Genomic DNA, 103138 nt, shown 5'->3' with positions numbered 1-103138 from the left:
CATTCAGTTCAACCAGAAGGACAGTGGAGTTTAAAAATACGTGAGTGGTGTTGTGCTTCATGCAATAGCTATCACGATCGGGATGTAAATGCTGCGATAAATTTATCAAGATGGGTAAAATAAATGCTTGATAATAGGAGGTAACGATACTGCCTCGTGTGGAGTGTTATACCCCTCGTCCCTTCGGGGTTGCGAGAACACGATGAAGCACTAACTTGTGTAAATTTGATTGAATTGTATAGATTTAGTTAAGTTTATCGTATCGGCATAAGCGCCACGTTATGTTTGCTCAAATTTCGGCAGTTATTGCTTTTACACCGGCGATAGGACCGTTAATTGGTGGCTTTCTTGATCAAATGTTTGGATTTAAAATGGTGTTTTTTAGTTTAGTAGTTATGAGTATCGGGATTTTTCTGTATACGTTTGTTTCTCTTCCGGAAACAAAAACGGACTCAGTAACGAATAAAATAAATGTGTTTTCTGTTTTAAAACGGTTGATTACAAATCCAAAAGTAGTAACATATGGGCTATTAATTGGAGGAGCGAATGGTGTTTTATTTAGCTATTATGCAGAAGCGCCGTTTATCTTTATTGAATACTTTCAGTTATCGCCTAGTATGTATGGGTTTTTAGGAATTGTTGTTGCTTCCGCTTCTATTATTGGAGCGAAAGTTTCAAAACGATTGCTTGCCACATATAAACCAGAGAAGATTATATATATTGGTAGTCTTGTAATGACAGGGGGAGCTATTCTTTTATCTGTTATTACGTTTGTTGGATCAAATCCAAACATAATATATATGATTGGATTTTTAGTAGCGATGTTTATATTGCTATTAGGAATTGGAGTAGCGTTACCTAACTGTTTAAGTTTAGCTTTAGTAGATTTTCAAGATGTCATTGGTACAGCCGGGGCTTTGTTTAGCTTAGGGTACTATGTAATTGTAACGATAACAATTTGGGGAATAAGTCAGCTGCATACGGGATCGTTACTCGTGATGCCACTTTATTTTCTAGCTATAGTAGTTATCATGATGGTGTTTACTAAAGTGTTTATTTTAGGTAAACAAACTTCAAAAATGATTTAAATATGAAATGGTAAAAGAGTCTCATTTTTTAATGAGACTCTTTTATATTTTATCCTGCTGTTTTGAGGCAGTAATATTCTTGCTCCAAATATGGGCGGGACTAAAGAAGTTAGTAATTTATTAGTATATTAAATTTCTGATTGGCATATGAATCGGACGTGTGGGGAATTACGTTATCAACTATAAAGATTGAAGTACATTCGGTCTGAAACCGAGGAAGAAATACTCTCCTCGGTTATTTATACTGTAATAATATTCATGCCGGAATCATATTGAATAGATGTATTTTATTGTTAATTTAGTTAAAAATTAATCAGACTTATGTATAATAATCTATCGAAAAAATAATTGAACTTTTCAGATAAATGAATTAATATAAGGTAAGTAATTTTAAGATTTATAGAATGTTGGAAGATGAAAGGTTTTGAGAATTTTTTAAGGGGCAAAAAACGATTTTAGGATAGCTTTAAAGTTAGTCTAAAATGATGTTTGCTTCATCATTTTCAGGGCCGAAAGGAATTAGGGGAAAGCATCTTGTTTTAAAATGCGGCTATGAATCATCTAAGAGGGGGAAGTGAAGTGGCAAACAAAGAATTGAAAAGAGGTTTAGAAGCACGTCATATTCAAATGATTGCTTTAGGCGGAACAATTGGTGTTGGTTTGTTTATGGGGTCAGCCAGCACGATTAAATGGACAGGTCCGTCGGTTATGCTTGCTTATGCAATTGCAGGTATTTTTATCTTCTTCATCATGCGTGCCATGGGAGAAATGTTGTATATGGAGCCAAGTACAGGGTCATTTGCAACGTTCGGTCATAAGTATATTCACCCGTTAGCTGGTTATATGACAGCGTGGAGTAACTGGTTCCAGTGGGTTATCGTTGGGATGTCAGAGATTATCGCGGTTGGGGCGTATATGCAATATTGGTTCCCAGATTTACCAGCTTGGATACCAGGTGTAATTGCAATGGTTATTCTTGGTGCAGCTAACTTAATTTCTGTTAAGTCATTTGGTGAATTTGAATTTTGGTTTGCGATGATTAAAATCGTTACGATTTTATTAATGATTATTGCGGGATTTGGACTTATTTTCTTTGGAATTGGTAACGGCGGAGAAGCGATTGGTATATCAAATCTTTGGTCAAATGGTGGTTTCTTTACAGGTGGTTTTTCGGGATTCTTCTTTGCATTATCACTTGTAGTTGGAGCGTATCAAGGAGTGGAATTAATCGGTATTACTGCTGGTGAAGCGAAGGATCCGAAGAAGACACTTACAAGAGCGATTCAAAGTACAATTTGGCGTATTTTAATTTTCTACATCGGTGCTATTTTCGTTATTGTAACTGTGTATCCGTGGGATCAATTAAGTACAATTGGTAGCCCGTTCGTGGCAACTTTTGCGAAGGTTGGTATTACGGCAGCAGCTGGACTTATTAACTTCGTTGTTATTACAGCAGCAATGTCTGGTTGTAATAGTGGTATTTATAGTGCTGGTCGTATGCTATATACGTTAGGTGTAAATGGACAAGCACCGAAATATTTTACGAAACTTTCTGGAAATGGTGTGCCTTTATTCGGAACAGTTGGCGTAATTATCGGTTTAGCGGTCGGTGTTGTATTAAGTTATATCGCACCGAAAAATTTATTCGTATATGTATATAGTGCGAGTGTACTTCCTGGTATGGTACCATGGTTTGTCATTTTAATTAGTCAAATTAATTTTAGAAAAGAAAAAGGAGCAGAGATGAAAGATCATCCGTTCAAAATGCCATTTGCTCCTGTTACAAACTATTTGACGATTGCCTTTTTAATTATGGTATTAATCGGAATGTGGTTTAACGATGATACGCGTATTTCACTAGTTGTAGGTATTGTTTTCTTAGCTATCGTAACAAGTAGTTTCTATGCTTTCGGAATAGGGAAACGACCTCCGTTAGATGTTCCAAATGATCAAGAGATTTCAAATAAATAAAGATAGTAAAAAAGTCCGATTTCTCATTTGGAAATCGGACTTTTTGTTATTAAAACTTTTCTAAAACGATTTTTCCAATTGTATTGCCGCTTTCAAGCAGTGCATGTGCTTTCTTTACATTTTCAGCGTTAATTGGTGTGAATGTTTCATTTAAAGTAGTCTTTAAAATGCCTTCATCTAGTAGTTCGCTTACTTTATTTAATAGTTCGTGCTGCGTGATCATGTCTCCAGTTTCATACATCGCTTTTGTAAACATAAACTCCCAAACGAATGTAGCACTTTTACTTTTTAAAATGCCCATCTCAAGAGGGTGTTCATTTTCTACGATAGAGCATATTTTTCCTTGTGGTTTAATGAGGTCGCATATTGCTTGCCAATGCTGATCTGTATTGTTTAAGCAGAAAATATAATCTACATCTTTTAGCCCAAACTCTACTATTTGTTCTTGTAAAGGTTGGTGATGGTTAATGATATAATCAGCACCAAATTTCTCAACCCAGTGTATCGTTTCATTGCGGGATGCAGTTGTGATAACATTTAGTCCGGCCCATTTCGCAAGTTGAATGGCAATTGAACCTACACCACCAGCACCGCCTATAATTAAAATGTTTTTAAAGGAGTTCGTATCTTTCTTATTATAATCAATACCTAAACGTTCGAATAAACCTTCCCAAGCTGTAATAGCTGTTAACGGAAGTGCTGCAGATTCAGCATCACTTAACGTTTTTGGTTTTTTACCAACGATTCTTTCATCAACGAGGTGGTATTCACTATATGTACCTTGTCTCGTAATGCTTCCAGCGTAAAACACTTCATCGCCTTCTTTAAATAACGTACAACTTTCGCCAGTTTGCACGACAACACCACTAGCATCCCAGCCAAGTATTTTCGCTACATCTTCTTTTTTATCTTTCGGAGAGCGGACTTTTGTATCAACTGGGTTAACGGAAATAGCGTTAATTTTAACGAGTATATCTCTTCCTGTGGCAACAGGTTTTTCAACTTCTAGATCAATTAAACTGTTTTCTTCTTCAATAGGTAAGTATTCATGTAAACCAATTGCTTTCATTTGTATTCCCTCCATTAAAGTAAGAGTCATTTACTCTTTTATTATAGTAGGTGGAGTGTCATTATGTAAAAAAGTTAAGTCCTTTCTATTTTGTAAAAGGCCTGTTTCAGCATCATGTAGTACCGTGTAACTGGAGAGGATCCGCCATCGTTTTGATTTTATAGGCGTCGGATGAAAGTTATACTTATTTTTCCAGTGTACCTTGCAATGAACAATACCAAGTGTTATATTATACTTGTGGTTACTTATTATAAAACAGTACTGGATAATAAATAGTAGTGAACATCAATTAGAATAGGGTGAATGAATATTGAATGTACAATTTAAAAAAGGAGTTTTAGAACTTTGTGTTCTTGTCTTACTTGATAAGCAAGACCGTTATGGGTATGAATTAGTTCGAAGTATTTCCAATCGAATTGAAATATCAGAAGGGTCTGTTTATCCTCTACTGCGTAGATTAACTAAAGAAGAATATTTTACAACGTATTTACAGGAGTCTTCAGAAGGTCCTTCAAGGAAGTATTATACGCTGACGGATAAAGGTAGAACGTATTTGTACCAACTTTTAAGGGAATGGAATGAGTTCTCACAAGGTGTCAATCAATTAATAAAAGAAGGTGTAAGTAATGACGAAAAATGAATTTTTACAACAATTAAATGCATCTCTAAAAAGGTTATCTGAAAAAGAGCGTGCAGATATTTTAAAAGATTATGAAGAACATTTTACTTTCGGATTAGAGGAAGGGAAAAGTGAAGAAGAAATTGTAGCTTCATTAGGTTTTCCAGCTCAAATCGCCAAAGAGTTATTAGCAGATTATCATATTGAGAAAGTAACAACAAGTGCAACAACAGGAAATGTTTTTCGTGCAATTTGGGCAGTAATTGGATTAGGTTTTTTCAATTTGTTAATCGTACTTGCACCTGCAATTACATTAGCGGCATTGATTTTTTCAGGTTGGGTTCTAGGTATCTCATTTTTAGGTGCACCATTACTTGTTTTAGTTGATACGATTATACATCCAAATACATTCTTGTTATTTAATCTTTTCGTTTCTTTAGCACTTTGTGGACTTGGATATTTCATTGTTATTGCTATGTTATTTTTAACGAAGCTAGCAACGAAAGGATTTGTTCGTTATTTAAAGTTCAATATAGCACTAGTAAAAGGTGGTTTGAAGCATGATAAATAAGAAGAGTTTCTCAATCATTGCAGGTATTATTTTCATTATTGGTATTATCGGAAGTTTATTCACTTATCGTTCAATTGATGCGGTACCAATTTCAGAAGAAAAGGTCATTAATAATAATGTGTCAAGCGTCATTATCGATACGAATAATGTTCGTGTTAACATCAACCCTACAACAGGTAGTAACGTGAAAGTAAAATTAGATGGTGAGGTTAATCCAAACGTAAAAAGAACATTAGCTACGGATGAGAAAGATTCAACGCTTCTTATTTCTTATAAAGAAAAACAACAGAGTTGGTTCAACTTTAATATTTCTGAAGTGTGGGCGCCATTAACATTAAATGTGTATCTACCTGAAAAACAATATGAATCATTAAAAGTTTCCAATAATAATGGCTATGTTTCTGCTAAAAAACTAAACGCAACAAATTTTAATATCAATACAAGCAATGGACGTGTTGAATTAAGAGAAATCAATTCGCCAAAAATTATCGCGGAAACAAACAATGGAATTATGGATTTCAAAGATGTATTGGCACAAAATATTCATGTGAAATCGAACAACGGACGAATAATGCTAGACCATGTTGAAGGTGAAATAGAGGGGCAAACTAAAAATGGAAGTCTTACTCTGAAAACGAATGAACTGGATCGAAATCTCAATTTTACGACTCACAATGGAAAAATTAATATTGAAACTGAAAAAGAACCAACTAATGTTCAATTTAATGTTGCTGTTGATAATGGTAGAGCGAATATCCTTGATAAATATAATGGAAATACTGTTATTGGAAAAGGAGAAAATGTAATTAAATTAAATACACATAACGGAAATATTACAGTGGAAAAACAATAGCATATTACCTTTTATCATCTCAGCTCGCCACACATAAAGAGCAATAATAAAGTGCAACTGGGGGCATCCCCCACTGATTATCAGCCCTCACCAATCAGGCTGCCCGTTAATGCGGGATAAATAAAAAAACGACTCCTTTTCTCAACATGTAGGTAGTCGTTTTTTTATGTAACATTCGGTTAAGTGTGCATCCTTTGTATATTTCAAAATACAAACAGTTGTTTTATTACGCTTGGTTTTTAGGAAAATAATGAATAGTAATTAACAATGTAAGGAGAATTTGTGAATGAATCAAAAATAATAGCTGAAACAGTGAAGGAAGGGAAGGAGTTTATTTCTAGCAGGGGGAATTTTTTACTGTGAACTTTATCCAAAACTAAATGTAAAGGTGGATACATAATGACAGTAAAGAAACTTTATTTCATCCCAGCAGGTCGTTGTATGTTGGATCATTCGTCTGTTAACAGTGCGTTAACACCGGGAAAACTATTAAACTTGCCGGTTTGGTGTTATCTTTTGGAGACGGAAGAAGGTCCTATTTTAGTAGACACAGGTATGCCAGAAAGTGCAGTTAATAATGAAGGGCTTTTTAACGGTACATTTGCAGAAGGACAGATTTTACCGAAAATGACTGAAGAAGATAGAATTGTAACTATTTTAAAACGTGCAGGGTATGAGCCAGATGATCTCCTATATATTATTAGTTCGCACTTGCATTTTGATCATGCAGGAGGAAATGGTGCTTTTTTGAATACGCCAATCATTATACAACGTGCTGAATATGAGGCGGCACAGTATAGAGAGGAATATTTGAAAGAGTGTATACTGCCAAATTTAAACTACAAAATTATTGAAGGTGATTATGAAGTGGTACCTGGTGTTCGGTTATTGTATACACCAGGACATTCTCCAGGACATCAGTCATTATTAATTGAGACGGAAAAAAACGGTCCTGTATTATTAACGATTGATGCATCTTATACGAAAGAGAATTTTGAAGATGAAGTGCCGTTTGCGGGATTTGATTCGGAATTAGCTTTATCTTCAATTAAACGTTTAAAAGAAGTTGTGACAAAAGAAAAACCAATTATTTTCTTTGGACATGATATAGAACAGGAAAAGGATTGTAAAGTGTTTCCTGAATATGTATAGTGCAAAAAGTCATGAGCTCACGTGCTCATGACTTTTTCGTTTAAATAATTTTTTTAAATAAGTTATAAACTTTTTTGGAACTATCTTCATTTAATTGATAGTACGTTAGGTTTACATCATCAGGAGTATCTTGCTGAGCAATCATCACTTCGTTATTGTGATGATCAACTACCCATATGAAATATTTTTTATAAGTTCCATCTTCGAAAGTAATCCACATATCACAATCTATTAAATCTGATCCTTCTTCATCTAATGTTAATTTTCCTTTTTTTGCGGTATCCATACTATTAATAAACGTTTTTAATTCATCTGTTTTTGTGAGGAAGAGATCCTTTTTTGTTTTAATGGATTCGACATGTATATCTTTTATTTCCTGTTTTCCTAAAAAGACAGGGGGCTCATTTGGATCCCTTTGAGTGGAAATAATAGTAGCTTTTTTCTTGGGCTTATTTGCTGTATAGAGATCTTGAATAGATTTTCCAGAGTTTATAAACCATACGATTCCACAAATAATCAATGTGCTACAAAGCAGTAAAATAATTTTCTTAATAGAATATTCTCCTCTCTATTACTTCGTATGAAGAGCTTTTCTATTAATATATGATAGGTAAGCGTAAAGTATTATAGTTGAACGTGGCTATTCTTAACAGTTTTAAGAGGGCGATCAACGAGTAAATTGTAAGTAAGCCCAATTAATACGAAAACACCGCCGATAATCTTTCCAGTTGAGAGTTCATTTGTCAGGAAGAAATCAATGATAGTCCCTGCAAATAACTGTCCGATAAAGATGAGTAACGTTAAATAAAATGCTGATATTTTAGGAGTGATATAGTTCGATAATGAAATAACGATAACCCCTACTAATCCGCCTAAATATACAGCGATAGGTATGGATTGTAACGTATGCATTGGAATATACATTGAATCTGAACTGAAAATTAAAAATAACATAGAGAAAAATAAGCCAGTAATATAATTAAAAAACGTGCCTTCCCAATTCCCAATTTTCTTTGCTAAATTCGCGTTAATAATTCTAGCAACAACGATAGAAACACCAGCTAAAATAGCGATCGTAATATATAACATTTTCTTGCCCCCATTAATAAATTGTCATGATTATAATTCCAGAAGAGATGAAACATAATCCAATTAGTTTTTTCTTTTCAAATTTAGCAACTTTCATTCCTAATAAACCGAAATGATCAATAACGATGGAAGCAATGGATTGACCGAGTAAACTTAATGCGATCGTAATAGAGGCACCAAGGACGGAGAAACTTATATTATTAAAAAGAACAGTGAATACCCCAATCGCTCCAGCACTATATAGAAAAAGTGGAATCCCTTTATTGAAATGAATTTTATGTTTGTTTATGATTAAAACGAAAATAACTGCAATCAAACCGACAAGGTGAATGACAACGCTTGCTGTATACTTGCCAATTAACTCAGATAAAATCCCATTCAATGGAAGCATAACGGCGATAAGCACGCCAATAAAGACAGAAAGAAAGTTATACAATGTAATATCCCCTTTATATTTCATATTTGTAATGACTGTATCATGCTGAAATTGTGAATTACTATGACATATGTCATAGTGGAAGGAGAAAATTTTGATTACAATGGGGAGTAGTTGTAAAGGCGGGGGAACTATGAAGAAAATATGTAATTCTATTAAATTAGCAGAGTATATGAAACAAAATAATATTGACTCATTTTTTAGTAATGATATGAAACCATATATGGAACTTATATTTTTTAAGAAGAATGAGTTTATTTGTAGAGAAAATGAAGAGATAGATTATTTATTTTTCTTCGTTGAAGGAAAAGCGAAAGCGTTTAATACATTAAGTAACGGGAAATCTGTATTATTATGCTTTTATGATAGCTTGCAGCTGTTAGGAGATGTGGAGTTAATTCATTCTCAAAAGACAACTTCAAACGTACAAGTGATGGCAGATTCATATTGTGTTGGTTTGCCTTTAGGGAAAGTGAGAAATCAACTATTTCATGATGCGAAATTTTTACGATGTATTTGCGGATCGTTAGCGCATAAGTTAAATCGGCTTTCAAAAAATAGTACAATTAATTTACTATATCCTCTTGAAAATAGACTTGCGAGTTACATGTTAGCAGCAGGAGAACGGGCAGTACAGCACGGAAATAGAATCGTATTTAGTGGGAATTTAACGGAAACAGCGGAATTGTTAGGGACGAGTTATCGACACTTATTACGTACATTAAATATTTTTTGTGATAAAGAGATAATAAGTAAAAATAATGGATGCTTTGAAGTGGTAAATGTGGAAGTTTTGAGAGAATTGGCGGCAGATGTTTATAAATAATATAGTAAAGTAGGGGTTTAGATGAAAATAGCTATAATTTCAGACATTCATGGGAACAGTCACGCATTAAAAGGGGTATTAGAAGATATTGAACGTCGCAAGGTCGAAATGATAATAAATTTAGGGGATAGCGTGTATGGGCCGTTAGATCCTTTAGGGACAATTGAAATATTGATGAAGAACGAGATGATACATATTAAGGGTAACTGTGATCGCATGCTTTGGGAACCTATACAAGGGCAGTCTGCTACACTAACTTTTGTCCAAAATCAATTAACAGAAAATCATATAGATTGGTTACAACAACATCCTTCACAATATATTGTAGACGATATTTTATTTTGTCATGGTACGCCAACTTCAGATGAGGTGTATTTACTAGAAGAGATGGACGAGAATGGTGCAGTATTAAAGAGTGAAAAAAATATAATGGATCAACTCCAAAATGTTGAGCAAAAAATAATAGTATGCGGTCATACGCACATCCCTAGAGTTGTGTATTTAGCAAACGGAAAAATCGTTATAAATCCAGGGAGTGTAGGACTTCCAGCATACAAAGATGAGTTACCTGTTATGCATAAAATGGAATCAGGAACTCCGCATGCAAAATATGTAGTGATAGAAAAAGTTTCGGGAGAATGGATAATTGAACAAATTTCAGTTTCTTATAATTGGGAAGAAGCAGCTGGATTGGCTGTTCAACAGGAAAGGTATGATTGGGCACAGGCACTAAAGACCGGGAAAGTAGAATGAAGGGGCGTTTACTTTATGGTAAACTGCTCTTTTCTATTTTGAGCAGATATTGAATCTCATAATGGATAAATAGAAATACAGAAAAAAGCGGTAAGTGTATCAGAAAACAAAATTATGGATACATATAGTGTAGAAAGCTTTATGTGGTCAACCGATTTTGTTTCCAATTATAAATGGATTGAAGTAAAAAAGGCAGTGAATGAGAATGGGTTTCCTAATCAGGGAAAGAGAATCAGTTCAGTAAGAGGATTACCGTGGTAATCTCAAAGGGGTTCTGTGTAGGAAAGGATGCGACGTATTTGCTTTCTGAAATCAAAAAATAGATCAGTAGCAGCGACTACTGATCATCCATATGTACATGAATTAGGAGAGGTCAAACATTTATTAACTTTATTATAATAGATTTTCACGAGAATAAAAACTGAAAATTCTAATTTTATGTTGAGAAAGTTTTTTGTATCGAAATATATAAAAGAACAGGGATTTTTATTAAAAGAAAAAATCATATTTATATTTTAGTAGATTATGGTATATTTTACATGAGATGCATTTCCGTAAATGTAATTATTCAAATGGTAATTACATTTATATGAGGGAAGGAGAAGTTATTATGAAATTTGATGATCAACGCCTACTAGGAGTCCGATTAGGTTCTGTACTTGTGACAGAGGAAAATCAATATTTAGTAATTAAGAAAAAAGATCATTATGCACTATTGAACATACATACTCTAGAATGCACACACGTTGAAGTGCAGTTAGAACATATTGAAGAAATGTTGCAGGAAGATTTCCAAGAAAGTATAACGGAGATTATTGCACCAGAACATATAAAAATTGTTGCGAAAAATGTTATATAAAAAAAACAAGCTGGGTGTACCAGCTTGTTTTTTAATTTACTTGCAGATTTCTACTCTGAAAGACTTGTTTTGCGACAAAAATAGCATTTAAGGCACGTGGAAATCCCGTATAAGGAACACAGTGAATAATAGATTCAACAATTTCATTAGTTGATAAGCCTACATTTAAAGCGGCGTTAATATGAACAGTAAGTTGTGGTTCACATCCACCTTGTGATGTTAAAGAAGAAATTGTTACAAGTTGTCTTTGTTTTAAATCTAATGTACCTCTGGAATAAATATCACCAAATGCAAACTCTACTATATATTTTCCGAGATCAGGAGCGATATCTTGTAAGGATTCAATAACCTGTGTCCCAGCGTTTCCATCGATATTTTTTAATGTGTCCCAACCATTTTCGTATCTTTCATTGTTCATAGTTTCATCTCCTGTTTTAAGATTTAATGTTTATAAATGAAGTGTATACCTTTGAGTGCGCTCTAAAGCAATGGGGTTGTAAAAAATTTGTTGGAATTTTTTATAAGTGTATAATTGAGATATGGATAAAATGTATACTATTCAACAAATAGCAGAATTAACAAATTTAAGTACGCATACATTACGCTATTATGAGAAAATAGGCTTACTTAAAAATATTAAGCGTAATGAATCAGGGTATCGTGTATATTGTGAGGTAGATTTAGCGTGGATTGAATTTCTTATTAGATTAAGAGAAACGGGGATGTCCATACAGGAAATGATAGAGTTTTCAAATCTTCGTGTTATGGGAGATATTACTGCTACAGAAAGGCGGATATTGCTAGAAAATCATAAAGAAAATGTTTTAGATCATATGGAGCAATTGCAAAAACATTTAAGGAAAATTGAGGAGAAAATAATTTATTATACAAATTTAGAAAAGGAATAGTGGGCTCCCTATTCCTTTTTAAGGATAATATACATTTTAATGGAACTACTTATATTAAATCTAACCCTTCGATAACCTTACCAATAATCCCTTCCATTTGATGAACACCTAAGTCAGCGTTCGTCATTATAATAGCGCCATTCCCTCGGTATGGGTAGCTTACCATCATACATTGAAATCCAACGCCCCACCCAAGTGAATACATTTGTAAGTCTTCGTTAGAATCATCTAGAAAAACACCTAGTCCAGTCCATTTTGAGCAACCTTGAAGAGAAAGCATATCTTGTATTAATTTTTGAGAAAGTTTTAGTTTACCCTTTCCTTGTAAGGAATGAATGATTTCAATTAATAAAGTTGATAAGTCAGTTGGTGTTGTCCAAATACCTGAAGCAGCTGCGAATGGATAGAATGGATACTTCTCATTTGTAACGGTGCCATCTTTATTATGCCCGCAAGCAAAAGCATCGGTTTTATCTATGTCTTCAGGAGAGAAGATGGTACTATTCTTCATTTGCAGTGGTTGAAATATATATTCTTCTAGTAAAAGGTTAAATGATTTTCCAGTTATATCTTCAAGTAGTAGTTCGATAATACAAAAGTTTGCATCAGAGTAGTGAAATTCACTTTCCGGTTTATAAGTTATTTCTATCGGTACGGAGCAATATGGTGTTTTACCGGCAAGGAGTTTAGACATGCTTGGTTGCCCTTGAGCTAGTGTATAATGTTTAAAGCTATTAGGAGGATCAATGATTCCAGATTGGTGACTTAATAAATTTCGCAACGTGACTTTTTTCTGTGAGGTAAATAGATTGGTAGGAATATTCCAAGATGTGAGTCTATCATTTACGTCTTCATCTAAATGCACAATTTCTTGTTCTAATAACGTTAGTACGAGCATTGTAGTGATGAATTTACTAATTGAGCAAGAATTGAATATAGAATTCGTAGTGACAGTTTTATTTGTTCCAGTTTCAAGTGTTCCGAATACAGTTGTTTCATCTAGTTTACCATCACGTATAACGGCAAGGCTTAAACCTGCAACGGAATATTGTTTCATTTTCTCGTATATATTGTTACTTTTTAAGTTCATAGTGACTCCTTTCTTAAAAAGACAGAATGTTAGTTCTATTATACAGTAGTAAATGGGGAGAAAAAGAAAAAACTTCATCTTTTATCGATGAAGTTTTTTCGTTAATTCGAAGTGAATGTTTTAAAAAATTTGTCTCGGTACATGTACATAAGCCATGAGGTTGTTAGTAAGGAAATAATGATTTGTTTGTTTTGAATTGGCGCTTTGAAAACAAGCCAGCCAACGATATCAAATAATACATGTAGTGCAATTGAAAGAACTACAAATTGTAGTAGCGTATTTAAAAATCTTTTCATAAAGTGTCCCCCTGAAATAAAAGGTTTATCAACAATGTTGTATAATACTATTATACATTAAATGTTTATAATGGTAAAATTTACATAAGTTAGTGAAATAAAACAAATGAAAGCTAATGAGGAGGGATAGTCATGGAGTTTTGGATGATCATACCGATAGCGATCTTTGGGTTTATTTATATCGTTGAAAAATTAAATAAAATTGAAAAGAAAACGGATGCGCGTTTAAAGAGGATGGAAGATAGATTACAGCTAATTACGAAAGAAATGGGAATTGTAGATAGAGAACCTGAAATTAATAAAGAGTTACGCCAGCTTATGGAGGAAGGAAAAACAGTTACAGCAGTTAAGAGAGTAAGAGAAGTTTTTGGGTTTTCTTTACTAGAAGCGAAGCAATATGTTGATAAATTATAAAAAAGATCATCCGTTTGGATGGTCTTTTTTATTGGACCATGCGTGTATTTACATAAGCAGCGATTATAACGTGGCCAATTATAATGATGGGAAATACGATTTTTACATTAGGGGTAAGGAAGACGCTACTAATTGTGGCGATAACACCAGCAGTTAAATTATAAAGACCAACTATTTTTGATAACTTCACTTTATCAAGCACGCGGCGTTCATTGAATCCTGATAAGAGCCAAGTGTATTGTTTTACTCCGATGAAATAAGCTAGTGCAAATGAAATGATTGCTAGTATGAATAATGATGGGGAAGCGAAGAGAGTCATTGAGAACACCTCCGTTAAAGGGCTATAAATCAATTATAGTATGAATGTTATAATTTAACAAAATATAAGTGTAATAGAAAATGGAGTATGTATCATGAAGGGGGATTAAGTATGAATATTGTGGAATTCCAGAGATATGTATCAAATTTCAGTGAAGAAAAAGGATTTCAAGATACAACAATTGAAGAGCGTACAATGTATGCAATGGCGGAATTAGGGGAATTAGCGGAAGTTATATTAAAGCGCGATAAAATACAAGATGCAAAAAGAGAAATCGGTTTAGAAATGTTTGATGTAATTTGGAATGTATGTGATTTAGCAAACAAGTTAGAAATTGATTTAGAGAAGGCGTTTGAGGAAAAAATGATGATAAATAAAAAACGTGAATGGTAAAAGGGAAGTTAAAAAGCGCACAAAATTTTGTGCGCTTTTTATTAATGGTATGAAAAATATGTAAGAAAAGATGAAACAAACACTGAAGATGAATTGTCTATTATAGGTAGTAACTATTTCGTTTGAAAGAAAGGGTGGAGAAAATGAAAAAGAATACATTATTAAAATTAGGGGTATGTGTTAGTTTACTAGGAACAACTCAATTTGTTAGTACAATTTCTTCTGTGAAAGCGGAACAAAAGCTAGAGCAAAAAGTAATAAAAAATGAGGCAGGAACTATTTCGATTTCTCAGTTAAACAAAAATGTATGGGTTCATACGGAGTTAGGTTATTTTAACGGAGAAGCAGTTCCTTCGAACGGTTTAGTTCTTACTACTTCAAAGGGGTTAGTACTTGTTGATTCTTCTTGGGATGACAAATTAACGAAGGAACTAATAGAAATGGTAGAAAAGAAATTTCAGAAGCGCGTAACAGATGTCATTATTACACATGCACACGCTGATCGAATTGGTGGAATGAAAACATTGAAAGAAAGAGGCATTAAAGCGCATAGTACAGTACTAACTGCGGAACTAGCAAAGAAAAGTGGATATGAAGAACCGCTTGGAGACTTACAAACCATTACGAATTTAAAGTTTGGAAATATGAAAGTAGAAACATTTTATCCAGGGAAAGGACATACAGAAGATAATATCGTCGTGTGGTTACCGCAATATAACATTTTAGCTGGAGGCTGTTTAGTTAAATCTGCGTCCTCGAAAGATTTAGGAAACGTTGCAGATGCCTATGTAAATGAATGGCCTATATCGATTGAGAATGTGCTGAAGCGATATGGAAACATCAATTCAGTAGTGCCTGGTCATGGGGGAGTAGGGGATAGAGATTTACTTCTACATACATTGGATTTGTTGAAATAAAAAAAGCGAGGAGAAACAATTTTCTCCTCGCTTTCTTCTAACTATATTTAAATGCGAAGTCCGCATACGTTACTGAGATTTTAATTCCAAGTATACAAATACCAGTACCGTCATAATTGCGATAACAACGTAAGTAGCATCAAGCATTATAAGTGTTTTTAAAGTTTCAGTCATCCTCATTCACCCCTGGTATAAAAATATAACATAATCTCTTATTAATTAAATCAGAGATTATAAAGATAACAATGTACATGAAATTTATAAAGTAGATTCTATATAAATATATCATATAAATAATGTAAACAATGTTAAGATAATGTAAATGTATTGTAAAGAAAGGGGCGGTTCATCATGTCTGTAAATCTATTCATTTATAAATGCTATGTATCTCTCGTGTGCCGGATAGAACACAGTTATAACATGTGAAAAATAAATTCATTTTGACAAATCAATCACGATGGTAGCCGTTACTACATTTTCCTCTATTACTTCTACTTGTACTTGTTCATCGTTTCTCCAATTGATATTGAAGTTGTCTGTCGTATACATTTCCTTAAGAGTGACCTCTTTATATTTTTCTAAAATGCTACCTCTTTTCCCATAATAGATTCTTACAGTTGAACTAGGACTTGGTCCTTTTGATTTTATTGTTTCTCTAAGCTCGATAATATTTATTAAATTTGGAGATTCACTTTTTTGAAAGGTAAAGGAACTGACCACTTTTTGTACCTTCTTAAAAACAGGACCATTGGATTTATTTGATACATTAAATTCCACAACTTCAGGTACGGATTCTTTTCCTCGTAGTGTTATCGTTGCTTCATAATCGTTTTTCCAATCTACGAAAACGTTTGAGGAATCGAGACGTTCTCCCTCATTTGCAATACTTATGTCAAAATGTTCCCATAAGCCGTATTTAATTCTGACGGGATAGGAACCATGAGAAGAGTCTGAATCTATTTTCACTACTTTAATCGTATTTTTATTATTTGGAGAATGACTTTTCTTAAGTGTAATGTCCTGTAAATACAAAATGTAAGACAAACAGCCTACTACTAAAATAATTGGAATTACAATACGTAAGGCAGTAATTGGACGACCTCGTGTCCTTTTTTTCTTAGTGCTTTTACTATTTTGTTCAAGGTCTTTTTCAATACTCCTTGGAGCTATTACTTTTGGCGGGCGATTAAGCCACCAAATGAAAGCTATAAGTAGTAAGAAAAGAGGTATTCCTTGAATAAAGAAAAATCCTTTCCAAAAATCAAGTGCAGTACTATATGGAGAATCCGTTGCCATCCCCCCTATAAAAAGTGCCATTGGGCTTACAAGTATATTTATCCCTAAAGCGATCAATACGAATGAAAGATTTTTATTTCTAATTTTTCGTGACCCAGCCATAAGAAACAGAAATACTGCAATACCGAGTATAAGAAACAGTGTTCTGTAGTAAACCATCATATTATCCCTCCATAACTTTAATTGTACCATCAGTAAGGAAAATTTTGTGAAATGTTAGGTGGATATGATATTTGTATTCCTTAAAAGTGCACTGATATATGATGCAAATAAATCATGTGCAAGTATGAATATCAGGATACAGTAAGAATATTATGTCGACAATGTGAACTGTCACAAATTCTTATATATTATTGTGATTGATATCACATCCTTTTTTCTCAATGGGTATTATCCTTAGTTTGTAAGCAATCATTGGGAGAGGGTGGGATGATATGTTTTGTTATCAATGTGAACAAACGCCAACAGGCGGATGTAAAGTAATAGGTGTGTGCGGTAAAAATGAAACAATTGCAAGTTTACAAGATACGATTGTGTTTGGGTTAAAAGGAATTGCGGCTTATCGCACACATGCTGCTCAGTTAGGCTATACGGATGCTTTTGTAGATGCTACAACGCAAGAAGCGCTGTATATGACATTAACAAATTCTAACTTTAATGAACGAGAACATATTGATATGGCTATGAAAGTTGGGAAATCAGCTTTACGAGTAATGGAGTTGTTAGATGAGGCACATACGAATCATTTTGGTGTGCCAGAGCCTGTTCAAATTACACAAAACCATGTAGAAGGTAAAGTTATTGTAGTTACAGGCCATAATTTATTTGCGTTAGAAGAACTATTAAAGCAAACGGAAGGAAAAGGAATTAATATTTATACGCATTCTGAAATAGTTGATTTTAGAAAAAATATAAAAATCGAGTTGACATTCATCGCTACCTAGTCATACAATATACTTGTAATAAGCAATACTGAGTAGTGTTGTTTCTCAAAATATTTTCAGTAGACAATAGGTAATTGCGGATTTTAGAAAAAAATTGAAAATTAGTTGACATCTATCGCTACTTAGTCATACAATGTAGATATAATAAGTGATACTGAATAGTATGAATTCAAAAAAGCTACTCAGTAAAAAATTCGCCTTAGTACTCTGTAATACTGAATATAAGTCAGACAGAATAGGGGGTAAAGGAGGATCAGAACATGGAAAATTTAACTGAAATGCTGAAAGGTTCACTGGAAGGGTGTGTGCTGGAAATCATTAGCCGCCGTGAAACGTATGGTTATGAGATTACTCGCCACCTGAATGATCTTGGGTTTACTGAAGTCGTGGAAGGAACGGTCTATACCATCCTCGTACGATTAGAGAAGAAAAAGCTTGTGAATATTGAAAAGAAACCATCAGATATGGGACCACCTCGTAAGTTTTATTCATTAAATGAAGCTGGACGTCAGGAACTTGAATTGTTTTGGAAAAAATGGGATTTTGTATCGTCAAAAATTAACGTCTTGAAGTCAAACTAGCTTCATAATATAAAATGTTCCGGCTCATATTTGGAGAGTTTCTTGTCTGCTTTATAAAAAAGGAGGAAAATAAGATGTTGGAAATGTTCAAAAAATTAATTGGTGATAAAAAAGAGTACAAAATGATGATGGCACGTGTTGCAGCATTGCCAGAGGACTATCAGTTTGTGTTTAAGAAAATTCAAAACTACATGTGGAATTTTTCAGCCGGTAACGGGATGGATATGCTGCACATACAGTATGAATTAATCGATTTGTTTGAAGCCGGTGCAGCGGAAGGCAGACAAGTGCTAGACATTACTGGGGAAGACGTGGCATCCTTTGCTGACGAACTAGTGGCAAACGCTAAAACATATGTTTCTAAGTATCGTGAAGATTTGAATGAAAGTATTATGAAGAAATTGAGAAAAAAATAAATGCAACAAGTAATACCGACTGATTAGCTGGTCATAAATGTGAACTAACGCCATCGCTATTCAGTTATATTTTTAAACCGCTACTAAGTAATACAGATTATCAGTGGTACTAAATAGAGGGTGCAGGTAATTTAATTTTATAAGGGGGAAAAAGTATGAGTAATGCAGCGATTTCTGTAAAAGGGTTAAAAAAAGCTTTTAGAGATAAAGAAGTCTTAAAGGGAGTGGATTTTGAGGTGCAGCGTGGAGAAATTTTCGCGCTGCTAGGCTCAAATGGAGCGGGAAAGACGACAATAGTCAACATCCTTTCGACGCTACTGAAACAAGATGGCGGTGAAGGAAGTATTTGCGGATTTGATATTAAGCGCCAACCAGATCATGTTCGTCAAAGTATTAGTTTGACAGGGCAGTTCGCAGCTTTAGACGGCATGTTAACTGGGAGAGAAAACTTGATAATGGTTGCTAAGTTACGCAGAGTTTCCAATCCTGCACAAGTCGCTGACAATTTGCTTGAGAGATTTAGCTTGACTGGTGCAGCTAATCAGAGGGCAGATCAGTATTCAGGTGGGATGAAGCGCCGGCTTGATATCGCAATGAGTTTGATCGGGGCGCCAGCAGTTATTTTTCTTGACGAACCAACGACTGGGCTTGATCCGGAAGCGCGGATTGAAGTTTGGGATACAGTGAAGGAACTTGCTGGTAGCGGCACAACGATCTTACTCACAACTCAATACTTGGAGGAAGCAGAACAACTGGCTGACCGTATCGCTATTTTACATGGCGGAAAAATTATTACGACAGGTACTCTTACTGAACTGAAAGAGATGTTCCCACCAGCTAAAGTGGAGTATATCGAGAAGCAGCCGACATTGGAAGAAATTTTCCTTGCGATTATCGGTAAAAAGGAGGAGATGTAAATGAAAAGCAAAACAGGGGTATTACTAGGGCGCTTAATGCGTAACATTATGCGTAGTCCTGATACAATTATTACAGTAGCGATTACACCGATTATGATGATGCTATTATTTGTCTACGTATTTGGCGGCGCAATACAAACAGGAACAGAAAACTACGTTAATTATTTATTGCCGGGAATTTTGCTAATGGCTATCGCATCCGGTGTAGCTTACACTTCCGTGCGACTATTTACGGATGTAAAGAGTGGGCTAATGGCACGTTTCATTACGATGCCTATTAAGCGCTCATCGATATTGTGGGCTCACGTATTAACCTCTCTTGTTGCTAATGTACTTACTATCGTGGTGGTTATTCTTGTTGCACTCTTAATGGGCTTTCGTTCCAGTGCGAATATGCTAGATTGGCTTGCAGTAGCTGGGATACTAGGAATGTTTACGTTATCGCTCACATGGCTAGCTATCATTCCAGGGCTGAAAGCGAAGTCTATGGAAGGGGCGACAGCATATTCGTACCCACTCGTTTTTCTTCCATTTATTAGTTCGGCCTTCGTACCTACCGAAACGATGCCAAAAATTGTTCGTGCATTTGCTGAAAACCAGCCTGTCACTTCAATTGTGAATGCGATTCGTGCTCTATTATATGAAGGAACTGTTGGTAACGATATTTGGATTGCGCTCACTTGGTGCATAGGTATAATGATTATCTCTTACTTTTTCGCTAGCAAAGCATTTAAACGTCAGTTAGGGTAAGTATCGAGGTGACTTAATTTATCGGAATGATATATATGTTTAGAAAAGTACGGGGGGGGGGGCCGTGCTTTTCTTTTTATATGGTCCATTTCATTCAGCGAGAAGGAAAATTTTTTAGATATAGAGAAACACTAGTTGATTGGCAATTGGGTAAGTTAAGGAGAGCATATTTATAATGAATACTACAAAAACCACAGGGTGCTTTACTATTGTTGATAATAATGAAGGAAAAATATTACTAGTTAAACGAAATGATTATCCTATCTGGGATTTGCCTGGGGGAAGACTAGAAGAAAATGAACAGTTAGAGAAGTGTGCTATAAGAGAAACTAAAGAAGAAACAGGCTATATAATTGTTATTGAGCGTAAAATAGGAGAATATCACCAGCCTCAATACGATGATATGCAACATTTATTTTCAGGGAGATTACTAGGAGGAGAGCCAATAAATAATGGACCTGAAACTGCAAAAATTGGGTGGTTTAATCCTAGTAGATTACCTTTGTTAATGGTTCCAAATAGGCGAAAACAGATCAGTAATTTTATGAAACACAAAAATTCATTAATAAAGGAGACATTAAAGACACCAATTATAGTAAGGCTATTGAGAAAAATTATATGAGGTGGTTAGTGGATTAGCCGTTGTTTTAGTTGAGCAGTTCGATGACATAAGAGCATGTTTTGATTAAACTTTTTTCAAAATATGCTCTTTCTATTTGTCTTTTACCAGTATTATACTCATTGTATTTGAAAATATGGGCAACTGGTAACGAACTAAACTCAATATTTTGAGGTTTAACTAGTCACTGCTTATGGAGTGTATAAGCATAACCGCTCTTGTAAATCTTTTAATACTTCTTCAGGCATTTCCCTAATTGTAATATCTTTACCTAGGAAAAGCAGCCAATTTGTCATCTCTGTCACTTCATCGGAATTGTGAACATCGATAAATGTTTTTAAAATAGCTGTAGATTGGTAAGGGTTTGTATAAGATATTGAAACTTTGAAAGGGTGGTACTTTTTGAACTGTGCAATTGCTTTCGGACCAAGTTCAAATACAAGGTTAATTGCTTCGTCCTTCTTACTCAGTCTTTCTAAAATCTGTTTCTTATGTAACCTCTTTTTGGGCGTGTACGGTTCGATATTGATGAGGTCATCGACAGGAAACATCAGCTTCTTTTCTTCTTTTAAGTCAAATCCTTCAATCATCCAATAGCTTTTTTCTTTATAAAGGTGTAATAGGTAAATTGGATAAGACTTGATTTCTTCTTTGACAGTAATCAATAAATATCTATCCAAAAGAAGGATTTGAATGAGTTTTTCTAACATAGGGTGAGGAAGGTCAGAAAGCTCAAGTAGATCAGGGTTATGAGGATTAGTCCCTTCAAAAAGCAAAAGTTGATTTAAAAGAACAAGGTCATCTTGCTGGGTTTCTGAAATGAGTCCTAGTAGCTTTTCCGCTAAAGATTGCCGACTCTTTAGATAAGGGAGTTGTTGATTTCTTGTAGCCATAAAGGCAATAAAAAGAGCTTTCACTTCGTTATCAGTAAAGCGAACAACGGGTAGGATAGAATTATGCATGACAAAATATCCACCAGACCTCCCAACTTCAGCGACAAGTGGCATCCCCATAGCTTCTATTTCTCTAATGTCTCTAATAGCTGTTGATCGTGATATATTAAATTCTCGTATGATTTCTGAAATTGTAAAGTGGGAGCGGTTGTTGATATACCGCATAATTGTATTAATCCGTTCAACTTTTTTCATTTTGGTCTCCTAAACAGTATCATTTTTTGACATGGTTTAAAGGTATTATAAACGTATCAGATGAAAAGATAAATCGTTTGATTAATAAAAAAAGAGGAAGGTTTTGAATATGAAAAATTATACGATTGAAGAAAAAGATAGCTTTATTGTGCTAGGTATTGGAACTGAAATTAAAAGTGACTATACAGACTTTGTGGGAATAAATAAAGAAAAGGAAGACTTTTGGTCGGCCGTTAAAGAAGATGGAAGACTGGATACTTTAAAAGCTTTAGCTACAAATGAATACATTTTTTCTGTGAGCGAAGCAGTGAATAATAAGATGATGTATTATGCTGGTGTTATGACAGAAGCACAAATAGAAGAAGAATCTAGAGTGATTCAGTTTCCTAAGGGAGAATACTTAGTGGTGAAAGGTGAAGACAAAACGGCTGAAGAGCTAAGCAATAAGCTGACTGGCATCGCCTTTGGTCAAGCTTTACCAGATGCAAAAGATTTTGCCTATGTTGGTGGGCCAAATACAACGGTTGAGATGGGAAAAAGAAATGGTTTAGTGTTTGGTGAAATGTGGATTCCAGTTGTTAGGAAGTAAAGGGTACGAATATGAAAAGTAGAGGCTAACAATTTTGCATTGTTGGCCTTTTTGATGTCCATATTGTTTTAATTACTTTTTTAATAATATAACTTAATAAATTTTAATATACGTTATGTATAACAGATATTTATCTTATGAAATAAGGGGGATATTATGACTGAGACAAACGAACCTTCAGGAGGCAATTTGAAAAAAGATGTGAAATTTTCTATTATAATTCCTGCACATAATGAAGAAAAGTACATTGGAAAATGTTTAGATTCCATTGTAAAGGCATCAGAGGCATATAAAGAGCAAACGGAAGTTATAGTTGTTTTAAATCGTTGCACAGATAAAACAGAGGAAATAGCAAAATCTTATCATTGTATTACATTAAAAAATAATGATAAAAACTTATCTAAAATCCGAAATGCAGGGGCGAAAATAGCTAGTGGAGAAATAATCGTTACTATAGACGCTGATACCATAATGACAGAGTCTATGTTGTCTAATGTAGATACATATTTAGCTTCAGGTAAATACATTGGTGGTGGGGTAAATGGGAAGTTCGAAAGAATATCTTTAGGAATATTTTTGTCCGCAATGTTAATAATAATCCCCTTACTTTTTAAGTACGGAGCTATATCTGTAGGGATTTTTTGGTGCTATAAAAAAGATTTCATGGCAATTAACGGATTTAATGAAAACATGCTGATGGCAGAAGATGCAGATTTCGCGAAACGGTTAAAAGAATGGGGAAAGCGAAATAATAAGAAATTCGGTACCATTAAAAATGGCATGATAACTTCATGCAGAAGATTTGATACATATGGAGACTGGGCTTTACTTAAAAATCCAAAAGTAATCTTAGCTTATCTAAAAGGAAATGATAGAAAATATGCAGATAAGACATATTATGATAATCAAGAAAGGTAACGCTTGAGAAAAGCGATAGGAAATAGTGAGAACAGCTGATTGTCTAATATATAATGAGAGCACAACTTAATTTAATAGATATGATAATAAAACCATTGATTGGTCCTTTTTCAAATCAATGGTTTTTATTTTTGAAATAAATATGTATTTTTTATAAAAATATTTTTTGACCCCCATAAAACTATGTTTTCCTCCGAATATATATAGTGGAAAAATAAGATAGAAGAAAAATGATTATGAAAGAATATTGAAGTATTAATAAAAATTACCAGATTAAGTTGAGCGTCCAAAATAAAAGGATGAAATTACTAATTATATAGAGAAGAGTTATTTAAGGATTGCCGATAAAATAGAAAAAGAATAAGCAAAACGAACGGTAGAAAATAAGAAAGTACCTTAAAATATAGGATTAACTTTAGTACCGAGAGAAAACGTTGGGAAAAGTTAGATTTGAAAAATAAAACTAACAGCAAGAAGAAAAGACCAAAGAAAAGCACTACCAAAATGTGGTTAAATGGTCGCTTGTTTAGTGACCATTTTTCTATTTAAAGCAGAGGGAGGCTGAGAGATCGCCAGTGTTAAGTTTAGTAATGAAGATCTTAAGAAAACCGAAAATAGAAGATATCGTATGTAACATACAAAACAACGGAGAAGATAAGGAAGCCTTTATCGTTCAGTATCAGCCGTTTATTAGAAAATCAATTTCGTCTGTCTGCCGCCGATATATTACAGAACAGGATGATGAATATAGTATTGGATTGTTTGCGTTTAACGAAGCAATTGAACAGTATTCATATAAAAAAGGGAAATCTTTTCTAGCGTTTGCTGATCTTCTTATAAAAAGAGATGTAATTGATTATATACGCAAGGAGTCTAAGCATAACCGTGTCTTTTTAAAAGAAGATGAGCAAGAGGAAATGTTAGAAATGCAAGTATCGCTTACGGAGTATATGAAAGAGATGGACAATAGTAACCGTAAGGAGGAAATTCTTCATTTTCAAAGTGTGTTAGCTGAGTTTAAAATCACATTTTCAGAGCTTGCGAAAGAATCTCCTAAGCATCGTGACACCCGAGAGCACTTAATAGAAATTGTAAAGATGATTATAAAGGAAGAGGAAATGATGGAGGAGCTGTTCCGAAAGAAAAAGTTACCGCTCAAACGTATTGAACCACGTGTGAGGGTAAGTCGTAAAACGTTGGAAAGACATAGAAAATACATTATTGCAATGTGTATTATTTTTGCAAACAACTATACATATATTCTTGATTACATAAGAGGAGAAAAGCATGATGAATAAAGGAATTGTGATGGATATAAAAAAGCATAGCGTAGTTGTTTTAACACCAAATGGAGAGTTTATTACGTGTAAAAGAAAAGGGGATTCTTGCATGATTGGAGAGGAAATCTCGTTTGAAGAACAAGAACAAAGAGCATCTCGTTTTTCAATCCCTTATTTCTTAAAGCCGGCATCATTACTTGCTGCTTGTTTTCTATGTGGGCTGTTATTTTTCTACAATCAACCAGAAGAAAAGGTGTTTGCTTACGTCTCAGTTGATATAAATCCAAGTTTAGAGGCGAGCGTTACGAAGGATCTTCGTGTTATAGATTTGCGGGCTTGTAATGATGACGGAAGGCGTATTTTAAAAGAAATGAAACGGTGGGAAAATAAGCATCTGCAAGATGTGATACGCACTATTATAAAGCAAAGTCAAGAGGATAAATATTTAACGAATGATAAGCAAGTTATGCTAACAGCTATTGCAAAGGACAAGTCGTTAGAACCACAGTTGGAAAAGGCTATGCTGGAATTAAAGAAAGAATATGAGTTCAAACATATTACAGTCGAATATCAAAGCAGTACGATGCAAATACGGGAGGATGCCAAGAAAGCAGGAGTTGGAACGGGTGTTTATATAAAACAAGAAAATGAGAAGAAAAAGTTGCTTACCCCACCTGCACCGCCGTCTCATCAAGAACAGCAAAAGTCATCTTCTGATGTATCATCGGACGCATCTCCTGTAAAAGAAGAAAGCAACGAGAAGGGAGAGTATATAGAACAACAGCAATCTAAGGCACAACAACCGAAGCAAATAAAAGAAAATAATAGAAATCAACAGGAGAACAGCGGAAGAGAATTGCAGCAAGGAAACAACGGAAGAGGATTGCAAGGGAATAATGGGCACCAGCAAGAGAACAACGGAAGAGGGTCCCAAGGAAATAATGGGAATCAGGAAGGAAACAATGGAAGAGGGTCCCAAGGAAATAATGGGCACCAGCAAGGGAACAACGGAAGAGGGTCCCAAGGAAATAATGGGAATCAGGAAGGAAACAATGGAAGAGGGTCCCAAGGAAATAATGGGAATCAGGAAGGAAACAATGGAAGAGGATCGCAAGGGAATAATGGGAATCAGGAAGGAAACAATGGAAGAGGTTCCCAAGGGAATAATGGGAATCAGCAAGGAAACAACGGAAGAGGGTCCCAAGGAAATAATGGGAATCAGGAAGGAAACAACGGAAGAGGCTCGCAAGGGAATAATGGGCACCAGCAAGAGAATAATGGAAGAGATTCTCAAGGGAATAGTGGACATAAGCAAGAAAACAATGGAAGAGGATCGCAATAAGGAAAGTTCCTACCACATAATATCGAGTGAAAGAAAAATGTATCCCGCTTTAATGGGTAGTAAGACCCCTACCTCAAAATTCAGCGAAAGCAAAGAAGTAAGATGGGGATCAACTGCCCATAAAAGCCCGATTGGTTCAACTAATAATCAGTGGGGGATGAAGAAAACCCCCACTGATTAAAGTTTCACTTTATAGAATATTGAACAGAGGGGGGATTCTTTCCATCTGAAAAGATTTTTTATTTTTTTTAAAATGACGGACACAAAATCGTATATCCTTTCGAATTATATATATGGATATCATTAATATTTATGTAAAAGGGGAGAAAAAATATGAAAGAAATGTATGAAGAAATCACTGAAGTATTGAAGGTATTAGCACATCCTGTCCGTTTATCATTAGTAAAAATAATGGTTGCAAAAGGTCCTATTAACGTAACGACAATGTATGAAATGTTACAAATGCCTCAAAGTACAATTAGTCAACATTTATCTAAACTAAAAGCTACTAAAGTCGTTACAGGTACTCGAAAAGGGTTAGAAATTTATTATGAAGTAACGGATAATCGTACAAAAGCGATATTATTAAGCTTGGCTTAATGGATAATTGTTTAAACTTCAAAATGAAGTAAGAAAGACATTCAGCGACTATAATTTTCTTATTAACATCAGCCGTGCGTTGTTGTTAATTTGTTTCATATACTTCTTTATTTGGGTCTTGCCGTATCACTATCAAGCTAATTCTTAAATGGACTATAAACATGAAAGTTTTTTATTAAGGTCTTTTTGTTAGCTTGATAGTGATGTGCTGTTCCCACCAGTATGTAAAGAAGTTGGTAGTTTTTTTAGTCATGTAATCTTTTCATTTGATGATCTTTTCCCCACTCAAATAGTTCATTCATAATTTGCATTAAAGATTTCCCGTATTCGCTTATTGTGTACTCAACCTTTGGTGGTACTTCTTGATATACAGTACGATGGATAATCCCATCAGCTTCAAGTTGCCGAAGTTGTTGAGTCAGAACTTTTTGCGTAATGTTTGGGATTTCTCGCCGGATTTCATTTGTGCGCATTTTTCCATCCATTAAAACACATAAAATATGAACTTTCCATTTTCCGCCGATTACATCGAGTGTCGTTGCAATTGGGCAGTCATCATTTTGATTCATATAACACCTCCACAGGTACTTTAAGGTTCCTATAGCACTTTAAAGTACGTACTTTTCAATTATATGTGACTCATTCATACTAATACGTAAAGGGTTGAATAATTTATAAAGGGGATGGAAGATGATGAAAACACTTGTAATTGTAGCACATCCTGATATTGAAAAATCAAAAATTAATAAAAGATGGATTGAAGAACTTGAGAAATATTCGGATGAAATTACGGTGCATGAATTATATAAAGCGGCACCGAATTGGGAGTTTAATGTGGAAGAGGAACAAAAGCTGTTAGTAGAACACGACCGATATATATTTCAATTTCCGCTATACTGGTACAGCTCACCACCATTATTAAAAAAATGGTTTGACGATGTATTAACATATGGATTTGCTTACGGATCAAAAGGAGATAAAGTGAAGGGGAAAGAATTTGGTGTAGCTATTTCGATAGGTGGATTAGAAAAAGACTATGAAAATAGTGGGATCACGATGGATGAGTTAACAAAACCATTTCAAGCTACATGCTTATACACAGATATGAAATTTATACCTTCGTTTTATTTATACGGTGCTGAATATAAATTAAGTGATGAAGAGATTGATAAAAGCGCACCGGAGTATGTACGATATGTGATGAATAAGGAGTATTCTAATATATAAGAGGGAATAGCCATTTACTTGTTAAGTAGATGGCTATTTTTATAAAATTTATATTCACTAAGTGTAATCTTTAGTAAATTAATAATTAATCTGGTAAAATAAAAAACCTAACATATATAAAGGGGAGTTTTACTTGAGAACGATGCAAAAATTATTACACAAAAGAGCAATGCAATCACCAAATTTGGAAGCGCTTGTAGGGGGAGGGAAAAGGTATTCGTTTCAGCAGTATAATGAACGAGTAAATCAGCTTGCACATTATTTGTTACAGAGCGGTGTACAAAGAGGAGATCGTATTGGAATACTATGCAAAAATAATCATCCATTTCCAAGCGTTATGATGGCAAGTTTAAAAATCGGAGCGGTATGTATTCCACTAAATCATCAGCTTACTGCGTATGAATTAGAAACGATTGTAAAAGAAGCAAAATTAAAAGTGTTAGTTATTGATGAAGAGTTCCATGAAGCTTTAAAGATTGATGCTGTTAAAGAAATTCCTTATGTAATTCAAACGACAAAAGAAGGCTTTGGTTCATTTGAATTAACATTACAAGAACAGCCAAGTACAGAGCCGAACGTAGAAGTTCATGAAGATGATGATGCAATTTACTTATTTACTTCAGGAACGACTGGACAAGCAAAAGCATGTGTAATTGGACATAAAAACTTACATCATTATTTTGCAGAGATTGCAGGACAAAGAGAAATTCCGGCAGGAGAACGCTTTTTATCTGTGCATCCATTGTTCCATATGAGTGGCGTGCTTTCTATTTTAAATTGCATTTATCACGGTGTTACGATGATTTTCTTAGCTGATTCGAATCCTACTCTTATTTGGGATAAGATTGAAGAAGAGAAAATTACGACGATGCTTGCATTCCCAGCTGTTTATAGCTATATGCTTGATGAACTAAATAAAAAGGAACGAAACATTTCAACTTTTAAAGTAGCACAAAGCGGTGGAACAAAAGTGCCAGAAACACTCATCCAAAAATATATGGAAAAAGGAATATATATGGTGCAAGGCTATGGTAGTACAGAAGGTTGGGTTGTAACTTCATGGCATCCAATGATGGGAAAAGAAAAGATGTCTTCTGTAGGGAAAACCTTGAAACATGTAGAGGTGAAAATTGTTCATCCAGAAACAGGACATGAACTAACAACAAATGAAGTTGGGGAGATTCATGTAAGGAGTCCATATATGTTTAAAGGGTATTGGAATAATGAAAAGGCGACAAAGAAAGTAGTAAAAGATAATTGGTTTAACATGGGCGATGCTGGCATGATAGATGACGATGGATTCCTGCATATTATGGGAAGATATAAAGACGTTATCATACGCGGTGGTGATAACGTATATCCAGATCAAGTAGAAGATGTTATTCATGAAATACATGGTATTTTAGAAGTTGCAGTAGTTGGAGTTCCAGATGACTTTTGGGGAGAGGTTCCGACTGCGTATATTGTAAAAGATATGCAAACATCTTTAACGGAAGAAGAAATTATACAGCATTGTAAAGAAAAACTGGCAAGTTATAAAATACCAGAAGTTGTATTTATGGACAAATTACCGAAAAATGCTTTAGGGAAAGTGTTGAAGAGGGAATTAAGAGAAGGTGTACTTGTAAAATAAAAAATGATTAGGTGATGAGGAATCCAGTTATGTATAAAGCATAACTGGATTTTTTGTTTATCAAGAACATAATAATTTACTAGATTTTGTATTTTGTGTAAGATAATAAAGAAAATTCAAATATTAATTAAGGGAAGAGATGTAAATGAAGCTTCCGCTATTACAGGTAGAGACAGAGAGACTTATGATTCGTCCGTTCCAAAATGATGATTATGAAAGTTGGTTCGATGGATTTCATAAGAGGTTACCATCGCAGTATACATATGACGATGGCTATCAAGTTATGGCATCATTAACGAAAGAATGGTTTACGGAATGGATAAGAGGTTTTGATGAAGCAGTACATCGAGATGAGATGTATGTATTAGGTATTTTTCGTAAAGAAGACGGGGCTAATATTGGAAAGCTAGAGCTGATAAAAATTTTACGTATGGACTATCAATGGGCGATGATGGGGTATTCCATACATAATCAATACTGGAAAAATGGATATGGTATTGAAAGTGTGAAAGCTGCGTTATCGTTATTTTTTAATAACCTTCGTTTTCATAGAATTGAATTACATATACATGTTGATAATGAGCCATCCATCCGTCTCGCGGAAAGAGCAGGTTTTTCTTTTGAATGCAAGAGAGAGGCATTTTCTTTAGAGAATGGTAAGTGGATGGATTTTCTTATTTATTTTAAAAATAAGGAGATGAATATATGAGAGTGTTTATTACAGGTGGAAATCGTGGATTAGGATTACAGTTGGTAAAAGTATTTCATGAAAATGGGCATATTGTTTATCCGTTAGTTAGAACTGAGGTTGCGGTAACACAATTGAAGCAAATGTTTAGTTGTAGATGTTTTCCTATATTGGCAGACTTATCACTTGATGAGAGTACGGAGCAAATTAAGAACCAGCTTGCGGAATATACAGGGTATTTGGATCTAGTTATAAATAACGCTGGCATTACTGGAAAGGAGACTGAAGTTTTACATACGAATTCAGAAGAGTTAACGGATGTATTTAATATTCATTGTTTAGGTGTAATTCGAGCTGTAAAAGGTACATATGTAGCTTTAGAGAAATCGGATCATCCGAGAATAATAAATGTGTCCTCTCGATTAGGTTCATTACATAAAATGGCGAACAAAGAGTTTTCGCAAGGTCAGTTTTCCTATTCCTATCGAATTGCTAAAGCTGCACAAAATATGTTAACGCTTTGTCTGCAACAAGAATTTGAAGATAAAGGAATTCGTGTAACTGCCATTCACCCTGGAAAATTAAAGACTGACATTGGTGCTTTTGATGCGAATATGACTCCGGCTGAAGGAGCGCAAAATATATATGATTGGGTAATAGATTCAAATGAGGATGTTTCAGGGAAGTTTATTGAGCCGGGTGTAGGTGAATTAAAGTGGTGAAAACGGAGATAGAGCTTTATTATAAAATTTTTAATGAGGGTTAGGGGAAAAGAAAATGAAGACTATAAATGTATTTCATTATGACGCATTTACGAATAAACCGAATATGGGGAATCCAGCAGGTATTGTATTAGAGGCAGATGGATTAACGGAAGAGGAAATGCAAATTATTGCTGAAAAAGTTGGATATAATGAAACAACTTTTGTTCTTTCCTCAGAAGTAGGAGATATAAGAATGCGCTACTTTACACCTGGTTTTGAAATGGATTTATGTGGTCATGGGACAGTAGGGACGCTATATGCCTTGCGCGAAAAAGGTTTATTAGAAGAGAAAAGTAACCTTACGATTGAAACGAAGGCTGGGATTTTACCGATACAAATAGGTGTAAATGAAAATGGAGAAACCTTTATTAAAATGAGGCAGGCAGCACCTCAGTTTAAAGAATTTACAGGTTCAAAAGAAGAATTAGCTCATAGTATCGGTTTAGAAGTAAATGATTTAGATGTAAGTTTACCGATTGTATATGGAAGTACTGGTAATTGGACGGTAATTGTACCGATTAAAAATCTAGGTGCGTGTGAGAGAATGAAACCTAATAATGCTGCATTTCCATCAGTATTAAAAGAAATACCTAATGCTTCTATTCACCCAATTTGTCTAGAAACTTATGATGAACAGGCAAAAATGCATGGGCGTCATTTTTCATCGGCTTATGCTGGAACGATAGAAGATTCAGTGACAGGAACAGCTTCAGGTGTAATGGGAGCGTATTATGCGATGTATTTGGAAAAAGATTTTGACCATGAAATGGAGTTAATTGTTGAACAAGGACAGGAAATAAATAAAGATGGTCGTGTAACGGTATATGTAACGAAAGATGTAGAAAATGAGAAGTTACATATAGATATTGCTGGAACAGCGGTGTATGTGAAAGAATTTGAAGTTTCGATATAAAAAAGAAAGCCCGGCATACATCCGGACTTTCATTATCTGTTCAATACTTCAATATACGAAGCATCGCCAGTTGTTCTTAAAGCAGAGCGGAAATTGTTGTTTTCTAACGTTTTAGCGACTTGTTGTAACTGCTGTGCATCATCATGATGGATAAGTAAGCTGTCAGCACCGCTTTCTTCTATATGAATGTGTTCGACATTTCCAATGGCATCATGTACAGCTTTTAAAAATTCAGGTTTCATATTGTCCTCCTATATGTATGTAACGTTTTTGTTAGTATTTCCTTATTTTTGAAATATAAAAGTAAATGTTTTTTTGTTATATTAAGATTTTCAGGAGGAATTCCTTTGTGTTTGTCAAATAATAGTAAAGTTGTCTTTTGAATTGATGGAATCTTCGGTATTAAAGGGTGAGGGAATGGACATTTCAGTAATCGCTGCACAACTAGTTAAGGAGAAAGTGATTTCACATGATCCAAATAGCATAAAAGTGTTAAACGGAGGAACGACAAGTACAGTGTATTTGCTGGATGAAGAATATGTTGTAAAGCTGAATGAAGCGGAAGTAATACGTGAAGAAGCTAATTTTCTTTCTTTTTATGAGGGGAATACGTTGTTTTCGAAGCTTTTGTATAATGAACCTTTCCATAAGTATATTGTGTATTCTTTTCTTGAAGGTAGTACTTCTTGTGAACAAGGGGATAAACGAAGTACGCTTCGTACACTTGTAAAAGAAGTTATTAATAAGTATGAAAGAGTTTCAGATGTAGATGTCTGGGGATGGAAAGAAAATCCGGTTCAATCTTGGAATGAATTTTTAACGACAAATGTGATGGAAGCTCATGAAAATGTAAAACGTTACATAAGTGAAGAAGAGTATAGAACGGTTCTTAAGTTAGCAAATAGGGACGCTGGAGTAGAGCAGCCATTTTTATTACATGGGGATCTTGGATTTCATAACTTTATATTTCAAGAGAATAAGCTGCACGGTGTAATTGATCCCTTGCCAGTGTTAGGAGATCCTATATACGATTTAATTTATGCGTTTTGTTCCACTCCGGAAGATTTAACGAAAGAAACGATTGATTATGTGATGAAACAGTGTGTATTTCATAAAAAAGACCGTGATTTATATGAAGAAATAGTTATAGGCTTATATTTGCGTATAGATACATGTTTAAGACACCACCCGAAAGATTTAGAAGGTTATTTAGCAGCTTGGCGTTATTGGATGGACGAGGTTGAAGCTGCTTTATAGCACAAATATTTTTTGGGGATCGTGAAATGAATGTTTCAGAAACGAAAAAGGATTTACTGTAATTCCATTATCATTTTATTAATTGAAAATAAAAAATCAGCTTAATAAAAATATAGGGATAGGGGAAATGATCATGAAAAATTATGTTTGCACAACGTGTGGTGTGCAGTATGCAGCGAGTGTAGAAGAACCGATGAGTTGTCATATTTGTGATGAAGAAAGGCAATATGTGAATCCGAAAGGGCAGTCTTGGACGACGCTAGAAAGCTTACAAACAGGTGATACATATAAAAATGAAATAATCGAAGAGGAAAACGAGCTTTATAGTATTACGACAAAACCAGGGTTTGCGATCGGTCAAACGGCATATGTAGTGAAAACAGAGTCATATCGTTTACTGTGGGACTGCATTACTTATTTAGATGAAATGACAATTACGAAAATAAAAGAGCTTGGCGGATTAGATGCGATTGCATTGTCTCATCCTCATTATTATTCAACGCAAGTAGAATGGGCAGAGACATTTGATGTACCAATTTACATACATGAAGATGATAAAGAGTGGGTGATGCGCCCGAGTAGTCGTATTATTTATTGGTCTGGTGAGTCTTTACAATTAGCGGATGGATTGGTCATTCATCGTTTAGGTGGTCATTTTAAAGGAGGATCTGTCTTACATTGGGAAGAAGGTAATGACGGAAAAGGAATTTTGTTAACAGGCGATATTATTCAAGTTGTAGCAGATGAGCGATGGGTAAGCTTTATGTACAGCTATCCAAACTTAATTCCATTACCAGCGAGAAAAGTGGAAGAAATGGTGAATCGAGTAAAGCCGTTACAATTTAATCGTTTATACAACGCTTTTCATCGTGTAGTAAAAGAAAATGCAAATGAGGCAGTGGAACGTTCTGCTGAAAGATATATGAAGGCGATAGAAGGAAAATTATTTCATACATAAAAGGAGAGTTAGACTTTATGAATACGTTAGTATGCTTCGGTGATAGTATTACAGCTGATGAAACGTTTTTTGATGGAACGCCGAGGTTAACACCGCGTTTGCAAGAGATGTTTCCGAATTGGAAGGTGGTAAATGCGGGGGTTCCGGGTGATAATACGTTCGATGCGTTACATAGAATTGAAGAAGATGTATTATCACATAAACCAGATTTCGTAACAGTTTTTCTTGGCACGAATGATGCAGTTTCTTTTTCACAAGGATCATTACAAGTATATAAAGAAAACTTAGAGAAGATTGTGAAGCGGATTTCGTCAGATAAAGTACTGCTTATTAGTCCCGCGCCAGTTGATGAGGAAAGACAGCACAATAGAACAAATAAAGTGCTCGGTCAGTATGCAGATGTGGTAGAGAAAGTGGCGAAAGAAACAGGAAGCTATTTTCTAAATTTATATGCCGAAATGATTCAGGAACGGAATTATAAAAGGTTTGTAGAAAATGATGAAAGAGATGGGCTACACTTTGGATTAGAAGGCTATGAGTATGTATCGAAGTTGATTGGTGAAAAGTTAAAAGGGATTTTATAAAAAAGCAAAGCGATATCGCTTTGCTTTTCGTTGTTTTTTAGTAGTTCAATCTAAAAATGCTTGCTGCAATGCTTTGAGCCCATCACTGTAAATACCATGAAACAGATTTATTGCCTCTTCATCACTAACCTCAACAGGAGTGAACGTACCAAACCACTCTACTAATGATGTTTTACTTTCAGCACCTTCTTTAACCCGGATTGTGGACTCATAATTAGTGACTGGGAATGGTGAATTCATGATTGAATACGTGTAGTACCGTTCCTTATCATTGAATACTTCTAAACGTTCTATAATCGTATCACCATCTGGATTAGCTAGGTGACGTACACGACCGCCTTCAGTTAATTTACTACTAGGTATATAAGGTAACCAGTCTGGAAGGGAGTTGAATCCTCCAATTAATTGCCATACTTGTTCAGGTGAACCGAAAATTTCCATAGATGTAGTAGTGTGTGCCATATTTGTTATGCTCCTTTTTAATCTGAATTTTTTTATTTAATATATAATTTATAAATTAAAACTATATACTTTTTATAACTAAACTATATAATAAATATAGAAACGAAAATTTATGAGCAAGGAAGTTGAAGAACATGACATTAACAATGGGCTTTATTGGATTTGGAAAGTCAGCTAACCGCTATCACTTACCTTATGTAAACACACGTAATAATATAAAAATAAAAACGATTTTTGTACGTCAAATAAATGAAGAATTAGCAGCTCCATATGAGGAAAAAGGTGTTAGTTTTACTACTGATTTGGATGAATTGTTGAATGATAAAGAAATTCAAGTAGTGACGGTATGTACGCCAGCACATACGCATTATGAATTCGCGAAAAAAGTTATACTTGCGGGAAAATCAGTTATCGTTGAAAAACCATTTTGCGATACAGTAGAACATGCGAAAGAATTGTTAGCTTTAGGACGAGAGAAAGGTGTAGTAGTTATGCCTTACCAAAACCGTCGTTTTGATGGTGATTTTTTAGCAGTGAAGCAAGTTGTGGAACAAGGATTCCTTGGTGATATTGTCGAGATTGAATCACATATTGATTATTTCCGTCCTGGTTCAATCATTCATGAAGCTCCAAAAGAAGAAGGCGCATTTTATAGTTTAGGTATTCATACGATGGACCGTATGATTGCACTGTTTGGCCGTCCAGATACGGTGACATACGATATTCGTAATAATGAAGTGGAAGGTGCGGTTGATAACTATTTTGATGTTAGTCTACATTATGGAAATAAGCTGAAAATTAAACTAAAAACGAACCATGTTGTAGCGAAGGATTATCCGCGTTTTATCGTTCATGGGACAAATGGATCGTTTATTAAATATGGTGAAGACCAGCAGGAAAATGATCTGAAAGCTGGTATTATGCCTGAGAGTGCAGGATTTGGTGAAGATTCACCGATGTACTATGGGGTTGCTAAATATCGCAATGCAAACGGTGACTGGATTGAAAAACAAATTAAAACGCCGCTTGGCGATTACGGTCGTTTCTATGATGCAGCGTATGAAACAATTGTAAATGGTGCACCAAAGCTTGTGAAAGACGAAGAAGCAATAACGAATATTGAAATTTTAGAAAACGGATTTGCTGCGCCATCACCTTCAGTTTACAAACTGGAGGCTTTACATTTGAATGAATAGAAGAGGGAATACAGCATAAAGGAGGTATGGAAATGGCAAGCGGATCAACACAAGTAAAATACCTCGGCATTTATCAAAAAATGAAACAGCAAATTTTAGACAGCGAATATAAAATTAATGAAAAAATTCCAAGTAGCCCCGTCCTTGCTGAAGAATTTGGCGTTTCAGTCCTGACAATAAAAAAAGCGCTGGATCTGTTAGTGAGAGACGGATACATTATCCGCCGGCGCGGAAGTGGAACAGTCGTTCAAGATTGGCGTCAGCAGGAAAAGGCACGAATGATTCAAACTTTAACAGGTACGAAAGCTGTTTATGGCAGCGAGGTAGAAAGTAAAATTATCGAGTTTACGATTGTCGGTGCCGATGAAATCATTGCTGAAAAATTGGGCATTTCAGTAGGGGATTTCGTATATAAAATCATTCGCCTTCGTATCATTCACAGTATCCCAACGATTATGGAGCATACATGGATGCCTATTGCGGTCATTCCAGGTGTTGAAGCTTCGGTTTTAGAGGAGTCGATCTACTCATACATTCAAAATAAACTAGGTCTTAAAGTGGGAACATCCGTTGTTAGGGTCAAAGGCATTCGCCCAGATGATAAGGAAAAGCAGTTTATGAACTTAACAAATCAAGATTTTCTAATGAGAGTGGAGCAGGTGGCCTATTTAACGGATGGACGAACTTTTGAATACTCTTATGCTGATCACCTGCCAGAAACCTTTGAATTTGAAACAGTTATTACTGCAAAAAGTTATAAAGAGGCATAAAAAATAGGTTGGGGCACGTATTGCCTCAACCTATTTTTGTGTCTTCAATAACGCTATGGGGGAAATTCACATAAAAAAATGATTAATTACTCCAAGACTTAACATTTGATTAATAGAACTGTAAGGTTTAAAATTACAGTAAGATTTTTAGAAGTGAGTTGTCATCGTCTGTAAAATGTAGTTTCAACAAATGTATAGAAGAAGCATTTTAAAAGAAATGAATAATAGAGATAAATGAAACATTGCTGAATAACTAACATTACGTGAATTTGATTCTAAACTGTAATTTTTTTTAATACATTTCAGTAACCGATATTTAAAATGTGCATTTCATAAAAAATTAAAGGAGTGAGTGAAATATGGTGGTTTTATATACAACAGCAAGCTGTAGTTCATGCCGAAAAGCAAAAGCATGGCTGGAGGAGAATCAAATTGATTATACTGAAAAAAATATCGTATCCAACTCTATGACAGTGGATGAACTTAAATCCATTCTTCGTTTAACGGAAGAGGGGGCTACTGAAATTATTTCAACTAGATCCAAAACTTTTCAAGACTTAAATATAAATATAGATGAGCTCTCGCTAAATGAATTTTATACATTAATCATTGAGCATCCGCTAATGTTGCGTCGTCCAATTATGCTGGATGAGAAAAGATTACAGATTGGTTTTAACGAAGAAGAAATTCGCAAATTTTTACCACGTAGCGTCCGAACATTTTTAAATATTGAACTGCAAAAGTTGGCTAATTAATAAGTAATATTTTTTAAGAAAAGTTTTTTGAAAGGAGGAAGCAGAAGATGATTGAAGTATGTGTTACAGTTAATTATAACGATAGAAATTATCAAACAAATGTTATTGTAAGCAAAGATACAGTGTGGAAAAAAATTAAACAGTTGGCAGAAGAACAAGTGAAGAAACAATGGAATCTTTAAATGTATTGTAACTTAAAAAGCTAAATGAAGTTATGGAATCTATTTCTTTATGCTAAGAGTGGGTCTTATATATTTTAACGTTTGGCTAATCTATCTGTAATGTTTATAGCTACAGTATGTGAATATAGGAGAAATAATTTTTTTGGATCGTAGGAGGAAAATAATGAGCAGCGACTTTACCTTGGCCATACACAGTTTAACTTATTTAGCTTTACAGCCAGACCGGATGTCAACAAGTAACGCTATTTCAGAAAGTGCAGGTGTTCACCCAGTACGCATTCGCAAAGTGCTAAGTTTGTTAAAAAAACATAAGTTTATACAATCGAAAGAAGGGACTGGTGGCGGTTTTATTTTTGCTCGAGATTTAAGTGAAGTTAACCTTTGGCATATATATCAGATAACCTCTGAAGGTGCGTTGCAGCCTAAGTGTCCTGAGTCAAATAATCAGTGTATTGTAGGTTCAAACATGCGAAAAGTTCTTTTCGCTATTTTCTTAGGTGCGGAAGAACATCTAGGTGAATACTTAAAGAACTATACAATGAAAGAAGTTGTTGATCTTATCAATCAAGAACGTTAAGCGGCTTACTTGTTATATAGAGCCGTAAGTTCTTACTATTTAAATGTAATGGGAAATATTACAGTTTGATTTCGTTTTTATTCCTTGTTTATCGTTACAAAAAATATTTATAAGAAGGTGAAAAAGTATGTTGTCAAATAATAATCATGTTTTAAAAGTGGGAGATTGGGTTCGTGGAATATCAAATGAGGGCGAATTTATAGTTGGTTACATTGTATCACTTGATGAAGTGGAAGATGTAGTTACAGTTAGCATTGTGAAACGCGACGACAAGTACACAAAAAACGAAGCGATTTTACTCTTTAGTAAACATGTTAACAAACTCCCTGAATCAAAGGTAATCAATAAGGAGCAAATCCTTTATCTTATAGACCTTGCATTATTAACAGGAGACGAAGAATGGTTTATCGAGCTTTCTTCAAAATTAAACTCGATAAAAGAGCTAGTTAACGAGGGAGTTTAAAGGTTACATTATTGGCTTTTAATAGTTTGAATCGTGCAATAATCAATAATATCATCTCTTTTGTTGCACTTTAATAAAAGAGGTGATTGGTTGTATGAAAATAAAAATAATTAGCATCATATGTTTTCTGAGTTTTTTATTACCCTGTATTTCCGCTCAAGCAATTGTAAAAATAGAAAATAATAGAAATGAAAGCTTTGACATAGATTTAACCGGTTATGAACTTTATTCGTTTGGTGATTTTAATCAATTAGGTTATAAAATAACGCCACTTACTCAACTGTTTCTAGGGATAGTCCAAACAGAAGGTGAGTGGATTGATGAACCAAGATTATATATTAAGGGAAATAAAGGTTATTTTCATCTTTGGAAAGCAGACGGTACGAATGTTCTTTATACTGTTGAAAAGAGTGGCGGTTTTTGGAAAATTATAGATGTGAAAAGGAAGGAAATTAACAGAATACCCGTACCAAAACAGTTTTTAAAAGAAGTGGTCATTAATCTCTTATTAGAGCCGATAAGTAAAGAAGTTGAAAACTATTATAAGGAACCAAAACTTTGGTATCGAGGTTCTGAAAAAATACTTGAAATAAAAACAGATAAAACAAACAATATTTTTTATGTAACTGTTCAAATTCAAACTTTTGAGGGTGCGCATAATCCGCCTTATGGAGAGGACACAATTACTTTTCGTATAAAAGGAAACGATGTAAAAACGATTCGGTATAAACATAGAGATATTCCTGAAGAAGAGTTGAAAAAACTCGAATTAAGATGACTTTGAAATGATTTGTTTGCCCACTCCTGATAGTGATAATTATGTCAATGAGCTGCCTGATATGGGCAGCTCATTTTATTTTTTCGTGTAGCGTAGGTTTTTGTAAAATGTTAGCGGTCCTCTTATTGCTATGAATTAAAAAAGTATTTTTCCTAAAAATGTATATGAATGCAATAGTGATAATATATATCCTTAAAATTTGTTTGTACATTCAAAAAGATATTTCTTTTTAACTACGTTAATCATTTATCGGAATATCTTTTTTTGATTAAAATAATTTTTTGACAGAAAAAAATATAAGTATCTTTAAAATGAGTAACTTTGATAAGTATTGTATGACTGTATTTTATTTTAATTCATTCAGTTTTAAGCGCTAGGAACAAGGGTTGTGTACGAACTGTAAAATATTATCCATATAAAATTTTGTTCACTAAATATTTCTGAAAATATAAAAATATTAATTTTATAAATATACACGTTATAATGAGGGCGTCGAGAGAAATTTTATTATCTCTGGAGAAAATATAAAAAATGCGATTATAAGTAAGAAAGGTGTGTGGTTAGAGGCGAAATGTATGTAAAGTGCTTCAGTGGCTTGTGTAATCAATACCATAAATGCTGCCGAAGCTATGAAAGTGATGTATAGAATTGAGAAAGAAATGCCTCATAAATGAAGAGAGGCCGGTTTAACTAAAATTACTTGTTACAAGTAATTTAGAGAAACCATTAAAGTAATACATTGTTATTAAAAATGTTGCAACGTATTTATGAAATCTATTCTATATTGTTCTCTTAAGCGGTCTTTATATAAGGAGCGGATAGTACGAGTAAACTTTTTTGTTAACGCTAACAATTATATTAGGACGCTATCTAGCGAATGTTTTAATTTGGATTCATTTTGATGAAGGACATACAATGTGGGGCAACTTGTAAGGAATTCATTTTCCGAAAAAGAAAAATATTCGTTAGCTATAAAGAGAGCCGCAGGAATAGATAAAAGGGGGAGTTATTATATGAACGGGAATACTGCAAAGAAAATAGAAGTTCAAGCTGAAAATACCGCACGAAAAAACGAGCAATATGCAGATCCGAAAAAGTGGCATAAGCAGGATACTACATGGGCACTCAGTCTATTTGGAACTGCAATTGGAGCAGGGGTGCTCTTTTTACCGATTAATGCAGGTTCAGGTGGATTATTATCGTTACTACTAATTACATTGCTTGCATATCCAGTTATGTATTACTCACATAGGGCACTTGCTAAAATGATATACGCTTCTAATTCTGCTGATGAGGGGATCACAGGTACAATTAGAGAGTATTTCGGAAATAAAGCGAGTATCATTTTTAACATCGTATATTTCGGTTCAATTTATACAATCGTACTAATGTATTCGGTTGCGCTTACAAACACTGCAAGTAGTTTTATCGTACATCAATTGCACATGCCAGAACCTCCAAGGGCTATTTTATCACTTGTATTAGTTCTTGGTCTTATCGCTATACTGAATTTTGGTCAAGATATTACTGTAAAAGTCATGAGTATGCTAGTGTATCCTTTCATAGCTTCTCTATTATTTATTGCAATATCTTTAATTCCACAGTGGAATACGTCAATGCTTAGCTTTTCAGCTGTTTCTACTACTTCAACAGGAACAGGATATTTTGGAACGATATTAATGATTCTACCAATCATCGTATTCTCATTTAATCATTCACCTATGATTTCATCATTTGTTGTGAAACAGAGAGCTACGTATGGAATCGAAGCTACTGATGCGAAATGTGCACAAATACAAAAAGTTTGTTACATCATGACATTCGTTGTAGTTATGTTCTTCGTTTGGAGTAGTGCACTGAGCTTAACTCCAGAGGATTTAAAAATGGCAAAAGAGCAAAACTTATCAATCCTTTCATATCTAGCGAATGAACTTAATTCACCTGTAATTACGATTGCCGCTCCAATCATTGCTTTTGTGGCTATTACAAAATCTTTCCTTGGCCATTATATCGGAGCATTTGAAGTAATGCGTGACATGATTATTAAGTTCGGTCAATCACGTGGAAAAGTAATTGAAGAAAAAACAATTAAGACAATCGTTCTTACTTTTGTTGTATTATCATGCTGGTTTGTTGCTTACACAAATCCAAGTATTCTTGGACTTATTGATTCTTTAAGTGGTCCATTAGTTGCTGCTATCTTATGTCTATTACCGATGTATGCGATTCAAAAAGTACCAGTACTAGCTAAATACAAAGGGAAAATGAGTAACGTATTTGTTATTATTGTAGGTGTACTTACTGTTTTAGCAAGTATTAAATCATTATTCTAATTCACGATTATTAGTTTGAATGAAAAATAGAACGATTTTGGGACAGGCTTCTCGGTTGGGAGGGTCTGTCCCTTTTTAATGCGTTACAGTTTATCTTGTTGATTTTATGAGATATTTCTGCATAATTGTAGCTAAGGGAGATGATTTTAGGTTGAGTAAACTGAATATTAGAACAACTGTTTCGGGAGATATAATTGTTACTCGTCTTATCGGCAAGATTAAAACAGATGATGTGTATGAATGGTTTAATGGTTTCGAGCAAGTTTGTCAGCAATTCATTTCCGAGGGACGGAAATACAAATTGTTGGTAGATAGAAAAGGCTACATACCAGATCATTTTTCTGTTCAAAAAGTATGGAAAGAGAAGTTTTTTAATGAAACGATTTTGAATCACAGTAAGGCAATTGCTTTTCTCCTTGAAGAAGGCGAGATCATGAATTATTTACAACAATCCAATACGAAAGAATCCGTAAAGTTTTTTGATGATTATAGACAAGCATTCCTTTGGTTGAATGAATATCCCATATGAAAATTTTAGCGAACCAGTTGCTTAAGCAATTGGTTTTTTTAGCTTGTAATGTTGTTGATGTCTCTATACGAAATGTTTAGTGCGTATAGCAGCATTTTAAGGGACATACATTTTGAATGCGTTAAATATAATTCTTATTAGCACCAAGAGGAAGAGAGTACTAGTAATATTGAAAGGTCATACGATAGAGTCACATAAATTGAAAAATATCCATGTGGCATAAAGTGAGTAAGGGGGATAAAGATATGAGCAATTCAAATTTGAGTGAAATAAGTAAACAAATTTTAAAAGAGGAGGAAACACTTCAATTTTCCTCTTTTACAAATGAAGATGCCTTACAACTAGGTTTATTTATCGTTAAAACAGCGAAGCAAGAGGGAAAATTGATTGCTGTTGATATAACGAAAAATGGTGTGCAATTATTTCATTTTAAGATGACGGGGACAAATGAGGAAAATACGAAATGGATTGAGCGTAAAAAACGAGTCGTTTCCCTACATGATCGTAGCTCGTATTATATGCAGGTACAAAGTGAAATAACTGGAGTCTCCTATAATGAAAAATATCTTTTAGATACTTCGGAATACGCTGCATTTGGTGGATGCTTTCCTATCAGAATAAAAAACGTAGGGGTTATTGGAATGATAACCGTTTCAGGATTACCACCAGAAGAAGATCATGAATTGGTTATAAGAGCGGTTAAAAATCAATTGAAGCAATAATAAAAAGGCAAAAACGAACATATTCTTGTTCGTTTTTGCCTTTTTATTATTCATTTTATGTGATGAAGATAATTCTAATAAATAAACAAGTACGAAAAGATAGTACGGAATGGGAAATCTTTAATTCGAGACACTTTACTTGACGATGATAATCTATGTGGTTAATATGATAGATATAAAATAACCTAATTACTTTTAATAATTAAGTTATTTTATTTAAGTGACAGTAGGTAAGTAAGATGTGATGGAAATGCTTTGAATTGCCACTATTAATATTGGGGACAATTAGAAAGCGAAAGGTATAAAAAGAATTGGAATTTGCGAATTCTTTGTTTTTTATAAAAACAGGGGCTTCTGTACAATTCATTTTTAAAATATTGACAAGGATTATACAACAAGAGGGGGACTGAAATTGGAATCAATGACCTTTGTTTTATTTGGAGCGACAGGGGACTTAGCGAAACGAAAAATTTACCCCGCACTATATAACTTATATAGAGATCAAAAGCTTCCAAAGCAAATATCCGTTATCGGGCTTGGAAGACGCCAAGTATCTCATGTAGATTTTCAAGGAAGAATAAAAGAATCAATAGAGACATTTTCCCGTCATAGAGAAGAAGGTACTCTAGAACTTGAAGGTTTTTTAGATAATTTTCGCTATTGTCCATTAGATGTGAGTAAGCCGGAAGACTATGAGAGATTATTGCAAGTCGTTCGTGAAAGGGAAGAAGAACTACATATAAAAGGGAATAGAATGTTCTATCTTTCCGTTGCTCCTGAATTTTTCGAGACAATTGCTTTAAATATTAAGGAAAGCGGACTTGATAAAACGGATGGATGGAAACGCCTAATGATTGAGAAACCGTTTGGACACGATCTCAAATCTGCTCGTGAGCTGAATGATAAGCTTAGTCGCACGTTTGAAGAAGACGAGATATACCGTATTGATCATTATTTAGGTAAGCCGATGATTCAAAACCTTGAAGCACTAGAGTTTGCAAATCCTGTTCTCCAATCAATTTGGAATAAAGAACATATAGCGAATGTACAAATTACAGCGAGTGAAACAGTTGGGGTTGAAGAAAGAGCAGGATATTATGATCAGGCAGGAGCCATTCGAGATATGGTTCAAAATCATATGTTACAAATATTAATGATGACTGCTATGAATCTGCCGGAAAAGGTTAATGCATGTGAAATTCGAGAGGAAAAGCGAAAGGTAATGGAGACGCTTCGTAAAGTGAAAAAAGAAGACGTTCAAAACCATATCATTCGCGGACAATACGCTTCAGGAGAGATAAAAGGCGAGCAAGTTGTAGCATATAAAGAGGAGCCAGGAGTAAATCCTTCTTCTAACATAGACACATTTGTTGCTGCTCGTTTGTGGATCGATAATCCATTTTGGACTGACGTTCCCTTCTATATACGAACAGGCAAACGAATGAAAGAAAAGTCTACTCGTATTGTAATCGAATTTAAAAATACACTAAAACAGCAATACCAAGATAATAATCCAAATGCAGAACCTAACTTATTAATAATTGAAATTAGCCCAGGTGAGAATGTTTCGTTACAGTTAAATAGTAAAAATCCATTGAAAAATGGAGAAATTGAACCGATGCGTATTAACTTTACTTGCGAGCAAGCAGATGTAGGAGTGCCTGAAGCGTATGAAAGACTTATTCATGATGCTGTAAGTGGAGACGCTACATTCTTTGCACATTGGAGAGAAGTTGAATTGTCATGGGAATGGGTACAACCAATTCTTGAAGCATTCGAGGAAAACTTATTACCACTTCATGAATATGAGTCTGGTTCATATGGTCCAGATGCGTCTCATGAATTATTGCAAGAAAGTGGATTTAAATGGTGGTTAGATCAAGAAACGGAAAAATAAGTACTTTCTTTCATGAAAGCATTTAGGGGGACGATTATTATGACACAAAGCATAAATCAATTAGCAGTGAACACACTTCGTACGTTATCAATTGATGCTATTAATGCGGCAAATTCAGGTCATCCAGGTCTTCCGATGGGCGCAGCACCGATGGCTTATGCATTATGGGCGAATCATTTAAATCATAATCCGAATCATCCAAAATGGTTTAACCGTGATCGATTCGTTTTATCGGCTGGACATGGATCTAGCTTATTATATAGCCTACTTCATTTAGCTGGATATGACGTTTCAATTGATGATTTGAAAAGTTTTAGAAAGTTAAATAGTAAAACACCAGGACATCCTGAGTTTGGTCACACTTCTGGAGTTGAAGCGACTACAGGCCCGTTAGGACAAGGCATTGCAAATGCTGTTGGGATGGCAATGGCGGAAGCTCATTTAGCAGCGAAGTTCAATAAGGATGGTCACTCTATTATAGATCACAATACGTACGCTTTAGTGGGAGACGGTGACTTAATGGAGGGCGTCGCTTATGAAGCGATGTCAATGGCAGGGCATATGAAACTTGGTAAGTTAATTGTACTGTATGATTCAAATGAAATTTCACTTGACGGAGAATTAAACATTGCTTTCTCTGAAGATATGCAGAAAAGGGTAGAATCTGCACATTGGCAATATGTAAGAGTTGAGGATGGAAACGATGTTGATGCGATTACAAAAGCGATTCAATTAGCGAAAGACAATAAGGATCAACCTACTCTTATAGAGATTAGAACGATTATAGGTTACGGAAGTCCAAAAGTTGCTGGAACAAACAAAGCACACGGTAACCCGCTTGGAGTAGAAGAAGCGACAGCGACAAAACAAGCGTATGGTTGGCATTATGAGGAAGATTTCTTTGTACCTGAAGAAGTAACAGCTCATTTTAATGAACTGAAGCAAAAAGGTATTGAAAAAGAGAACAAGTGGAATGAGCAGTTCAACGTATATAGAGAGTCGAATCCAGCACTAGCAGATGAATTAGAAAAAGCGATTACAGGTGAGGTTTTAATCGAAGCGAAAGACATTCTATCCTTTGATACTGAAAAAACGATTTCTACTCGTGTTGCAAGTGGGGAAGCTATTAATCATTATGTGAAATCGATTCCTTCTATTTTCGGTGGAAGTGCGGATCTTTCTCATTCTACGATGACAGATATAAAAGGGGAAGCAGTGTACGCAGTAGAATCGTATGCTGGCCGCAATATATACTTCGGTGTACGTGAACATGCAATGGGCGCGGCAGCGAATGGACTGGCACTTCATGGAGGAGTAAAGCCGTTCGTAAGTACATTCTTTGTATTTAACGATTATCTTCGTCCATCGATTCGACTGGCTGCATTGCAAAAGTTACCTGTTACGTACGTATTTACACATGATTCGATCGCTGTAGGAGAAGATGGTCCAACGCATGAACCAATCGAACATTTGGCAGCTCTTCGGGCAATTCCTGGTTTAACAGTTATCCGCCCGTCAGATGCAAATGAAACAGCAAGTGCGTGGGCTTATGCTTTACAGCAAACGGAAGGTCCAGTCGTTTTAGTACTGAGCCGTCAAAATTTACCGGTGTTTCATGAAACGAAAGCGAACATAGAGAATCTTTCTAAAGGAGCTTACGTATTAACACAAACGAATGAAAATCCAGATGTAATTTTAATTGCGACAGGTTCTGAAGTATCCTTAGCTGCTAGTGCGAAAGCAAAATTAGAAGAAGATCAAGTTTCTGTTCGCATCGTTGCAATGCCGAGCTGGGAATTATTCGATCGCCAATCGAACGAATATAAAGAATCCGTTCTTCCGTCTTCTGTAACGAAACGAGTATCTCTTGAGATGGGTGTATCTCTCGGTTGGGAACGTTATGTAGGACAAGAAGGAAAAGTACTATCAATTGAAACATTTGGAGCTTCAGGAACTGGAGCTGAAGTCATGAATCTATTTGGATTTACGACAGAAAATGTTGTTCAAATTACAAAAAATGTGTTGAATTCTTAAGCTATGACTGTGAATACCTTTCTGTACGTACTAACATTTCAGTGCTGAAAGGTATTCCAGATTGTAGTGATGTGGATTTTTAATAAAAGATGATTTGAGGAGGAATTATATTATGCAAGTAGGATTAATTGGGTTAGGTAAAATGGGATTAAATTTAGGGAAAAATTTAATGGATCATAAACATGAAGTAGTAGCATTTGATTTAAATGCAAGTGCAGTGGAAGAAATGAAAGAGTACGGGGCTACAGGTACATCTAGCTTAAATGAACTTGTTCAGTCATTACAATCACCAAGAGTTCTTTGGGTTATGGTACCACACGCTGTTGTTGATTCTGTTATCGATGAGGTTACACCACTTTTATCAAAAGGAGATATTTTAATTGAAGCGGGTAATTCACATTATAAAGAGTCCATTCGCCGATATGAGCAATTAAAGAAAGATGGCATTCACTTTATGGATGCAGGAACTTCTGGCGGAATGGAAGGCGCTCGTAATGGTGCGTGTTATATGATCGGAGGAGATCAAGAAGCTTGGGACATCGTTGAACCGATCTTCCGTGATACTGCTGTAGAAAATGGATACTTATATGCTGGAAAAGCTGGTAGTGGTCACTTCTTAAAAATGGTTCACAACGGAATTGAATACGGTATGATGGCTGCTATTGGCGAAGGATTTGAGATTCTAGAGAAAAGTGAATTCGACTACGATTATGAAAAAGTATCAAGAGTATGGAACAACGGTTCAGTCATTCGCTCTTGGTTAATGGAATTAACAGAAAATGCATTTTCTAAAGATGCAAAATTAGATGAAATTAAGGGTGTTATGCATTCTTCTGGTGAAGGAAAATGGACAGTAGAAACAGCATTAGACCTTCAAACAGCAACTCCTGTTATCGCAATGTCTCTATTAATGCGCTACCGCTCATTAGACAATGATACATTTACAGGAAAAGTAGTAGCAGCTCTGCGCAATGAATTTGGCGGACATGCAGTAGAAAAGAAATAAACATCTTAAAAATTTAACTCATTGACGTTTAAAAAATGGAGGGAATAGATCATGAAGTTTTTTATTGATACTGCAAATCTTGAGGACATAAAAAAAGCATATAAACTTGGAGTTTTAGCTGGTGTTACAACGAATCCTTCTTTAGTAGCAAAAGAGGGCGTTAAGTTTGAAGATCGTATCGCAGAAATTTGTCAGGCAGTACCTAAAGTTGAATCTGTTTCGGCAGAAGTAACGCCAGATGCTGTTACGGCTGAAGAAATGATTGCTCAAGCAGAAGAGTTAATTAAAATTAATGGTGGCGATAAAAACGTCACGATAAAACTTCCGATGACATTAGCAGGATTAGAAGCTTGTCGCTATCTTACTGAAAAAGGTGTGAAAACAAACGTAACACTTATTTTCACTGTGAACCAAGCTCTTTTAGCTGCTCGAGCAGGTGCAACGTACGTTTCTCCATTTTTAGGACGTTTAGATGATATTTCTGAAGATGGCGTATTATTAGTTGCTAAAATTGCTGAATTATTCGATGTTCACCAATTAGATACACAAATTATTGCGGCTTCTGTTAGACATCCAGATCATGTAACTCGTGTAGCGATGGCAGGTGCTCACATTGCAACAATCCCTTATAAAGTAATTGAACAACTTGCTATGCACCCATTAACAGATCAAGGTATTGAGAAGTTTGCTGCGGATTGGGCGAAAGCTCCTAAATTATAAGGCATAAAAGTGAAGAGGCTTTCCGAAAATTGCTTTTCATGAGAGGACAAATCCTAAGTAACTTCATCGTTTAAACTGGATCCCGAGTTTGGAGTCTTACTATGTGAAAATAGTAAGAGAAGAAAGCGTCATTCACTTTTAAAAAAGGAAAACTTGCTCACGGCGAAGCGTTTATCACAATAACATTATAATTATGAAAGAGAAATCCCCTTATTAGAGAGATGAGTTAAAGTGTATCTCTAATAAGGGAGATTCTTTTTATATCAATATGTAAAGGTATCTTTTACCCAAGTAAGAACTATATAGGTTCTTTTAATTATATAGAAATTTGAAAGGGTTTACATAAAGGGGGAATTGCGTATGAATATGTACCTTTTAATGATTACATTATTATCAATTGTAATTGTTATTTTAGGGGTATCGTGGTGGAGATGGCATGCGTTTATTAGTTTGACGGTTGCAAGTTTGTTTTTAGCAATTATGTCTGGAATGCCAATGGATAAAATAGTGAGTGCTTATGAAACGGGAGTCGGAAGTGTTCTCGGGCATTTAGTAGGTATTTTAGTATTAGGTACAATTTTAGGGAAAATGATGGCAGAGTCAGGTGCTGGAATGCAAGTGGCAGAGTTCTTTATTAAATCCTTTGGAATAAAAAACTTACCATGGGCGATGTTAATTGCAGGTTTTATTATTGGAATCCCAGTGTTTTTTGAAGTAGGCATTTTAATATTACTGCCGTTAGTAATTTCAATTCATAAAACAACGAAACAAAATATTTTATTGATAGCATTACCAGCAATTGCTGGGCTATCTGTCGTACACGGCCTTGTTCCTCCGCATCCAGGGGCAATCGTGGCAATAGGTATTTATAAGGCGAATCTTGGGAAGGTATTATTGTATTCACTCATTATTACATTTTTTGCAGCGATTATTGCAGGTCCTATATTCGCTAAATGGATTCACAAACGTGTAATTCCTGAAAATGAGCCAGAATTGATTCGTGTAAATACAAAATCAACGAAATTACCAGGAATAGGAGTTTCATTTTTAGTTATATTGTTACCTGTTCTGTTAATGGTTTTAGCTGCAGCAGCTCCTTATGTTCCACTTTCTACTACTTTGATGAAGATTGTCACATTAATTGGTAGTCCTATCATTGCATTATTGATTGCATGTTTTGCAGCTTTCTATTTTCTTGGATTTCGTCAAGGTATCGATAAAAAGGCTATTAAGAAGGTAACAGAAGATAGCTTATTACCAATCGGCTCTATTGTTGCGATTATTGGTGCTGGGGGCGGATTTAAGCAAATTCTTATCGATAGTGGTGTAGGGAATGCTATTGCTCAAATGTCTGAGCATTTAGCACTATCTCCAATTGTATTAGCATTTATAGTAGCAGGATTAATTCGAATTGCGACAGGGTCAGCGACAGTCGCCTTAACAACAGCAGCGGGTATCGTTTCGCCAATCGTCGAAAATACGACAGGTGTGAATGTAGAGTTACTCGTCATTGCAACAGGTGCAGGAGCATTAATGTTTTCTCACGTAAACGATGCTGGGTTCTGGATGGTAAAAGAATACCTAGGGTTAACAGTGAAAGAAACATTTAAAACATGGACAGTATTAGAAACATTACTTTCATTTATCGCTTTTGGAGGCGTTTTATTACTCGATATGTTTGTTTAAGGTAAGGATGTTTCCATTTAGATAAATGTAGCATATAACGTTATCAATAGATAAAAGGAATGTATTTTTATGGTGGTATACGGTAGCAATTTTTTGTTAGGAGGAAGAAATGGTGAGCTCAAAATATATGATTGGTGTAGATATTGGGACAACTAGTACAAAATCGGTTCTATTTTCTACTGAGGGATCTGTTATTGCAAGTCATGGAATTGAATATCCTTTATATTCTCCTACGCCTGAAACAGCAGAACAAGACCCAGAAGAAATTTTTCATGCAGTAATACATACGATTAAAGAAACTGTACGATCAAGTAGTGTACAGCCGCATGATATTGTTTGTGTTTCTTTTAGTTCGGCAATGCATAGTATCATTGCTGTAGATGAGAAGGGAAAGCCGTTAACGAGATGTATCACTTGGGCAGATAATAGAAGTGCAAGCTGGGCAGAGAAAATAAAGAATGATATGAATGGTCATGAAATTTATTTACGGACTGGGACACCAATTCATCCGATGTCACCACTTTCGAAATTAGTTTGGTTACAGAATGAGCAGGCAGAATTGTTCGCGAAAAGTTATAAATTTATTTCTATTAAAGAGTATGTTTTTTATAAGTTATATAAGGAGTATGTAATTGATTATTCTATAGCATCAGCAACAGGAATGTTCAATTTGAAATCTTTAAAATGGGATGAAGAGGCTTTACGTGTTGCGGGAATTACAGATGAAAAGCTTTCTAAACTTGTTCCAACGACGCACAGTTTAACAGGATTAGATGAAGAACTTGCAAAAGAGATGAATATACTTGTTTCTACTCCTTTTGTAGTAGGAGCGAGTGATGGTGTACTATCGAATTTAGGTGTAAATGCAATTGACCCTGGTGTTGTTGCTGTTACAATTGGTACAAGCGGTGCGATACGTGCTGTAACAAATCGTCCTGTAACTGATCCGAAAGGTAGAATTTTTTGTTACGCCCTAACTGAAGACCATTGGGTAATTGGTGGACCAGTTAATAACGGTGGTATGATTTTCAGATGGGCTCGCGATCAATTAGGCACTTCAGAGATTGAGCTTGCGAAACGGTTAGGAAAAGATCCATATGAAGTGCTTACTGAAATAGCAGCAAAAGTGAGTCCGGGGTCCGACGGTTTATTATTTCACCCGTATTTAGCAGGAGAAAGAGCTCCTTTATGGAATGCAAATGCGCGAGGATCTTTCTTTGGACTTGGATTGCATCATAAGAAAGAACATCTTATCCGTGCTGTGTTAGAAGGAGTAATTTATAATTTATACACCGTTCTTCTTGCTTTAAAAGAGCTAATTGGTGAACCGAAAAAAATTCAAGCGACAGGTGGTTTTGCAAGATCGGAACTTTGGAGACAGATGATGGCGGATATTTTTCATCAAGATGTATATGTTCCGGAAAGTTTCGAAAGCTCTTGCTTAGGAGCTGCAATCCTCGGTTTATATAGTTTAGGTGAAGTAGATACGTTACATGTAGTTTCTGAAATGGTAGGTGCGAATTTCCACCATGAACCAAACATGGAAAGTGTGGAAAAATATAAAGATTTAACACCAATCTATATTCGTCTGTCCCGTCAATTGGAAGAAGAATATGAAAGTATAGCAGCGTATCAAAAAAAGTGGGTTTAAAGGCTATTTAACAGGGAAATATGGTAACGTATAAAGAGGTACTCCAATTTTTTAGGATACTCTTTCAACATAAAATATGTTAAGAAGTATGATGAACAAAAAATTTAGGGAGAGAGGGTTATGGAAATGAAGGATAACAAAGAGTTTATTGGGTATGTTGGAACTTACACGAAAGAAAAAAGTGAAGGAATATATAAGTTTATTTTAGACACGGAAGCAAAGAAAATTAGTCATGTAACACTTGCGGCTAAGCTGGATAACCCTACATATGTAACGATTAGCAAAAATAATGAATATCTCTATTCCGTTGTTAAGGAAGGCGAATCTGGTGGTGTGGCTGCTTATTCGATTGATAGTAAAACGGGAGAGTTAACGGAAGAAAATAGACAAGTAGTGGAAGGGGCTTCTCCTTGTCATGTGAGTGTTGATAGTAGAAATCGTACGGTAGTTACAGCGAATTACCATAAAGGAACGATCGAGTCTTTTGTAGTTAATGAAGAAGATGGAACTGTAAATCCTGCCACATCTATTATGGCACATGAAGGTTCAGGTCCGAACAAAGAAAGACAAGAGAAACCGCATGCACATTACGCGGGATATACGCCTGATGAAAAGTATGTAGTGGGTGTTGATTTAGGGATTGATAAAATACTTACGTATGAAATAAAAGATAGTGTATTAAAAGAAGTGAATAGCTTGTCTGTAAATCCAGGAAGTGGTCCGAGACATATTACATTTCATCCGAATGGAAAATATGCATATGTGATGACAGAGCTTAGCTCAGAGGTTATTGTGTTAACATATAATCCAGCAGAAGGAACATTTACAGAATTACAGTATATTTCTACCGTTCCTGGAGCATTTGATGAAAATAATCAAGGAAGTGCGATTCATATTTCTTCTGATGGCCGCTTTGTATATGCAGGTAATCGCGGCCATAATAGTATTGCTGTTTTCAGCGTAGATGAAAATTTAGGTCAGCTTACATTTGTTGCACATACATCTACAGAAGGAAATTGGCCAAGAGACTTTGTATTAGATCCTACTGAAAAGTTTCTTGTTGCTTCAAATGAAAAGTCGCATAATCTTGTGCTATTTTCAAGAGATGAAACGACAGGGAAGCTAACTCTTTTACAATCTGATGTTGTTGTGCCAGAGCCTGTTTGTGTGAAGTTTTTAAATGTTGAAGTTGTGTTGAAGTTGTGTTCGATATATTTGAAAAATCGTTGATATAATTTCAAATCCTCAAAAACAGTAAAAAGCAAAGCGATATCGCTTTGCTTTTTACTGTTTTTTCTTAGGTCTACGTACTAATTCGCCGCCGCAGTTTGGGCAAACGTTGTGTCTTTCTTCTGTACATGGTGCACAAAATGTACATTCATACACGCAAATGTATGCTTCAGAATCTTGTTCGAGCGATTGATCGCAAATTTGACAGTTTGTTTTCATTTGTAGTGCCATAGTAACTCCCTTTTTTGTTTGAATTTTTATAATTTAATGATAATGTTTAATGGTGGAAACTGCAATTTAAAATGAAAGTGATTATTGTTTATTGGATGTCATTTGTAACTTTATTTTATATTAAATTTTTCATTTGAAAATTTATAAGGATGAAGATTCGTATGTTGTTATATTTAATAGATCATTGGTCGTTAAAACTGTTGCAAACATTTCGTGAAGGCTTAGTAAAGCAAATTTGTGGATATCGTTAGCGCAATAATATTTCCCATCGTATGCAATTCTATCAAATGTAGCAGTAGCATCAGAAATTACATAGGTAGAGAAACCTAAATTACCAGCCATTCGGACTGTTGTAGAAACACAATAATCAGTTGTTAAACCTATAATTACGATGGTTTCATAATTGTGTTTTCGTAAATAGGATTCTAATTCGGTTCCAATAAAAGCACTGTTCACGTTTTTTTTGAATACGGGTTCATTTATAAGTGGAATAGCGAATTCTTGAAATTCACTACCGATGAAATCTTCTCTTAAAGGATGATTTTCTTTATTTGAAATGTGCTGTATATGAATAACAGGTCGATTTGTATCTCGCCATGTTTGTAGAATGAGCTTCATATTTGATTCAGCATGAGGATTGTTACGATTTCCCCAATATGCATCGTTGAATCCTTTTTGAACATCAACTAAAATAAGTGCGGTATTTTCAGATATTTGTTTCATTTTCATGCTCCTTTATAGGTTTGATTTATTGTTATATCGAAAGGATACTATGTATTATAAAGAGTGAGAATTTCCATTATTTTTGAAGGGTATAATAAAAAGTTTTAACAAGGGGATGTGGAACGTGGATATTGATTGGTTACGTTGTTTTCTAATTTGTGCGGAGTATAAAAGTTTTTCGAAAGTGGCAGAACATCTTCATATGACACAACCGGCAGTAAGCAAGCAAATTAGAAAGTTGGAGGACGAGTTAGGTGTAGAATTATTACATAGATCACCGCAAGGAATACAATTGACAGAAGCGGGTGTTCAGTTTCAAAAAAGAACTACTTCACTCCTTGAGGACTGGGAAATTATAAAAAAAGATATGAACAAGTTTGGAGAAAGGGTGGATATAACATTGGGTTTACTTCCTAGTCTTGCAGCATTTTATCTACCTCAAAAACTTGTTAATTATAAGGATGAAAATGTAAAAATAAATACGAATGTGTATGATATGTCAAAGGAGATAATGGAAGATCTATTGAGCGGGAAAATAGATGCTGGTTTAATAGATGAAAAGTGGGTGCCTAAAAATTATTGGAATAAAGAATTATTCAAAGAATCATATGATGTAGTTTTTCAAAAGGAACATTCATTTCATCAACAAGATATTGTTTTCATGAATCAATTATTGCTTGAACGCCTAGTAATGTATCCTGATGGATGTGATATACGCAGAGCGATAATTGAGGAGTATGAGAAATGGAAAGTAAAGCCTAATATTAGTACTGAAGTCTCATTTAGAGATTTTATTCTTGGTATGGTTGCTTCTGGGGCTGGAGTTACAATTGTACCAAGAACAATTTCAGAACACATTGGTCATTTACCGTTGTTAGCAAAACCAATTTGCGATTTTAATAAGCAAAGAGTAATATATGTAATTGCTAGAACTGAGAAAATTGGAAAGACTCTTTTTAAAATGTTTGGGGAAACAGTATGATACATAATAAATGGTGTATAAAGATAAAGTTTAAGTGAGTATAACAGGGGGAATATGGTTTGATTGGAGAAAAAGATATTCATAAAAATAAAGAAGATATTAATTTTTATCATTTAAAAGCAAACTGCGAAAAATGCTTCGGTTTATGTTGCGTTGCATTACCGTTCGCAGCATCGGTAGATTTTGCAGTGAATAAAGATGGTGGTAAACCATGTTCCAACTTACAGTCAGATTTTAAATGTAGTATACATAAAGATCTTAGAGGAAAAGGTTATAAAGGCTGTACAGTATTTGAATGTTTTGGCGCTGGACAGAAGATTTCTCAAGTTACTTTTAACGGGATGGATTGGCGGAAAGATGCTAAGCATGCGAGAAAAATGTATGATGCTTTTCCAGTTATGCATCAGCTCCATGAAATGCTTTGGTATTTAAATGAGGCTATTTTATTAAAGGCGACACAATCGATCCATAAAGAATTAAGTAAAGCAATTGAAGAGACGGAGCGACTTTCGAATTTAAATGCGGACGAGTTAATGAAAGTAAATATCCCATTACATCGTGCAGAAGTGAATATTTTACTTTTAGAAACGAGCGAACTAGTATGGAAAGAAATGAATACTGCGCGTAGGAAACGAATCATACACCGCGGCGCAGATCTTATGGGAGCAAACCTGAAAAAGAAAAATTTACAAGGGGCGAATTTAAGAGGAGCATATTTAATTGCGGCAAACTTAAATGGTGCAGACTTACGAGGGGCGGATCTCATTGGAGCAGATTTACGAGATGCAGATATTCGTGGGGCTGATTTTACAAATAGTATTTTTCTGACGCAAGTTCAAGTTAATGCGGCAAGAGGGGACAAACATACGAAATTACCGAAATTATTGTCTCGTCCATCGCATTGGGATGCGTAAAGAGTGAGGAGTAGTTAGTGTGGATATATTTCAGTATTTAGAAGAGATGCAAGAAGATGTTTTTTCGTTAGCAGTAGAGCAAATAGAAGGGAAGTATTATGATATTTGTTGCACGTTAGCGTCTAAGGGTTATGCAGAGAGAATTAAAGCAATTCATTTAGGAGCATATGAGGAAAGTATTCGACTAGCATTGTATGAAGCTATACAAATCGCTACTAGTGAAGAGGCAAAAGCAATTTATTTTGAATATGATCTTGATAATGAATGGGATAGTCAGTTTTATATTTGTGAAGAGTATTTTTCGCTGGAAGAAGAGGATGATGATTGGGCTTCTGAATGGACATATGATGTTGAAGGACCGAAGTCTATAGAATTAGCAGATGTGTATGCTGAGAATGGCTTTGATATAAATGAAAAGGCAATTGGTATAAATTTGTATTTAATTGCTAGAACGGTATGTAGTTTTATGAGTGCGTGTAGTGAAGTGCAAAGGAATATACCGATTTGTATTGGTTTTCACGACCAAGATCCAATTATACGAACAGGCAGAGATTAAGTATCTCTGCCTGTTTTTCATTTCTTTTCAAAAGTAGTAATAAAAACACTACATACAATAAGAATACCACCAATAAAAAAGTTACTATTTAATGTCTCATTTAATAAGAGCCAACCAAGCAATGATCCAACAATAGGCTGGAAGAAGAAAAATAACGAGCCGATGCTTGCATCCATTAATTCTAATCCTTTATTCCAAAGGAAAAAGGCACCTGCAGTTGAGACGATTCCTAAATAAAGTACGCCTAATACTACATATAGGTTCATATGTTCAATTGGGTTTGATTGAAATTCCCATACCATAAAAGGTGTAATAAAAAAGAGTGAAAAGAATATAGCGTACGTTGTAATCACTAAAGATGAAAATCGAGCTGAAGCAATTTTTACATAAATAGATAGTAGAGCCCACGTAATAGCTGCCCCAACTAATATGATTGTACCGATAAAATAGGAGCCAATTTCAATATCCCATCCGATTACGATAATGACACCGATTGTTGCTATGATGGTAGATAGTAATCTACGAGCGGTTAGTTTTTCTTTTAAAATGATCGCTGCAAATATAACCATAAATGCAGGTGTAGCTGATGTTACTAAAGATCCTGTATGAGCGTCGGATAGTTTTGTTCCGATAAATTGACAAGTGATCGAAATGAAATATCCGATAAATCCAATCCAAGCGAATAGGAGCCAATCTTTTTTGTGAATGGTTACTGTTTTCTTTTGTTTTTTCTCAGCTATTTTTAAAATCATATACAAAACAACAAAAGCAATGATAAAGCGTAGCCAAACGAGTGTTAGTGGAGGGATAAAGTCGAGTACATATTTGCTAACAACGTACATACCGCCCCATATACTTGCTGCTAGTGATAAACATATAGCTCCTAAAATTGTTTGTTTCATGTAAAGTACCTCCGTCTATTTTTAGGGTATGATGAGTTCCCTAAGACGAGGCATAGTGTATGTGTTATATGAATGCCCGCCTTAGTTTATAGACGGCCTACTGGTTGATCGTTTTCGAATGAAGTGTTGTAGTACATGTGTATTCCTCCTTCTTAAGTTATAATGACATTATAACTTAATTTTCTGATTATTGGAGGTTGTTATGAAATATATCGTGATAAAATCACATGTTAGCAATTATCCTGATCCAATTCGCTTAGAAGAGGGAGATGTAGTGAAAATGATAGAGAGTTACGATGGTCCTGAAAATTGGGAAAACTGGATGTTTTGTCACGAAGAGAAATATGACCGGAAAGGGTGGGTTCCGGAGCAAATTATAATGAAAAATACAACTGATGTAGGAATCATTACGAAACAATATACTGCCAAAGAATTAAATGTAAGTATTGGAGAAAGATTGATTGGATTAGAAGAATTGAATGGATGGGTTTGGTGTGAAAAAACAGGTGGTGAGGATGGCTGGGTACCGAAGGAAAACTTACAAAAATATTAGTAATACTATTTGGTCATTAATATAGGAAACATATTTTTAGTTTATGAGTATATTGGTTGTAGGATGAAAAATAGATTAATAGAGAAAGAGGAGATTATTATAACTACAACCGTTATTTCTCATTTTTATAACGAAGAGTATTTATTACCGTGGTGGCTTGCTCATCATATGAAACTGTTTGATCATGGTATTTTAATTAATAAAGGCTCAACAGATCGTTCGGTGGAGATTTGTAAGAAATTCGCACCGCATTGGGAAGTGCGAGATTCTGTAAATCCAGAGTTTGATGCATATGCGACGGATCATGAAGTGATGAGGGTAGAACAAGAAATACAAGGATGGAAAATGATTTTAAATACGACTGAGTTTCTTTGTGTGCAAGATAAAAATCAGTTTTGGAAATCACTAAATGAATTGGGAGGGAGGATGTATTGGCTAGAAGGGCTTATTATGGTTGATGATCCTAACTACAGTTATCCGGACCTTAACTTTGGACTCCCTTTAATGAAACAGCGATTTCATGGTTATTTACCAGAAGATTGGCCGTTGTGGAGAAGAGGTAGATTTATTCATAATCATGAACACGGAAGTTATACAGTTGGAAGACATTTATCCGCGCATGAATCTATGATTTATCCCCCTCTTGCTTGTATATTATGGTTTGGATTTAGTCCGTGGAACGATGCGATGAGAAAGAGAAAGTTACAAATTGGTCCGACTCTTTCTGAAGCTAGTAAGCATGGGGGGATGGGTACACACCATATTATTACGCCGGAAAGATTAGAAGAATGGTATAAGGAATTAGCAGGAGGGACGAAGGATTTACGTTTTAGTGATGCGTACCGTTATGCTTTTGTATAAATGATTCCCACCATGAAATTGTTTCTTCGATTCCTGTATTTAGATCGTATGTCGGTTTCCAGTTTACTTCAGTTTTTAAACGCTCTACATGAACCCCGACAAATAAAGGTTCATCTTTAGAGAAAGGGATTGCACCCAGTTTAATTAAATGCTCTTTTCCTATCTTTTTCCCAATGATAGATGCTAATTCTTTAATTTGTACAGATTGACCAGAAGCGATATTGATTGTGCCTGTAACGTCGTGTTCTAATACTGTTACGAGAGCATGAGCGACGTCGCTCACATGGAGGAAATCTCTTGATTGTTTTCCATGTGTACATAGTGCTTCCTCATTTTTTAATAAAGAAGTGATAATGTTAGAAACGAGTCGATTCCCTTGTTCGTGAGGGCCATACATATGAAAAATACGGCCCCAACACATGCTGAGGCCTAATTGCTCAGCGTACGTTTGTAGCCAGGAGTGTAGTGCGTTTTTACATAATGAATACGGTGTTTTATAGGAAAGAAGCGGTGAATTTTCAAATAGTACGCCGTTAAACCATTCATACTCTGCACCAGTGCCTGCAACGACGATTCGCTTTCCGCCGCATGTTGTGAAGTGTTGAATCAATGAGATACTGGATGTAAGCCAATAGTAATTATTGATAGATACATAACACGCTGGCGGCACTGCTTCCCAAGCTAAATGAATGAGATGACTAGGCTTCATGTCGTAAATGAGTTTTTTTACTTCTTCATCGCAAAGTAAGTTGACTTTATGCCAATGGCAAGAAAGATGGGAAGGCTTATTTGTATTGTAAGTGGCGTGCACTTCATAGCCCTTTTGAATAAGAGAATGTACAACATATTTACCAATCCATCCGCTACCGCCTGTTACAAGGATTTTTTTCATGGCTCAATTACCTCAACTTCTGGTATTGTTACTAAAAATTTGCCGCCCCAATCACGAATGAAAGAGCATTCTTTCATAATCTCGTCTTTTAAATTCCAAGGAAGTATAAGAATGTAATCAGGTTTTGTACGTTTTATTTCTTCTGGAGATTTTATTGGAATGCGGGTTCCTGGTAGAAGGAGATTTTGTTTATGAGGGTTTTTATCTACTGTATAAGCTAGAAATTCTTTTCCTATCCCGCAATAATTTAAAAGGGTGTTTCCTTTAGCTGGGGCACCGTAACCGATAATTTGTTTGTTTAAAGCTTTCGCTTCGATAAAAAACTGTAAAATACTTATTTTCAATTGCTCGATGCGTTTAGAAAAAAGGAGATAACAATCTAATGTATTTAGCCCGTGATCTACTTCTTTTTGGATTAATTTTGTAACACTAGAATGGATAGTTGATTCGTCACTATGATGTTTTACAAAAATACGTAAGGAACCACCGTGCGTTGCAAGTTCTTCTACATCGACAATTTGTAAATGATGGTGAGCTAAAACTTTTTGCAGGCTTATAAGTGAGAAATAGGAGAAGTGCTCATGGTAGATCGTATCAAACTGTTTAAAGGATATGAGATTTAATAAGTGCGGGAATTCAATTGTTATTGTTCCGTCTTGTTTTAATAACGTTTTTAAACCTGCCACAAAATCATGTAAGTTCGGAACGTGTGCTAATACGTTATTAGCAATGATTAAATCTGCTTGCGGTAATTTTTTTGCTAAGTCGTTGCTGAAAAAATTCACTTCAGTAGGGATTCCTTTTTGGATAGCGATTTCTGCTACATTTTTTGCTGGTTCAATTCCTAACGTTTCGATATGTTCTTTTTGAAAGTATTGTAATAAGTACCCGTCGTTACTCGCGATTTCAACCACCTTTGAATGTTTCTTTAAGCGGAAGCGCTTAATCGCCATTTCTACATATTGTTTAGCATGCAGTAGCCAGCTTGATGAGTAAGAGCTAAAGTATAAATAGTCATGAAAAATATTGTGCGGAGATTCAAATTCATCTAATTGTACGAGTAAACAAGAGTGACAAACAAATGTGTGCAATGGATAAAATGGTTCCATTTTATATGAGTTTTCTGGAGAAACAAATGAGTTAGCGAGAGGAGAAACACCTAAATCTAAAAAAGTGTTGCTGAGTAATGAGTGGCAAAAACGGCATTTTTTCTGTTCCATTTTATAGCCCCCTTATAAATTTTTGAATGCATCGATTTGTTGTCGCGTGAAAGATTCGATATTTTCACCAGATGCATATTTTTTGTACCAATCAACAGTCCAAGTGATAGCCTTATCTGTTGATAACTTAGGAGTCCAGCCGAGTTTAGTTACTGCTTTTGTACTATCGAGTGTTAAAACAGGCGATTCATAAGGAGTGTTTGTAGAGGGGGAAGAGATTGTTAGTTGTTTATTCCATAATTTTATTACAGATTGAATGACATCGTGAACGGTTCTGTTAGGTTCGTTCAACGGGCCGAAATTCCATGCTTCTGCATATTCAGCGTCTGTCCAAAGTTTTTCAGCTAAAAGGATATAGCCGTGTAAAGGATCTAATACGTGTTGCCACGGGCGAATAGCATTTTTGTTTCTAATCGTTAATGTACCATCTTGTAAATATGCACGAATGACATCTGGGAATAATCGGTCTTCTGCCCAATCCCCACCACCGATGACGTTACCTGCTCTTACTGAGGCGAGTTTCTGAGTATTAGTACGGAAGAATGATTTTTGATAGGATGTTGCCACTATTTCAGCGCAAGCTTTACTAGCACTATAAGGGTCGAAACCTCCTAGTCGGTCAATTTCCACGAATGCCCGGTTACCGCTCCCATCATTTTCATAACATTTATCACTTGTAACATTAATGATGCCACGTATACTTTCTATATGTTTTGCAGCTTCTAATACGTGAACAGTGCCTAAAACATTCGTTTTAAATGTTTCGATAGGATTTTTATATGAAGTGGTGACGATTGGCTGGGCAGCTAAATGAAATAGTATGTCAGGGTTATGATGTTTTAGGGCGTGGAATAAAGGATTGTAATCTGTAATGTCGCCTTTAATTGTTATGCACTCTTTTGCTACGTTACATTGTTCAAAAAGGTTAGGAATCGATGGGGGGTGAGAAGAAAAGCCAACTACTTCTGCACCTAAAGAAGCTAAGAAAAGGGTGAGCCAAGAGCCTTTAAATCCAGTATGTCCCGTAATAAATACTTTTTTCTTATTCCAAAAAGATGATGAAGCCATATTACCAAACCTTCCACGGAGCGTTATTACTTTCCCATAGCTCGACTAATTTATTTTTATCGCGCAATGTATCCATCGGATGCCAAAAACCAGTATGTTGATATGCTGATAGTTCGTTTTTGTTTACTAACTGAACTAAAGTGTCTGTTTCAAAAACAGACTTATCTCCACTAATATAATTGAAAACTTCAGGATTTAAAACGAAAAATCCACCGTTAACCCATCCGCCATCCCCGAGAGGCTTCTCTTGAAAAGATGTTACAGACTGTTTATCTAATATGAGAGAACCGAATCTACCAGGAGGTTGTACGGCGGTAACTGTTGCCATTTTTCCATGTTTTTTATGAAATGCAATAAGTTCTTTTATATTTACGTTACTTAATCCATCGCCATAAGTGAGGCAGAAAGGTTCGTCTCCAACAAAATTTTGAATCTTTTTCACTCGTCCTCCCGTTTCTGTATTTACACCGGTATCGATTAGTGTAACTTTCCACGGTTCTACACGATGAGAATGGCTAGTAATTGTATTGTCCCTTAAATGTATCGTGAAATCTGACATGTGTAGGTTGTAATTTAGAAAGAACTCTTTAATCGCATATCCTTTATACCCTAAGCAAATAATAAATTCTGTAATGCCGTAATGGCTATACAAACTCATAATGTGCCATAAAATAGGTTTTGTTCCAATTTCAATCATAGGTTTCGGTTTTAAATGTGTTTCTTCCCCAATCCTTGTCCCATATCCACCAGCAAGAATAACAGCTTTCATTTTTTCCTCCTAAAAAAATATATAATATATACAGTATTCATATTGTATGCAAATGGTTTTGTTTTTGACTAAGTGCGTAAAAATGTGTGAAGCATGATCAGATGGGAACTATTAAGGTTTGAATTTAGGGAATAATTGTTGATATTCAGGGTGCTTACGAAGATCTTGGGTTAGGCTACTAAACTCTAAAAATCGAGTTTCGATTTGCTCAAGGGACTGACCATAATGTGATTGAAGTCCCATTTGAATGCCCTTTTTTGAAAGGGTAGGTATTATTTGTAATTTTCTTGCCTTTGTATGTTCGTTCCAAGGGCTAAAATAAAATTTAACAATAAATGAAGGGGAGTTATAAACGATAGGTTGGTGCCGCGTAAAATGTCTGCCTGGTAAATATGCGCCATCAAGATGATTGTGTATAAATCTCCAGGCGCAGCCGATTTCTGGTTTATAAGGAAAAAGACCATGGTATCGTTGCTCTATTAATGGAATAGAATATCTTAGTTTTGAATAATTGTAATCATGCTTATCAATCATGACAATCATTCTAATCGCATACATATTTTGGCCTAACGTATGAAGTGATGAGAAAAATTCTTCTACATTGTTACAGCAAAGAAATTCTGTAGTATTTAATACCATCTTCCAACCTGAAACTTCTCTCTCAATTTCCATTACTTCAATGTCAGTATTAGTGGGATCGAATTCAAGGAATCTTGAATCTCGTACTTCCCAGTGGGGGGCAAATAATTTGCAAATTTCAACTGAACGATCTGTAGAACCTCTATTAATTAAAATACCGTGATCGAATATTTTCGTGTGATGCATAAGCCACCATGGAAGTAGGTATTCTTCATTATAAAAATGAGAAATAAGTGTCTTTCTCATGTTAATCATCTCCTATACAAGCAATCATTATTAGTAGGATATGTTTTTAAATAAGAAAGGTTAAAAGATACAGGCAATGTAGTGATGAAGTAATAGTTTAGTAATTTTCTTGTATAAGTGTAGATTACTTGTATGGAATAATAATAGGGCGGGTCTTGGAATTTTGTATAAATTATGAATAATAAACCGTCACGTTTGACTGTACAGTTTATGTGTTGTATGATGTTAGTAATATAAACAAGGGGGGAAGATCGTTGGGAAGGTGTATCGAATCGGACAGTTGGCTCTCATGGCTCACGTGTCGAAACGAACGATTGATTATTATACGAATCTAGGTATCTTAAAAGCGGAGCGATCTCAATCTAATTATCGCTATTACGACGAAACAGCATTTGAAACATTACAATTTATTGAGAAGTGCAAAGAAATGCATATGCCGCTTTGTGAGATTAAAGAGAAAATCGAGGAGAAGAAGAAGCTGCTCGGTATCAATGAACACGTTTCGAAACAAGTGAATGAAGTGACAGACCATATTCATCGATTAGAAGCAGAGTTAACAGAGTTAAAGCCGCTTTTAGATGGATTGACTGATTCACAACGTGAAAAAATATCGAAATCTTTATCTGGTCAAACGACAGCTTTAATACAGACACTTGCTCTATTATTATAGAAAAAGTGAAATCCGACCTCTTTAATTTTTGTATCGGGCTATGTTTTCTAAGAAACAAATAAGAAAACATTATAGTATACAGGAGGTGGACACCTTAGTTTTTTAACTAAGGGGATTCATTGGAAATATTTAATTTAGTCATGGTTGCGATTTTAATCGCATTTACTGGATTTTTCGTAGCAGCTGAGTTTGCGATTGTAAAAGTACGTTCAAGTCGTATTGATCAGCTTGTTGCAGAAGGAAAACGCGGTGCTTTAGCAGCGAAAAAGGTAACAACAAATTTAGATGAATATTTATCTGCTTGTCAATTAGGTATTACAGTTACAGCTATGGGATTAGGTTGGTTAGGTGAACCGACAATTGAAAAGTTATTACACCCGTTATTTGAGAAATGGAACTTAAACCCTTCTATTTCATCAGTATTAACATTTGGTCTTGCTTTTATGATTATGACGTATTTACACGTTGTAGTAGGAGAATTAGCTCCGAAAACGATGGCAATTCAAAAGGCTGAAAGGGTAACGTTATTATTGGCAGGTCCATTAATGATGTTCTACAAAGTAATGTATCCATTTATTTGGGTATTGAACGGTTCAGCGCGTGTTGTAACTGGCTTATTCGGTTTAAAACCAGCTTCAGAACATGAAGTAGCTCATACAGAGGAAGAATTACGCCTTATCCTTTCAGATAGCTATGAAAGTGGCGAAATTAATCAGGCTGAATACAAGTATGTAAATAACATTTTTGAATTTGATAATCGTATTGCAAAAGAGATTATGGTACCGCGAACAGAAATCGTTGGTTTCTACCTGGAAGATTCAGTAGAAGAACACATGAAAGTAATCCAAAATGAGCGATACACACGTTATCCGATTTTTGGAGAAGATAAAGATGATATTATCGGTATGGTCAACGTAAAAGATTTCTTTATTCGATATATGACCGAGGATCAAAAAGATTTATCATCTATTCGCTCGTATATGCGTCCGATTATTGAAGTGATGGAAACGACTCCAATTCACGATTTATTACTTCAAATGCAGAAGAAGCGAATTCCGATGGCTGTTTTATATGATGAGTACGGAGGAACAGCTGGAATTGTAACGCTTGAGGACATCTTGGAGGAAATCGTCGGCGAAATTCGTGACGAATATGATGAAGATGAAGCACCACCAATTCAACATGTGAACGAGCAACATATCATTGTTGATGGAAAAGTGCTTATCTCAGAAGTGAAAGATTTATTTGGATTACACATTGAAGAAGATGATGTGGATACAATCGGTGGATGGATTATGATGCAAAATCATGAAATCGAAGAAGGACAACACGTTGAGGCAGAAGGTTATGAATTTAAAGTGTTAGAAAAAGACGCTTACCAAATTAAACGTGTTGAAATTCGTAAGATGGAACAAGAACAAGAAGAAGAGAAAGCAGCAACTGTGTAAGTTGCTGCTTTTCTTCTAAAGTACAAAAAATGAGAACTTAGGAGCGGATATTTTGATTCAAGAAGCCTTACGTGTATATCGATTACAATTGTATGTAATCTTTAGTGGTTTACTACTTATGTGGACGATTACTCCGTTTGGAAAACAAGTAACAGGGTTTGGTATCGGATTAGCTGTAAGTGCATATTGCCTTTGGTTATTAGCTCGCAGGGTGGAGAAACTTGGGAAAAGTATCGTAATGAAGGAAAGGGCTCCAGGATTAGGAGTTCTAAACCGATTTGCAGCTGCCATTTTAGGAGCTATCATCATGTATGAAATTGAGCATGAAATGGAAATGTGGGCATTTGGTACAGGCATTTTAGGTGGTCACTTTTTAATGATTGCGAATTTAGCTTATGCAAATATGCAGTTAGTGAAAGAAGAAGAGAAGAAAAGGGAACGTACTTCGAAAAACATAGAGCTATGATGAAAGGGACCTAATAGGGTTCCTTTTTATTTTAGTGATTTGATACAAGTAACCAAATTAACGACAAATATAATACGCTTCTTTTTTGCGTTTTTCAATAGTATGAAAAATAATAAAAAAATTTTTAAAAACCCATCGATTTCTAAAGGTTATGTATGTTATCATGACAAAAGACTTTTTGAAAGAGGTGGATACCAATGTTACAAGCGCTACTTATTTTTGTGCTTCAAATTATTTACGTTCCAATTTTAACAATTCGTACGATTTTGCTTGTAAAGAATCAAACAAGATCCGCTGCTGGCGTAGGATTGTTAGAAGGAGCTATTTACATTGTCAGTTTAGGTATTGTGTTTCAAGATTTATCAAATTGGATGAACATCGTTGCCTATGTCATTGGCTTTAGTGCAGGACTGTTATTAGGCGGTTATATAGAGAATAAATTAGCAATTGGTTATATTACGTATCAAGTTAGTTTACTAGACCGTTGTAATGAATTAGTAGATGAATTACGTCACTCTGGATTTGGCGTTACAGTATTTGAAGGCGAAGGTATTAATTCGATACGTTATCGCTTAGATATCGTTGCAAAGCGTTCTAGAGAAAAAGAACTGTTAGAAATTATTAATGAAATTGCACCGAAAGCGTTTATGTCTTCTTATGAAATCCGTTCATTTAAAGGTGGATATTTAACGAAGGCGATGAAGAAGAGAGCGTTAATGAAGAAGAAAGATGAACACGCATCGTAAAAAAGAGGAGTAGTGCTGCATGAAAAGCGCAGTATAAGTCCAAATGTAAAAGGGAGGAATCTATTTTGATGTAGATTCCTCTCTTTTTTATTGTTAATTGAAAAACTAAATCGTATAATTATTTTTTCTACTCATCCTCAAATTAATGATTAGCCATATAACTTGAAAAAATACCGGTATGATAAACGCGATTAATATAACGATAAGTGATATGGATTTAATTTCAGGTGTTTGAATAACACCAGCACCATCAACCTCTCGTAACCAAATAATAGCCGCCCATATTCCAAAAATGATAATCCAAAATAGGTTACCAATCCACCAAGAAATCCATCGTTTTTTCATGTTAGCACCCCTTACATGTATCTACTGTTAAAAGTATATTTTCGTTCGTTACATTTATAATGAAACAACTTTAAAATTAGTTTTTAACTGTATATCTAACTTGTTTGAAGGTTACTATTTCTCCATCATCATTATCATCTTTCGTTTGCAAAAGTTGAACTTTTGGTTTGTAGTCTGTCCGATGAGCGTGTTCGATATCTTTAATGTTAAGCTTGTAGGATTCACCATTTTTTAGCTTTTGCTCTAACACTTTTTTATTAGCGACATAAATAAAAGTTACTTTATTTTCATCAATACCTTCAGTCTTAATTTCTAATTCATTATCTTTTGTTGTAATCGTTGGTGTTAATAATGCCATACTGCCGTTTCCGGTTTCTAAAGAATTTTCTGCAATAGCTGAACATCCGGATAATATGATTCCGGTGAATAGAAGAACAATTAATTTCTTTTTCATAACATCCCCCCGATTCTATGTAATTTTTGATTTTGGCATTGTTAGACTGCTAGTGTGGAGCGTAAATGTTTAGCTAGTACTCTTTTGATTGTACCATAATATGTAAATCAGGGCAGGGTGTAAATCAAATTTAAGGGAGATTGAAAAGTTTACTTATTGTTGAGTATCAATATTTTTCTAGTAGGTATATATCTTCTTTAGAGCGCTCTTTTTTTATATTTAAAATATGAAGTGAAATAAAACCAATAAGTCCTATTCCCCCGAAAATAAGCCATGGTGTATACATTCCGTTTAATTTGGATTTAAACCATGTACCGGTATAATTACCGATGATAAAACCAAATGCGAGTGATAATTGATAAAATCCGAAGAAAGTAGCTGTATATGATTCATTACTGTAATTTGCAATAGCGATATCAGCGTTAGGTAATACGAGTGTTTCACCAATTGTAAAGAAAATTACACAAATAAATAGCCAATATGGGTGTTGAAATAAAGGGATGAGTAAAAAGGAAATACTCATTAATAAAATACCGTATTTAATAAATGAAAGCGTGTTGTATTTGTGAAAGAGTTTTCGAAATAACACCATAAATATGACGCCTGTTATTGCATTTATCGTAATGACTAATGTAGCAAGCTGATTGCTATTACTAATGTTTTTCATATGAAGTGGAAGTGCGACAGTAAGCTGAGTAAACATAATATAGAAGAAGATCATGATAAATGAAAACAGAAGGAAAGACTTGTTTTGTAAGATAGTCTGTATTCCTAATGCAATAGACGTACTTTCAGTAGTGACTTGGAAGTGGTTTTTAAGTAAGTAAAAGATTAAAGCAAATAACAGCATAAGAGATCCTGTTAGAGAGAAAGCATAGATTGGATCGAGTAAGAGTAAGAACCCTCCTGCAATTGGTCCGATTATTGCACCGCAATTAAAGCTAAGGTTTAAATATGTAAATAAATTTTTTCGCAAATGAGCTGGCTGTGAGCCAAATATAGCGCGCGCAGCAGGTTCGTAAAATGCAGTTCCGAAGCCAATAAGTGCAGAAGAAATAGAAACTGTATAGAAATCAGAGCATATTCCTAAAGCGATAAATCCGATTCCTCTTAAAAATAATCCGGCTATCATCATAATGATATAGCCTATTTTGTCAGCAATTAAACCTGAGAATAAAGGGATAACCCGTGATGTAATTATTATAACTGTCAACACTGTTCCGACTTGAAAAGTTGAAAAATGAAGAAAGCTTAATAGATAAATAGCTAAAAATGCGTATACTGCAAAATACCCAAAAGACATAAAAAATGAAGAAATAAGCATGAAACGTATCGGTATTGAGAAACTTTTCATAAAACCCCTCCTAATTATGTAACCAGTAAAATCATTTGATGGTTAACTATTTTATATTATAATTATACACAAAGTCAGAAAAAAGTAAATTTTAAGAAGAAGGTGAATGGAATTGAGCCAAAACGCACCAAACGAATTAGAGTATATTCGAGAATTTTTAAATACATGGAGAAGACCAAACGATACGAGAGAAGCAATTGATTTGCTGCAAACAGAAGAGGATATAAAGCTTTTTATGAAAGAATATTTTCATGAAGAGTTTACATTTCATACGATAGAGGAATTAAAAAGTTTTCGAGAAGATATTCGGGCGGCAATTGAAGGTGAAGGATCATTGCAAAAGTGGTTAGAGAAATATCCATTTCATGTACATGTAATGGAAGATATGAAAGGTATTACGTATGAACCAATACACGAAGAAACTGTATATACAAAAGTATTAAGCATTGTTTTAATAGCAGTTCAAGAAAATTTATGGGGGAGGTTAAAAGCATGTCCAGATTGCCGCTGGGTATTCTATGACAATTCACGAAATGGAAGTAAAAGATGGTGCGGTATGTACGCTGGAGAAGAAGGAGGGAGAGCGTGCGGTACGATTGCGAAAGTGAAAAATTATCGAGCGAAAAGAAAAGGAAGATCGGGTTATAATGTGTAATTTAAATTAGGGGAAGAAAATGGAATGGGGGAATGTAGAATATGAAGGGTACACAAATGTTAGCTTTAAATAAAAAGTGTTGGGATACAGTTGCACCTTATTTCTTTCAAGTAGATTGTTTGCCGAAATATGGTCCGTATACAGCGTCTGAAGATGAGATTCATTTGTTCGATTCAATTAAAGGTAAAAAGGTACTTGATATTGGATGTGGAAGTGGACATTCGTTGCAATATATGGCGGAACATGGCGCAGAAGAATTGTGGGGACTTGATCTTTCGAGCACACAAATCGAAACGGCACATAAAACATTACAGTCGTGGAATCCAAAGTTAATATGTGGAGCAATGGAAGAGGAAGTGGATATTCCGAAAGGGTATTTTGATATTGTATATTCCATTTATGCATTAGGTTGGACTTCAGATTTAAGAAAAACGTTGGAATTGATTTATTCGTATGTAAAGCCAGGAGGAAGCTTTGTTTTTAGCTGGGAGCATCCCGTATATTCAAACTTAATGTATGGAACAGAGGAGATTGCTTTCAGCTCGTCTTATCATGAAGAAACTCCTATTACGTTTGAAACATTTAAAGGGGAGGATGTACAAGCGACATTATATAAGAGAAAAATAAGTACATACATAAATGAGTTACATAGAGCCGGATTTACAATTGAGAGAATAGAAGAGCCTGAACCATCGAGCTCGTTTGATGAAGAACTAGCTGAGCCGTCTCCGAAATATTATTCTTTACATAAAGCTAGAATGGTGCCAACTACTTTTATTATTAAGGCGAGAAAGTAAAGTGTTTTATAAAAAGAAGCCTATTATTTCAAATGAATGAAATGATAGGCTTCTTTATTTTTTAAAAAATGAGGTCAGATGTGTACTTTTCTTATAAAAATGCATTTCATATAAAAGGTGTAATTATTTTGGGGAAGGGGGATTGTTGTGCGTCATCATAGAAAGTGCAAAAAATTTGGAGTGGCACTGCCTCTTCCGCTTATAGGAGCAACTGGCCCAACTGGTAATAGTGGCCCGATTGGTCCAACTGGAGGGCATGAAGGTCCTGTTGGTCCTACAGGGGTGACTGGCCCGACGGGAGCAACTGGGCCTCAAGGTCCTCAAGGTATCAGGGGAATACAAGGTCCCCGAGGGACAACAGGAGCACAAGGAATACAAGGAGCTATTGGTGATACAGGAGAGCAAGGTATAACTGGTCCAACTGGTCTCCAAGGTGCTCAAGGGTTAATCGGAAACCAAGGTCTAATTGGTGATATTGGAGTACAAGGACCAGAAGGAATACAAGGAATTACAGGCCCTACTGGTAGTCAAGGTATACAAGGTCCACAAGGAATACAAGGAGAGATAGGTGAGCGAGGACAAACGGGAGTACAAGGAATGCAAGGTGTGATAGGGGAAGCTGGTATTACAGGTGTAACAGGTCCCCAAGGTGCCCAAGGAGCGCAAGGAATACAAGGGGAGGACGGAACTACAGGTATACAAGGGGAAGAAGGTCCAAAAGGAATACAAGGAATTACTGGAGAGCAAGGACACCAAGGTGATCAAGGGATACAAGGTGTAGTAGGCCCAACCGGTTCTACTGGTCCACAAGGCCCTCAAGGTATAAGCGGAATAAAGGGAATAACAGGTGTAACAGGTCCACAAGGGCCACAAGGGATACAAGGGACACAAGGAGTAAGAGGTTCTACCGGTTTTCAAGGAGCAAAAGGAGTACGAGGGATAACAGGAGCAACCGGACCTACCGGTACACAAGGTGCAGAAGGTCCACCTGGAGGGCCAACAGGAGTTACCGGTCCAGTTGGTCCGTCAAGTGGAGTGACTGGTCCAGCTGGTCCACCCGGTCCACCTGGGGGGCCAACAGGTCCAACGGGAGCAACTGGTGCGCGGGGTGTAACAGGGGGAACTGGTGCGATAGGAGCACAAGGGTTACAAGGAATAACTGGTCCAACTGGTCCTCAAGGTGTAAGAGGAGCGCAAGGAGCTCGAGGTGTAGTTGGAGCGGTTGGATTTCAAGGAGCACAGGGGCCCCAAGGGTTACAAGGAATAACAGGAGCAACTGGTGTAGAAGGTCCACAAGGAATACAAGGTCCGCAGGGAGAAATCGGTCCAACGGGTGCAGAAGGTCCTAAAGGAGTGCAAGGTATACAAGGAGTAACAGGTCCAACAGGAGCACAAGGAATGCAAGGGTTACAAGGTATACAAGGTCCAACAGGAGTGGCAGGAGCTGCAGGAGCTCAAGGTGCACAAGGCATACAAGGCGCAACCGGGCCAGCTGGAGCACAAGGCATACAAGGTGCACAAGGAATCCGAGGAGAAACAGGGGCAGCTGGAGTACAAGGAATACAAGGAGTTCAAGGGATACAAGGGATAACGGGATTGACCGGTCCTCAAGGTGCACAAGGTCCTCAAGGAGTGCAAGGAATAATAGGGCCGACTGGAGCTATTGGTTTGCAAGGACCTCAAGGAATACAAGGTATAGTAGGCCCAACAGGAGCGCAAGGCTCTCAAGGAATGCAAGGCATACAAGGAATAACAGGTCCGACAGGTGCGCAAGGAATTAGAGGTTCCCAAGGGAATCTAGGAGAAAACGGGATAACTGGTTCTCAAGGAGTTCAAGGGGCACAAGGTAGTCAAGGACCCCAAGGCCTACAAGGAAATGTTGGAATTACTGGTGAAGCTGGTGAAACTGGAGCGATGGGAGCAACCGGAGCGACGGGATTACAAGGTATTCAAGGAGTGCAAGGAATTATAGGGCTACAAGGGATAACGGGACCGACAGGAAATACAGGAGCAACAGGTCCACAAGGCATACAAGGAATTCAAGGTATTCAAGGCTTGCAGGGTCAGGCTGGTGTAATAGGGATGACGGGAGTTAGCGGAAGTACAGGACCGGTTGGAGCGCAAGGTAGTCAGGGACCAAGTGGCGTGGTGGGACCGACAGGCGCAACTGGTAGTGCAGGTTCAATAGGCTTCTTGGGAATAGCGGGAGCGACTGGAGCGACTGGCTTACCTAGCGGGGGCGGTTATTTCTTTTCTACTTCAACGAGTACAATTGCAGCGAATGCATTCATACCAATTAATTCTGGATCTACAGTTTTTGGTTCTGGTGTAAGTTTAACAAATGCAACAACTGTAACGTTAAGTACGCCGGGAATATATTTAGTAAGCTATTATTTTCAAGGTGATCCAAATGGGGGGAATGAAACGATTTCCGTGAGGCTTACTTTAAATGGAACACAAGTCACAGGGAGTTTTATTTTTTATGTTACAGGAGGTACTTTTGTATTAGAACCAGCAGTTTCGAATACGATGGTCATTGAAGTTACTTCTCCAAATTCCACCTTGTCATTACAAAATGGTCCATTAGCTATTGGGCACGTAACGACATTATCTGGTGTGATAACAGCTAGTTTAAATATATTAAAAATAGTTTGATGCATTATAAACGGGGGGAGATGCTTGTGAAGGATCAAGATAAGTGTAGTAAGTTTCAAGCACCTATTCCTTTTCTGCCTTCAGGTATTACAGGTCCAACCGGTCCAACAGGTCCGACAGGTTCTTTAGGTGGGCCGACTGGACCGCAAGGAATACAAGGCGTGCAAGGTCCAATCGGTCCAATCGGTCCAACAGGAATTCAAGGAGCGCAAGGGGTGCAGGGAGAGATTGGCCCAACCGGTCCAACTGGTTTAACAGGACCACGGGGTGCTCAAGGGAGTCAAGGGCCGATAGGGGAACAAGGTCCACAAGGGATTCAAGGTGTTCAAGGTATTCAAGGCGAACGAGGTCCGACTGGCCCAACTGGAATTCAAGGGATACAAGGTATACCTGGGCCAATGGGAGAAACAGGTCTAACAGGAATACAAGGAATACAAGGTATACAAGGAGAAATTGGTCCAACCGGTCCAACAGGAATACAAGGTATACAAGGAGTACAAGGTGAAATAGGTCCGACTGGCCCAACAGGAAATACGGGTATACAAGGTGTTCAAGGGAATTTAGGGAATAGTGGTTTACAAGGGGTAACAGGTATACAAGGTATTCAGGGACCAATTGGCCCGACTGGTCCAACAGGATCTCAAGGAATTCAAGGAGAACAAGGACCAATGGGACCAACAGGGGCAACCGGCGTCCAAGGTTTACAAGGTCCACAAGGTGAGATGGGGCTAACCGGTCCAACAGGCTTTCAAGGAATACAAGGAGTGCAAGGTGTAATAGGACCAACCGGCCCAACAGGCTTGCAAGGGGATCCAGGTCCAACAGGATCGACTGGCCCAACCGGAGTAACTGGTGCAACGGGATCTGCAACAGGTCCAACCGGTCCAGCAGGATCACCAGGAGGTCCAACAGGTCCGACGGGAGCGACCGGAGCAACAGGAGCGACTGGAGCAACAGGGGCGACTGGAATTCAAGGAGTGCAAGGAGTACAGGGACCAACTGGAGCAACAGGTTTAACTGGGTTGCAAGGAGTGCAGGGACCAATGGGGGCAACTGGTCCAACGGGTGATCAAGGTATTCAAGGACCTCAAGGTGTAATGGGAGTAACAGGTCCAACCGGTTTACAAGGTTTACAAGGGATACAGGGACCGGTAGGAGCAACCGGTCCAACAGGCCCGCAAGGCGTGCAAGGGGCGCAGGGTCCAATCGGGCAGGCAGGCCCACAAGGAATTCAAGGCATACAAGGTGAGCAAGGTGTAAGAGGAGCAACGGGTCCAACAGGTTTACAGGGGCTACAAGGGATACAAGGAATACAGGGACCAACTGGGCCCCAAGGAATCCAAGGAGTACAAGGACCGAGCGGCATAACAGGCCCAACCGGTCCACAAGGAATTCAAGGAATACAGGGCCCTCAAGGAAATATCGGTCCAACCGGCCCACAAGGAATCCAAGGTGTGCAAGGACCACAAGGCCCGACCGGTCCGACTGGAGCAACAGGTCCTCAAGGTATACAGGGAATTCAAGGACCACAAGGAGTAACGGGTCCACAAGGCATACAAGGTATACAAGGAATTCAAGGTGTAATAGGCCCAACCGGCCCAACAGGACCGCAAGGAATTCAAGGGATAACCGGCTCGACGGGACCAACAGGAGCAACTGGAGCAACAGGTCCAACTGGAGTAACGGGTCCTCAAGGTCCTCAAGGTATTCAAGGACCCCAAGGCGTAACTGGGCAGGCGGGAGCAACCGGAGCGACAGGAGCAACGGGTCCACAAGGCGTGCAAGGAATCCAAGGTCCACAGGGGATAACGGGTCCGACGGGAGCAACCGGAGTTACTGGAATAACAGGCCCACAAGGAATCCAAGGAATCCAAGGTCCACAAGGTGTGACGGGAGCAACCGGAGCAACCGGAGCGACTGGAGCGACTGGTGCAACAGGCCCGACTGGAATCCAAGGCATACAAGGCATAACTGGAGCGACTGGTGCAACAGGAGTAACAGGCCCAACAGGAGCCACGGGTCCAACCGGCTTAACAGGAGCAACAGGATCATCTGCAATATCAACAGGTGGCGGCTATTTCTTTTCTACCTCAACAAGTGCAATTGCAGCCAATGCCAATATTCCAATCAATAGTGGATCTACAGTATATGGAACAGGTGTATCTTTAACTAGTGCCACAACGGTTACTGTATCTACGCCAGGAATATATTTGGTAAGTTATTATTTTCAAGGAGATGCAAGTGGTGGGAATGAGACAGTATCTGTCAGATTATTATTAAACGGAGCTCAACTAACAGGGAGTTTTATACAAAACGTAACGACGTCAACTGTAGTAATTGAACCAGCCATTTCAAATACGCTTCTTGTGAATGTAACGAGTGCCAATTCAACATTAATATTACAAAATGGTCCGTTAGGGGTAGGGCATGTAACGACCATAGCGGGTGCGATTACAGCAAGTTTAAATGTAGTGAGAATTTTATAAGAAAAATAAAAAACACAAGGGATGCTTTTTAGACACACCTTGTGTTTTTGATGTTAAATGAACCATTTCTTTATCTTTTCGGCTGAAAAATATGTTGAAAGAAGTATTTGTGATGTAAGTTATCTACAATTTTATTTGCTTGATATGTGCGATGTTGTTCGAGTCGAAGTCTTTGCTCCATCATTTTTATTGCGTGATCAGATAAACGTAACATAGTGCATTTCTCCTTTTCTATAAATATAGGTGACTATTTGGTATCGATCCCATATTTATTATTAAGGAGGTAAAATGTGTAACATAGGCAAAAAGCACCTTCCTCTCCCATTACGCTTACGAGGTTAGCTGTCGGACTCGGGAAGTGAGAGTTTCCCTACTTAAATAAGATTCGCCCCAAGTAGCAAAGCTACAAAAATGGTTCCCCCGCTCCAAATTTTGGACTCAGCAAAAGGTTTTATAAAGTAAAAGATAACATAAATAAATTAATTAGTCAAACTATTTGTTGTTTTCTGATTTTTTAAGTGAAGTTAAAACCACTCCATCGGGTAATATGATCTCCTTTACTGCAATAAAGCCATGTTTTTTATATAAAGACAGAGCAGGGGTATTTTCTTTTCCTGTTTGTACAATATATGTTTTGGAAGGGGAGAACATGTCAAATACATAAAGTAGTAGTTTTGTTGCAATCCCTTTATGAAAATGATCGGGGGATACTACTAAACGATGAATATCTACTTCCTCTTCATCCATTTTAAAAGAAATAAACACAGCAAGTGTATCTTCAAAAAAATAGCCGTAAAAAATTTCATCACAAGATTGAATATCGGCTACAGTATCATAAAGGCGAGGGATAGCTGTACTATTTATATATTTCGCCTCAATTTCATAAGCGGGTATTTGAATGCTTAAAATAGAAGTTGCAGTTTTGTGAGAAGTTGTTATTAATTTTTGAATCATAGAATAGAAACCTCCTTGTTGGCTGTATTTTCATAGATTTGACAAGATTTTTCTTTTTTGGATATAATAATTACATAGTTACACAATAAGTTAGTAGCTAAATTGAATTACACTATAATAGAAATGGAGGACTAAAGATGGGGTGGATTATCACATTAATAGTTGGTGCTATTATAGGTGCAATTGCAGGTTCTATTACAGGTAAAGACTTTCCTGCTGGCATGTTTGGAAATATAATTGCTGGTTTATTAGGAGCTTGGTTAGGCGGTAAATTATTTGGAGATTGGGGTCCATCACTAGGTGGTATTCATATTGTACCAGCTTTATTAGGATCAATTGTTCTCGTTCTTATTGTATCATTTGTAGTGAAAGCTGCAAGGAAATAAAGAGTTATATTATGATAAAAAGCCCTATATAAGGGCTTTTCATCATTCGAAGAGGTGGTTTTATTGGAGAAAGTAAGTTTAAGAAAACGAGATAAGTTGAAAAAATTTTTTAGAGAACACAATTATTTAGCAGTGTTACTTGGGTTTGCACTATTGTTCATTAATATTTTATTACTAACAAAAATATCATTTGTTTTTACACCGTTTATCGTCTTTTTAAAAACAATTTTCTTCCCGGTATTATTAGCGGGCGTGCTATTTTATATTTTGCATCCATTCGTTTCGCTTTTAGAAAAGAAAGGTGTTTCAAGAATCGTATCAATAGTCTCGATATACTTAATCGTAATTGGATTATTTGTGTTTTTAGTTTTAACGGTTATTCCAATTATTAAAGATCAAATTGACGCATTAATAGATAACTTACCGTATTTCGGTCATGAAATTGAACGAGCAGCACGTAGATTTGGGGAAAGTAATTTACTAGGAAAAATTCAGGAGAATTTAAATATTGATGTAGCGAGTATGGTAAAAGACTATACAGTTGATTTTACGAAATCTTTATCATCAGTAACAGGAAATGTAACTGGATTTTTAAGTACTATTACAGAGGTCGTTTTAACGTTTGTAATGGTTCCGTTTATATTGTTCTATCTTTTAAAAGATGGTGAGCAATTACCAAATCACTTTTTAAAGTTTATTTCAGAACAAAGACGACCAGCAGCGATGAGAATACTAGACGATATGCATTATGCGATTAGCTCGTATATTAGAGGACAAATTATCGTTAGCTTATTTATCGGTATTATGCTATTAATTGGTTACCTTATTATCGGTATTAAATATGCAGTACTACTCGCTATTTTAGCGATGATTGTAAATATCGTTCCGTACGTAGGACCAATTATCGCAATTACACCAGCGTTAATTATTGCGTTTATTGATTCGCCGGGGATGGTTTTAAAGGTAATTATTGTAATGATGGTTGTACAATTAGCAGAAGGTAAATTTATTTCTCCGCAAGTCATGGGGAAAAAGCTAGATATTCACCCGATTACTATCATTTTTATTATTTTAACTGCAGGAAATTTATTTGGAATTATGGGGATTATTTTAGCAATTCCAGGGTATGCGATATTAAAGGTGTTAGTAACGCATGGTTATCGATTTGTTAAGTTGAATACGTAGGAAAAAGAGCTAAAACAGTATTATCTGTTTTAGCTCTTTTTTATTAACAATTGATGTGCATATTGGCGTGCCCATTGATCCGCTTCTAATATAGCATCTAGTGAAGGATCTTTTACGTTATGATGGGCTTCAACTGTTTTGTAAATTGTTTTTTCAATATCGAAAAAGGCAGTTTCATTTTTTAAGAATAGTGCATTCGCAATTTCATTTGCTGCGTTTAATACAGCAGGAGTAGTACCACCAATTTTGCCACATTCATATGCGTATTGTAGACAAGGAAACTTCTCTAAATCTGGTTTTTCAAAATGTAAACTACCGATTTCTAATAAATTTAATTTTTCATAGGAAGAAGGTAGCCGAGTAGGGTAGTGAAACGCATATTGAATCGGCATCCTCATATCAGGAGCACCGAGCTGCGCAATAACTGATCCATCAATAAACTCTACTAAAGAATGAATAATACTTTCTTTATGAATCATTACATCAATTTTTTCATAAGGAATATCAAATAGCCATCTTGCTTCCATTACTTCGAATCCTTTATTCATTAATGTGGCAGAATCAATCGTTAATTTTGCCCCCATTAACCAGTTTGGGTGCTTTAAGGCATCTTTTGCTTGTAGAGTGTTCATTTCTTCACGTGTTTTATCACGGAATGCACCGCCAGAAGCTGTAACGATTAATTTGTCAATTTCTTTATTATTTTCTCCGTTTAAACATTGGAAAATAGCTGAATGTTCGCTATCGACTGGAATTAAACGACATCCGTTTTGTTTGGCCAGTTCAGTTACAATATGACCAGCTGCAACTAACGTTTCTTTATTAGCGATGGCAATATCTTTCTTCGCTTTTAATGCTTCAATTGTTGGGAGTAATCCTGAAACACCAACGACGGAACTTAATACAAGATTTGAATCAGGGTGAGTAGCTACCGCAATTAAGCCATCTGTTCCGTATGTAATTTTTACGTTGGTTGAAATACGCGTACGAAGCGTGTCTGCTAATTCTTTTGTCGCGACGCTTACAATGCGAGGTTGAAACGTTTTGATTTGTTGCTCAAGAAGCTCGATATTATAATTTGCGGTTAAACCGACGATTTTAAAATGTTCGGGATGAGCTGAAACGACATCTAATGCAGATGTGCCGATAGATCCTGTTGAACCTAAAATGGATATATATTTTACCATGAAAAAACCTCCAAAGTTGTTTCGAGTATTTCTGCAAACCTATATAATATTAGACAATTGAAGTGGAAATTCCTGCTATATAAAATAGAAAATTTTGGTTTGTTCAGAAGTGAAATGTGATAAACTGTAAAAAAATAACGAAAAGCGATGAAAGAGAAGAGTACATATTCGAAACTTTTCAGAGAGCTGATGTGTGGTGGGAATCAGCAAGGAATGAATATGGAATGGGCTCTGGAGCTTCTAACTGAAATGAGTAGGTAAAGACGGTTACTTCCCGTTATTGAAGTGTGAAGTGAGCTATAAAGATAGCTAATTAAGGTGGTACCGCGGGAGTCTCTCGTCCTTTTTTAAGGATGAGGGGCTCTTTTGTTTTGAGAAAGGAGGAGTTAGGATGAGTGACAAAATAATGTTAACAGGAATTAAGCCGACAGGTTATCCGCATTTAGGAAATTATATTGGTGCAATTAAACCTGCGTTGCAAATGTCAAAGAAGAATGAAGGAAAAGCATTGTATTTTATAGCAGATTATCACGCGTTAAATGCTGTGCATGATCCGAGCCAGTTTAGTAGTTATACGAAAGAGGTAGCAGCTACTTGGTTATCGCTTGGACTTGGAGAAGATGTTATTTTTTACCGACAAACAGAAGTGCCGGAGATTCTAGAATTAGCTTGGATATTAGCTTGCCTAACTCCGAAAGGGCTTATGAACCGTGCTCATGCGTATAAAGCGAAAGTAGAGCAAAATAAAGAAGCGGGTTTAGAGGTCGATGCAGGAGTGAATATGGGATTATATACGTATCCGATCTTAATGGCAGCTGACATATTGCTATTTCAGGCTACGCATGTGCCAGTCGGAAAAGACCAAATTCAGCATATTGAAATTGCGCGTGATATTGCGACGTATTTTAATCATACTTTCGGCACGACATTTACACTTCCGGAGTATGTCATACAAGAAGAGGGTGCAATATTACCAGGGCTTGATGGAAGAAAGATGAGTAAAAGTTACGGGAATGTGATCCCATTATTTGCAGAGAAAGAAAAACTACGAAAGTTAATATTTAAAATCAAAACAGATTCTTCACTTCCAAATGAACCGAAAGAACTAGAAACGTTATATACAATATATAAAGAATTTGCGACAGAAGATGAAATGCAGTCGTTACGTGAAAAATATGAGACTGGAATCGGATGGGGCGATGTGAAAAAAGAGTTATTCCGCGTTGTAGACCGTGAATTAGCTGGGCCACGTGAGAAATATGCTATGTATATGAATGAACCGAATTTATTATATGAAGCGTTGGAAAAAGGTGCTGGGCGGGCGCGGACTATTGCGAAGGTAAATTTAACAGAAATTAAGAAACGGATTGGATTTGAGAGGGAGCACTGAGCGTTCCCTCTTTTTTCTCTATAACTTATTCGTCATATCGATGAGTAAAGCAAGGAGTTCGCATATTCTTTTGAAACTTATTAGTTGCATATATTAAAAAGTATGCTACTATAGGGTTACTTATTAAACATGTTTAATAAGTATAATGAAAGTCACTTAATAAAGATGTTTAATAAGTAGGGTTCATTTGATTACGAAGGAGATGATTCTATGAAAACAGAAAAAGAAAAGATGTTAGCGGGAGAAATGTATATCGCGGATGACGAAGAATTAGTGGCTGATAGGGTGGAGGCAAAACGTTTAACACGCCTTTATAACGAGGCGATGGAGACAGGAGATGAGAGGCGTTTTACGTTATTAAATCAGCTTTTAGGTTCTTCAGCTGATGGGAAAGCGCAAATTAATCCTGATTTTCGTTGCGATTACGGCTACAATATCCATGTTGGAAAGAGCTTTTTCGCAAATTTCAATTGTGTGATTTTAGACGTTTGTGAAGTTCGAATCGGTGATCATTGTATGTTTGCACCTGGTGTCCACATTTACACTGCTACTCATCCTTTACACCCAGTAGAGCGGAATTCTGGTAAAGAATATGGAAAGCCTGTAAAGATTGGTAACAACGTTTGGGTTGGCGGGGGAGCTATTATTAACCCTGGTGTTTCAATTGGAGATAACGCTGTAATTGCTTCAGGAGCAGTTGTGACAAAAGATGTACCTAATAATGTAGTTGTTGGTGGTAACCCAGCCAAGGTTATTAAAACGATAGACTTATAGAAAGCATTTTTTATGAGTACATGAATAAACTGATGTCGTATCGTATAGAAAATGTAAAAGGTGTTTCATATGAAGAAAAAGAGTGCGGAAAATCGTACGAAGACATTACTTGCTTCTTGAAGCGCTCTTTTTCTTATTTGCTTTGTCGGTTTTCTCGTTTGCTGTAAGTTTCTATCATAGGTTATACACAATTTTTAAGTATACTAGGGGAAGCATTCGGAATACTGCTAGTAGAAATATATTATCTTTATTGCTTTAGAAAATGATGTATGATATATTGTCAACGCAACTTATTAAAAGGGTTTAATAAGTATGTTGATTAAGGTGGTGAGCGATTTGAGTGAACAATTTGTTACTCAAAAATCGATTAAAGAGACAATCCTTCGCAGCATTCGTAAAGTTCTTCTAGAGCGAGGTAGTGCAACGAAAGTTGAGCTTAGTAATACATTAGAAATTAGTTTTCCGACGATAAGTAAATTTATAGAAAAAATGAAACAAGATGGTGAAGTCACTTTAGCTGGTTTAGATGATTCAAGTGGCGGAAGAAGAGCGAAACGATATGAATATAATCCAGAATATATGTTAGGTTTAGCGATATTTTTAGAGAGAAATGAGACGAACTATACAATTTTTAACTGTTTAGGGGAAGTAAAAGAACAAGGGAGTACTTCAAGTATGTTAATTGATACGGGCGTAAATCTATTATCTAAACATATTGAAGGTCTTATCGCTACATTCCCAAAAATAAGCTCTATATCAATTGGTGTGCCTGGTTCGGTTGATAATGGTCGTATTTTTTATATTCCTGGATATGAAAAGTTCCAAAATTTTAATTTGAAAAGTCATTTGGAGGAACAGTTTTCTATACCAGTAGTAATAGAAAACGATATGAATGCTGCTGTGCTTGGTTATTATAAAAACACTGGAAACTATGACAATTCCTCTCTTGTATATTTGTATTCAGGTCAAAATGGACCAGGTGCGGGGATTATGGTAAATGGAGACGTCGTACGAGGGAGTACGTTTTTCTCAGGAGAGATATCTTTCGTACCGCAGTATGATAATAAAAATTTCTTACAAGCTTTGAGAAGTGAAGATTCGAATAATCCAGAGGAATATAATATAGATGCTATTACTCGTTTAATCGCTACATGTATAGCTATTATTAACCCTCATGCCTTTATCTTCTGTGATGATGAAGTGAATCAATTTGTTATAGATCAAATTGTAAAAACTTGTCCGCAGTACATTCCGGCGGAACATATTCCGAAAATAACAGTGAGCAATTGGAAAGAAGATTATTTATATGGATTAAAAAGTCTAGGACTTGATCTTATGATTACGAGAACGAATAAAGAAAATTAAATGTACTGGCAATGAAGCATCCAATTGTCAGTTGAATAACATAAAAGAAAAGGTGCCAATTATGAAAATTGAACATGTAGCAATTTGGGTGAATGATTTAGTAGGAATGCGTGATTTTTATAAACAGTACTTTAATGGTGAAGAAAATAGCTTATATCATAATCCAAAAAAGCAATTTAAATCTTATTTTATAACTTTTGAAGGTGGTGCGCGTCTAGAACTTATGAAGCGGGTAGGGATAGAGGATGCATTACAAACAGAAACAATAGGATATGCGCATATTGCTTTTTCTGTAGGTAGTAAAGAAAAGGTGAACGAATTAACGAATACATTAAGAGAAGCAGGATACGCTGTGTTAAATGGCCCGCGTACTACAGGGGATGGTTACTACGAAAGTGTAGTAAGTGACCCTGAAGGAAATCAGATTGAGATAACGATCTAACATGAACAACCTCATTTCGCATTATCATGACGGGGAATGAGGCTGTTTTATTTTTATCTTTAATTGGAGTGATGAAAATCGCGAAGAATCCCCTCAATAACTGGATGAAGAGTACTAGGTAATTCATCAAGCGGAAAGAAACGTAATTCTTTTGATTCTGTTTGATCACATACAAGCTCACCGTGAAATTCTCGGCAAATATAAACAACGAGTACACCGTGTACTTGATCGCCGTTTGGGTAGATTTGAAAGAAATCTGGTCCTGAATATGTACGGAATAGTTCTGGATTTTTAATAATAAGTCCAGTTTCTTCATATACTTCTCGTTTTAAAGCGTCTTCTAACGTTTCGTTATATTCTAAGGCGCCGCCAATAATGCCCCAGCGGTTAAAGTCTGTACGGAGCTGCAGCAATATTTCATTGTTCTCATTTAATATAATAGCGTGTGAACCTATTAAAATCAGTGGATGATTTCCTACTAAATTTCTCATATCTTCAATATAACCCATAGTTGTTCTCCTTATAGCTAATAATAATTAGGAAGTTCTTTTAACATTCTTTCTGTTTTACGTGCTGTAAAGGCTAAGTTATGGTCATCTTTCGTTCTGAAAAATAATGTGCGTAAAAAGGTTTTAATGTTGGCGCATAAAATACAATATTCATTTAACGAAAGGCGTTTTCTAATTTGGGGAAGCCTTTTTATTTTTTTTTGAATAATAGAAATTAACTCATCTTGCGGGAAGTCATGATACAGCATTGCTAGTAATGGCGTAACAATTCGTTCATCTTCGTTATTATGAAAAAGGTCAGATGGAATGAAGATTTTATTTAATAAGCAATGAATTAATTCTTCATACCATTCAAAGGTCGTATAAGAATTGTGGACAATTTCAGTAAAGGCATCAGATACGTGAGCAAGACAATGAGCCCATCCTTTATTTTCAATATAGCCTCGGAAATCTGTTTCTAAGTTTGTGTATGTAATGAGTTTGTTTTTTATTTCTTCAATATCTTCCTCTGTACAAAAGTAGTGCGAATTAGCGAATTGGAGTATTAACGCAATTAACGAAACAGTGTAAGAACGTGTGAAAACCCCATCTGAATGCGGGGAGTAAATGTCACAATATAAATATTCATCACTTAAACAAGTTTGCAACAGTAATTTCAGTTGATCATCCATAAGGAATTCATGATGAATAAAATGCACAAAACATTTATATATAAGCTGGTAACGAACGTAACTATCAGTCGTTCCGATATACTGAAGCATATGGAGCGTTAATTCATTTATATCTATATGTCGCAGTTGCGTATAGTCATTTTGTTGTATAAGCTCTAACTGTTGTTGCAGCGCTGTAATATCCAATGGAGAACCTCCTCCGCACTTTAAAGATGCGATGTTTTCTAGTATTCTATATATTCAAGGACAATCCTGCTCATGCAAGGAGAACAAGTAGAAATTCAAGTATGACATAGATGAGGGAAGTATATGACGACTATAGAACAGTTAGAAAAACATTTTAAAATAAGAAGAAATGCTTCTTCTATCATGATAAAAGAAAATAATGCAGAGATTTTTACAGAAGAGCAATTAAAGGAAATCATGCAATATTGCGTTGCTGAGGCTGAAGAAGAGGGAATAGAAAACTTACATTTTGAGATTTCTTCGAAAAGCCCCAATTATAATATGTATAAAAAATGTTTTGAAACGTACTCGTTTGAATATGTTACTGAAAACATCATTGTGTTTAAGGATCTATATAAAGTAGAAGATGTAGAAAGTGAAATTGATTTTAAGTTGATTGAAGAAGTAGGAGAAGATGCTTTTTATTCTCTTTGGAGTGAGATGACGGAAGAACAAGTCACTTATGATCAATTTGTAAATATGATGCTACAAGAAATTGGTGAGCAATGGAAAGAACATTGTTTAACAGCGAGTGTAGGTGAAGAGCCGATAGGAATTGTAATCCCGCATATTGAAAAGGGGACGTTAGAAGAAGGAAAACTTATGTATTTCGCAGTCGCTCCAAATATGAGAAATAAAGGGTATGAAGCAGCATTCTTTACAGGGGCAATGTTTGTTTTAAAAGAAATAGGTGCATCTTATTATATCGGTGAGGCAAATGTACAAAATGAGTGGATGAAGGATGTTTTTGAAGAGAATGGATGTCAGCTGCTTAGTTCAACTGAGAGATATGTGAGAAAGTTTTAGGAGGATGAATGATGTATACTCTCGAACTCGTATAGCGGGAGGGGACTATATATGTTAAAGCAATCCATGCATTCATTCGTGTTATTGTATCCAAATGTATTGTTAGAAGGCTGGAATATTGAAAAAGTTTCAGAACGTTATGAAGGTGAAAAGTGGGGAACTTTTTGGTTTCAGGTTGTTACTCCAACTGGAATGTTTCGAGTAAAGGAATTTTTTCTCGATATAATGGAACCAGTATTTCCGGATAGCTGTATTTCTCAAGCAAAAGGAGATTGTTTTCAATATAAAGGGCTTGTGTATTGGAAAGGTGTAAATTATAAAGGAAAAGAAAGTTACGTTACATCTATATGGAAAACACAAGTTGAAATTTCTGTTGATCATGGATATGTAAACCAAGACGAAATGGAACGATTTCTATTTGAATTACAACCAGTAAATATGGAGCTTGGGAAAACGATATTACATACACCATTTCACTTATTAAGCTTTCAAGCGAAGAGAAGTGAAATGGGTGAGATAGGAAGATGTAGAGAGTGGAATGCTCTAGATGACGTATCCTATGTAAATTTGTTAATTCATGAAAAACTAAATTGGAAACTTGAATCGGTCGGTTTCGGAAATGACGAAACGCAGTATGTATATTGGGACGAAGATAATAAACTATACGCACTTTGGGTTTGTAGACATAAAAACAAAGCGTATTACCCTGTTTCTTCATGGGTAATGAACTATGGCCCAAAACAAATTATAAACGGGTTAGAGTTTTATTCACACCCTAATCGCGGAACAGTTGTATACGAAGATTTAGGTAATGAACAAATCGCATACGTATTTCGCGGTAATCCATGTACAAATTTTGAACAAGTAAAAGAACTTTTTGCCTGTTTGTAAGATAAAAAGAAAAATGAGAACGACAAAGTAGATATTCGTATAATACAATAGGATAAGATTCGATTATAAGAGAAAGCGTTGGTGAAAGAATGGGGCAGCAAAGACATTGGTTACAAGCAACTGTAGAAAGAAATGAAGATAATACATTACAAATAAAGTGGGAAAATAATATAGAGGAAGTTTGCATTTATTGGAGTACTTCGCCAGATCATATTGAAGAAAATGGAGAATTACTTGCAACGGTAAATGGAGAATCATCATATACAATTGAAAACCCGAGCGAAAATGAGCGTCCATATTTTAGACTAGTAGGTAGTAATGGACAAGCAGTAACAGTAGCTGAGCGTAGATTGCCATTACAAGGCGCGTTTAACTTCCGTGATATGGGAGGATATGAAACGCTTGAAGGCCGTAAAGTAAAATGGGGCAAATTGTACCGCTCTGAAGAATTAGCAGGATTAACAGAGTGGGATATCGATTATTTACAAAAGTCTGGCTTAAAGTTAATTTGCGATTACCGTACAGACTTTGAAGTGAAGCATAAGCCAAACCCTGAGATTACAGGAGCTCGTCAAGTGTGCTTACCAGTTATGCAAGACTTAGCAAAAGACTTAAATATAAATGAGTTTTTCCAAGTTGGTGACCTTTCTATGTTAGGGAAACCAGGTGAATACCTTGTGAAAATGAATCAAGATTTCGTAAGTGGTAATGAAGCATTTGTGAGCTTCTTAAACTTAGCGCAAAACCCGGAAAACTTACCGTTAGTAAACCATTGTACAGCTGGAAAAGACCGTACTGGATTTGGATCAGCATTATTATTACTTTTACTAGGTGTACCAGAGAAAACAGTAATGGAAGATTATTTACTAAGTAACGGTTTCCGTGAAAAGTTAAACGAGAAAATGATGGCCTTTTTAGGTGCAAAACTACAAAACGATGAGAGTAGAGCGATATTAGGTGCGATGTTCGAAGCACGCGCTGAGTATTTACAAGCTGCGATTGATGAATTAAAAAAGCAATACGGTTCAGTTGAAGCGTATGCTGAAAAAGCTTTAGGCTTTACGAAAGAGTCGTTAGAGGAAATGAAAGAGTTATTGTTAGAGGATAAATAAGAAGTGAGGAGGCTTATTGGATTAGCCTCCTTTTCTTATTGTTGTTATAATTTTGCTAATGAGGATGTTGTGCAACGAAGAGAGAATGGATGAAAAGAACTTACGAATCGGGGGATAAAATGATTCATACACGTGGAAAAGCAGAGGGGTTAAGAGAAAAGCTAGCAACAATACTAAGTCAAGATTATAAGGAATTAGCTGTTCAGGATTTAAAGGTGATTGGAACGGGAGTGCAAAATATTGTTTTTCGAGGAGATTCAGAAAAGGGATCTTTAGCTTTTCGAGTGCCATGGGAAAGAGAAGTAGAAAATATAAATGAAGATTTATTTAATAGTCGGATTTCATTGCAAAAGGAAGCAGAGCTTTCTAAGTATTGTCATTCAAAAGGTATTTCAGTGCCAAGGATACATGGATTGCATCTTTCTGCCGAACTTGATTTTTTAATTTCGGATTGTGTGTATACTGATCATATGCCAATTTCTGCGCACAAAATAGGAGAGTTAGTGAGCAAGCTTCATAGCATGCCAATTGATGATTTGCATTACGAACAAAATATTAGAGAGCCCATTAGTAAGTATATAGCAGAACGAATTGTGAAACGGATAGAAGGGTTTAATACAATTACGAACTGTGGAATGAAACTTCCAGATACAAAAACAATTGAACATATTCTTAGTACAGCGGATCATGAAAAGAGTTTACTACATATGGACATTCGACCAGCCAATTTAATCGGGTATAATGGAGAAGTTAAAGCAATAGTTGATTGGGATAACGCTTTAATTGGTCATCCATTACTGGAGCTTATGAGAATAGCTGAAACAAATGAGGTTAGTTGGGATGAATTTAAAGATGGATATAAGAATGATAGTATCTTTAACGCTACTTCTCATATTGTTAGTTTATTTTATAGGTTAGATACAGCGGTCATGCTTGCAAACTTATTTATAGCACATTTGAAAATAGAAGATAAAGGTGTATTCTATAAAGAGCGGGTTAAAGCAATCCATCACGAAATATATAAAAGTTTATAAGCTATGAGAATAAATTTTTGAAATAGAATTGAGGAGAAAGAACATCATGAAATACAAAGTTATATTATTCGACGTAGACGATACATTATTAGATTTTCCTGAAACGGAAAAACACGCATTACATAATGCGTTTGTACAGTTCGGTATGCCTACAGGGTATACTGATTATCTTTCGAGTTATAAAGAGATTAGTAATGGGTTATGGAGAGATTTAGAAAATAAAATGATTACGTTAAGTGAATTAGCGGTAGATCGATTTAGACAATTATTTGCCCTTCATAATATAGAAGTAGATGCGCAGCAATTTAGCGATGTATACCTTGAAAACTTAGGGAAAGAAGTACATCTTATAGAAGGTGTAGTGCAATTATGTGAGAATCTACAAGATTGCAAGTTAGGTATCATTACGAATGGATATACGAAAGTGCAACAATCTAGAATCGGAAATTCGCCTTTATGTAATTTCTTTGATCATATTATTATTTCAGAAGAGGTTGGTCATCAAAAACCAGCACGTGAGATTTTTGATTATGCATTTGAAAAGTTTGGGATTACGGATAAATCAAGTGTACTAATGGTTGGAGATTCGCTCACTTCTGATATGAAAGGCGGAGAAGATTACGGCATTGATACGTGTTGGTATAATCCGAGTTTGAAAGAGAATAAGGCAAGTGTTAAGCCAACTTATGAAGTGGAGAGCCTGCTGCAAATTTTAGAACTTGTAGAAGTGGCGGAAGAAAAAGTAGCTTCATTTTAATCGTGTCGATATTTGTTGATAAGTCGATATATCGAAAAAATCGTTGATATATTTTGAATTGCTGCGGTCAATTTAGGAAAGAGCTGTGTAACAACTAGAGGTGAATAAAGAATGTTAAAGTTTTTATTTGAGTTAGACAAGAATATCCCACAGAAAGATGAGCCGCGGTATGATGCTTATTCAAAGGGCTTTATCGAAGGGGATGTAACGATTCACGCGAGTAACAGCGTATTTTTTCAAAAGTCATGTGTGAAGGTCGCAGAGCTCGGCATTTATTTAGGACAGTGGATGGAGCAAGTGCAACATGGGCAGAATGTACATATGAATTATGAAACGCCTGACCGTGAAGAGATCATTCTTAGTTTCTCTTATGAAGAGGACAATCAGTGGAGAGTTTCTTCCAGTTGGCAACAATTTGAGCTTCAGGAGAGTATCTCTACTACAACATTAGTGGAGAGTGTTCAACGCTATTTATATGAGTTAAATAAAGAACTGCGCGCAATAGAATATCCTGTGACGTTTGATCAGTACTTAAGAGGAGAGCAAATGATGCAGCTTTCTTACAAACGACTGTGTGATAGTAAAGCGGATACGACGTCAATAGAGGTTTATAATGAAAGCGAAAGAGTAGGAGCAGTACGGGGCTATTATAAAAATACGTTGATGAAAGTGCTAGACTTTATTCCGAAAGTCGGTAGTAATATCATTTATGAAATAAAGGATAGTAAGGACAATATTCGCGTTGTTGCAAAGGATGTAAGTAGGCAGCGCCAAAGAAGGATTTTAGTAACGTACAAAGATAATCATGATGTAGAGCATGAAATACTTATATGTGACGGAAAGTTATTAGATGCAAATTTTTTATTTACCTTTACATATAAGGCGGAAGAATTTGTTATTCATAAAACTACTTTTGGGATGGGAAAGTTATTGCGAAAGGGCTATGTAATTGCAGATTGGAATATTCGTCTTGAGGAAGATATGTATCACATCGAGATGAATGTATACGATGAAGATTATATAGAAGACCAATATTTACTGTTGGGCGTATTTCATGCGGTTTTGTATGGGTGATAGTTGTATAAATGAAAAATACCGGCATTCTTTGTGAAAAGAATGCCGGTATTTCTTATTCATCCTCAAAAATAAAAACTTCATCAATCGTACTTTGAAGTGCCTTCGCTATATCGTGAGCAAGCTGCAAGGAAGGGTTGTATTTTCCTTTTTCAAGGTGGCTAATTGTTTCACGACGTACACCAACGCTCTTTGCTAAATCTTCTTGTGTCATGTTCAATTTAGCGCGATATTCTTTTATTTTCGTTACGAACGCCATGGTGCATCTTCCATTTCATCAACAGGTTTATCGTAAAAGAACATAGAGAACCCGAACGTAAGAATGAGTGTGCCGAAAATAAGGGCAATATCAATCTCTTGTAGTACTGGGTTTGGAAATAACATTTCAATAAACAAAATGATAGCAGTAGTTAGTAATGTAACGATAAAAGCATTACGGCACGATTTATTGACGATTTGTTCAAACAGTTCATCGTGTTGAACCGTTCTATACTTTGTGAAAAAGGAGAAGAAACAAAACATAGTAAACAATCCTTTTTCATAAAAAAAGCCGAGGAAACCGAAGAAACCGAGAAACCCTAAATATTTAATCCAAGTTGTTTTCACGATAGATTCTCCTTTCAATGTTAGAAATAATTCATATTATGTTATAAATATATCACATACGAAAATGTATAGTAATAATAGTTTTCCAATTCTTTTCATAATAATAGTAAAAAGAGGAAATATACTGCGAAACAAAGAGGATAATATTGTAAAATGGTTGTAAGGAGGGGGAAGGCATGTTAACTTGGATCATGATCGTTGTATTACTTGTAGTCATTACTGTAGTGGCAACGGTGTTAATTGGGCGAAATGGTGATGCAAATTATAGTAAAGCGACAAAGGGGAATATTAGAAGGCTTACGATGATTTATATTATACTAGCTGTCGTTTTAATCGTTGGATTAGGTTTGTATATTTATTTTAAAGGTTAAAAAACTGAAAAAATATAAAAATCTAAAAATAGAAGTATGCTATAATGTTAATATAGTTATTTGGTAATTAAGGAAAGGATTGGATGGAATGATTGAGATTACGAATGTGTCAAAAAGTTATAATGGGTCTACCTATGCAGTAAAAGATTTAAGTTTATCTGTGCCTAGCGGAGAAATCTTTGGATTTTTAGGACCGAATGGTGCGGGTAAATCAACGACAATTAAGATGATTACTGGTATTCACGGGGTAGACAAAGGGACGATTACGATTAATGGTATAGATATTATGAAAAATCCGATGGAGGCGAAAAGGACGTTTGGTTATGTTCCAGATAGTCCAGATATGTTTTTACGATTAAAGGGAATTGAATATTTGAACTTTATGGCAGATATGTATGAAGTGCCGAAAGAAGTACGCCAAGAACGAATCGAGACTTTAGCGAAGAAATTTGATCTTTACAATGCTTTATCGGATCAAATTCAAAGTTACTCGCACGGTATGAGACAAAAAATCGTTATTATTGGTGTGCTCGTGCATGAGCCAGATGTATGGATTTTAGATGAACCGTTAACTGGGCTCGATCCGAAATCTGCATATATTTTAAAAGAAATGATGAGAGAACATGCAGATAAAGGAAAGATTGTATTCTTCTCTACACACGTATTAGAAGTGGCAGAAAAATTATGTGACCGCGTCGCGATTATTAATAAGGGGAATTTGCAGTTCAAAGGGAATTTAGATGAAATGAGAGATCATTTTAAATCCAACGAATCACTTGAAAAAATGTTCTTGGAGATGACGGGCAATGAGTAAAATTTGGACGTTAACGAAAGTATTATTGAAATTAAATTATGCAGATTTTTTAACAGATAAGAAGAAACGAGCGGCGTACGTATTTTCATTTGCAGCTATTTTATTTGTCGGCTTTTTACTGTTTGGTTCTATTACGCATGCAATGTATGAGGGAATGATACATTTAGGGCAAGATCCAGGAATGATTATCGCAATGGGACTTGCGATTGCGAGTATATGGGTATTTTTAATGAGTATTACGAACATTTTAACTGTATTTTACTACAGCAATGACATTGAAATGTTATTACCATTACCATTAAAACCAGCGCAAATTATTTCGGCAAAATTTTTAACAGTATTAATTACACAATACGTAATGAGTTCATTCATTTTACTACCAATCTTCATTACGTACGGTTTAAAAAGTGGCGCATTTATTACATATTACATATACATGATTTTTATTTACATACTCTTCCCGATTGTGCCGTTAGTATTAGCTTCATTACTCATGACAGTTATTATGAGGTATACAAATATAGGGAAAAATAAAGACCGAGGAAATATATTTATTGGAATCGTAAGTATACTATTTATTGTAGGAATTAATGTGTTTTTACAGTGGAAAAATAAAAGTTCGTTTTCTGAAGATGCAATTGCGGATTACCTTGCAAATAACCAGTCTTCTCTTTTAGTACAAATGACAAACTATTTTCCAACTACATATTTTGGAGCAGTAGCATTAGTAGAAAATGCAAATTGGAAGGGTCCTTTATATGTAATAATCTTTGCACTTATTTCATTTATATTTTTTGTGTTGTTTTATTACATTGCAGAGCGTACATATTTAAAAGGGGTTATTGGACTTTCAACGAGTACAGCAAAAAAAGAGGTCATTTCAGCAGAAGGCTTACAGAAATCTACGGTACAAAGTTCACATTTGAAAGCATATGTGAAAAAAGAATTTAAAACGTTATTCCGTACACCACAATTTTTCTTAAATTGTATCGTACAAACTTTCGTTATGCCGATTATGTTGTTCTTCATTTTATTCGTGCAAGATGGGAATTTAAAATGGATCACGGGATATATTGATAATCCAAAATCAGCAGGACTTGCAATTGGCGTTGGTCTTTGTGCATCGCTATTTTTAATGGGAAGTAACGTCATCGCAACAACTTCATTCTCACGTGATGGAAGCTCTTGGTTTGTAAATCGATATTTACCTGTAAAAGCTTCGGATATCTTTTTTGCAAAAGCAATCACGGCTTGGTTAATTAATGTAATTATTTTAGCAGTGTTCGGTATTACGATGGCAGTTGTAGCGGGAATTTCTCCAGTATTTATGGTTCTTTGGTTCTTATTAAGTGCGAACGGTTTATTACTAATTAATTTAATCGGCACACGCTGGGATGCACAAACTGCAGATATACATTGGGATACAGAGCAGAAATTATTTAAGAGCCGCTATACAACTTTGTGGAATTTTTTAGCTAATATTTTAATAGCTTTAGTTATTGTAGCGGGAGTAAGTCTATTATACTTCTTCCTTCATGTCGGACTGTGGGTTATGTTTATCGTTTTATTTGTAATGTTTACGATTGTAAATTATATCTTTATTAAAATTTTAAAATTAGGTGCAGAACGTATATTGTCAAATATTGAATAAAAAGATAGATCCTCTGTATTCGTGCAGAGGATTTATCCATAGGTGGAGGAGAAAAGGTGAAGAAAATAGCAATTGTAACAGGGGCAACTCGTCTGAATGGAATTGGTGCAGCTGTATGCAAGGTGCTTGCTCAAAAAGGAATAGACATTTTTTTCACGTACTGGTCTCAGTATGATAAAGCGATGCCGTGGGGAATGCATGACAAAGAGCCCTTTTTGTTGAAAGAGGAGATTGAAAGTTTAGGTGTTCGATGTGAAATGGCAGAAATCAATTTATCGCGGTCATATTCGCCAAACCGTTTGTTTTATATGGTATCAGAACGGTTAGGTGATCCATCTATTTTAATTAATAATGCAGCGTATGCTGCTCATACGAGAATCGAAGAATTAAATGTAGAACAGTTAGATAAACATTATACAGTAAATGTTCGCGCTACTATGTTATTAAGTTCATTATTTATAAAACATTATGCAAGCAAGGCGAGTGGCAGTGTTATTAATCTTACTTCAGGGCAGTCACTCGGGCCAATGCCTGATGAACTAGCATACGTAGCGACGAAAGGAGCAATTGAAGCATTTACAAAATCAGTAGCACCAGTTGCGATGGAGAAGGGGATTACAGTGAATGCTGTTGATCCAGGACCAACGAATACAGGATGGATTACAGAGGAGCTGAATCATCATTTAGTATGGAAGTTTCCACAAGGTAAAGTAGGAGAACCCGTGGATGCAGCACGCTTAATTTCTTTTTTAGTCAGTGAAGAAGCAAAATGGATTACAGGGCAAATTATTCATTCGAATGGTGGTTACTCATAAATATATTATGTTAACAATTGTTGAGAAACAAAAAAACGAAAGAAAATTTTATTTTTTTGTATAAATAAAATGTCAAGAAAGAGAAAAATTTGATAGAAGAGTATATCGTCATATAAGGATCGTAATTCTTTATATGACAATATACTCTTTTTCTTTTAGTAAAGAGAAGAAAAATGAAGTAGAAGAAACTCGAATATTTAAATTGTTTTATCAGTTTTTGTACGTATTATTATGAAGATTACTGTCGGAAAAATGATAATTCGTATGAAAAGGGATTTTTTAAGGGGAAATCGAATCGTAAAGGGGAGGATAAATTACGTAAACATAGGGGGATTTATATGAAAATGAAAAAGGTCGCTATCGCATCGATAACAATTGGTACAATGCTTACTATGGCAGCTTGTAGTCCTTCAGCAGATAAAGAGGCAGAAAAGAAAGAGCAAGTAACAGCGCAAAATGAAGGAGAGGCAAAAACGACAAGCGCAGACGAAGCGTCAAAAACAACGAAAGATACTGAAAAAGAAACAAATACTTCTTCAAATGAAAAAACAGATAAAGATGCAAAAAATACGAAAGAATCATCAGGAACAGAAAGTAACGGTAAAACATCAACTCAAAATGAGAATGTAAAAACAAAAGAAAAAGAGACGACAGGAAAGACGAATGATCAAACGACTAGCGGGAAAACAACAGATCAAAGTATAAGTACAAACTCAGACGGAAAAACAACGAAAGATCCGAAGAAAAACGTAGCGGTGAAAACAAATGTAAAAGAAGTTGCGGCATTAATTGATAGTTTAGACAAGCAATTAGCTGCGAATCCGAAATTAGAAACAGTAAATAAACTTGGAAAACAAATTAATGCAAAGTGGGATGTAATTGAGAAAGAGTTAGAAACATCACACCCAGCTGAATCTAAAACAATTGGACAAAGTATGTATCCGTTAATTGTAGGAGCGGAGAAAGAAAAGATAGATATTACTAAAATGAAGTCATTGACGACGAAAACGAAAAAAGATTTAAATCAGTTATTAACGAAACTTTCGTAGTTTCAAAAGCCTACTTGTGGGAGTAGGCTTTTTTTATGTTGAGAGTGTAATGAAAGTTTATGGGAATCATAATGAAAAAGGATGGTGATAAGAGTGACAATCGATCGAATTTGTACAATTGGGCCAGCAAGTAATAATAAAGAAACGTTAGCGCAGTTAATAAGCAATGGTATGAAAATTGTTCGGCTAAATTTATCACATGGAACGCATGAAAGTCATAAAGATATTATTCGTTTAGTGAAATCGTTAGACGATTCTATTAAAATTTTAGGCGATGTACAAGGTCCTAAAATAAGGTTAGGTGAAATAAAAGGAGAACAAATTACGCTTCAGGCGGGAGATTCTTTTATTTTACATACGCAACCAGTTACAGGGAGTAGTACGGAAGCAAGTGTTGATTATGAAGGGATCGCGAATGATGTGAAAGTCGGAAGTAGAATTTTAATGAATGATGGTGAAGTTGAGTTAATCGTAGAGAAGGTAGGTAAGGATAAAATAGAAACAAAGGTCAAAGCAGGTGGTAATATCTCATCTCATAAAGGGGTGAACTTACCAGGCGCAATCGTTCGTTTACCGGCTATTACAGAGAAAGATAAACAAGATATTCAGTTTCTTTTAGAAGAAAATGTTGATTATATCGCATGTTCTTTTGTGCGAAAAGTTGATCATATAAAAGAAATACGTGATTTTATACAGCGGCATAAAGAAACTTTGCCAAATTTAATCGCTAAAATAGAAACGATGGAAGCAATCGAGAATTTTCAAGATATATGTAAAGAAGCGGACGGAATTATGATTGCAAGGGGCGATTTAGGAGTTGAGTTGCCGTTTCAATTTGTTCCGCTCTTGCAGAAAATGATGATTCAGGAATGTAATCGAACGAATACATATGTTATTACAGCGACACAAATGCTTCAATCTATGGTAGATCATTCTATTCCAACGAGGGCTGAGGTAACTGATGTGTTTCAAGCTGTACTGGACGGAACGAACGCTGTTATGCTTTCTGCCGAAAGTGCGTCAGGCGAGCATCCGATTGAAAGTGTAAAAACATTACGTCTAGTTTCAGAATTCGCTGAGCATGTGAAAAAAGACGGTCCTTTTGTGATGAAAGATGTACTGGAATTGCTACATAAGTCTTTGAATGCGTGATGAAACAGACGAGGGCGGCGGATATGCATCCGCCCTCGTCTGTTTCATTCCTATTCTTCTTGCTCTTGCTCTTGCTCTTGCTCTTGCTCATCCAAAATCTTTTCAAACGCAGCAGATACTTTTTCAAACTCTTCATCATTCTCAATGTATGAGAATTCGCTATCTTCTTCTACTTTTAAAAAGAAAATATCAATGTCTTCTTCAGTTTCTGTTTGGATATCCTCCACAAAGGCAACGGCAATATATTCTGCGCCTTCGACATCCATCGCTCCAAGTACTTCTACTTCTTGCTCTTCGTTATTCTCATCACTAAGAGTAAACACTTCGCCAACTTCAATATCAGACATATTCATTCTCCTCCTGTCCAACTCTAATAAATAGAGCGTTTAAACTGCATACATACTAATATAGTTTTCCATGAAAAATGAATTTCATACGTACGAAAAATCAAGTTCTACTTCTTTAGTATGCGTATCAGCTTATAAGGAGGATTATTTTTTACGTGCTATATCTCATAGTAACTACCTGATTAATCAAAAGAGGGTATGTATTCATGCCCTCTTTTTTAAATAATAAAATAGTAGTGATATGTAAAGCAATCAATAGTAGTAAAGGTATCCCATAAAGGTTAACACGACTTAGAAATAAAAAACAAAAAGGAATCAATAAAAGATGATAGATCCCTGTAGTCCACTTTAGTGCTTGGATGTAGGTTTTCAAAGTGAATCCTCCTAAAATAAGTAATATCTATATATTACTTATTTTAGGAGGTAATTGGATATTAATTATTTGTAGATTTTAGTAGAATATAATTTTTTTATGTTAACTAATTGTTGGTTATTTATAAAATAGAAAAACCAACTCAATAAGGGGAAGGGACGTTATCCACATTGATCAGAAAGTAAGTGAAAAATATTTGACTAGATTATTAAGTTAATCTCAGTTGTTTAAAAACTTGTATACGAGATTCTATAAAGGGATTAAGGTGCTTTTTATTTAAGGGATAATATATCCATTGCTTTTAGGGAACAGTAATTCAAAACTTAAAACAATGGAGGTTATCATAATGCAAAAAATGCTTTTTTCGTTCTTATGCATATTTTGTTTCGTAATTGGAAGTTCTTTCACTGTTCATGCTTTTTCTCCAAAGCATTTACCGATTTCTCAAACGTCAGATCGATGGAAAATAGAAATTAAGCAACCTGATAAAAAAACTGGTTTAGTGACAGCTAAAAAGGATGTTTTTGATACGTATGGTTTCGAGGTTCAAGATATCGGGAAGGACGCTTATCATGTAACCGTTGAAGTATTTCGAAATGAACCAGATTCCCAGACGAAGTATGAACTTTTCACTTCTAAAAAAGATCATGTGTTAAGTAAAGAAGTTGCTTTTAATCATGCGAATTTTCCTATATCGGTTCAGTCTGATGAACTTGAAGTTATTATAACTTGGCAAGAAAAGCCTTCTAGGTTGCTAAAAGATGGACAAAAAGATTGTGAGTCGGAAAGAAAGTATAAACAGACATTTACATTTAAACATTAATAAATAACAGTAAAAACTCCATTATTAAATGGAGTTTTTAGCTTACATAGATTATGCTTTAGGAAGGATTCACAGCTATAACTTAATGGGTATATTACAATAATTATTAAATGTATTATCTTTCAAAGAAGAAAGTGGAACCTTCACCTCACTACCTTCTTTCATATTCCGCAGCACAACAGTTTCTGTACTAAGTTCTTCTTCCCCAATAATAAGCACATAAGGGATATTCTCTTTATTGGCATAATTAAGGGCACGTTTTAATTTACGTCCGGCTAGTTCGATTTCAACTTTTAAGGAAGTGGTAGAACGTAATTGCTGGGCAAGTTGTAAGCATTGTAATTCTGTCCCAAGCGGGATGATAAATATATCTGCTGTAGATGATATCGTTTCTTTCTGTGATAGTGCTGTATAAATAACGTCTAAACCGAATGAAATACCGACTGTTGGATAGTTCAAGTTATCGCCACGGAATGCGCCGATAATATTATCGTATCGACCGCCGCTACCGATGCTGGATGTAATCGATCCATTTTTTAAAAAGATTTCATATACGGTGCCTGTGTACATTGTGAGTCCTCGCGCTAAAAACGGGTTGAATATAGCATTTTCATTTATTCCAAGCGCGATTAAATATTGCTGTAATTGTTGTAATTCGTTTACTCCTTCGGCAACGAGTGGATTATTGAAAGTTTCTGTAAAGTCAGCAATCGTAAGCTTTAGACAAGATAATACGGTATTACATATTGTATCAGCCATTTCTTCAGAGATTCCGCGCTCTAATACATCTTTTCGTACACCATCAATCCCAATCTTTTCGATTTTGTCTAATGATAAAATGACGTCACTCGTTCGTTCAGTAGGGATGTTAATGGACTCGAGAATACCGTTTAATAATTTACGGTTATTATATTGGATCGTTACTTCTAAGTTTAACGTTCGGAACAGTTCAAACGCCATGCTCATAAGTTCAGCTTCTGCCATGACAGATTCTACACCGACTATATCAACGTCGCATTGTATGAACTCACGAAATCTCCCTTGTTTAATAGGGCCATCTCGAAATACTTTTCCAATTTCATACCGTTTAAAAGGGAGGCGGATGTTCGGATTCATTGCAACGACTTTTGCGAATGGAATTGTTAAATCATAGCGTAAGGCAAGGTTACGTTTTCCTTGATCCTGAAGCGTATATATTTCTTTTAAAATTTCATCACCACCGCCGTACTTGTATGACATAAGCTCATACATATTTAACGTTGGTGTCTCTAACGGTTTACATCCGTATCGTTCAAACGTATCTTCACAAGCTCTTTTAATTTTATTTCGCAGCACTTGTTCCTCTGGTAAATAGTCTTTCGTTCCTTTTACGTTTTTCATTTCCATAGTAATCACTCCTTCTTAAATTAAAAAAAGCTATGCAGGTATAAAAATACCCACATAGCTTTATGAACGCTTCGTGGGTCAACAGGAAAAGCCCTGTACCCACGAAGAAAAATTTTTCTTCGGATACACGGCGTTACGTATGATGATGAAGTTGGAAAGAAGTATTAACATTTCGCATGACAAATCTCTCCTTAACATAAGTTTTTTTCAAAGTATATCAGATGTTTTTTGAATTATCAATATTTTTAGTTTTGAAATATACGTGAAGTTATGTAGGAGAAGTGGAAAAGGGTGTATAATAAAACTTAATAATATGAAATAACCTTTTAAGGAGAACGTTATGAAAAAAGATAAAACAAATGCGATGCGAATATTAGATAAAGAAAAAATTGAATATTCGATGATGTCATATGATCCAGATGATGGGAAAATTGACGGCGTATCAGTAGCCGGGAAAATTGGACGAGAAGTGAAAGAAGTATATAAAACGTTAATCGCTCAAGGAAATAGTAAAAATTATCATGTGTTTATTATTCCGGTAGATGAGGAACTAAATTTAAAAGCTGCTGCAAAAGCAGTAAGTGAAAAGAAAATTGAAATGATTCCTGTAAAAGATATTACGAAAGTGTCAGGATACATTCGCGGCGGTTGTTCACCAGTCGGAATGAAGAAGTTATTTTCTACATGTATTGATGCGAGTGCTCAATCACTTGAAACGATCATTGTAAGCGGCGGGAAAATTGGTGTACAAATTGAGCTGAAAGTGGATGACTTGGTGAAAGTTACGAGAGCTCAGTTTGGTGAAATAACGAAATAATGATACATAGGGAAAGAAGTTTTAGTTTTATAGGATAGTTAGTCCATTATGGGGCTGATTCTCCTTTTTATTTACATACTGGATAAATTGAATCATTTGTTTGGCTTTGAGGGGGAGGACTTTAAATAAACAAGAAGAGTTACTCACAAAGATAGACAAAGGAGGGGAGAGTGTTTTAATGAAAGTTTAAGAAATGCCATCAGAAAGCGAATATTCGGGAATGCCAGTATGTTTGAAAAACCTATGCTAAGAGCATGCAAGATTATATACGATTTTTTTGCTAATCCAGTAATAAGCAAGAACACTAAAACAGCGTTAGGATAGGAATGTATAAAACATGTATAGATTCATAGAAATAAAAAAGAAGGTTCCCTTGTGAGAGCAGGGTTCTCCTTTTTCCTTGCTACTGATAATGAGATGTTATATGAACTACATATGTATATAATATTCACCCGAAAATGAGATAGTTCTTGTTCGGCTAACTGACAAGATAGTTCAATAAGAAAAGGACTTTATAAATCAAAAAGAGAATGATGCTATATGGGTTTCTTTTTCCTTTCCCTCGAAAAAAAGGGAGTAAATTATAGAAAGTATTGAGCTTAATTTAGAATATTGTAGGGTGGTAAGTCGATGATAGGAATAAGTATAGCAACTAAGTGGGAATATGAAGCGACATTGGAATACTTTAGCATAAAAGATAACGAGCGTTTCGGTTATCCTTATGGCGAGTATTTCATGAGAACAATTAATGATACTGAACTTGTTTTTTATAGTACCGGTGTAAGAAAAGTAAATGGTGTTGGTGGTAATCAGTATATGATTTCTAAATTTAATTTAACTAAAGTAATCGTTGCTGGAACATGTGCAGGAATAGATGATAGGTTCAGTAATTTGGATATTTTTGTACCAGATAAAGCCGTTCAATATGATTGCACAGTAAAAGAAATTGAGCCTTTTATTAAACAATCCTTCATAGTCGATATCGATCTATCAAGATATGGAAATGATTTTTACACCGGAACAATTGGCACCGCTGATAAAGCAGTAGTTATGTGGAAGGACTATTTAGAACTTAAAGAAAACGAAATAATAATAGCTGATACAGAAGCGGGTGCAATTGCTTATATCTGTAAGAAGAATGATGTTGAGTGCATTATTATAAAAGGAATATCTGATTTTCCAACAGATGAAAGTAACTCTGATAAATTTGAATCGAACATTGAACAAATTAATGTTTATTTAGAAAACACCCCCAAAGTTATGAATAAAATATTTGGCGAATATTTAAAAAGATTTATTTAAATAAATTTAAAGTTAATAAAAAAGATAAAAATAATCGATTTCCATTGTATTAGGGAATCAGCAAAGTTATCCAACTTCCAATAACGATAATTATGGTGCGACAAGAAGTCGCATTCCCACAGGGTAGCTTCTGCTACTAGATTAGATGCAAAGTCTATCTCCATCCGAAACTGCGGACTTGGTAACGGGCTCGTGGGTT

The 103138-nt window shown here is 35.6% G+C and carries 115 protein-coding genes, 4 pseudogenes, 1 riboswitch and 1 other annotated feature; of the genes and pseudogenes, 85 read left to right on the top strand and 34 right to left on the bottom strand.

Annotated elements, in window-relative coordinates; genetic code table 11:
• From ACTFRN_RS23165 to ACTFRN_RS23155, 3 genes and pseudogenes are all read left to right on the top strand, one after another.
• Positions 1-123: zinc ribbon domain-containing protein (locus ACTFRN_RS23165; protein WP_438907717.1), on the top strand; the 123-nt coding region annotated here is incomplete at its 5' end.
• 143 nt (positions 124-266) lie between these two features.
• A pseudogene (locus tag ACTFRN_RS23160) lies at positions 267-1088 on the top strand (MFS transporter); the annotation flags it as partial.
• 579 nt (positions 1089-1667) lie between these two features.
• The gene (locus ACTFRN_RS23155; protein ID WP_140383365.1) at positions 1668-3059 is read left to right on the top strand and encodes an amino acid permease; all 1392 of its coding nucleotides are present in this window, start codon (positions 1668-1670) and stop codon (positions 3057-3059) included.
• A gap of 49 nt (positions 3060-3108) precedes the next feature.
• On the opposite strand, the gene ACTFRN_RS23150 is transcribed toward ACTFRN_RS23155, so the two are convergent.
• On the bottom strand, positions 3109-4128 hold the full coding sequence (locus ACTFRN_RS23150) for a zinc-binding alcohol dehydrogenase family protein (protein ID WP_000643761.1): 1020 nt from the start codon (positions 4126-4128) through the stop codon (positions 3109-3111).
• A 310-nt stretch (positions 4129-4438) separates the two neighbouring features.
• Here ACTFRN_RS23150 and ACTFRN_RS23145 point away from each other — a divergent pair, with 310 nt between their 5' ends.
• The 4 genes from ACTFRN_RS23145 (at position 4439) to aiiA (ending at position 7323) form a co-directional block, all read left to right on the top strand.
• On the top strand, positions 4439-4768 hold the full coding sequence (locus tag ACTFRN_RS23145) for a PadR family transcriptional regulator (RefSeq protein WP_001102641.1): 330 nt from the start codon (positions 4439-4441) through the stop codon (positions 4766-4768).
• Complete coding sequence (locus ACTFRN_RS23140) at positions 4755-5318, top strand: HAAS signaling domain-containing protein (protein WP_000164534.1); 564 nt, start codon at positions 4755-4757, stop codon at positions 5316-5318. Before ACTFRN_RS23145 ends, ACTFRN_RS23140 begins: the two co-directional genes overlap by 14 nt.
• Complete coding sequence (locus tag ACTFRN_RS23135) at positions 5308-6171, top strand: DUF4097 family beta strand repeat-containing protein (protein WP_000608747.1); 864 nt, start codon at positions 5308-5310, stop codon at positions 6169-6171. The genes ACTFRN_RS23140 and ACTFRN_RS23135 overlap by 11 nt, the downstream gene beginning before the upstream one ends.
• A 399-nt stretch (positions 6172-6570) precedes the next feature.
• Positions 6571-7323: a quorum-quenching N-acyl homoserine lactonase AiiA gene (gene aiiA, locus ACTFRN_RS23130; protein WP_000216576.1), complete on the top strand. Its 753-nt coding sequence runs from the start codon at positions 6571-6573 to the stop codon at positions 7321-7323.
• A 40-nt stretch (positions 7324-7363) separates the two neighbouring features.
• Here aiiA and ACTFRN_RS23125 read toward each other — a convergent pair whose 3' ends face one another.
• From ACTFRN_RS23125 to ACTFRN_RS23115, 3 genes are all read right to left on the bottom strand, one after another.
• A complete protein-coding gene (locus tag ACTFRN_RS23125; RefSeq protein ID WP_049111103.1) occupies positions 7364-7858 on the bottom strand; it encodes a hypothetical protein in 495 nt (164 codons plus the stop codon).
• 89 nt (positions 7859-7947) lie between these two features.
• Positions 7948-8412, bottom strand: coding sequence for a DMT family transporter (locus ACTFRN_RS23120; RefSeq protein ID WP_000965818.1), 465 nt, complete (start codon positions 8410-8412; stop codon positions 7948-7950).
• Between the two features lie 13 nt (positions 8413-8425).
• Positions 8426-8872, bottom strand: coding sequence for a DMT family transporter (locus ACTFRN_RS23115; RefSeq protein ID WP_140383364.1), 447 nt, complete (start codon positions 8870-8872; stop codon positions 8426-8428).
• A 109-nt stretch (positions 8873-8981) separates the two neighbouring features.
• Between ACTFRN_RS23115 and yeiL the strand changes: the two genes are divergently transcribed.
• The 4 genes and pseudogenes from yeiL (at position 8982) to ACTFRN_RS23095 (ending at position 11286) form a co-directional block, all read left to right on the top strand.
• Entirely contained in the window at positions 8982-9674 is a 693-nt protein-coding gene (gene yeiL, locus ACTFRN_RS23110) for a transcriptional regulator YeiL (protein WP_088106643.1), read from the top strand.
• A gap of 21 nt (positions 9675-9695) precedes the next feature.
• Positions 9696-10427 carry a metallophosphoesterase family protein gene (locus ACTFRN_RS23105; RefSeq protein WP_088106639.1) on the top strand — a complete coding sequence of 244 codons (732 nt, stop codon included), beginning with the start codon at positions 9696-9698 and terminating at the stop codon, positions 10425-10427.
• Positions 10428-10496: 69 nt separating this feature from the next.
• A pseudogene (locus ACTFRN_RS23100) lies at positions 10497-10750 on the top strand (oxidoreductase); the annotation flags it as partial.
• Between the two features lie 287 nt (positions 10751-11037).
• The gene (locus ACTFRN_RS23095) at positions 11038-11286 is read left to right on the top strand and encodes a hypothetical protein (RefSeq protein WP_000666952.1); all 249 of its coding nucleotides are present in this window, start codon (positions 11038-11040) and stop codon (positions 11284-11286) included.
• Positions 11287-11317: 31 nt separating this feature from the next.
• On the opposite strand, the gene ACTFRN_RS23090 is transcribed toward ACTFRN_RS23095, so the two are convergent.
• Positions 11318-11704 (bottom strand): carboxymuconolactone decarboxylase family protein, encoded by a 387-nt coding sequence (locus ACTFRN_RS23090; RefSeq protein WP_001058541.1) that lies wholly within the window; start codon positions 11702-11704, stop codon positions 11318-11320.
• Positions 11705-11825: 121 nt separating this feature from the next.
• On the opposite strand from ACTFRN_RS23090, the gene ACTFRN_RS23085 reads away from it, so the two are divergent.
• Entirely contained in the window at positions 11826-12194 is a 369-nt protein-coding gene (locus tag ACTFRN_RS23085; protein WP_088106638.1) for a MerR family transcriptional regulator, read from the top strand.
• A 49-nt stretch (positions 12195-12243) separates the two neighbouring features.
• Here ACTFRN_RS23085 and ACTFRN_RS23080 read toward each other — a convergent pair whose 3' ends face one another.
• Positions 12244-13284: a serine hydrolase domain-containing protein gene (locus tag ACTFRN_RS23080; protein WP_049113607.1), complete on the bottom strand. Its 1041-nt coding sequence runs from the start codon at positions 13282-13284 to the stop codon at positions 12244-12246.
• A 101-nt stretch (positions 13285-13385) separates the two neighbouring features.
• Positions 13386-13580: a hypothetical protein gene (locus ACTFRN_RS23075; protein ID WP_049113605.1), complete on the bottom strand. Its 195-nt coding sequence runs from the start codon at positions 13578-13580 to the stop codon at positions 13386-13388.
• A gap of 132 nt (positions 13581-13712) precedes the next feature.
• On the opposite strand from ACTFRN_RS23075, the gene ACTFRN_RS23070 reads away from it, so the two are divergent.
• Entirely contained in the window at positions 13713-13994 is a 282-nt protein-coding gene (locus ACTFRN_RS23070) for a hypothetical protein (protein WP_000397702.1), read from the top strand.
• A gap of 28 nt (positions 13995-14022) precedes the next feature.
• On the opposite strand, the gene ACTFRN_RS23065 is transcribed toward ACTFRN_RS23070, so the two are convergent.
• The gene (locus ACTFRN_RS23065) at positions 14023-14313 is read right to left on the bottom strand and encodes a DUF3784 domain-containing protein (RefSeq protein WP_049113603.1); all 291 of its coding nucleotides are present in this window, start codon (positions 14311-14313) and stop codon (positions 14023-14025) included.
• A gap of 111 nt (positions 14314-14424) precedes the next feature.
• Here ACTFRN_RS23065 and ACTFRN_RS23060 point away from each other — a divergent pair, with 111 nt between their 5' ends.
• Positions 14425-14706 carry a MazG nucleotide pyrophosphohydrolase domain-containing protein gene (locus tag ACTFRN_RS23060; RefSeq protein WP_001028123.1) on the top strand — a complete coding sequence of 94 codons (282 nt, stop codon included), beginning with the start codon at positions 14425-14427 and terminating at the stop codon, positions 14704-14706.
• 143 nt (positions 14707-14849) lie between these two features.
• On the top strand, positions 14850-15623 hold the full coding sequence (gene bla2, locus ACTFRN_RS23055) for a BcII family subclass B1 metallo-beta-lactamase (protein WP_000742462.1): 774 nt from the start codon (positions 14850-14852) through the stop codon (positions 15621-15623).
• Between the two features lie 435 nt (positions 15624-16058).
• Here the strand turns inward: bla2 and ACTFRN_RS23050 are convergent, their stop codons facing one another.
• Positions 16059-17111: an MFS transporter gene (locus tag ACTFRN_RS23050; RefSeq protein ID WP_140383363.1), complete on the bottom strand. Its 1053-nt coding sequence runs from the start codon at positions 17109-17111 to the stop codon at positions 16059-16061.
• A gap of 242 nt (positions 17112-17353) precedes the next feature.
• Here ACTFRN_RS23050 and ACTFRN_RS23045 point away from each other — a divergent pair.
• From ACTFRN_RS23045 to ACTFRN_RS23020, 6 genes and pseudogenes are all read left to right on the top strand, one after another.
• Positions 17354-17815, top strand: a pseudogene (locus ACTFRN_RS23045) (hydroxylamine reductase); the annotation flags it as partial.
• A gap of 308 nt (positions 17816-18123) precedes the next feature.
• Complete coding sequence (locus tag ACTFRN_RS23040; protein ID WP_000429483.1) at positions 18124-18444, top strand: PadR family transcriptional regulator; 321 nt, start codon at positions 18124-18126, stop codon at positions 18442-18444.
• A gap of 74 nt (positions 18445-18518) precedes the next feature.
• Positions 18519-18860, top strand: coding sequence for a DUF1048 domain-containing protein (locus ACTFRN_RS23035; RefSeq protein ID WP_000891984.1), 342 nt, complete (start codon positions 18519-18521; stop codon positions 18858-18860).
• Between the two features lie 155 nt (positions 18861-19015).
• Positions 19016-19777 carry an ABC transporter ATP-binding protein gene (locus ACTFRN_RS23030; RefSeq protein WP_000063318.1) on the top strand — a complete coding sequence of 254 codons (762 nt, stop codon included), beginning with the start codon at positions 19016-19018 and terminating at the stop codon, positions 19775-19777.
• Entirely contained in the window at positions 19778-20527 is a 750-nt protein-coding gene (locus ACTFRN_RS23025; protein ID WP_000837838.1) for an ABC transporter permease, read from the top strand.
• A gap of 175 nt (positions 20528-20702) precedes the next feature.
• Positions 20703-21149 (top strand): NUDIX hydrolase, encoded by a 447-nt coding sequence (locus tag ACTFRN_RS23020; RefSeq protein WP_061182851.1) that lies wholly within the window; start codon positions 20703-20705, stop codon positions 21147-21149.
• 188 nt (positions 21150-21337) lie between these two features.
• Here the strand turns inward: ACTFRN_RS23020 and ACTFRN_RS23015 are convergent, their stop codons facing one another.
• Positions 21338-22294 carry a helix-turn-helix transcriptional regulator gene (locus ACTFRN_RS23015; protein ID WP_000755035.1) on the bottom strand — a complete coding sequence of 319 codons (957 nt, stop codon included), beginning with the start codon at positions 22292-22294 and terminating at the stop codon, positions 21338-21340.
• 109 nt (positions 22295-22403) lie between these two features.
• On the opposite strand from ACTFRN_RS23015, the gene ACTFRN_RS23010 reads away from it, so the two are divergent.
• From ACTFRN_RS23010 to ACTFRN_RS22990, 5 genes are all read left to right on the top strand, one after another.
• Positions 22404-22883: a GyrI-like domain-containing protein gene (locus ACTFRN_RS23010; protein WP_000801031.1), complete on the top strand. Its 480-nt coding sequence runs from the start codon at positions 22404-22406 to the stop codon at positions 22881-22883.
• Positions 22884-23039: 156 nt separating this feature from the next.
• On the top strand, positions 23040-23801 hold the full coding sequence (locus tag ACTFRN_RS23005) for a glycosyltransferase (RefSeq protein ID WP_000140996.1): 762 nt from the start codon (positions 23040-23042) through the stop codon (positions 23799-23801).
• A gap of 575 nt (positions 23802-24376) precedes the next feature.
• The gene (gene sigI / locus ACTFRN_RS23000) at positions 24377-25099 is read left to right on the top strand and encodes an RNA polymerase sigma factor SigI (RefSeq protein WP_000950303.1); all 723 of its coding nucleotides are present in this window, start codon (positions 24377-24379) and stop codon (positions 25097-25099) included.
• Entirely contained in the window at positions 25092-26423 is a 1332-nt protein-coding gene (locus tag ACTFRN_RS22995; protein WP_440038572.1) for an anti-sigma factor domain-containing protein, read from the top strand. The genes sigI and ACTFRN_RS22995 overlap by 8 nt, the downstream gene beginning before the upstream one ends.
• A 333-nt stretch (positions 26424-26756) precedes the next feature.
• Entirely contained in the window at positions 26757-27023 is a 267-nt protein-coding gene (locus ACTFRN_RS22990) for an ArsR/SmtB family transcription factor (protein ID WP_000661864.1), read from the top strand.
• 245 nt (positions 27024-27268) lie between these two features.
• Here ACTFRN_RS22990 and ACTFRN_RS22985 read toward each other — a convergent pair whose 3' ends face one another.
• Positions 27269-27592, bottom strand: coding sequence for a winged helix-turn-helix transcriptional regulator (locus ACTFRN_RS22985; RefSeq protein WP_001072964.1), 324 nt, complete (start codon positions 27590-27592; stop codon positions 27269-27271).
• Positions 27593-27716: 124 nt separating this feature from the next.
• On the opposite strand from ACTFRN_RS22985, the gene ACTFRN_RS22980 reads away from it, so the two are divergent.
• From ACTFRN_RS22980 to ACTFRN_RS22960, 5 genes are all read left to right on the top strand, one after another.
• The gene (locus tag ACTFRN_RS22980) at positions 27717-28250 is read left to right on the top strand and encodes an NAD(P)H-dependent oxidoreductase (RefSeq protein ID WP_029141166.1); all 534 of its coding nucleotides are present in this window, start codon (positions 27717-27719) and stop codon (positions 28248-28250) included.
• A gap of 133 nt (positions 28251-28383) precedes the next feature.
• On the top strand, positions 28384-29883 hold the full coding sequence (locus tag ACTFRN_RS22975; RefSeq protein ID WP_001259936.1) for a class I adenylate-forming enzyme family protein: 1500 nt from the start codon (positions 28384-28386) through the stop codon (positions 29881-29883).
• A 145-nt stretch (positions 29884-30028) separates the two neighbouring features.
• Positions 30029-30592, top strand: a complete 564-nt coding sequence (locus ACTFRN_RS22970) for a GNAT family N-acetyltransferase (RefSeq protein ID WP_088106634.1) — start codon at positions 30029-30031, stop codon at positions 30590-30592.
• Complete coding sequence (locus ACTFRN_RS22965; protein ID WP_001263473.1) at positions 30589-31293, top strand: SDR family NAD(P)-dependent oxidoreductase; 705 nt, start codon at positions 30589-30591, stop codon at positions 31291-31293. Before ACTFRN_RS22970 ends, ACTFRN_RS22965 begins: the two co-directional genes overlap by 4 nt.
• Before the next feature lie 55 nt (positions 31294-31348).
• The gene (locus tag ACTFRN_RS22960) at positions 31349-32248 is read left to right on the top strand and encodes a PhzF family phenazine biosynthesis isomerase (protein WP_074614871.1); all 900 of its coding nucleotides are present in this window, start codon (positions 31349-31351) and stop codon (positions 32246-32248) included.
• A 32-nt stretch (positions 32249-32280) separates the two neighbouring features.
• Here ACTFRN_RS22960 and ACTFRN_RS22955 read toward each other — a convergent pair whose 3' ends face one another.
• Positions 32281-32490 carry a hypothetical protein gene (locus ACTFRN_RS22955; RefSeq protein WP_000801653.1) on the bottom strand — a complete coding sequence of 70 codons (210 nt, stop codon included), beginning with the start codon at positions 32488-32490 and terminating at the stop codon, positions 32281-32283.
• Between the two features lie 175 nt (positions 32491-32665).
• Between ACTFRN_RS22955 and ACTFRN_RS22950 the strand changes: the two genes are divergently transcribed.
• From ACTFRN_RS22950 to ACTFRN_RS22940, 3 genes are all read left to right on the top strand, one after another.
• Positions 32666-33505 carry an aminoglycoside phosphotransferase family protein gene (locus tag ACTFRN_RS22950; protein ID WP_014893582.1) on the top strand — a complete coding sequence of 280 codons (840 nt, stop codon included), beginning with the start codon at positions 32666-32668 and terminating at the stop codon, positions 33503-33505.
• 133 nt (positions 33506-33638) lie between these two features.
• On the top strand, positions 33639-34463 hold the full coding sequence (locus tag ACTFRN_RS22945) for an MBL fold metallo-hydrolase (protein ID WP_000801073.1): 825 nt from the start codon (positions 33639-33641) through the stop codon (positions 34461-34463).
• A 17-nt stretch (positions 34464-34480) separates the two neighbouring features.
• A complete protein-coding gene (locus ACTFRN_RS22940; RefSeq protein ID WP_001094896.1) occupies positions 34481-35047 on the top strand; it encodes an SGNH/GDSL hydrolase family protein in 567 nt (188 codons plus the stop codon).
• Positions 35048-35092: 45 nt separating this feature from the next.
• On the opposite strand, the gene ACTFRN_RS22935 is transcribed toward ACTFRN_RS22940, so the two are convergent.
• Positions 35093-35509 (bottom strand): SRPBCC family protein, encoded by a 417-nt coding sequence (locus ACTFRN_RS22935; RefSeq protein ID WP_000951525.1) that lies wholly within the window; start codon positions 35507-35509, stop codon positions 35093-35095.
• A 134-nt stretch (positions 35510-35643) separates the two neighbouring features.
• Here ACTFRN_RS22935 and ACTFRN_RS22930 point away from each other — a divergent pair, with 134 nt between their 5' ends.
• The 17 genes from ACTFRN_RS22930 to ACTFRN_RS22850 all read left to right on the top strand — a co-directional run bounded on the left by ACTFRN_RS22930 (position 35644) and on the right by ACTFRN_RS22850 (position 54038).
• The gene (locus ACTFRN_RS22930; protein ID WP_000176631.1) at positions 35644-36705 is read left to right on the top strand and encodes an oxidoreductase; all 1062 of its coding nucleotides are present in this window, start codon (positions 35644-35646) and stop codon (positions 36703-36705) included.
• A 32-nt stretch (positions 36706-36737) separates the two neighbouring features.
• Positions 36738-37475, top strand: coding sequence for a GntR family transcriptional regulator (locus ACTFRN_RS22925; RefSeq protein WP_000146314.1), 738 nt, complete (start codon positions 36738-36740; stop codon positions 37473-37475).
• Positions 37476-37834: 359 nt separating this feature from the next.
• Positions 37835-38230: a transcriptional regulator SpxA gene (spxA, locus tag ACTFRN_RS22920; protein ID WP_000261188.1), complete on the top strand. Its 396-nt coding sequence runs from the start codon at positions 37835-37837 to the stop codon at positions 38228-38230.
• 47 nt (positions 38231-38277) lie between these two features.
• On the top strand, positions 38278-38412 hold the full coding sequence (locus ACTFRN_RS22915; RefSeq protein WP_000573533.1) for a BA3454 family stress response protein: 135 nt from the start codon (positions 38278-38280) through the stop codon (positions 38410-38412).
• Between the two features lie 163 nt (positions 38413-38575).
• Positions 38576-38989: an Rrf2-family transcriptional regulator SaiR gene (gene saiR, locus ACTFRN_RS22910; RefSeq protein ID WP_000093222.1), complete on the top strand. Its 414-nt coding sequence runs from the start codon at positions 38576-38578 to the stop codon at positions 38987-38989.
• A gap of 127 nt (positions 38990-39116) precedes the next feature.
• The gene (locus ACTFRN_RS22905) at positions 39117-39452 is read left to right on the top strand and encodes an IDEAL domain-containing protein (protein WP_000950599.1); all 336 of its coding nucleotides are present in this window, start codon (positions 39117-39119) and stop codon (positions 39450-39452) included.
• Positions 39453-39546: 94 nt separating this feature from the next.
• Complete coding sequence (locus ACTFRN_RS22900; protein ID WP_000694048.1) at positions 39547-40230, top strand: DUF3888 domain-containing protein; 684 nt, start codon at positions 39547-39549, stop codon at positions 40228-40230.
• A gap of 1013 nt (positions 40231-41243) precedes the next feature.
• Positions 41244-42563 carry an aromatic amino acid transport family protein gene (locus ACTFRN_RS22895; RefSeq protein WP_049114031.1) on the top strand — a complete coding sequence of 440 codons (1320 nt, stop codon included), beginning with the start codon at positions 41244-41246 and terminating at the stop codon, positions 42561-42563.
• 106 nt (positions 42564-42669) lie between these two features.
• Positions 42670-43092 (top strand): STAS/SEC14 domain-containing protein, encoded by a 423-nt coding sequence (locus ACTFRN_RS22890; RefSeq protein ID WP_080120838.1) that lies wholly within the window; start codon positions 42670-42672, stop codon positions 43090-43092.
• 212 nt (positions 43093-43304) lie between these two features.
• On the top strand, positions 43305-43814 hold the full coding sequence (locus ACTFRN_RS22885; RefSeq protein ID WP_140383362.1) for a heme-degrading domain-containing protein: 510 nt from the start codon (positions 43305-43307) through the stop codon (positions 43812-43814).
• A gap of 412 nt (positions 43815-44226) precedes the next feature.
• A complete protein-coding gene (gene zwf, locus ACTFRN_RS22880) occupies positions 44227-45711 on the top strand; it encodes a glucose-6-phosphate dehydrogenase (RefSeq protein ID WP_000445366.1) in 1485 nt (494 codons plus the stop codon).
• A gap of 39 nt (positions 45712-45750) precedes the next feature.
• Positions 45751-47745: a transketolase gene (gene tkt, locus ACTFRN_RS22875; RefSeq protein ID WP_000194421.1), complete on the top strand. Its 1995-nt coding sequence runs from the start codon at positions 45751-45753 to the stop codon at positions 47743-47745.
• Between the two features lie 112 nt (positions 47746-47857).
• On the top strand, positions 47858-48751 hold the full coding sequence (gnd, locus tag ACTFRN_RS22870) for a phosphogluconate dehydrogenase (NAD(+)-dependent, decarboxylating) (protein WP_001195921.1): 894 nt from the start codon (positions 47858-47860) through the stop codon (positions 48749-48751).
• 51 nt (positions 48752-48802) lie between these two features.
• Complete coding sequence (fsa, locus tag ACTFRN_RS22865) at positions 48803-49471, top strand: fructose-6-phosphate aldolase (RefSeq protein WP_000667692.1); 669 nt, start codon at positions 48803-48805, stop codon at positions 49469-49471.
• Between the two features lie 360 nt (positions 49472-49831).
• On the top strand, positions 49832-51157 hold the full coding sequence (gntP, locus tag ACTFRN_RS22860; protein ID WP_001057629.1) for a gluconate permease GntP: 1326 nt from the start codon (positions 49832-49834) through the stop codon (positions 51155-51157).
• A 109-nt stretch (positions 51158-51266) separates the two neighbouring features.
• On the top strand, positions 51267-52808 hold the full coding sequence (gntK, locus tag ACTFRN_RS22855; protein ID WP_049114336.1) for a gluconokinase: 1542 nt from the start codon (positions 51267-51269) through the stop codon (positions 52806-52808).
• A 120-nt stretch (positions 52809-52928) separates the two neighbouring features.
• Positions 52929-54038: a lactonase family protein gene (locus ACTFRN_RS22850; RefSeq protein ID WP_088106633.1), complete on the top strand. Its 1110-nt coding sequence runs from the start codon at positions 52929-52931 to the stop codon at positions 54036-54038.
• Positions 54039-54092: 54 nt separating this feature from the next.
• Here ACTFRN_RS22850 and ACTFRN_RS22845 read toward each other — a convergent pair whose 3' ends face one another.
• Together ACTFRN_RS22845 and ACTFRN_RS22840 are read right to left on the bottom strand one after the other, a co-directional pair.
• Entirely contained in the window at positions 54093-54269 is a 177-nt protein-coding gene (locus tag ACTFRN_RS22845) for a DUF1272 domain-containing protein (RefSeq protein WP_001207874.1), read from the bottom strand.
• 141 nt (positions 54270-54410) lie between these two features.
• Positions 54411-54992 carry a cysteine hydrolase family protein gene (locus ACTFRN_RS22840; protein ID WP_000809831.1) on the bottom strand — a complete coding sequence of 194 codons (582 nt, stop codon included), beginning with the start codon at positions 54990-54992 and terminating at the stop codon, positions 54411-54413.
• Between the two features lie 124 nt (positions 54993-55116).
• Between ACTFRN_RS22840 and ACTFRN_RS22835 the strand changes: the two genes are divergently transcribed.
• Genes ACTFRN_RS22835 through ACTFRN_RS22825 form a run of 3 tightly spaced genes read left to right on the top strand, consistent with a single transcriptional unit; the run spans position 55117 to position 57444 of the window.
• A complete protein-coding gene (locus ACTFRN_RS22835; RefSeq protein WP_000350556.1) occupies positions 55117-55974 on the top strand; it encodes a LysR family transcriptional regulator in 858 nt (285 codons plus the stop codon).
• A gap of 59 nt (positions 55975-56033) precedes the next feature.
• Positions 56034-56888: a pentapeptide repeat-containing protein gene (locus ACTFRN_RS22830; protein ID WP_370530085.1), complete on the top strand. Its 855-nt coding sequence runs from the start codon at positions 56034-56036 to the stop codon at positions 56886-56888.
• A 19-nt stretch (positions 56889-56907) separates the two neighbouring features.
• Positions 56908-57444, top strand: a complete 537-nt coding sequence (locus ACTFRN_RS22825) for a hypothetical protein (RefSeq protein WP_088106632.1) — start codon at positions 56908-56910, stop codon at positions 57442-57444.
• 17 nt (positions 57445-57461) lie between these two features.
• Here the strand turns inward: ACTFRN_RS22825 and ACTFRN_RS22820 are convergent, their stop codons facing one another.
• The gene (locus ACTFRN_RS22820; RefSeq protein WP_000814740.1) at positions 57462-58346 is read right to left on the bottom strand and encodes a DMT family transporter; all 885 of its coding nucleotides are present in this window, start codon (positions 58344-58346) and stop codon (positions 57462-57464) included.
• 202 nt (positions 58347-58548) lie between these two features.
• On the opposite strand from ACTFRN_RS22820, the gene ACTFRN_RS22815 reads away from it, so the two are divergent.
• Together ACTFRN_RS22815 and ACTFRN_RS22810 are read left to right on the top strand one after the other, a co-directional pair.
• Complete coding sequence (locus ACTFRN_RS22815; RefSeq protein ID WP_000875278.1) at positions 58549-58899, top strand: SH3 domain-containing protein; 351 nt, start codon at positions 58549-58551, stop codon at positions 58897-58899.
• A 63-nt stretch (positions 58900-58962) separates the two neighbouring features.
• Positions 58963-59760 carry a glycosyltransferase family 2 protein gene (locus ACTFRN_RS22810; protein ID WP_074567576.1) on the top strand — a complete coding sequence of 266 codons (798 nt, stop codon included), beginning with the start codon at positions 58963-58965 and terminating at the stop codon, positions 59758-59760.
• Here the strand turns inward: ACTFRN_RS22810 and ACTFRN_RS22805 are convergent.
• The 5 genes from ACTFRN_RS22805 to ACTFRN_RS22785 all read right to left on the bottom strand — a co-directional run bounded on the left by ACTFRN_RS22805 (position 59729) and on the right by ACTFRN_RS22785 (position 64603).
• Complete coding sequence (locus ACTFRN_RS22805; RefSeq protein ID WP_049113067.1) at positions 59729-60652, bottom strand: NAD-dependent epimerase/dehydratase family protein; 924 nt, start codon at positions 60650-60652, stop codon at positions 59729-59731. The genes ACTFRN_RS22810 and ACTFRN_RS22805 overlap by 32 nt on opposite strands.
• Positions 60649-61872 (bottom strand): class I SAM-dependent methyltransferase, encoded by a 1224-nt coding sequence (locus tag ACTFRN_RS22800; RefSeq protein WP_000435752.1) that lies wholly within the window; start codon positions 61870-61872, stop codon positions 60649-60651. Before ACTFRN_RS22800 ends, ACTFRN_RS22805 begins: the two co-directional genes overlap by 4 nt.
• 12 nt (positions 61873-61884) lie before the next feature.
• The gene (rfbG, locus tag ACTFRN_RS22795; protein ID WP_000168646.1) at positions 61885-62940 is read right to left on the bottom strand and encodes a CDP-glucose 4,6-dehydratase; all 1056 of its coding nucleotides are present in this window, start codon (positions 62938-62940) and stop codon (positions 61885-61887) included.
• 1 nt (position 62941) lies between these two features.
• Positions 62942-63709, bottom strand: coding sequence for a glucose-1-phosphate cytidylyltransferase (gene rfbF, locus ACTFRN_RS22790; RefSeq protein ID WP_000648791.1), 768 nt, complete (start codon positions 63707-63709; stop codon positions 62942-62944).
• A 111-nt stretch (positions 63710-63820) separates the two neighbouring features.
• Positions 63821-64603 (bottom strand): glycosyltransferase family 2 protein, encoded by a 783-nt coding sequence (locus ACTFRN_RS22785; protein WP_139303045.1) that lies wholly within the window; start codon positions 64601-64603, stop codon positions 63821-63823.
• Positions 64604-64856: 253 nt separating this feature from the next.
• Between ACTFRN_RS22785 and ACTFRN_RS22780 the strand changes: the two genes are divergently transcribed.
• The 4 genes from ACTFRN_RS22780 (at position 64857) to ACTFRN_RS22765 (ending at position 67924) form a co-directional block, all read left to right on the top strand.
• A complete protein-coding gene (locus ACTFRN_RS22780) occupies positions 64857-65264 on the top strand; it encodes a MerR family transcriptional regulator (protein WP_000285637.1) in 408 nt (135 codons plus the stop codon).
• A gap of 119 nt (positions 65265-65383) precedes the next feature.
• Positions 65384-66712 (top strand): hemolysin family protein, encoded by a 1329-nt coding sequence (locus tag ACTFRN_RS22775; protein ID WP_000402271.1) that lies wholly within the window; start codon positions 65384-65386, stop codon positions 66710-66712.
• Positions 66713-66764: 52 nt separating this feature from the next.
• Positions 66765-67178 (top strand): ATP synthase subunit I, encoded by a 414-nt coding sequence (locus tag ACTFRN_RS22770; RefSeq protein WP_000613881.1) that lies wholly within the window; start codon positions 66765-66767, stop codon positions 67176-67178.
• A gap of 197 nt (positions 67179-67375) precedes the next feature.
• Positions 67376-67924 (top strand): DUF2179 domain-containing protein, encoded by a 549-nt coding sequence (locus ACTFRN_RS22765; protein WP_000938438.1) that lies wholly within the window; start codon positions 67376-67378, stop codon positions 67922-67924.
• 105 nt (positions 67925-68029) lie between these two features.
• Here ACTFRN_RS22765 and ACTFRN_RS22760 read toward each other — a convergent pair whose 3' ends face one another.
• The 3 genes from ACTFRN_RS22760 to ACTFRN_RS22750 all read right to left on the bottom strand — a co-directional run bounded on the left by ACTFRN_RS22760 (position 68030) and on the right by ACTFRN_RS22750 (position 70077).
• Positions 68030-68269 carry a DUF3923 family protein gene (locus ACTFRN_RS22760; protein WP_000747688.1) on the bottom strand — a complete coding sequence of 80 codons (240 nt, stop codon included), beginning with the start codon at positions 68267-68269 and terminating at the stop codon, positions 68030-68032.
• A 76-nt stretch (positions 68270-68345) separates the two neighbouring features.
• Positions 68346-68723: a hypothetical protein gene (locus tag ACTFRN_RS22755; protein ID WP_014893584.1), complete on the bottom strand. Its 378-nt coding sequence runs from the start codon at positions 68721-68723 to the stop codon at positions 68346-68348.
• A gap of 166 nt (positions 68724-68889) precedes the next feature.
• Positions 68890-70077 (bottom strand): MDR family MFS transporter, encoded by a 1188-nt coding sequence (locus tag ACTFRN_RS22750; protein ID WP_000834832.1) that lies wholly within the window; start codon positions 70075-70077, stop codon positions 68890-68892.
• Between the two features lie 112 nt (positions 70078-70189).
• Between ACTFRN_RS22750 and ACTFRN_RS22745 the strand changes: the two genes are divergently transcribed.
• From ACTFRN_RS22745 to ACTFRN_RS22730, 4 genes are all read left to right on the top strand, one after another.
• Positions 70190-70732, top strand: coding sequence for a CGNR zinc finger domain-containing protein (locus tag ACTFRN_RS22745; RefSeq protein ID WP_139302962.1), 543 nt, complete (start codon positions 70190-70192; stop codon positions 70730-70732).
• A 41-nt stretch (positions 70733-70773) separates the two neighbouring features.
• Positions 70774-71529: a class I SAM-dependent methyltransferase gene (locus tag ACTFRN_RS22740; protein ID WP_000679189.1), complete on the top strand. Its 756-nt coding sequence runs from the start codon at positions 70774-70776 to the stop codon at positions 71527-71529.
• Positions 71530-71676: 147 nt separating this feature from the next.
• Positions 71677-74184, top strand: a complete 2508-nt coding sequence (locus tag ACTFRN_RS22735; RefSeq protein WP_001215801.1) for a collagen-like protein — start codon at positions 71677-71679, stop codon at positions 74182-74184.
• Positions 74185-74204: 20 nt separating this feature from the next.
• Complete coding sequence (locus ACTFRN_RS22730; protein ID WP_088106631.1) at positions 74205-76670, top strand: BC_3345 family exosporium-associated protein; 2466 nt, start codon at positions 74205-74207, stop codon at positions 76668-76670.
• Positions 76671-76740: 70 nt separating this feature from the next.
• Here ACTFRN_RS22730 and ACTFRN_RS22725 read toward each other — a convergent pair whose 3' ends face one another.
• Together ACTFRN_RS22725 and ACTFRN_RS22720 are read right to left on the bottom strand one after the other, a co-directional pair.
• Positions 76741-76884 carry a hypothetical protein gene (locus ACTFRN_RS22725; RefSeq protein ID WP_000945244.1) on the bottom strand — a complete coding sequence of 48 codons (144 nt, stop codon included), beginning with the start codon at positions 76882-76884 and terminating at the stop codon, positions 76741-76743.
• Between the two features lie 97 nt (positions 76885-76981).
• A riboswitch (cyclic di-AMP (ydaO/yuaA leader) is annotated at positions 76982-77124 on the bottom strand.
• Between the two features lie 38 nt (positions 77125-77162).
• The gene (locus tag ACTFRN_RS22720) at positions 77163-77624 is read right to left on the bottom strand and encodes a GNAT family N-acetyltransferase (protein WP_088106630.1); all 462 of its coding nucleotides are present in this window, start codon (positions 77622-77624) and stop codon (positions 77163-77165) included.
• A 137-nt stretch (positions 77625-77761) separates the two neighbouring features.
• Here ACTFRN_RS22720 and ACTFRN_RS22715 point away from each other — a divergent pair, with 137 nt between their 5' ends.
• The gene (locus ACTFRN_RS22715) at positions 77762-78010 is read left to right on the top strand and encodes a GlsB/YeaQ/YmgE family stress response membrane protein (RefSeq protein WP_000539717.1); all 249 of its coding nucleotides are present in this window, start codon (positions 77762-77764) and stop codon (positions 78008-78010) included.
• Between the two features lie 63 nt (positions 78011-78073).
• Positions 78074-79195, top strand: a complete 1122-nt coding sequence (locus ACTFRN_RS22710; RefSeq protein WP_140383361.1) for an AI-2E family transporter — start codon at positions 78074-78076, stop codon at positions 79193-79195.
• A gap of 29 nt (positions 79196-79224) precedes the next feature.
• Here ACTFRN_RS22710 and ACTFRN_RS22705 read toward each other — a convergent pair whose 3' ends face one another.
• Positions 79225-80382 (bottom strand): 1-deoxy-D-xylulose-5-phosphate reductoisomerase, encoded by a 1158-nt coding sequence (locus ACTFRN_RS22705; RefSeq protein WP_000241813.1) that lies wholly within the window; start codon positions 80380-80382, stop codon positions 79225-79227.
• Between the two features lie 138 nt (positions 80383-80520).
• Positions 80521-80730 (top strand) — a binding site (T-box leader).
• Between the two features lie 43 nt (positions 80731-80773).
• On the opposite strand from ACTFRN_RS22705, the gene ACTFRN_RS22700 reads away from it, so the two are divergent.
• The 4 genes from ACTFRN_RS22700 to ACTFRN_RS22685 all read left to right on the top strand — a co-directional run bounded on the left by ACTFRN_RS22700 (position 80774) and on the right by ACTFRN_RS22685 (position 84353).
• Positions 80774-81772: a tryptophan--tRNA ligase gene (locus tag ACTFRN_RS22700; protein WP_074614896.1), complete on the top strand. Its 999-nt coding sequence runs from the start codon at positions 80774-80776 to the stop codon at positions 81770-81772.
• A gap of 210 nt (positions 81773-81982) precedes the next feature.
• A complete protein-coding gene (locus ACTFRN_RS22695) occupies positions 81983-82546 on the top strand; it encodes a maltose O-acetyltransferase (RefSeq protein ID WP_000845612.1) in 564 nt (187 codons plus the stop codon).
• Between the two features lie 336 nt (positions 82547-82882).
• Positions 82883-83911, top strand: a complete 1029-nt coding sequence (locus tag ACTFRN_RS22690) for an ROK family transcriptional regulator (RefSeq protein WP_049111628.1) — start codon at positions 82883-82885, stop codon at positions 83909-83911.
• A 61-nt stretch (positions 83912-83972) separates the two neighbouring features.
• Positions 83973-84353: a VOC family protein gene (locus ACTFRN_RS22685; protein WP_000687577.1), complete on the top strand. Its 381-nt coding sequence runs from the start codon at positions 83973-83975 to the stop codon at positions 84351-84353.
• Positions 84354-84412: 59 nt separating this feature from the next.
• Here the strand turns inward: ACTFRN_RS22685 and ACTFRN_RS22680 are convergent, their stop codons facing one another.
• A complete protein-coding gene (locus ACTFRN_RS22680) occupies positions 84413-84862 on the bottom strand; it encodes an NUDIX hydrolase (protein WP_000540475.1) in 450 nt (149 codons plus the stop codon).
• A 17-nt stretch (positions 84863-84879) separates the two neighbouring features.
• Positions 84880-85719 carry a DUF2785 domain-containing protein gene (locus ACTFRN_RS22675; RefSeq protein WP_000355458.1) on the bottom strand — a complete coding sequence of 280 codons (840 nt, stop codon included), beginning with the start codon at positions 85717-85719 and terminating at the stop codon, positions 84880-84882.
• A gap of 123 nt (positions 85720-85842) precedes the next feature.
• On the opposite strand from ACTFRN_RS22675, the gene ACTFRN_RS22670 reads away from it, so the two are divergent.
• From ACTFRN_RS22670 to ACTFRN_RS22645, 6 genes are all read left to right on the top strand, one after another.
• On the top strand, positions 85843-86565 hold the full coding sequence (locus tag ACTFRN_RS22670; RefSeq protein WP_000207373.1) for a hypothetical protein: 723 nt from the start codon (positions 85843-85845) through the stop codon (positions 86563-86565).
• A 51-nt stretch (positions 86566-86616) separates the two neighbouring features.
• A complete protein-coding gene (locus ACTFRN_RS22665) occupies positions 86617-87456 on the top strand; it encodes a hypothetical protein (protein WP_041184510.1) in 840 nt (279 codons plus the stop codon).
• A gap of 89 nt (positions 87457-87545) precedes the next feature.
• A complete protein-coding gene (locus ACTFRN_RS22660) occupies positions 87546-88568 on the top strand; it encodes a tyrosine-protein phosphatase (RefSeq protein ID WP_000531482.1) in 1023 nt (340 codons plus the stop codon).
• 89 nt (positions 88569-88657) lie between these two features.
• The gene (locus ACTFRN_RS22655) at positions 88658-89602 is read left to right on the top strand and encodes a phosphotransferase family protein (RefSeq protein WP_074567516.1); all 945 of its coding nucleotides are present in this window, start codon (positions 88658-88660) and stop codon (positions 89600-89602) included.
• A 46-nt stretch (positions 89603-89648) separates the two neighbouring features.
• A complete protein-coding gene (locus tag ACTFRN_RS22650; protein WP_000875900.1) occupies positions 89649-90359 on the top strand; it encodes a YjjG family noncanonical pyrimidine nucleotidase in 711 nt (236 codons plus the stop codon).
• Positions 90360-90470: 111 nt separating this feature from the next.
• Positions 90471-91433, top strand: a complete 963-nt coding sequence (locus ACTFRN_RS22645) for a tubby C-terminal domain-like protein (protein WP_000911284.1) — start codon at positions 90471-90473, stop codon at positions 91431-91433.
• Between the two features lie 55 nt (positions 91434-91488).
• On the opposite strand, the gene ACTFRN_RS22640 is transcribed toward ACTFRN_RS22645, so the two are convergent.
• Together ACTFRN_RS22640 and ACTFRN_RS22635 are read right to left on the bottom strand one after the other, a co-directional pair.
• Positions 91489-91692: a helix-turn-helix transcriptional regulator gene (locus ACTFRN_RS22640; RefSeq protein ID WP_000896303.1), complete on the bottom strand. Its 204-nt coding sequence runs from the start codon at positions 91690-91692 to the stop codon at positions 91489-91491.
• The gene (locus ACTFRN_RS22635) at positions 91680-92039 is read right to left on the bottom strand and encodes a DUF3796 domain-containing protein (RefSeq protein ID WP_049112389.1); all 360 of its coding nucleotides are present in this window, start codon (positions 92037-92039) and stop codon (positions 91680-91682) included. Before ACTFRN_RS22635 ends, ACTFRN_RS22640 begins: the two co-directional genes overlap by 13 nt.
• Positions 92040-92215: 176 nt before the next feature.
• Here ACTFRN_RS22635 and ACTFRN_RS22630 point away from each other — a divergent pair, with 176 nt between their 5' ends.
• From ACTFRN_RS22630 to ACTFRN_RS22605, 6 genes are all read left to right on the top strand, one after another.
• Positions 92216-92410: a hypothetical protein gene (locus ACTFRN_RS22630; protein WP_000958869.1), complete on the top strand. Its 195-nt coding sequence runs from the start codon at positions 92216-92218 to the stop codon at positions 92408-92410.
• Positions 92411-92498: 88 nt separating this feature from the next.
• Positions 92499-93224 (top strand): ABC transporter ATP-binding protein, encoded by a 726-nt coding sequence (locus ACTFRN_RS22625; RefSeq protein ID WP_000570196.1) that lies wholly within the window; start codon positions 92499-92501, stop codon positions 93222-93224.
• Positions 93217-94875: a putative ABC transporter permease subunit gene (locus ACTFRN_RS22620; protein ID WP_088106628.1), complete on the top strand. Its 1659-nt coding sequence runs from the start codon at positions 93217-93219 to the stop codon at positions 94873-94875. Before ACTFRN_RS22625 ends, ACTFRN_RS22620 begins: the two co-directional genes overlap by 8 nt.
• A gap of 56 nt (positions 94876-94931) precedes the next feature.
• Positions 94932-95690 (top strand): SDR family oxidoreductase, encoded by a 759-nt coding sequence (locus ACTFRN_RS22615; RefSeq protein WP_088106627.1) that lies wholly within the window; start codon positions 94932-94934, stop codon positions 95688-95690.
• A gap of 338 nt (positions 95691-96028) precedes the next feature.
• Positions 96029-96739 (top strand): hypothetical protein, encoded by a 711-nt coding sequence (locus ACTFRN_RS22610; protein ID WP_088106626.1) that lies wholly within the window; start codon positions 96029-96031, stop codon positions 96737-96739.
• Positions 96740-96820: 81 nt separating this feature from the next.
• A complete protein-coding gene (locus ACTFRN_RS22605; RefSeq protein WP_074567513.1) occupies positions 96821-97891 on the top strand; it encodes a pyruvate kinase in 1071 nt (356 codons plus the stop codon).
• A 50-nt stretch (positions 97892-97941) separates the two neighbouring features.
• Here the strand turns inward: ACTFRN_RS22605 and ACTFRN_RS22600 are convergent, their stop codons facing one another.
• Together ACTFRN_RS22600 and ACTFRN_RS22595 are read right to left on the bottom strand one after the other, a co-directional pair.
• Entirely contained in the window at positions 97942-98244 is a 303-nt protein-coding gene (locus tag ACTFRN_RS22600; RefSeq protein WP_440038558.1) for a DUF1292 domain-containing protein, read from the bottom strand.
• Positions 98245-98404: 160 nt separating this feature from the next.
• Positions 98405-98611 (bottom strand): annotated as a pseudogene (locus ACTFRN_RS22595) (hypothetical protein); the annotation flags it as partial.
• A 346-nt stretch (positions 98612-98957) separates the two neighbouring features.
• Here ACTFRN_RS22595 and ACTFRN_RS22590 point away from each other — a divergent pair.
• Positions 98958-99434, top strand: coding sequence for a hypothetical protein (locus ACTFRN_RS22590; protein WP_001171093.1), 477 nt, complete (start codon positions 98958-98960; stop codon positions 99432-99434).
• 75 nt (positions 99435-99509) lie between these two features.
• Here ACTFRN_RS22590 and ACTFRN_RS22585 read toward each other — a convergent pair whose 3' ends face one another.
• Positions 99510-100820, bottom strand: coding sequence for a histidine--tRNA ligase (locus ACTFRN_RS22585; protein ID WP_088106623.1), 1311 nt, complete (start codon positions 100818-100820; stop codon positions 99510-99512).
• 340 nt (positions 100821-101160) lie between these two features.
• Between ACTFRN_RS22585 and ybaK the strand changes: the two genes are divergently transcribed.
• On the top strand, positions 101161-101637 hold the full coding sequence (gene ybaK / locus ACTFRN_RS22580; RefSeq protein ID WP_000710870.1) for a Cys-tRNA(Pro) deacylase: 477 nt from the start codon (positions 101161-101163) through the stop codon (positions 101635-101637).
• Between the two features lie 630 nt (positions 101638-102267).
• Complete coding sequence (locus ACTFRN_RS22575; RefSeq protein ID WP_000579418.1) at positions 102268-102939, top strand: 5'-methylthioadenosine/S-adenosylhomocysteine nucleosidase family protein; 672 nt, start codon at positions 102268-102270, stop codon at positions 102937-102939.
• The last annotated feature ends 199 nt before the right edge of the window (positions 102940-103138 follow it).

Origin of the sequence: Bacillus cereus group sp. MYBK245-2, assembly GCF_051916145.1 — a bacterium.
GTDB classification, from domain to species: Bacteria; Bacillota; Bacilli; order Bacillales; family Bacillaceae_G; genus Bacillus_A; species Bacillus_A pacificus.
This window is presented reverse-complemented; position numbering and strand designations above follow the sequence as displayed.

Coding starts and splice junctions, on each gene's coding strand:
- ACTFRN_RS22810 (WP_074567576.1), top strand. CDS start 58,963: ATGAAAAATAGATTAATAGAGAAAGAGGAGATTATTATAACTACAACC.
- ACTFRN_RS22760 (WP_000747688.1), bottom strand. CDS start 68,269: ATGAAAAAACGATGGATTTCTTGGTGGATTGGTAACCTATTTTGGATT.
- ACTFRN_RS22820 (WP_000814740.1), bottom strand. CDS start 58,346: ATGAAACAAACAATTTTAGGAGCTATATGTTTATCACTAGCAGCAAGT.
- ACTFRN_RS22885 (WP_140383362.1), top strand. CDS start 43,305: ATGTGGCATAAAGTGAGTAAGGGGGATAAAGATATGAGCAATTCAAAT.
- ACTFRN_RS22620 (WP_088106628.1), top strand. CDS start 93,217: ATGAGTAAAATTTGGACGTTAACGAAAGTATTATTGAAATTAAATTAT.
- ACTFRN_RS22980 (WP_029141166.1), top strand. CDS start 27,717: ATGAAAACACTTGTAATTGTAGCACATCCTGATATTGAAAAATCAAAA.
- ACTFRN_RS22725 (WP_000945244.1), bottom strand. CDS start 76,884: ATGTTACGTTTATCTGATCACGCAATAAAAATGATGGAGCAAAGACTT.
- ACTFRN_RS22705 (WP_000241813.1), bottom strand. CDS start 80,382: ATGGTAAAATATATATCCATTTTAGGTTCAACAGGATCTATCGGCACA.
- ACTFRN_RS23075 (WP_049113605.1), bottom strand. CDS start 13,580: ATGAAAAGATTTTTAAATACGCTACTACAATTTGTAGTTCTTTCAATT.
- ACTFRN_RS22840 (WP_000809831.1), bottom strand. CDS start 54,992: ATGAAACAAATATCTGAAAATACCGCACTTATTTTAGTTGATGTTCAA.
- ACTFRN_RS22685 (WP_000687577.1), top strand. CDS start 83,973: ATGAAAATTGAACATGTAGCAATTTGGGTGAATGATTTAGTAGGAATG.
- ACTFRN_RS23090 (WP_001058541.1), bottom strand. CDS start 11,704: ATGAACAATGAAAGATACGAAAATGGTTGGGACACATTAAAAAATATC.
- ACTFRN_RS22605 (WP_074567513.1), top strand. CDS start 96,821: ATGGTGATAAGAGTGACAATCGATCGAATTTGTACAATTGGGCCAGCA.
- ACTFRN_RS23085 (WP_088106638.1), top strand. CDS start 11,826: ATGGATAAAATGTATACTATTCAACAAATAGCAGAATTAACAAATTTA.
- ACTFRN_RS22945 (WP_000801073.1), top strand. CDS start 33,639: ATGAAAAATTATGTTTGCACAACGTGTGGTGTGCAGTATGCAGCGAGT.
- ACTFRN_RS22815 (WP_000875278.1), top strand. CDS start 58,549: ATGAAATATATCGTGATAAAATCACATGTTAGCAATTATCCTGATCCA.
- ACTFRN_RS22845 (WP_001207874.1), bottom strand. CDS start 54,269: ATGGCACTACAAATGAAAACAAACTGTCAAATTTGCGATCAATCGCTC.
- ACTFRN_RS22750 (WP_000834832.1), bottom strand. CDS start 70,077: ATGAAAAGTTTCTCAATACCGATACGTTTCATGCTTATTTCTTCATTT.
- ACTFRN_RS23135 (WP_000608747.1), top strand. CDS start 5,308: ATGATAAATAAGAAGAGTTTCTCAATCATTGCAGGTATTATTTTCATT.
- ACTFRN_RS22695 (WP_000845612.1), top strand. CDS start 81,983: ATGAAAACAGAAAAAGAAAAGATGTTAGCGGGAGAAATGTATATCGCG.
- ACTFRN_RS22700 (WP_074614896.1), top strand. CDS start 80,774: ATGAGTGACAAAATAATGTTAACAGGAATTAAGCCGACAGGTTATCCG.
- ACTFRN_RS23115 (WP_140383364.1), bottom strand. CDS start 8,872: ATGAAATATAAAGGGGATATTACATTGTATAACTTTCTTTCTGTCTTT.
- tkt (WP_000194421.1), top strand. CDS start 45,751: ATGACACAAAGCATAAATCAATTAGCAGTGAACACACTTCGTACGTTA.
- ACTFRN_RS22575 (WP_000579418.1), top strand. CDS start 102,268: ATGATAGGAATAAGTATAGCAACTAAGTGGGAATATGAAGCGACATTG.
- rfbF (WP_000648791.1), bottom strand. CDS start 63,709: ATGAAAGCTGTTATTCTTGCTGGTGGATATGGGACAAGGATTGGGGAA.
- saiR (WP_000093222.1), top strand. CDS start 38,576: ATGAGCAGCGACTTTACCTTGGCCATACACAGTTTAACTTATTTAGCT.
- ACTFRN_RS22965 (WP_001263473.1), top strand. CDS start 30,589: ATGAGAGTGTTTATTACAGGTGGAAATCGTGGATTAGGATTACAGTTG.
- ybaK (WP_000710870.1), top strand. CDS start 101,161: ATGAAAAAAGATAAAACAAATGCGATGCGAATATTAGATAAAGAAAAA.
- ACTFRN_RS23015 (WP_000755035.1), bottom strand. CDS start 22,294: ATGAAAAAAGTTGAACGGATTAATACAATTATGCGGTATATCAACAAC.
- yeiL (WP_088106643.1), top strand. CDS start 8,982: ATGAAGAAAATATGTAATTCTATTAAATTAGCAGAGTATATGAAACAA.
- ACTFRN_RS22740 (WP_000679189.1), top strand. CDS start 70,774: ATGAAGGGTACACAAATGTTAGCTTTAAATAAAAAGTGTTGGGATACA.
- ACTFRN_RS22665 (WP_041184510.1), top strand. CDS start 86,617: ATGTTAAAGCAATCCATGCATTCATTCGTGTTATTGTATCCAAATGTA.
- ACTFRN_RS22990 (WP_000661864.1), top strand. CDS start 26,757: ATGAAAGAAATGTATGAAGAAATCACTGAAGTATTGAAGGTATTAGCA.
- spxA (WP_000261188.1), top strand. CDS start 37,835: ATGGTGGTTTTATATACAACAGCAAGCTGTAGTTCATGCCGAAAAGCA.
- gntK (WP_049114336.1), top strand. CDS start 51,267: ATGGTGAGCTCAAAATATATGATTGGTGTAGATATTGGGACAACTAGT.
- ACTFRN_RS23010 (WP_000801031.1), top strand. CDS start 22,404: ATGAAAAATTATACGATTGAAGAAAAAGATAGCTTTATTGTGCTAGGT.
- ACTFRN_RS22935 (WP_000951525.1), bottom strand. CDS start 35,509: ATGGCACACACTACTACATCTATGGAAATTTTCGGTTCACCTGAACAA.
- ACTFRN_RS22630 (WP_000958869.1), top strand. CDS start 92,216: ATGTTAACTTGGATCATGATCGTTGTATTACTTGTAGTCATTACTGTA.
- ACTFRN_RS23065 (WP_049113603.1), bottom strand. CDS start 14,313: ATGACTCTCTTCGCTTCCCCATCATTATTCATACTAGCAATCATTTCA.
- ACTFRN_RS22655 (WP_074567516.1), top strand. CDS start 88,658: ATGAAAAGAACTTACGAATCGGGGGATAAAATGATTCATACACGTGGA.
- ACTFRN_RS23030 (WP_000063318.1), top strand. CDS start 19,016: ATGAGTAATGCAGCGATTTCTGTAAAAGGGTTAAAAAAAGCTTTTAGA.
- ACTFRN_RS23095 (WP_000666952.1), top strand. CDS start 11,038: ATGAAATTTGATGATCAACGCCTACTAGGAGTCCGATTAGGTTCTGTA.
- ACTFRN_RS22670 (WP_000207373.1), top strand. CDS start 85,843: ATGACGACTATAGAACAGTTAGAAAAACATTTTAAAATAAGAAGAAAT.
- ACTFRN_RS23080 (WP_049113607.1), bottom strand. CDS start 13,284: ATGAACTTAAAAAGTAACAATATATACGAGAAAATGAAACAATATTCC.
- ACTFRN_RS23035 (WP_000891984.1), top strand. CDS start 18,519: ATGTTGGAAATGTTCAAAAAATTAATTGGTGATAAAAAAGAGTACAAA.
- ACTFRN_RS22660 (WP_000531482.1), top strand. CDS start 87,546: ATGGGGCAGCAAAGACATTGGTTACAAGCAACTGTAGAAAGAAATGAA.
- bla2 (WP_000742462.1), top strand. CDS start 14,850: ATGAAAAAGAATACATTATTAAAATTAGGGGTATGTGTTAGTTTACTA.
- ACTFRN_RS22715 (WP_000539717.1), top strand. CDS start 77,762: ATGGGGTGGATTATCACATTAATAGTTGGTGCTATTATAGGTGCAATT.
- ACTFRN_RS23120 (WP_000965818.1), bottom strand. CDS start 8,412: ATGTTATATATTACGATCGCTATTTTAGCTGGTGTTTCTATCGTTGTT.
- ACTFRN_RS22850 (WP_088106633.1), top strand. CDS start 52,929: ATGGAAATGAAGGATAACAAAGAGTTTATTGGGTATGTTGGAACTTAC.
- gntP (WP_001057629.1), top strand. CDS start 49,832: ATGAATATGTACCTTTTAATGATTACATTATTATCAATTGTAATTGTT.
- ACTFRN_RS23040 (WP_000429483.1), top strand. CDS start 18,124: ATGGAAAATTTAACTGAAATGCTGAAAGGTTCACTGGAAGGGTGTGTG.
- ACTFRN_RS23020 (WP_061182851.1), top strand. CDS start 20,703: ATGAATACTACAAAAACCACAGGGTGCTTTACTATTGTTGATAATAAT.
- aiiA (WP_000216576.1), top strand. CDS start 6,571: ATGACAGTAAAGAAACTTTATTTCATCCCAGCAGGTCGTTGTATGTTG.
- ACTFRN_RS22680 (WP_000540475.1), bottom strand. CDS start 84,862: ATGGGTTATATTGAAGATATGAGAAATTTAGTAGGAAATCATCCACTG.
- ACTFRN_RS22800 (WP_000435752.1), bottom strand. CDS start 61,872: ATGGAACAGAAAAAATGCCGTTTTTGCCACTCATTACTCAGCAACACT.
- ACTFRN_RS23060 (WP_001028123.1), top strand. CDS start 14,425: ATGAATATTGTGGAATTCCAGAGATATGTATCAAATTTCAGTGAAGAA.
- ACTFRN_RS22610 (WP_088106626.1), top strand. CDS start 96,029: ATGAAAATGAAAAAGGTCGCTATCGCATCGATAACAATTGGTACAATG.
- ACTFRN_RS23105 (WP_088106639.1), top strand. CDS start 9,696: ATGAAAATAGCTATAATTTCAGACATTCATGGGAACAGTCACGCATTA.
- ACTFRN_RS22650 (WP_000875900.1), top strand. CDS start 89,649: ATGAAATACAAAGTTATATTATTCGACGTAGACGATACATTATTAGAT.
- ACTFRN_RS22585 (WP_088106623.1), bottom strand. CDS start 100,820: ATGGAAATGAAAAACGTAAAAGGAACGAAAGACTATTTACCAGAGGAA.
- ACTFRN_RS22890 (WP_080120838.1), top strand. CDS start 42,670: ATGAGATATTTCTGCATAATTGTAGCTAAGGGAGATGATTTTAGGTTG.
- ACTFRN_RS23070 (WP_000397702.1), top strand. CDS start 13,713: ATGGAGTTTTGGATGATCATACCGATAGCGATCTTTGGGTTTATTTAT.
- ACTFRN_RS22955 (WP_000801653.1), bottom strand. CDS start 32,490: ATGAAACCTGAATTTTTAAAAGCTGTACATGATGCCATTGGAAATGTC.
- ACTFRN_RS22590 (WP_001171093.1), top strand. CDS start 98,958: ATGCAAAAAATGCTTTTTTCGTTCTTATGCATATTTTGTTTCGTAATT.
- ACTFRN_RS22895 (WP_049114031.1), top strand. CDS start 41,244: ATGAACGGGAATACTGCAAAGAAAATAGAAGTTCAAGCTGAAAATACC.
- ACTFRN_RS22995 (WP_440038572.1), top strand. CDS start 25,092: ATGAATAAAGGAATTGTGATGGATATAAAAAAGCATAGCGTAGTTGTT.
- ACTFRN_RS22925 (WP_000146314.1), top strand. CDS start 36,738: ATGGCAAGCGGATCAACACAAGTAAAATACCTCGGCATTTATCAAAAA.
- ACTFRN_RS22900 (WP_000694048.1), top strand. CDS start 39,547: ATGAAAATAAAAATAATTAGCATCATATGTTTTCTGAGTTTTTTATTA.
- ACTFRN_RS22785 (WP_139303045.1), bottom strand. CDS start 64,603: ATGATTAACATGAGAAAGACACTTATTTCTCATTTTTATAATGAAGAA.
- ACTFRN_RS22765 (WP_000938438.1), top strand. CDS start 67,376: ATGTTACAAGCGCTACTTATTTTTGTGCTTCAAATTATTTACGTTCCA.
- ACTFRN_RS22950 (WP_014893582.1), top strand. CDS start 32,666: ATGGACATTTCAGTAATCGCTGCACAACTAGTTAAGGAGAAAGTGATT.
- ACTFRN_RS22640 (WP_000896303.1), bottom strand. CDS start 91,692: ATGGCGTTCGTAACGAAAATAAAAGAATATCGCGCTAAATTGAACATG.
- ACTFRN_RS22625 (WP_000570196.1), top strand. CDS start 92,499: ATGATTGAGATTACGAATGTGTCAAAAAGTTATAATGGGTCTACCTAT.
- ACTFRN_RS23050 (WP_140383363.1), bottom strand. CDS start 17,111: ATGGTACAATTAAAGTTATGGAGGGATAATATGATGGTTTACTACAGA.
- ACTFRN_RS22720 (WP_088106630.1), bottom strand. CDS start 77,624: ATGATTCAAAAATTAATAACAACTTCTCACAAAACTGCAACTTCTATT.
- fsa (WP_000667692.1), top strand. CDS start 48,803: ATGAAGTTTTTTATTGATACTGCAAATCTTGAGGACATAAAAAAAGCA.
- ACTFRN_RS22915 (WP_000573533.1), top strand. CDS start 38,278: ATGATTGAAGTATGTGTTACAGTTAATTATAACGATAGAAATTATCAA.
- ACTFRN_RS22805 (WP_049113067.1), bottom strand. CDS start 60,652: ATGAAAAAAATCCTTGTAACAGGCGGTAGCGGATGGATTGGTAAATAT.
- ACTFRN_RS22930 (WP_000176631.1), top strand. CDS start 35,644: ATGACATTAACAATGGGCTTTATTGGATTTGGAAAGTCAGCTAACCGC.
- ACTFRN_RS23005 (WP_000140996.1), top strand. CDS start 23,040: ATGACTGAGACAAACGAACCTTCAGGAGGCAATTTGAAAAAAGATGTG.
- ACTFRN_RS22940 (WP_001094896.1), top strand. CDS start 34,481: ATGAATACGTTAGTATGCTTCGGTGATAGTATTACAGCTGATGAAACG.
- gnd (WP_001195921.1), top strand. CDS start 47,858: ATGCAAGTAGGATTAATTGGGTTAGGTAAAATGGGATTAAATTTAGGG.
- ACTFRN_RS23025 (WP_000837838.1), top strand. CDS start 19,778: ATGAAAAGCAAAACAGGGGTATTACTAGGGCGCTTAATGCGTAACATT.
- ACTFRN_RS22730 (WP_088106631.1), top strand. CDS start 74,205: ATGCTTGTGAAGGATCAAGATAAGTGTAGTAAGTTTCAAGCACCTATT.
- ACTFRN_RS22600 (WP_440038558.1), bottom strand. CDS start 98,244: ATGAATATGTCTGATATTGAAGTTGGCGAAGTGTTTACTCTTAGTGAT.
- ACTFRN_RS22645 (WP_000911284.1), top strand. CDS start 90,471: ATGTTAAAGTTTTTATTTGAGTTAGACAAGAATATCCCACAGAAAGAT.
- ACTFRN_RS22905 (WP_000950599.1), top strand. CDS start 39,117: ATGTTGTCAAATAATAATCATGTTTTAAAAGTGGGAGATTGGGTTCGT.
- rfbG (WP_000168646.1), bottom strand. CDS start 62,940: ATGGCTTCATCATCTTTTTGGAATAAGAAAAAAGTATTTATTACGGGA.
- ACTFRN_RS22755 (WP_014893584.1), bottom strand. CDS start 68,723: ATGAAAAAGAAATTAATTGTTCTTCTATTCACCGGAATCATATTATCC.
- ACTFRN_RS22985 (WP_001072964.1), bottom strand. CDS start 27,592: ATGAATCAAAATGATGACTGCCCAATTGCAACGACACTCGATGTAATC.
- ACTFRN_RS23140 (WP_000164534.1), top strand. CDS start 4,755: ATGACGAAAAATGAATTTTTACAACAATTAAATGCATCTCTAAAAAGG.
- ACTFRN_RS22960 (WP_074614871.1), top strand. CDS start 31,349: ATGAAGACTATAAATGTATTTCATTATGACGCATTTACGAATAAACCG.
- ACTFRN_RS23150 (WP_000643761.1), bottom strand. CDS start 4,128: ATGAAAGCAATTGGTTTACATGAATACTTACCTATTGAAGAAGAAAAC.
- ACTFRN_RS22970 (WP_088106634.1), top strand. CDS start 30,029: ATGAAGCTTCCGCTATTACAGGTAGAGACAGAGAGACTTATGATTCGT.